Genomic DNA, 112,754 nt, shown 5'->3' on the forward strand with positions numbered 1-112,754 from the left:
GTCCGCGGCATCATCGTCCACGACGACTGACCTGGCGAGCGGCCCGTCCGGGCCGGGCGATACCTCTCGCGCTGGTCGCGCAGATATACCCCCGTGGGTACACTGGTCCTGCCGGTGGGCCCACGGGGGTCTCGCGTCTCCGCCGGCTCCGACCCGAGACCGGCGGCGATCCCGTGCCGCCCGGAATTTCTGAAGAGGTGCATTGATGGCGACGCTCGATCCCCGACAGCAGGTACTCAACAGACTGCGGCGTGCACGCGGCCAGCTCAACGCCGTGATCGACATGGTGGAACAGGAGAAGTCCTGCAAGGACATCGTCACCCAGCTCGCCGCGGTGTCCAAGGCGCTCGACCGTGCTGGATTCAAGATCATCAGCGAGAACATCCAGGAGTGCGTCATCCGTGAGGGCGAGCCGGACGAGAACGGCGTCACCCTCGACGAGCTGGAGAAACTCTTCCTCTCCCTCGCCTGACGGTCCGGCCGACCGGCTGACCTGTGTCCGCGCGCGCGGTATCGGATCGCACCACTATTGTCGGGACATGACCTCACGCGCGCACGACGACTCCTTTCATGATCCGCGGACGGTGGCGCAGCGCCGCCTCGAGGCGATGGTGGGACGCGGGGAACTCTCGCTCTCGGAATTCTCGGACCGCGCGGCCAAGATCTGGGCCGCGACCTGTCCCGCGGAACTCGACGTCGCGCTCAGCGGCCTGCCCGCCGAGCCGGGTTACCCCGACGGCCTGCAGCCTCCGGCGCGCACCGCGTCCGCACAGCCCCCGGCGACGCGGCCGGGTTCGGCGATCACCGTCGACGAGAGCAAGAAGAAGACCTCGGTGTTCGACACCCTCAAGCGTGAGGGGCGGTGGCTCCTGCCTGACGACTACCGGCTCACCTCATGGATGGGGGAGATCTACCTCGACGCCCGCGAGGCGGTCGTGGATCGGCCGCGCACCCACGTCCAACTGGATCTGTGGGGTGCCAACGCGAAGATCCTGCTCCCGCCGGGGGTGTCGGTCTCGATCACCGGTAACCGCACCTGGTCGGAGCTCAAGATCGACGAGGGCAAATACGAGATCCACGGCGGGCCGCATCTCGATTTCGAGATCAACGGCTTCATGGCAGGGGTGAAGATCAAGATCCTCGCCGCGGGCGAGAAGATCCCCAAGGCGTGGAAGTGGTTCTAGCGCACGGCCGGGTCAGGACCGCCGGCGGCGCCACACCGTATGGCGATGCCGGATCGGGTTCTCGGCGTTGTCGTCGTCGTACCCGTCGACGCGGTTACGCGGATCGGTGATCCACTCGCCCACCTCGACCTGCTCCCACGCGCTGTGGCCCTGCGCGCCGGCCAGGTCGGGCGCGAGCACGGAGCCGGGGGCGTCGGCATCGATCTCGGTGACCAGGCACTCGTCGGCCGAACCGAGCGCGGCGGCGTAGACCTGGCCGCCGCCCATCACGGCGGCGTCGGGACCGGCCATCTCCAGCGCCTCGGACACAGACCCCGCCCGCTCGGCCCCCTCGGCCGACCACGCGCGGTCCCGCGTGCACACGATGTTCCGGCGGCCGGGCAGTGGACGGAAGCGTTCCGGCAGCGAATCCCACGTGGCGCGACCCATCACCACCGGCCGACCGAGCGTGGCCTGCTTGAAGAAGGCCAGGTCCTCGGGGATGTGCCACGGCATATCGCGGCCGTCGCCGATCACCCCGCCGCGGGCCTGCGCCCACACCATCCGCACCGTCATGTCGCGTCGCTCCCCGCTGCGGCCGCGGTCAGACCGCGACCGGGGCCTTGATGCCCGGATGGTGCTCGTAGCCCACCACTTCGAAGTCCTCGAAGCGGTAGTCGAAGATCGAGTCCGCCTTGCGCAGGACGAGCTGCGGGTAGGGCAGCGGGTCGCGCGAGAGCTGCGTGCGGACCTGCTCGACGTGATTGTCATAGATGTGACAGTCGCCGCCGGTCCAGATGAACTCGCCGACCTCGAGACCCACCTGCTGCGCGACCATGTGGGTCAGCAGTGAGTAGGACGCGATGTTGAACGGCACGCCGAGGAACAGGTCGGCGCTGCGCTGGTAGAGCTGGCAGCTCAACCTGCCGTCGGCCACATAGAACTGGAACAGCAGGTGGCACGGCGGCAACGCCATGTTCTCGAGCTCGCTGACGTTCCACGCCGACACGATGTTGCGCCGCGAGTCCGGGTCCGTGCGCAGGAGGTCGACGGCCGAGGCTATCTGGTCGATGTGTTTCCCGTCCGGGGTGGGCCAGGAGCGCCACTGCACGCCGTAGACCGGGCCGAGATCGCCCTCGGCGTCCGCCCACTCGTCCCAGATGCTCACGCCGTTGTCCCGCAGAAAGCCGACGTTGGAGTCACCACGTAGGAACCACAGGAGTTCATACGCGACCGACTTGAAGTGGACGCGCTTGGTGGTGATGAGGGGGAAGCCCTGCGTGAGGTCGTAGCGCAGCTGGTGCCCGAACAGGCTGCGGGTACCCGTGCCCGTGCGGTCGGACTTGGGGGTTCCCTGTTCCAGGACCAGGCGCAGCAGATCCTCGTACGGGGTGGGGACGGTCATGAGGGGCAGTCTACTGATCCGGCCACGACCTGCACTGTCGCGACCTGCTCGGGGCGGCGGTTCAGGGCTGCATCGAGGCGGCGGCCGCGAGAACCTGCTCGGTCATGTCCGGGCGGCACACGAGGATGTCGGGCGAGTAGGTGTCGGGTTTGTTGAACCGGATCGGGGTGCCGTCGAGGCGGGATGCGTGCAGCCCCGAGGCGAGGGCGACGGCGACCGGCGCCGCCTGATCCCACTCGTTCTGACCCCCGGCATGCAGGTAGACGTCCGCGTCGCCCAGGAGGACGGACAACATCTTAGCGCCGGCCGACCCCATCGGCCGCACCGTCAGACCCAGGGAGTCGGCGACCGCGGTGACACCCGCCGGCGGGTTGTTCCGGCTGATCACCATGGTTCCGGACCGGGGGCCCTCGACGTGGTCGACCACGTCGGAGCGGAACACACGGCGGCCGTCGGGCAGGCCCACGGAACCGAGGGTCGGTCGGCCGTCCACGACCAGCGCGACGTGCACCGACCAGTCGGCGCGGCCGGTGGAGAACTCCTTGGTCCCGTCGACCACGTCGATGATCCACACGCGGGACTTGTCGAGGCGGGACCGATCATCGGATACGCCCTCGGAGAGCGTGCCGTCGTCCGGTCGGTGCACGGACAGCACCTCGTCGGTCCAGCACTGGGCGACCTCGTTGGCGACCCGCGCGAGCGACCGACCGTGCAACAGGCCGCCGGCGCGGGTTCCCCGGACGATGTCCCCGATACCGGTGGCGAGGTAGTAGGCGAGGTCGTTGTCGTCCAGATCGCGCATGCCCACACTCTACGGAGCCGGGCGGCCGACAGGTCCGTGTCGTAGTCGTACGCCATCATGAGTTCATGTCCGACGTACTGGACCGGTTCCACCCGGCCACCGCCTCGTGGTTCCGGGGCGTGTTCGGCGCGCCCACCCCCGCGCAGGAGGGGGCGTGGTCCGCGCTCGGCGGTGGTTCGCACACGCTCGTCGTCGCGCCCACCGGTTCCGGGAAGACCCTCTCGGCGTTCCTCGCCGCGCTGGACCGGTTGTTGCTCGGTGCGGGCGCGGCGGGGGACGAGCGCCCGCCCGGCACGCGCGTCCTGTACATCTCGCCGCTGAAGGCCCTCGCGGTGGACGTGGAGCGCAACCTCCGCGCCCCGCTCGCGGGGATCGCCCGCGAGGCCGCCGCACAGGGCGTCGAGACCGCCGGGATCACCGTCGGGATCCGGACCGGGGACACCCCGCCCGAGGAGCGTCGCCGCCAGCGCACCCGGCCGCCGCACGTGCTGGTCACCACGCCGGAATCACTGTTCCTGCTGCTCACCTCGGCCGCCCGCGAGACCCTGACAGGGGTCGACACGGTGATCATCGACGAGATCCACGCGGTGGCCGGGACCAAGCGCGGCGCCCATCTCGCGCTGAGCCTGGAGCGGCTCGACGAGCTGCTGGAGACGCCCGCGCAGCGGGTGGGGCTGTCCGCCACGGTGCGCCCACACGAGGAGGTCGCGCGCTTCCTCGCCGGAGAGCGGCCGGTGACCGTTGTCGCGCCGAGGTCGGACAAGCGCTTCGAGCTCACCGTGCGAGTGCCGGTCGAGGACATGACGGACCTGTCCGCGGCCGCGCCGGAGGTCGCCGCCCCACCCGGCACCGCGGGTCAGGGGTCGATCTGGCCGCATGTCGAGCGGCAGGTGGTGGATCTGGTCACCGCGCACCGTTCGACGATCGTGTTCGTCAACTCCCGGCGCCTGGCGGAGCGGCTCACGGCGCGGCTCAACGAGATCCACGCCGAGGACACGGACCCGGGGTCGCTGCCGGAACCGCCCGCGCGGCCGCCGGCGCAGATCATGGTGCCGTCCGAGGTCACGCGCGGTGCGCCGCCGGAACTGGCCATGGCGCACCACGGGTCGGTGTCCAAGGAGCGCCGCGCGATGATCGAGGACGCCCTCAAGTCGGGACGGCTCCGCGCGGTGGTGGCCACGTCCTCGCTGGAACTGGGTATCGACATGGGCGCGGTGGACCTGGTGGTGCAGGTCGAGTCGCCGCCGTCGGTGGCGTCGGGGCTGCAGCGCATCGGGCGCGCGGGCCACCAGGTGGGTGAGGTCTCCCGCGCCGCCGTGTTCCCCAAGCACCGCGCGGACCTGGTCCACAGCGCGGTGACGGTCGAGCGGATGCTGGCCGGCGCCATCGAGGAACTGTCGGTCATCGCCAATCCGCTGGACGTGCTGGCGCAGCAGACCGTGGCCGCGTGCGCCCTCGAGTCGATAGACGTCGAGGAGTGGTTCTCCGCCGTGCGCCGGACCGCACCGTTCGCGGGCCTGCCGCGGTCGGCGTTCGAGGCGACCCTGGACATGCTGGCCGGCAAGTACCCGTCCGCGGACTTCGCCGAGCTGCGGCCGCGGTTGGTCTGGGACCGCGACGCGGGGACGCTCACCGGGCGGCCCGGCGCCCAGCGCCTGGCGGTCACCTCCGGCGGGACCATCCCGGATCGCGGTCTGTTCGGCGTGTTCATGGTGGGGGAGAAGGCCGCCCGCGTCGGCGAGCTCGACGAGGAGATGGTCTACGAGTCGCGGGTGGGAGATGTGTTCGCGCTCGGCGCCTCCAGCTGGCGGGTCGAGGAGATCACCCACGACCGCGTGCTGGTCTCGCCGGCGCCGGGCGGGACCGGCCGGCTGCCGTTCTGGCTCGGGGACGACCAGGGGCGCCCCGCCGAGCTCGGGCGCGCGTTGGGTGGGTTCCTGCGGGAGGTCGCCGGTGGTGACGACTCCGCGGTCACCGATCGACTGTCCGCCGCGGGGCTGGACGTCAACGCCGCCACCAACCTGCGCCGCTACCTCGCCGAGCAGCGGGAGTCCACCGGGCACGTCCCGAGTGACACGACCCTGGTGGTCGAGCGCTTCCGCGACGAGGTGGGGGACTGGCGCGTGGTGCTGCACTCGCCGTTCGGCGCTCGGGTGCACTGGCCGTGGGCGGAGGCGGTACGCGCGCGCCTGTCCGCCGCGCACGGGTTCGACGCCGTACCGGTGGTGTCCGACGACGGCATCATCCTGCGGGTCCCGGACATGGGTGACGACGACGAGGTGGGCGCCCGCCCCGGAGCGGAGACGTTCGCGATTGACGCCGAGGAGGCGGTCGATCTCGTGACGCGGCATGTCGGGGGATCGGCGCTGTTCGCCTCGCGGTTCCGCGAATGCTCGGCCCGCGCGCTGCTGTTCCCGAGGCTGGACCCGGGGCGGCGGGCGCCGCTGTGGCAGCAGCGTCAGAAGTCGGCGCAGCTGCTCGACGTGGCCCGCCGGTTCCCGGATTTCCCGATGATCCTCGAGGCGGTCCGGGAGTGCCTGCAGGACGTCTACGATGTGCCGGCGCTGGAGCAGCTGCTCGGTGAGATCGCGTCTCGGACCGTCCGGATCGTCGAGGTGGACACCCCGTCGGCGTCGCCGTTCGCGCAGTCCCTTCTCTTCGACTACGTCGGGGCGTTCGTCTACGAGGGTGACTCGCCGCTGGCCGAGAAGCGGGCCGCTGCGCTGAGTATCGATCCCACACTGCTCGGCCAGCTGCTCGGTCGCGTCGAGTTGCGGGAACTGCTCGACGAGGAGGTCCTGGACGCGGTCGAACGCAGATTGCAGCATCTCGAGCCCGAGCGGGCCGCGCGGGACGCCGAGGCGGTGGCGGATCTGCTGAGGTTGCTCGGCCCTCTCACCGTCGACGAGATCGCCGCGCGGTCGACGGACGCGGGCGCCGTGCCCGGCTGGATCGACACGCTGGCCTCCGCCGGGCGCGCTGTGACCGTCGAGCATGCGGGGCGCACGTGGTGGGCGGGGGTGGAGGACGTGGCCCGCCTCCGCGACGGCCTCGGTGTACCCCCGCCGCCCGGGGTCCTCTCGGCATTCCTCGGTGACGTCGAGGATCCGCTCGGCGAACTCGTGCGCCGCTATGCGCGCACCCACGGCCCGTTCACGGCCGATGCGGTGGCCGGGCGTTTCGGCCTGGGCGTGGCCGTGGCCCGCGGGGTGCTCGATCGCCTGACGGCCTCCGGCGATCTGCTCGCCGGCGAGTTCCGGCCGGGTGCATCGGGGCCCGAGTGGTGTGACACCGAGGTACTCCGCCACGTTCGCCGCCGCTCCCTGGCAGCGCTGCGGAGTCAGATCGAGCCGGTCTCCCACTCGACGCTGGGCCGGTTCCTGCCCGGCTGGCAGGGGATGGGCGCGGGCGGAGTCGACGCAGGTGCGGACGTCGACTCGGGCAGCGAGTCGGGGGTCGACGGCGTACTCGCGGTGATCGAACAGCTCGAGGGCGTGGCCGTTCCCGCATCAGCGCTGGAGCCGTTGATCCTGGCCCGCCGGGTGCGCGACTATTCTCCGGCGATGCTCGACCAGCTCCTGGCCGGAGGCGAGATCATCTGGTGCGGGCGCGGTCGGGCGGGCACCCGCGACGGCTGGGTCTCACTGCATCCGACGGACACCGCCGGCGTCACTCTGCCCCTGGACCGGCCGCAGCCGGAAGGGGCGGTACACCTGGCGGTCGTCGATGCACTGCAGGGCGGGGCGCTCTTCTTCCGGGATGTCGTCGCCGCGGTCAAGAACCCGGCGGCACCGCCCGCCGGAGCTCCGAACGAGGAGAGCGGGGCGGCGGTGACCGAGGGGCCGGCGATCGATGGCGCGGCGACAGACGTCGCCGTGACCGAGGGTGCCGTCCGCGATGCGCTGTGGGACCTGGTGTGGGACGGCGTGGTCACCAACGACACCCTCGCGCCGCTGCGTGCGGTGCTGGCCGGCGGTGGACCGTCGGGGACGGGCACCGCGCACCGTGCGTCACGATCGGCGGCCCGGCCACGTCGGGCGCGGCTGGGCCGGACCTCGATGGCACAGCTGTCCGGAGGGATGTCCGCGGGCATGCGCACCCCGCCCGCGCTGGCCGGGCGATGGTCACTCGTCCCCGAGCCGGTCACCGACGCCACCCTGCGGGCCCACGCGTGGGCCGAGACACTTCTGGCACGGCACGGCGTGGTGACCCGTGGCGCGGTCGAAGCGGAGGAGATCCCGGGCGGGTTCGCGGCCGTCTACAAGGTGCTCGCGCAGATGGAGGACGCCGGCCGGTGCCGGCGCGGGTACTTCGTCGAGGGGCTCGGCGCCGCCCAGTTCGCCGCCGGCAACACCGTCGACCGACTGCGCACACTCGACGACACCGCCGATGACACCACCTGGCCCTCGGGAACCGACGCCCCGGCCGTCCGGGTGCTGGCCGCGACGGACCCCGCGAATCCCTACGGGGCCGCGCTGCCGTGGCCCGCCGTTGTGAGCGCGACCGCCGGGGCCGACCCCGGGACCGCCACCGCCGCCCGTCACAGGCCGGGCCGGAAGGCGGGTGCGCTCGTGGTGCTGGTCGACGGACTGTGCGTGTTGTTCGTCGAGCGCGGCGGTCGAACGGTACTCGTGTTCGACGACCGCGACGACGCGGTCCCCCTCGCGGCTACAGCGCTGGCCGCCTCGGTCGGTTCGGGGGCCGTGGGCCAGCTGACCATCACGACCCTCGGCGGTGACACGGTGCACGTCTCGCCCTATGCGGCGGCCTTCCAGTCGGCCGGATTCGGCATCACCCCCAAGGGGCTGCGCATCCGGCGGTGACCTCCGCCATGGCGGGCCGCCCGCCACATGCGTTAGAGTATGCGCATTGATGCATATGTCCCACGGTTTCCAGGACTGAGGAGGTGGCCGACATGGGCGCAGGACATGCACACGGAACCGGACATGCCGGGGCCCGCCACCGGGCGCGTTTGGGACTGGCGTTCCTCCTGACCGCCACGTTCTTCGTGGTCGAGTTGGTCGCGGGTCTGGTTTCCGGGTCGTTGGCCCTGCTCTCCGACGCCGGACACATGGGTGCCGACGTGGTGGCGTTGGGTGCCGCACTCGTGGCCACGGTCATCGCGGCGCGCCCCGACTCGACGGGTCGGCGCACCTTCGGCCATTACCGTGTCGAGATCTTCGCGTCCGGGCTGGCGGTGCTCATCATGCTGGGCATGGGCGTGTACGTGCTGGTCGAGGCCGTCGGAAGGATCGGCTCGGAAGCCACCGTCGCGACGGGCACCATGCTGCTCGTCGGCGTGCTGGGGCTGGTCGTCAATCTCATCTCGCTCTTCCTCCTGCGCAGCGGCCAGTCCGAGAGCCTGGCCGTGCGCGGCGCCTACCTCGAGGTGCTGGCGGATGCGGCGGGGTCCGTCGGGGTGATCGCCGCGGCGATCCTCATCCGGATCACCGGGTCGCCGGTCTGGGATCTGGTCGTGGCGGTCGCGATCGCCGTGTTCATCGTCGTCCGGGCGGTGGCACTCGGTCGGCAGGTCCTGGCGGTGCTGGCGCAACACGCCCCGGACGGCGTGAACCCCGCGGCGGTGGATGCCGACCTCCGTCACCTCGACGGCGTCGTCGAGGTCCACGACCTCCACCTGTGGACCCTGACCTCCGGCATGGACGTCGCCACCGTGCACCTCGTCGCGGACGTGGGCGCTGACCATGCCGGGATGCTCGAGTCGGCTCAGGAGATTCTTCGTGACAGGCACGGTCTCGCGCATGTGACGGTTCAGGTCGAGGCCCGGGGCGCCGTGGCCTGCGGTCGGCAGGGTTGGTGAGCGGTGCCTGAAGGCGACACCGTCCACCGGGCGGCCGCACGGGCCCACCGGGTGCTGGCCGGCCACACCCTGGATCGGGCCGAGCTCCGGGTGCCGCGATTCGCGGCGATGGATCTGGCCGGCCGCACCGTGCAGGGGGTCCGGTCCCGGGGTAAGCACCTCTTCGTCGTCGTCGGCCCCGACCGGTCTGGCCGCGACCCCGTGACCCTCCACATCCACCTCAAGATGGAAGGGCGCGTGCTCGTGCTCCGCGCAGGCGAGCGGTGGCGGTTCCCCGCACACACCGCCCGGCTCGTCCTGCGCGCCGGGGACGTGGAGGTGGTCGGCACCGAGCTCGGGTTGCTCCGCGCGTTGACCCCCGACGAGGCGGGCGACGCCGTCGCGCACCTCGGCCCCGATCTCCTGGGCGACGACTGGGATCCGCGCGCGAGCACCGCCGAGGTCGTGCGGCGGCTGGAGGAGCGGCCCACGCGGACCGTCGGCGAGGCGCTACTCGACCAGCACAATCTCGCCGGCATCGGCACGATCTATCGCGCCGAGTTGTGCTTCCTCCGCGGCATCGATCCACGCGACCCCGTCGGGGCGGTGCCGGATCTGCCCGCCGTCGTCACCCTCGCGCGGCGGATGCTCGTCGCCAACGCCGATCGCGTGGTCCGGGTCACCACCGGCGACACCAGGCGCGGCCGCGAGCTGTGGGTGTACGGGCGCGACGGCCGGCCGTGCAGGCGGTGCGGGACGCTCGTGGAGACGTACCGACTGGGAGGTCGCGCGGATCCCGCCGAGCCCTCCGACTCGCTGGATCGCATCGCTTACAGCTGCCCGTCGTGCCAGCCCCGCCGTGCCACACTGGGCGCGGACCCGACGGAGGAGAACACGTGACCGATCGCAACACCATACTGATCACCGGAGCCAGTTCCGGACTCGGCGAGGGCATGGCCCGCCGGTGGGCCGCCCGGGGCAAGAACCTCGCCCTGTGCGCTCGGCGCCTGGACCGCCTGGAGGAGCTGCGCGACGAGCTCGTCGCGGCGAATCCGGCGATCCGCGTGGCGGTGCGGGAGCTGGACGTGGTCGACGGCGACGCCGTCGAGCGGGTCTTCGGTGAGCTCGACGACGAGTTGGGTGGCATCGACCGGTTCGTCCTCAACGCCGGCCTGGGCAAAGGGGCGTCCATCGGGACGGGCAAGGCCCATGCGAACCGCGAGACCGCCATGGTCAACGCGGTCGGCACGCTCAACCAGGCCGAGGCGGCCACGGCGCTGTTGCGGAAGCGCGGCGAGGGGCACCTGGTGTTCATCTCGTCGGTGAGCGCGCTCCGGGGGATGCCCAAGGCGCAGAACACCTACGGGGCGTCCAAGGCCTTCGTGTCGTCGCTCGCGCAGGGGCTGTACGCCGAGCTCGACAGCGCCGGAAGCGACATCACGGTGTCCGACATCCTGCCCGGGTACATCCGTACCGACATCAACCGTTCGGTCAAGACCGCACTCATGACCGAGTTCGACGAGGGGGTGGACGCTCTGGTCAAGACCATCGACGCCGAACCCGTCCGCGCGCTCGTGCCGGCGAAACCCTGGAGGGCGCTCGGGCCGTTGCTGTCAGCACTTCCTGAGAAGATCAGCCGCCGCTTCGTCTGACCGCGGGGGTGGCACCGCCGCGGTGGTCAGCCCCCTTTTCCCGAATCGATGTTATCGGCATCCCGGTTCGAGTAGAAGTGATCCTTAATGCACAGCTGAGCGTGATGGGTACTGGACAGGGGAATCATGGAAGCTCTTGATCTGGCCCGATGGCAGTTCGGGATCACCACCGTTTACCACTTCATCTTCGTTCCGCTCACCCTCGGCCTCGCGCCACTGGTGGCGATCATGCAGACGATGTGGGTGGCGACCGGGAAGGAACACTGGCTGCAGCTGACCCGGTTCTTCGGCAAACTGTTCCTCATCAACTTCGCGATCGGCGTGGCCACCGGCCTCGTACAGGAATTCCAGTTCGGCATGAACTGGAGCGAGTACTCCAGGTTCGTCGGGGACGTCTTCGGCGCGCCCCTGGCGCTCGAGGGGCTGGTCGCGTTCTTCCTCGAATCCACCTTCCTCGGACTGTGGATCTTCGGCTGGACCAGGCTGCCGAAACTCCTGCACCTCGCCTGCATCTGGCTGGTCGCGATCGCGGTGAACGTCTCCGGCTTCTTCATCATCGCGGCGAACTCGTTCATGCAGCACCCCGTCGGCGCCGTCTATGACGCCGAATCCGGGCGAGCGCGCCTGGAAGACATCGGGGCGCTGTTCACCAACCCCACCCTCCTGTGGGGCTTCCCCCACGTGATCACCGGTGGGTTCCTCACCGCCGCGACCTTCGTCACCGGGATTGCCGGCTGGTGGATGGTGCGCAGTATGCGCCGCGCCGCGGCGCTGCGGGCCTCGGCGCCTACCGCGTCCCGGCCCGGGGCGGGGTCGGGGAGCCACGCTGTGTCGGACGACGATTCGGCGCCGGGAGATGACGCGGCGCTGGACGAGGCGGCCGCCCTCGAGGACCAGGCCCGGAGAGTGTTCCGCCCGGCGACCCGCCTCGGCCTGCTCGCCATGGTGATCGCTGGTCTGGCCGTCGCCTACACTGGCGACGCCCAGGGCAAGCTCATGTTCCACCAGCAGCCCATGAAGATGGCCTCGGCCGAATCGCTGTGCCAGACCGAGACGGATCCGGACTTCTCCATCCTGACGATCGGAACTCACAACAACTGCGAGAGCGTCATCCATCTCATCGAAGTCCCGTTCGTCCTGCCCTTTCTCGCCGAGGGCAAGTTCGAGGGCGTGACCCTGCAGGGCGTCGAGAACCTGCAGGAGCAGTACGAGGAGCAGTTCGGTCCCGGAAACTACAAGCCGAACCTGTTCGTCACCTACTGGTCGTTCCGCGCCATGATCGGGTTCGCCGCCGGCTCCGCGGCTCTCGCCCTGGCGGGGCTGTGGCTCACGAGGCGGGGCCGGGTCCCCGACCAGAAGTGGTTCGGCTGGCTGGCGCTCATCGCGATCCCCACCCCGTTCCTGGCCAACAGCGCGGGCTGGATATTCACTGAGATGGGCCGCCAACCCTGGGTGGTGCACCCGAACCCGACCGGTGTCGACATGATCCGCCTGACGGTGGACCAGGGTGTGTCCAACCATTCGGCTGCGACGGTCGTCACCTCGCTGGTCAGCTTCACCCTGCTGTACGCGGTCCTGGCCGTGGTGTGGTTCTGGTTGATGCGTAAACACGCGATGGCCGGACCATTACCAGGGGACTCACAGGTCCCGGGGCTCGATGGCTCCGACGACGAACAGCCCGACTCGCTCAACTTCGCCTACTAGGGGATAAGTCATGGGACTTCAGGAAGTCTGGTTCATCCTCGTCGCGGTGCTGTTCACCGGCTACTTCGTCCTCGAGGGTTTCGATTTCGGTGTGGGTATGCATCTGCCGGTCCTGGGCCGCGGGAAGCACGGGCCGGAGCGCCGCAGCGCGGTGATGAAGACCATCGGGCCGGTCTGGGACGGCAACGAGGTCTGGCTCATCACCGCCGGCGGCGCGCTCTTCGCCGCCTTCCCGGACTGGTACGCCACCCTGTTCTCCGGGTTCTACATGCCGCTGTTGCTCATCCTGCTGGCCCTGATCGTGCGGGTCTGCGCGATCGAGTGGCGGGGCAAGGTCGACGACCCGACGTGGCGCCGGCGCTGTGACATCGGGATCATCTTCGGTTCGTGGGTGCCCGCGGTGCTGTGGGGTGTGGCGTTCGCCAACATCGTGCGCGGCGTGCCGATCGACGCCGACAAGCAGTATGTCGGCGGGTTCTTCAACCTGCTCAACCCCTACACCCTGCTCGGCGGCGCGACCACCGCGATCGTCTTCGCTCTGCACGGCGCGGTGTTCCTCGCGCTCAAGACCGACGGGCAGCTCCGGACGGATGCGGTCGCACTGGCGCGACGGCTGTCGATCCCGGCGCTCGTGGTGGCCGGCGCATTCGGACTGTGGACCCAGCTCGCGTACGGGGCCGGGTGGACGTGGATCGTCCTGGCGGTGGCGGCGGTGGCACTGGTCATCGTGGTGGCCGCGACCTTCGTGGCCCGCGAGGGGTGGGCGTTCCTGTTCAGCACCGTGGCGATCGCCGCGACCGTCGTGCTGCTGTTCGGCTCGCTGTTCCCCGACGTGATGCCCTCGACGCTCGATCCCGCGTGGTCGCTGACGATCGAGAACGCCTCGTCCGGCCACTACACGCTCACGATCATGACCTGGGCGGCCGCGTTCCTCACCCCGCTGGTGGTGATCTACCAGGGCTGGACGTACTGGGTGTTCCGTAAACGTATCTCCGTGGAGAGCCATCCCGAGCCCGTGTCGGTATGACAACGAGCACTGTCGCCGCCCCCGCCGACGCGCCCGGCACCACGGTGTCCGCCGACCGCAACGACGGCCGTCGCGCGCCCATCGACCCCCGCCTGTGGCGCTATTCCCGGGCGGCCCGCGGCTACCTGGTGTGGACCGTGGCCACCGCGGTGCTCGACGTGGTGATGGTGGTGGTCGTCGTCCTGGCCATCGGCCGCATCCTCGCGGGCGCGATCACCACCGACGCGCGGTCCGTGCAGGACTGGGGCCCCGAGCTGACGGTGCTGGGCGCGGCGATCGCCGTGCGGGTGGCGGCGAGCTGGCTCCATTCGCGGTACGCCCACCGGACCGCGACACGGGTCGTCGCGGACCTCGAGTCGGAGGTGCTGGACGCGGCGACGGGCTTTCCGCCTCAGCAGCTGTACCCACGGCGTACGGAGATCGTCGTCGTCCTCACACGGGGGCTCGACGGACTCCGCGAGTACCTCACCGGCTACGTTCCCGCGCTGCTGTCGGCGGTGGTCCTCACACCGGTCGTCATCGTCGTCATCTTCCTGCACGACGTGGCGTCGGCACTCATCGTCGTGGTGACACTGCCGCTGATCCCGCTCTTCATGATCCTGATCGGGTACCTGACGAAGGGGAAGGCCGAACGCACACTCGCGGCCACGACCACCTTGTCGTCGCAGCTGCTCGACCTCCTGGCCGGACTGCCCACACTGCGCGCCCTGGGGAGGGAAAAGGGGCCGTCGGGTCGGATCCGCAAGCTCGGGGAGGCGCACCGCCGCACCACCATGTCGGCGTTGCGGGTGGCGTTCCTGTCGGGCACGGTGCTCGAGTTCCTGGCGACGCTGTCCGTGGCCCTGGTGGCGGTGGGGATCGGCATGCGGCTCGTGTACGGGTTGATGCCGCTGGAGGCCGGCATCATCGCGCTCGTCCTCGCGCCGGAGGCGTACCGGCCGCTGCGCGACGTCGGCACCCGGTTCCACGCGGCCGAGGACGGGCTCGCCGCGGCCCGGCGGGCCTTCGGCGTTCTCGACACCCCGGCCCGGGGCCCGGCGTCGGCTGCCCACAGGTCTCGGGTGGCTGCGACAGAGGCAACCGCGACGGCGGAGACGGCGGAGACGGCGGCGCTGGCGGGCGGACGCGGGATCACCGCCCCCGAGGTCACGGTCGAGGGGCTGGGGGTGGCCGGGCGCGACGGGTGGGCGCCGTACCGCCTCGATGCGCGGTGTCGGCCCGGAGCGATCACCGCCCTGACCGGTGAGAACGGGGCTGGTAAGACGACGACGATGCTGGCGATGCTCGGGCTCGCCGAACCTGACGAGGGCTCGATCACCATCGACGGAGAGCCGGTGGTCGCGGGGGACGGCTGGTGGCGGCAGGTCGCTTGGCTCCCTCAGCGCCCGGTCCTGCTCCCCGGGACCCTGGCGGAGAACCTCGGGCTGGCCGGCGTCGCCCCGGGCGATCCGGGACTCGACGACGTCTGCGCGGCGACCGGCTTCGACGAGGTCCTCGCGGAGTGTCCGCACGGGTGGGACACCGTCGTCGGCGTGGACGGCACCGGCCTGTCGCTCGGCCAGCGCCAGCGGCTGGCCCTCACACGTACCCTCGCCTCGGACCGTCCGGTGCTGTTGCTGGACGAGCCCACCGCACACCTCGACGCGACGTCGGAGGCTCGCGTGCTCGACAGCCTGGTGGAGCTGGCGCGGTCCGGCCGCACCGTGATCGTGGTGGCGCACCGGCCGAGCCTGCTCGCGATCGCGGACGAGATCGTCCGGGTCCGGTCCGACGCGAACACGGTGGTCGCGGGGGATGGCGTGGGATGACAGACCTGCGACGGGCCATGGCCCTACTCGAACTCGACCGGCGTAGGGTGCTGATCTCGATCGCGACCGGCACCGCGACGCTCGGGAGTGCCCTGCTGCTGGCGGGGCTGTCCGCCTGGCTGATCATTCGTGCGTGGCAGATGCCGCCGGTCCTCGATCTCACCGTGGCGGTCGTCGCCGTGCGTGCGCTCGGCATCTCCCGCGGCCTCTTCCGGTACCTGGAGCGGCTCGCCACCCACGACACCGCGCTGCGCGGAACCACGGCGGCGCGCACACAGGTGTACCGCCGCCTCGCCGCGGGGGATCCCGCCGCCACCGCCGGCCTCACACGCGGTGACCTGCTCACCCGCACCGGCGCCGACGTCGATGCCCTGGGCGACGTGGTGGTACGCGCGTTGATCCCCATGTCGGTCGCTGCCCTGCTCTCGGTCGCGGCCGTCATCACCGTGGGGGTGATCGCGCCGGCCGCCGGGCTGGTTCTCGCGATCGCGCTGGTTATCGCCGGGGTCGTCGCTCCGTGGCTCGGCGCCCGCGCCGCCACCGACGCCGAATCCGACGGTGATGACGCGCGGGCCCGGTTCACCGAGAACGCGGTCACCGCGGTCGACCACGCCGCCGAGCTGCGGGTCGCGGGCCAGCTCGGTGCGCCGATATCCCGCGCGGGGGAGGCGAACCTCACGGCTCTCCGCGCAACGGACCGCGCCGCGGTTCCGGCCGCCTGGGCGGACGCGGCAGCCCCTCTGGCCATGGGGGCCAGCCTGCTGGGTGCGTTGTTGATCGGGTTGACCGTCTTCGGCTCCGGTCCCGGGACGATGAGCCCCACCATGCTCGGCGTGCTCGTGCTGCTGCCGTTGTCGGCGTTCGAGGCCACCGCGCCGCTCCCGGCGGCCGCCCTGGCACTGCTGCGCGCGCAGCTCTCGGCGCGCCGGGTGAACGACCTCCTCGACCGCGCCGACGAACCCGTAGCCCACGGCGGCGCGGAGATCGACGGGCCGGGCGTGCTCCGCGCGGTCGGACTGCAGGGCGGATGGCCGGGACGGCCGGTCACCGAGCCGATCGACGCGGACCTGGCGCCCGGCGCCCGGGTCGTGATCGTCGGTGGCAGCGGCAGCGGGAAGACGACGCTGCTGATGACCCTGGCGGGGCTTCTCCCGCCCCGCGCGGGCACCGTCACCCTCGACGGGCGGGCGCTCGACCGGTACGCGCCGGACGCGGTGCGCCGGACTGTCAGCTTCTTCGCCGAGGACGCCCACCTGTTCGACACGTCGATTCTCGAGAACCTGCGGGTCGCCCGCGGAGACGTCGACGAGGCCGAGGCCCGCGCCGCGCTGGAGGCGGTCGGGCTGGGGCGATGGGTGAGCGGGCTGCCCGATGGCGTCCACACGACCTTGGCGGCCGGCGCGCACACCGTCTCCGGAGGGCAGCGCCGCAGGATCCTGCTGGCGAGGGCTTTGGTCTCCCCGGCGCGGATCCTGCTCCTCGACGAGCCCGCCGAGCATCTTGACGATGCCGATGCCGCCGACCTGCAGCGTCGTCTCCTCGATCGCGGATCGGGCCTGGTGGCCCCGGACCGGACGGTCGTCGTGGTGACGCATCGTCAGCCGGAGGGCGTGGCACCAGATGTGCGGATCAGGGTCGCCGCGCGACCTCACCCATCACCGGGGACGTCCCGGCCCCCCGTTTCGGCTTTCCGAAAACAGTGATACGAGAATATGAGATGGTTCTCATGATTCGTCGATTCAACCCTTCGAGTTCAGCAGTGAGGCAGACCGATGCATCCTTCAGCCCCGAGTGACGATTTCACCGACGCGAACCTCAAGGTCGGCAAGCGCGCCACCTGGGCGGTCGGGCTGCCCGCGATCGAGCACGCGATGATCCCGTCCGAGGAGGAGATGGGCACCGGACGGACCGCCAAGGTCTCCCTGACCATCAACCACAAGCGGGGTTTCGACTGTCCGAGCTGTGCGTGGGCCAACCCGGACCACAGCAAGCCGCTCGAGTTCTGCGAGAACGGCATCAAGTCCATCGTGTGGGAGTCCACGCCCCTGACCATCCCGCGGGAGTTCTGGTCCGGGCATTCTCTGACCAGCATGCGCGACAAGTCCGAGTACTGGCTGGGTCAGCAGGGGCGCATTGTCGAGCCGATGTACAAGGCCGCGGACTCGGACAACTACGTCCCCGTGGGGTGGGACGAGGCGTTCGACATCGCCGCGCGTCACCTCCGCGACCTGGAGTCTCCGGACGAGGCCGTCTTCTATACGAGCGGCCGCATCATGAACGAGCCGGCCTTCCTCTACCAGTTGTTCGCGCGGGCCTTCGGTACCAACAACCTGCCGGACTGCTCGAACATGTGCCACGAGGCCACGGGCGCCGGCATGACGCCCGCCATCGGTGTGGGCAAGTCGACCATCTCGTATGACGACTTCGGCAAGGCCGACCTGGTGATCGTCATGGGCCAGAATCCCGGGACCAACCATCCTCGGATGCTCAACGCGCTCGAGGAGACCAAGATCAACGGTGGGGAGATGGTCGCGGTCAATCCGCTGCCGGAGGCCTCGCTCCTGCGCTACAAGAATCCGCAGCGGCCGAATGGTCTGGTGGGGCACGGCACCACGCTCGCCGACGAGTTCCTCCAGATCCGTAGCGGCGGCGACATGCACCTGATCCAGGCCGTGGCCAAGCGGGTCCTCCTCGCCGAGGAGGCCGCGCCCGGCACGGTGCTCGACCACGACTTCCTCGACACCTACTGCGAGGGGTTCGAGGCGTACCGCGAGCACATCCTCGCCACCGACGACCGGGAGGCCCTCGATGCCACCGGGCTGACGGAGGAGCAGATCGCCTCGTTGGCCGACCGCTACATCAGGTCGAACGGCACCATCATCACCTGGTGCCTGGGGATCACGCAGCACAAGACGGGTGTCGCCACCATCGCAGAGGTCATGAATCTGCTGATGCTGCGCGGCAACATCGGAAAGCCCGGTGCCGGCGCCTCGCCGATCCGCGGTCACAGCAATGTGCAGGGCGACAGGACGATGGGCATCTGGGAACAGATGCCGGATTCGTTCCTGGATTCCCTCGCTGCCGAGTTCGACTTCGAGCCGCCCCGCGCGCACGGACACGACACCGTCTCGAGCATGAACGCCGTCGAACGCGGCGAGGTCAAGGTCATGATGTCGATGGCCGGCAACATCGTCGCCGCGATCTCGGACTCTAAGCGGGCCGAAGAGGGGATCGCCCGGGCTGATCTGACCATCCAGGTCGCGACGAAGCTCAACCGCTCCCACATCGTCACCGGACGCGAGGCGCTGATCCTCCCGGTTCTCGGTCGCACGGAGAAGGACGTCCAGCACGGGCTGCTGCAGTACGTCACCGCCGAGGACACGGTGTGCCGCATCAATGCGAGTCGCGGTGAACTCGATCCGGTCGCCCCCGGGCTCCTATCCGACGTCTCGGTGATCTGCCGCCTGGCGGAGCGCGTCCTGGAGGGGCGGGGGAGTGACATCGATTGGCGGGGCTTCGAGCGGCACTACGACACGATCCGGGATTCGATCGCGCGGGTGATCCCCGGCTTCGAGAACTTCAACGGCCGGATGGAGGAGGAGATCAGCTTCGTTCTCGCCCACGGGCCGCGGGACAGCCGTACGTTCCCGACCCGCTCCGGTAAGGCGCAGCTGACCGTTCATCGAGCCGAGCACCTGCGTGTGCCCGAGGGACGGCTGATCCTGCAGACCATGCGTGCCCACGATCAGCACAACACCACCATCTACAGCCTCAATGACAGGTACCGCGGCATTTCCAACGGCCGCTTCGTGGTCTTCGTGAATCCCGATGACCTGGCAGACCTGGGTTTGAGCGACGGCCAGACGGTCGACATCTTCAGTGAGTGGCCGGGGCTGCCGGACAAGGTTCTCCGTGGCTACCGGGTGGTGGGATATCCCTCGGCGCGCGGCTGTGCAGCCCTGTATTTCCCGGAGGGCAACGAACTCATCCACCGCGAGGCCGTCGCCGACGTATGCAACACCCCGACCTCCAAGCAGATCGTCATCCGCCTCGAGCCGGGTACGACGCCGGTGGCCACCGGACGCCCGGTCGCGCGGTAACCCCCGGCGCCGGGCGTCGCAGAGGAGGGCCGCCGGCCTCAGCGTCGCCCGCGCGCCTCGCGGTAGATCTCCACCAGGGAGTCCGTGGACGAGTCGAAGGCCGGGTCCGGGTGTGATTCGGCGGTCAACGAGGTCAGCAGCGTTCCGGCCTGCTCCTTGCCGAGCTCGACGCCCCACTGGTCGAACGCGTTGATGCCCAGGATCGCCGCCTGCGAGAACACCACGTGCTCGTACAGGGCGATGAGCTGACCCACGACGCCGGGGGACAGCGACGGCGCGAGGATCGTGGTACTCGGCCGGTTGCCGGGCATGACCTTGTGCGGTGCCAGAGCGGGATCGACGCCGTCGGCGAGAGCCTCTTCCTCGGTCTTGCCGAAGGCCAGGACTCGCGCCTGCGCGAACATGTTGGCCATCAGCAGGTCATGCATCGAGACCGGTCCCGACCTGCCGGACGGATAGGCGTCCAGATCCTCGCCCGGAATCGCGACCCCGATGAAGTCCACGGGCACGAGCTGGGTCCCCTGGTGCAGCAGCTGGAAGAAGGCGTGCTGCCCGTTGGTGCCCGCCTCCCCCCAGTAGACCTCGCCGGTCGGGTACGACACGTCCGAGCCGTCGAGGCGGACGGACTTGCCCAGCGACTCCATGGTGAGCTGCTGGAGGTACGCCGGGAACCGCGCCAGGTCCTGCACGTAGGGGATGACGGCCTTGGACTGCGCGCCGAGGAAGCACGTGTACCAGATACCGAGCAGCGCCATGAGGACCGGCGCGTTGTGCTCGGGCGCCTCGGTGGCGAAGTGCAGGTCCATGGTGTGGAAACCCTCGAGGAGCTCGATGAACGCCGGCGCCCCCGCCGTGAGCATCACCGACAGCCCGATTGCCGACGACACCGAGTATCGTCCGCCGACCCAGTCCCAGAACTCGAACATGTGGCCCGCGTCGATCCCGAACGCCGCGACCTCGTCGGCGGCGGTCGAGACGGCGACGAAGTGCGAGGCGATCGCGTCCTCCGACCCCAGCGCCTCGACGAAGTGCCGCCGCGCGGCGTGCGCGTTGGCCATGGTCTCCTGGGTGGTGAAGGTCTTGGAGGCCACCACGACCATGGTGGTGGCGGGGTCCACTACGGCGAGGGTCGCCGACAGGTCGGCCGGGTCGACGTTCGAGACGTAGTGGGCGCGGATGCCGTCGGTCTGGAGGTGCCGCAGCGCCTTGTCGACCATCACCGGGCCCAGGTCGGACCCGCCGATGCCGATGTTGATGACCGTGTCGATGCGCTGGCCGGTGTGGCCGCGCCAGTCTCCGGAGCGCACGCGTCCGGCGAAGGCGGCCATGCGGTCGAGGACCGCGTGGACGTCCGAGACCACGTCCTGGCCGTCGACGACGAGGTCGGCCCCGGCCGGGAGCCGGAGCGCGGTATGCAGGACCGCCCTGTCCTCGGTCGTGTTGATGTGGTCACCCCGGAACATCGCGGCTCGTTGCGCCGGCAACCGTGCGATGTCGGCCAACTCCGTCAGGGCGGTGAGGATCTCGTCGGTGACCAGGTTCTTGGACAGGTCGATGTGCAGGTCACCGGCAGTGATCGACAGCCGACGGCCACGCTCCGGGTCCTCGGCGAACAGCTCCCGCAGTGACACCTCTCCGATGGGGGCGACGAGTTCCTCTACAGCTGTCCACTGATCGGTCGTGCTGATGTCCATCATACGTCTGAGGCTAGTCGGGAATGCCACCCTCGTACCGCTCGTTCCACAGACGTGCCCCCTATAGTTCATCCCGCCGTTTCCCCGTCCCCTCTCACGATCACCGGCCAGACCGAGAGACTCATCGAGTTGGGCGTCCCGACGCTGGCCGGGCTCTCCGACGATCAACTGCGGGCCCACGCTGCGGGACTGCTCGACTCCCATGACCGGTCCGATCAGGACGTCCGGGCGGCGCGGACGGTGCTGGCCGTCCATCCGTCGCTCGTTCCGACCGCCCGGCTCGCCGAACTCATGCGCCGTGAGGGGAAGGCGGGCTTCGTCGTCGTCGACATGTCGGACCTGGCGGACTTTACCCCCACGGACGACATCACCCTGCCCGACGCCCCGCTCTACCTCGTCGACGACGTGACCCGCGGCGACGACATGCTCGGGTGGACCCCCGCCGACGCGCATCCCGAACTGACCGCGCGCGGCCGCACGCCGTTGACCATCTCCGAGGGCGTCAGCTGGCTGCTCCAGCAACCCGAGACACTCGAGCCCGGCGCGTGCTTCATGTGCATCGGCTCCCGCAAGCGCAAGGCCGCCGGAGGCCTCGACTCACGGACCCCCGCGCTGTGGATCAGCGGCGGGACCGGGCGCGACGGGCGGGAGAACAAGGGCGCGCCCAAAGTCGGCTGGTGCTGGGCGGGCAACCACCACACGTGGCTCGGGTTCGCCTCGACGTCCGGGCGGCGCGGTCCGGCCTGATCGCGGGCCGGGCCGTTCCGCGGGCCGGTGCCGGCTACTGGCCGAGCCGGCCGCGGCCCAGCCGCAGCAGCATCCCCGCGAGGGTCTGGCCCTCCTGGCCGAGAGCGGAGAAGCGCTGGTAGACCTTGAGTTCGCGCGTGTGGACGAGCTTGGTGCCGCCCGACTGCATCCGGGTGCGGCCGATGCGCCTGGAGATTTCACTGCGACGCTGGATCGAGTCGAGGATCAGGGCGTCCAGGCGATCGATCTCCAGGCGTAGCTCCTGGATCTCGGCCTCGGACAGGGGATCGTCGGTCCCGGCGGGGTCGGTGCTCATGGGAGGAATTATCCCACTGCGCCCCGGAACCGGTGCGCGGGCGTCTACTGTTCCCCCGTGGAAAATTTCAGTACGCTCCTCGCCGACATCGGATCGGTGATCTGGGGCCCCTTCGTCCTCATCCCGCTGTTGCTCGGCACGGGCCTGTTCCTCACGATCCGGTTGCGGATGCTGCAGTTCCGCGAGCTCGGACCCGCGCTTCGGCTGGGCCTGATCAAACGCAAGGACGACGGCGGCGCCGGCGACATCTCCCAGTACCAGGCGCTCACCACCGCGCTCGCCGCGACGGTGGGCGTGGGCAACATCGTGGGCGTGGCCACGGCCATCGCGCTCGGCGGGCCGGGCGCGCTGTTCTGGATGTGGGTGACCGCCCTGCTGGGCATGGCCTCCAAGTATTCCGAGGCGTTCCTCGGCGTGCGCTACCGCGTCACCGATGCGCGCGGCGAGCAGTCCGGCGGCCCGCAGTACTACCTGCACCGTGGATTCAAGGAAGTCTTCGGACGGACCGGCGGCCGGATCGGGCTCGTCATGTCGATCGTGTTCGCCGTGTTCGCGGTGCTGGCCAGTTTCGGCATCGGCAACATGACGCAGGGCAACGCCGTGGCCACCCAGATGGAGAACTCGTTCGGGGTCCCGCACGTGACTACCGGCATCATCCTGTTCGTCCTCACCGGTGCGGTTCTGCTCGGCGGAATCAAGTCGATCGGCCGGGTCACCGCCGGGTTCGTGCCGCTGATGATCGTGCTGTACATCGTCGGCGGCCTGATCGTGCTGGTCGTCAACGCCGAACAGATCCCCGGCGCCTTCGGGCAGATCTTCTCCGACGCCTTCACCGGTACCTCCGCCGTCGGCGGCTTCGCCGGCTCGGCGATCCTGTACGCCATCCAGATGGGTGTGGCCCGCGGCATCTTCTCCAACGAGTCCGGCATGGGCTCGGCGGCGATCGCGGCCGCCGCGGCCAAGACCTCCCACCCCACCAGGCAGGGACTGGTGTCGATGACGCAGACGTTCATCGACACGATCATCGTCGTCACCTTCACCGGCCTCGTGCTGGTCACCTCGGGAACGTGGCGTGAGGGCGGGGATCGCGCCGGCACCATGACCGCCGACGCCTTCGCCCTGGCGATGCCGGAGGGCGACAAGCTGGTGGCGGTGTCCATCGCGTTCTTCGCCTTCTCCACCATCCTCGGCTGGTCGTACTACGGGGAGCGGTGCATGGAACGGTTGGTCGGCGCGCGGGGCGTGGTCCCGTACCGCCTGGTATTCACCTGCGTGGTGTTCATCGGTGCGGTCACCGAGCTCGAGGTGGTGTGGAACTTCGCCGACGTGATGAACGGCCTCATGGCGATCCCGAACCTCATCGGACTGTTGGTGCTGTCGGGGCTCATCGTGCGGGAGACCCGCTACTACCTCGACAACGACCCGAAGCTCACCGCGACGGCGTCGCAGGTGGAGGAGTTCATGGGGGCCGGTCAGCGGTGATCGCCGGCTGAGCCGGGCCTGATCCGTCGGGCGGGCCGGGTGTCGGACCCGGTGGGTAGATTGGACCCACGATGACCGACACCGCACCTGCTCCCGCCCCGCACACCTCGACCCTCCTGGCCGGCCTCAATCCGCCACAGGCCGCCGCGGTGACCCACCGCGGCGGCCCGCTGCTGATCGTGGCCGGTGCCGGATCGGGCAAGACCAGTGTGCTCACCCGGCGCATCGCGTATCTCCTCGCGGAGGGCGGTGCGCACCCCGGCCAGATCCTCGCGATCACGTTCACCAACAAGGCCGCAGCCGAGATGCGGGAGCGGGTCTCCGCGCTGGTCGGTCCGCATGCGGAACGCATGTGGGTGGCGACGTTCCACTCGATCTGTGTGCGGATCCTGCGCGCCCAGTCGGCGCTGCTGGGTACGCGCAACTCCAACTTCACGATCTACGACTCGGATGATTCGCGCCGCCTGCTGGGGATGATCGCCAAGGAGCAGCAGCTCGAGGTCAAGAAGTTCACGCCGCGGATGTTGGCGTCGGTCATCTCGGGCCACAAGAACGAGCTGCGTGATCCGTCCGAGGCCATGGACCGGGCGCTCGAGGATTCGGACCGCACAGGCCAGACCGTCGCGGCGGTCTATACCGAGTACCAGGCGCGACTGCAGGCGGCCAACGCGTTCGATTTCGACGACCTGATCGGTGAGACCGTCGCCCTGCTCCGCGCGCACCCGGAGGTGGCCGCGTACTACCGGCGGCGGTTCCGGCACGTCATGGTGGACGAGTACCAGGACACCAACCACGCGCAGTACGTCCTGGTGCGCACCCTCGTGGGTGGAGTGGCGGGGGATGAGGCGGACGAGGTGGGTGTCCCCCCGGCGGAGCTCTGTGTCGTGGGTGATGCGGACCAGTCGATCTACGCGTTCCGCGGGGCGACCATCCGGAACATCGAGGATTTCGAGCACGACTATCCGGATGCGCGGTCGATCCTGCTGGAGCAGAACTACCGGTCCACACAGACCATCCTGTCGGCCGCCAACGCGGTGATCTCGCGAAACCCGGGCCGCCGCGAGAAGAACCTGTGGACCGATGAGGGCACGGGCGATCTGCTGGTGGGCTACGTCGCGGACAACGAGCACGACGAGGCCCGGTTCATCGCCGGGGAGATCGACCGGATGGTGGATTCGGGCGTCGCCTCGTACTCCGACATGGCCGTTTTCTACCGGACCAACAACTCCTCGCGCGTCATCGAGGACGTGTTCGTACGGCTGGGGCTGCCCTACAAGGTCGTGGGCGGCACCCGGTTCTACGAGCGCAAGGAGGTGCGCGACATCGTCGCCTACCTCAAGGTGATCTCGAACCCCGACGATGCGGTGGCGCTGCGGCGAATCCTCAACACCCCGCGCCGCGGGATCGGCGACCGTGCAGAGGCCTGTGTGGTGGTCCACGCCGAGCAGCGGGGGATCGGCTTCGGTGAGGCGCTCCGCGATGCGGCCGAGGGCAGGGTGTCGCTACTGCCCACGCGGTCGGTCAAGGCGATCGCCGGCTTCGTCGCGCTGATCGACGAGCTGCGTGGCCGACTGGATGGTGAGGCCCACGCAGGCGGAGAGGGCTCGGTCCCGGACGTGGGAGAGCTCGTCGAGACGGTCCTCGCGAAGACCGGCTACCGGTCGGAGCTGGAGGCCTCCAACGACCCGCAGGACGCCGCGCGTCTGGACAACCTCAACGAGCTGGTGGGCGTGGGCCGCGAGTTCTCGTCCGAGGCCGCGTTGCAGTTGTCGGCGCGGGAGCAGGGTTTCGGTCCCGACGCCGGGACGGATGTCGACGCCGAGTTGGACGAGGGGCTCGCCCCGCCCGGTTCGTTGGCGGCGTTCCTCGAGCGGGTGTCGTTGGTGGCCGATGCCGACGAGATCCCTGACGACGAGCAGGGCCAGGTCACGCTGATGACGCTCCATACGGCCAAGGGGCTCGAGTTCCCGGTGGTGTTCCTCATCGGCATGGAGGACGGGCTGTTCCCGCACATGCGGGCGCTCGGCGACCCGGCGGAGCTGTCGGAGGAGCGGCGGCTGGCCTACGTGGGGATCACCCGCGCACGCAAGAAGCTGTACCTGTCCCGCGCCATGATGCGCTCGTCGTGGGGGCAGCCCATGACCAATCCGGGGTCGCGCTTCCTCGAGGAGATCCCCTCCGAGGCGATCGAGTGGCAACGCGAGGAGCCCGCCGGCGGTAGCGGCTTCGGGGAAGACGACTCGCCGGCGTCGCGGCGTCGCTTCGGCAGCGGTGCTGGTTCCGGTGGCTACGGCTCGGGTGGCTACGGCTCGGGTGGCTACGGCTCCGGCGGGGGGCGGAGCGGCCGGTCCGCTGACCGGGCATCCGGTATTCCTCGGGCCCGCGCCTCGGCTCCTGCTCTCGAACTCGCGCCGGGTGACCGGGTGACGCACGACAAGTACGGGCTCGGCAAGGTCCTCTCGTGCGACGGGAGCGGCCCGCGGGCCACGGCGACGATCGACTTCGGGGCGTCCGGCAAGGTCCGGCTGATGCTCATCGGTGGCGTTCCGATGCAGAAGCTCTAAATAAACGCGGGGCCGACCAGGAAGGTCGGCCCCGCGCTGTGTGCGAGTTCGTGCGGGTGGCCTGCTCAGTTGCCGCCCAGTGAACCGAGCGACATCTCGGAGCTGCCGGCACCGGCGAGTTCGAGACCGTGCTGGGCGAGCCAGAGCACCGGATCGATCTTCTGGCCGTCGACCTCGACCTCGAAGTGCAGGTGCGAGCCGGTGGAGAATCCCAGGGAGCCCATGCCGGCGATCTTCTGGCCGGCAACGACGCGTTCACCCTTGCTGACGTCGAGGGTCTCCATGTGCCCGTAGGTGGTAATGACACCGTCGTCGGACATGATCCGGATCCAGTTGCCGAAGCCCTGCGCGGGGCCGGAGTCGATCACGGTGCCGTCGGTGGCGGCGACGATCGGGGTGCCGACCGCGTTGGCGATGTCGATACCCGAGTGGAAGCTGCCCCAGCGCATCGCGAACGGGGAGGTGAAGGAGCCGATCGCCGGGATGACTATCTTCGGGCGCCGGGCCTTTTCCTCTTCGATCTCGCGCTGGGCATTGTTCTCGGTGCCCGCGAAGAGCATGGCCGACTGGATGTTGTCGGTGCCGCCGGTGGACGCGGAGGCGGGGACGACCACGGGCGCGGGGGCCGACGGGGTCGGCGTTGCGGCGGAGGACGGAGCAGAGGAGCTCGACGTCGCAGGCGCCTGCTCTCCGTTGGCCAGGAGGGCGATGTCCCCGGCCTCGGTGGCGTGCGTGTTGGTGGTGGTCATCGCCGAGCCGGCGGAGGCGGCCGAGACCGCGGCACCTGCGGCGACGGCGAGGACGGCGGCCCGACCGCGCAGTGCGGTCGGGGGAGCGGGCACACGGTGGCGGCCGGGACGGTGGGCCCCTGCGGGTGAAATGACGACAGGAGTCGCTTGCTTTCCGTGTTGCGACTCGTTCACCGTTGTTGATTCCCTTCAGGCCGTGCCGTGACTGTTCTCGCGCCGTAACCGTTTCGTGATTAAGACGTCGTCCAAGGTAACGGATAGGCAACGGTGCCGCAAGGTGGTCCGGCACCCGGGGATGAGGGGTGGGTCACATAGGTGTGACTCACGGTGCCCTTGGGGTCCGGATGGGTCTATGGGCAAGGAGGGCCGGCGGTGGGTGCCGATGGCGCACCCGGTCCTGTGATCCACCGCACTCTGTCACCCCCGGGGTGCGACGGGCGACACACCAGGCGCTTAGGATGAGGGATGACTCGGCTTTAAAACAGCGCCGGGCGAATCTACACGTCAAGATGGTGAGCTGATGGATCTCTTTGAATACCAGGCAAAGGCTCTTTTCGCGAAGCATGACGTGCCCACCACCCCGGGGCGCGTCGCAGACACCGCGGAGGAGGCCGAGAAGGTTGCGGCCGAGATCGGCAAGCCTGTCGTCGTCAAGGCACAGGTAAAGGTCGGTGGCCGTGGCAAGGCCGGCGGCGTGAAGCTGGCAGAGGATGCCAAGGAGGCCCGCGCCCGGGCCGAGGACATCCTGGGCCTGGACATCAAGGGCCACATCGTCAAGAAGCTCCTCGTCGCCGAGGCCAGCGACATCGCGGAGGAGTACTACATCTCCTTCCTCGTCGATCGCGCCAACCGCAACTACCTGGCCATGTGCTCGGTCGAGGGCGGCGTCGAGATCGAGCAGGTCGCCGAGGAGTCCCCGGACCGTCTCGCGAAGATCAACATCGACCCCACGGTCGGCGTCGATGTGGCCAAGGCCCGCGAGATCGCCAAGGCCGGCCACCTCCCCGAGGAGGTGCTGGACGCCGCGGCGGTGACCATCGCCAAGCTGTACGAGGTCTTCGTCAAGGAGGACGCGTCGCTGGTCGAGGTCAACCCGCTTGTGCGCACGCCGGGCGACGAGATCCTCGCGCTCGACGGCAAGGTCACCCTGGACGCGAACGCCGAGTTCCGTCACAAGGAGAACTTCGCCGACTTCGCCGATGCGGGCACCACTGATCCGCTCGAGCAGAAGGCCGCCGAGAACGACCTCAACTACGTCAAGCTCGACGGTGAGGTCGGCATCATCGGTAACGGTGCCGGTCTGGTCATGTCGACCCTGGACGTCGTCGCCTACGCCGGTGAGAACCACGGGGGCGTCAAGCCCGCCAACTTCCTCGACATCGGTGGCGGCGCCTCGGCCGAGGTCATGGCCAACGGTCTCGACGTCATCCTCGGTGACGAGCAGGTCAAGAGCGTGTTCGTGAACGTCTTCGGCGGCATCACAGCCTGTGACGCGGTCGCGAACGGCATCGTCAAGGCCCTGGAGATCCTGGGCGACGACGCCAACAAGCCGCTCGTCGTGCGTCTCGACGGCAACAACGTCGAGGAGGGTCGCAAGATCCTCGCGGAGGCGAACCACCCGCTCGTGACCCTGGCCGACAACATGGACTCCGGCGCCGACAAGGCCGCCGAGCTCGCCTCCAAGTAGGAAGAGAAGGAACCAGAAGATATGTCGATCTTCCTCAACAAGGACAGCAAGGTCATCGTCCAGGGCATCACCGGCGGCGAGGGCTCCAAGCACACCGCCCGAATGCTCGCGGCCGGCACCCAGGTCGTCGGCGGCGTCAACGCCCGCAAGGCCGGCACCACCGTGTCCCACAAGGACGCCTCCGGTAACGACGTCGAGCTCCCGGTGTTCGGCACCGTCAAGGAGGCCATGGAGGCCACCGGTGCCGACGTCACGATCCTCTTCGTGCCGCCGCCGTTCACCAAGGACGCCATGATCGAGGCCGTGGACGCGGAGATCCCGCTCGCCGTGGTCATCACCGAGGGCGCCCCGGTTCTGGACACCGCAGAGGCACACAACTACAACGTGTCCAAGGGCTCCAAGACCCGGATCCTCGGCCCCAACTGCCCGGGCATCATCACGCCGGGCGAGTCGCTGGCCGGCATCACCCCGGCCAACATCACCGGTAAGGGTCCGGTCGGCCTCGTGTCGAAGTCGGGCACCCTGACCTACCAGATGATGTACGAGCTGTCCGACTACGGCTTCTCGACCGCCATCGGTATCGGCGGCGACCCGATCATCGGCACCACGCACATCGACTGCATCGAGGCCTTCGAGAACGACCCGGAGACCAAGGTCATCGTGATGATCGGCGAGATCGGTGGCGACGCCGAGGAGCGTGCCGCCGAGTACATCAAGGCCAACGTGACCAAGCCGGTCGTCGGCTACGTCGCCGGCTTCACGGCCCCCGAGGGCAAGACCATGGGCCACGCCGGCGCCATCGTCTCCGGCTCCTCGGGCACCGCGCAGGCCAAGAAGGAGGCCCTCGAGGCCGCGGGCGTGAAGGTCGGCAAGACGCCGTCCGAGACCGCTGCTCTCGCCAAGGAGCTCCTCGACTCGCTGTGATCGGATAGGTCACACGCGGTGGTGGATTACCTGCAGTTGTAGGGCGTTCCGCGCTCACCACGACCCCCGTCATCCGAGAGGATGGCGGGGGTCGCGGCGTGCCGGGGGCGTCCTGTCGCAGGCGGGTATCTACGGTTGACGGCGTGAGTCCTCAACGTGTCATCCGCCCCGCAGTGCGACGGTCCCCGGCAGGGGCCGGGTCGCTGCTGTGGACTGCTGCGGCCGCGGCACTGCCCGTGGTCGTCACCGTCCTCATCCTGGTGGTGCTCACGTTGGGGGTGCTGCTGTTCAGCGCCACGGGGTTCGATTCGCTGTTCGCGGTGGTCGCCGTGGAGTGGCTGGTGGTCAATCGGGTGCCGCTGACGATCGACGCCGTGGAGTTGGGTTTCCTGCCGCTGCTGCCGCCATTGATCTATGCGGTGGTGTTGGCGCGGCAGACGCGGGCGGTGTTGGCGGATGTCGAACAGCCGGGCGCACGGGAGGCCGGTGCGGCGGTCGTCGGTGCGACGGTGGCGGGCCTGCTTCTGACCGGACTGGCCTCGTTGCTGGTGGGGTCGGCGGCGTCCGACTTCGCTGTGCGGGAGTTGTCGCTGCCGCTGGCGCTGACGTGGACCGCGGTGGCGGGCATCCTCGGTTCCGGCCTCGGGGTGTGGCTGTTCTTCCGGCGTGATCTGCGTGAGGAACTGCCCCTGTGGGTGCGCGGGGGTGTCCACCTGGGAGCAGCGTTCGTGGCGGCGCTGTGGGCGATCTCGGCGTTCCTAGTGCTGGTCGGCATCCTCTTCGCGTGGGAGCCGGTTGAGGCGAGCATGGGGATCGGCAAGGGGCTGGCCGGTACGGCAGCGCTCACGGGGATCTCGGCCGCGTACCTGCCGAACGTCGTGATGGCCGGAGCCGCGCTGCTGGTCGGCGGTGAGGCGCATCTGGGGGAGGCCTCGTACAGCGTGTTCGCGGTGTCCCGGGGACCGATGCCGGAGGTGCCCTTGGCGGCGGCGCTGCCCACCACGAATCCGCACTGGATCGTGCAGGGGCTGCTGCTGGTGACGGTCCTCACGGCCGCGCTGCTGGCGCGGTCGGTGGCGCACTGGTTCCGGACGACGGCCGATGCGGTCAAGGCGACGTGGCTGGCGGCGGCGATCGCCGCGGTGGTGACCGCGCTGACTCCGGTCGTGGCGGGCGGGGAACTCGGCGTGTTGGGCTCGGTGGGCACGGGTTCCCTGATCGCGGCCGGCATGACGCTGCTGCTGTTCGGGATCATCGGGTCGACGACCATCGCGTTGTCTCTGGCCGGTCTGACCCGGCGCCGCGAGCGTGCGGAGAGCGAGTTGGCACGTCGGCGACGCCGGGTGGGCGCGGCGGGCGGCGTCACCACGGACGAGTTCGGTGACGATCTCGCTGATGATCTGGAAGGCGCAACCGCCGGCGGTCCTGTGGACGAGGACCCCGTAGCCGACGACGCGGCAGCCGACGACGAGGCGGCCGACGACGAGGCGGCCGACGATGAAGCGGCCGACCATGCCGTCGACGTCGACGCCGACGCCGACGCCGACGCCGACGCCGACGCTGGCGCTGAGGACTATGCCTCGGGGGACGACGACGTCGCGCGCGACGATGTCCCGAACGACGACGATGGCCCAGGCGATGACGCCGCCATGGGTGACGACGACCCCGTGGGTGACGACGACCCCGTGGGCGACGACGACCCCGTGAGTGACGACGACGCCGTCTCCGACGGTGGCCTCACCGGCAACGACCCCGGTGACCCCGTGGACGCCCTGGACGCCGATGCGGACCCGTCGGACGAGGCGGGCAGGGAGGACGCGGGGACAGCGGGCAGCGCCGACACCGCCGACGAGCGGACTGTCGACGCCCCCGATGCAGGGTCTGCCGATCTCCCTGACGATGGCCCTAGGGCGGGCGACTAGACTCCGACGGGTGGCCCGGGCGATCTCCCGGGCGGGGTGATCGACGGGCAGGAGCTGGAGAACGTGGACAGTGGCGAGTCCGTCCCACCTGGGGAGGTCGTGCTGTTGGCGTCCGGCGCGGGGACCCTCGCACAGAGCGTGATCGACTCCGCCGCGGACCCGAGCTGCCCCTACCGGGTGACCGCGCTGGTCTCCGACCGCGACTGCGAGGCGGTGACCCGTGCCGCCACCGCCGGGCTCGCGACCGCGGTCGTCAGACCTGGCGACCATGAGGACCGCGCCGCCTGGAATCGCGCACTGGCGGACGCCGTGCGGGACTTCGCGCCCGACTGGGTGGTCTCTGCCGGCTTCATGCGCATTCTCGGACAGGCGTTCCTCGACGAGTTCCCCGGCCGGGTGATCAACACCCATCCGGCGCTGCTGCCGTCGTTTCCCGGAGCCCACGCGGTGCGGGACGCGCTCGCATACGGCGTGTCCGTCACCGGATGCACCGCTCACCTGGTCGACGCCGGCGTGGACACCGGTCCTGTGATCGACCAGCGCGCCGTCGACGTCCGCCCGGACGACACCGAAGCCACCCTCCACGAACGCATCAAGGTCCGCGAGCGCGAGATGCTCGTCGACGTCCTCACGGCCGCCGCCCGCGGTCGCCTCCATATCGAAGGTCGAAAGGTGTACATATCGTGACCTCCCAGCCGGACAACTCCCGCAGGCCCGTACGCCGCGCCCTCATCAGCGTCTACGACAAGACCGGGCTCACCGAGCTCGCCCGCGGTCTGGCGGACGCGGGCGTCGAGATCGTCTCCACCGGGTCCACCGCCCAGCGGATCTCGGAGGCCGGCATCAACGTGACCCCGGTCGACTCGCTGACCGGGTTCCCGGAGTGCCTCGAAGGCCGGGTCAAGACCCTGCACCCGCGGGTCCATGCCGGCATCCTGGCGGACACGAGAAAGCCCGAGCATCTCGAGCAGATCGCGGACTTGGACGTGAAGCCGTTCGAGCTCGTCGTCGTCAACCTCTATCCCTTCACCGACACGGTCGCCTCCGGGGCGGACTACGACGCCTGCGTCGAGCAGATCGACATCGGCGGGCCCTCGATGGTGCGCGCGGCGGCCAAGAACCACCCGTCGGTGGCCGTCCTCGTCGACCCGGCCGGCTACGGCGAGGCCCTCGAGGCCGTCGCCGCCGGTGGTTTCAGCCTCACCCAGCGTCGTAGCCTCGCCGCGGCCGCGTTCCGCCACACCGGCGCCTACGACGTCGCGGTGGCCACCTGGATGACCGAGCAGACCTCCGACGCCGGGGCCGACGCCGATCCCGGCTACCCGGTCTGGCAGGGGCAGAGCCTCGATCTGGCCGCCACGCTGCGCTACGGCGAGAACCCGCACCAGAGTGCCGCCCTCTACACCGACGCCGCCGCCGCACCGGGCCTCGCGCAGGCCCGTCAGCTGCACGGCAAGGAGATGAGCTACAACAACTACGTCGACGGCGATGCCGCGTGGCGCTCGGCCTTCGATCACGCCGAGCCGTGCGTGGCGATCATCAAGCACGCCAACCCGTGCGGAATCGCCATCGACCCGGACGTCGCCGCCGCGCACCGCGCCGCCCACGAGTGCGACCCCGTCAGCGCGTTCGGTGGCGTGATCGCCGCGAATCGCGAGGTCAGTGTGGAGATGGCCGAGCAGGTGGCCGAGATCTTCACCGAGGTGATCATCGCGCCGTCCTACGCGGATGGTGCCGTGGAGATCCTGCAGCGCAAGAAGAACATCCGCATCCTCGAGGCGCAGGCCCCGGTCGAGGGCGACGTCGAGCGCAAGCAGATCTCCGGCGGCGTGCTCGTGCAGCAGCGCGACTCCCTGGACGCCCCGGGCGACGTGGTGTCCGGCTGGACCAAGGCCTGCGGCGGGGACGCCGACGAGCAGACCCTGCGCGACCTGCTGTTCGCGTGGCGCGCCTGCCGGGCCGTCAAGTCCAACGCCATCCTCCTCGCCCAGTCCGGCGCGACCGTCGGCGTAGGCATGGGGCAGGTCAACCGCGTCGACTCGGCACGCCTGGCCGTGCAGCGCGCGGGGGAGCGGGTCTCGGGTGCGGTGGCCGCCTCGGACGCGTTCTTCCCGTTCGCCGACGGGCTCGAGGTGCTCGCCGAGGCCGGCGTGCGCGCCGTGGTCCAGCCCGGTGGCTCGGTGCGTGACGCCGAGGTGATCGAGGCCGCCGAGAAGGCCAGCATCACGATGTACTTCACCGGCGCCCGGCACTTCTTCCACTGATATGACCGACACCGGCGCGCGGGATCAGCGGGGCGGCACTGCTCCGTTGACCCCGCGCGCCCAGGCCAAGGTGCGGCGGCGGGCGGAGATCCTCGTTGCCGCTGCCCGGCTCATGGCCCGTCGTGGGTTCCACGGCGTTCGGCTGGACGACATCGGCGCCGAGGTGGGCATCTCCGGCCCGGGCATGTACCGGTACTTCTCCTCCAAGGAGGACGTGCTCGCCGAGATGCTGCTGGACATCTCCGTCCGTCTGCGCGACGGGGGTCGGGCGGCGGTCGAGCGAGGCGGGGAGCCCGCCGAGGTGCTCGACGCACTGCTCGCGGTCCACGTGGACTTCGTGGCCACCGAACCCGATCTCATCAGCGTGCAGTTCCGGGACCTGGCCTCGCTGCCGGCCGGCCCTCGGCACGAGGTGCGCCGACTGCAGCGTGAGTACGCCGAGATGTGGGTGGAAGCCCTGGTGCGGCTGCGGCCCGACCTGCCGGTGGTCGCCGCGCGCGCTCACGTCCACGCGGTGTTCGGTCTGCTCAACTCCAGTCCGCGGCTGCCGGCCATGGCCGAGGCCGAGCTGCGCCGCGTCCTGACGGCGATGGCGTCGGCGGCCCTGCGGGCCTGACGCCCCGGACACGGCGCCGGGCCGTGCTGGGCCGGGAGCGGGCCTGGGCTGGAGCGGCCGCCGGCTGAAGCACCGGCTGAGACGCCGGAATCCGCTACTCTGCCGCACCATCGGCTATCCGCGTGCGGGTAGCCGGCCAGGCAGGAGAGTAGCGGATTCTGGGAGCGGCGGGGTGGGCCTGCGCGCTAGACGACGCTGCCGCCGAGGACCGGGACGAGGAACGAGACGACGATGAGCAGGAACGCGCCACCGAGCCGCGTCGCAACCGTGGCGAACGGCAACAGGTGCATCCGCTCGGCGGCGGAGAGCACGGCCACGTCACCGGAACCGCCCGTGTCCGCCATGACGAAGCCGGGCACGATCGCCGACTCGACGACGTAGAACTTCACGAGGTATCCGAGCAGGCCGGCGATCGCGCCGGAGACTCCGACCGTGATGAAGATGAGCGCGATGAAGACGGGATCGGTGAAACCCTCGACTACGCCCGCGATATCGATCGCGGCGATGGAGACCGACGCCAGGAGTGCGGGGACGAGTGTGCGGGTGGCGAAGTCGCCCCACTGGGACGCCGCCTCTTCGATTCGCTCCGGCACGAATCCGGCGATCTTGATGACGGCGGCGACGATGGTGAGCCAGGCGTAGGTGTGAATGCCCGGGACGAGCGTGCTGAGCATCGACGACACGACGTAGAGGGTGCCGGCGATGAGCAGGCCCTGACCGAGCGCGACGAACGAAGAGCCGGACGGCTTCTCGGGAATCCTGAGGTCTTCGGCCTCCGCGTCGTTGACCCGTAGGAGCTGCCCGTTGCCGGAGAACCAGAGCGATGTGGACCGCTTGCCGATGCCGTTGAGCACCGCCGCGAACACCACACACACGACGTTGGCGATGAGGACTGCGGAGATGAGCAGGGTCAGGTACTCGGCTGCAGAGCCACCGGAGGCCTCGGCGTACATCTCCGACATCGGGATGGCGCCGATGGGCAGGCCGCCGGCCATCACGGGGCCGGCGACGAAGAAGATGGCCTGGCCGAAGCCGTAGCCGAGTGCGGCGCCGATGACGCCCACCACGCCGAGGACACCGAGGATGGTGCCGATGACGGGAACCGCGAACCGCGCGCCCGCCCTGATGATGAGCTGCCGGGGCATGCCGAGCATCGCGCCGGCGATGATCGCCACCAGGATGAAGTCCCAGGCGCCCTGCTCATCGGTGAACGCATCCATCGCGGCGACCGTGCTCTCCGGGATCCATCCCTGCCACACCAGGATGGCGGGGACGAAGAGCGGAAGAATGATCGGGAGTCCGAAGTCCTTGAGGAAGGGCACCTGCTGGCCGATCCACATGAGCATGAGACCGAGGGCGGTCGCGAGCGCGAAGCCACTGACCAGGGTGGAGGGGAAGGTGTCCGTATAAACGGCCACCGCGAGGGCCAGGAACATGGGGAGGAAGATCCACATGGGCATCCCCATGACGCTCCAGCGGGAGGCCTTCGGAGGGGGGCCCGGCGTCTCGGCGGAGGTCTCGGTCGAGGCGGACTCCGGCATGGGCCTGTCCCTCTCTACTTTCTGGGTCAGTGACATTCTGGCTCCTTCGCGGTCTGCAACGTGAACTGCTGCACGCAAGCCAGTTAAAGTGTTGTGGATCACACCATCAAGCCGCACTGGGTCATTTGCGGCCAACGGGTCAAATGTCGTGCACGTGGCCGCTCACGATGAAGCACCTGGATCAGCATTCGCCGCGCACCTGGTGCCAGGTGTGTCACATGTCCTCGCGCACCTTGTCGACGAGGGGGACCACCCGGGGCCAGATCCGGCGGTTGAGGACGATCTCCGAGCGAACTCGTCGGACGCCCTCAAGGCGCTGGACCTTCTGCAGCACCTCCTCGAAGTGGGAGTTGTTGCGGGCCACCAGTCGGCACAGCAGGTCGCCCTCGCCGGAGACCGTGTTTGCCTCGATCAGTTCAGGGATCAGCGACAGGCGCTCGAGGGTCTCCTCGAGGAAGGCCTGCGCGATGTGCACGTGGACGAACGAGGTGACCCCGTAACCGAGAGGGGCCAGGTCCATCTGGGGTCGCCAGCCCACGATCACGCCGGCGTTCTCCAGCTTGGTGATCCGCGAGGTCGCCGTGTTGCGCGCTATGCCCAGCCGGCGTGAATACTCGCGCACCCCGGCGCGCGGCTCCTCGATGATCAGTCGCAACAGGTCCAGATCCAGCTTGTCGAGAGAGGCCATTGGTTCAGTCCCGCCTTCCTGCAGGCTGTCGGAGAGGGTCGCCGCCGCCCGCGCTGTCGGCCGGGTCTGAGCACTTGGTAGTGAACATCGCGCGACCGTTTACCAATTGGCTGAAATTTTACTATGGTCTCGGTCACAGCGCGACATCAGCGCGGACCTGTAGGTGAGAAGGGGATCCGATGGCCGAGACACTGGCGGACAAGATCTGGAGACAGCACACGGTGGCCTCCGCGGAGGAGGGCCCGGACCTCGTCTACGTGGACATGCAGTTGATCCACGAGGTCAACACCCCGGTGGCGTTCTCCAACCTGCGCGAGGCCGGCCGCACGGTTCGTCGACCGGAGCTCTCCCTGGGCACGATCGACCATCAGAACGCGACGGACGACGACCTACGCGTCCCGACCATCGTCGAAGGCGCCCGCCAGATCGAGCTGATGAAGCGCAACTGCGCTGACTTCGGCATCGAGCTCTACGCGCCGGGTGACCGGCAGCGCGGGATCGCCCACGTGATCGCCCCGGAGTTGGGCCTGGCGCAGCCCGGCATGACCCTGGTCTGCTGCGACTCTCACACCAGCACCAACGGCGCGTTCGGCGTGCTGGCGTTCGGTATCGGCACCAGCCAGGTCGAGCACGTGTTGGCCACCCAGACGCTGTGGATGCAGAAGATGAAGAACATGCGGGTCGTGGTGGACGGCACCCCGCCGCCCGGCGTGAGCGCCAAGGACCTCATCCTCGAGATCATCGCGGCCATCGGTACCGCGGGCGGCCAGGGCTACGTCATCGAGTACCAGGGCGAGGCCATCCGCGGCCTGTCCATGGAGGCCCGCATGACCATCTGCAACATGACCATCGAGGCCGGGGCCCGGGCGGGCCTGGTCGCCCCCGATGAGAAGACCTTCGAGTACCTGCGCGGCCGCCCGCACGTGCCGTCGGGGGAGGCGTTCGACGCCGAGGTCGAGTACTGGAAGACCTTCCGGTCCGATCCCGACGCGGCCTTCGACAAGGAGGTCCACCTCGACGCGGCCTGGATGGTGCCGCGCGTGTCCTGGGGGACCACGCCCGCCCAGACCGTCTCGCTGGCCGGGCGCGTGCCCGACCCGGAGGAGTTCACCGACGCCGCCGAGCGCGCTGCCGCCGAGCGGGCGCTGTCCTACATGGAACTCGAGCCCGGGACCCGGATGTCGGACGTCGAGATCGACACCGTGTTCATCGGCTCCTGCACCAACGGCCGCATCGAGGATCTACGCGCCGCGGCAGCCGTGCTCGAGGGCCGGCGGGTCGCCGACGGGGTCGAGGTCGTGCTGGTGCCCGGGTCCGAGCAGGTGCGGCGCCGCGCGATCGAGGAGGGCCTCGACCGGGTGTTCGCGGACGCCGGTGTCATGCTCCGGCACTCGGGTTGCTCACTGTGCGTGGGCCTCAACGAGGACAAGTACGCGCCCCGGCGGCGCACCGCCTCGACCAACAACCGCAACTTCGAGGGCCGTCAGGGACCCGGCATCAAGACCCACCTCGTGTCGCCGGCCGTCGCCGCCGCATGCGCCGTCGCCGGCCGTCTCGTCGCACCGTCCCAGCTGGAGGGGTAGGACCATGGAGAAGTTCGAGAAGTACACCGGTGTCGCCGCGCCGATGGAGGTCGACGACGTGGACACCGACCAGATCATCCCCGTCCGGTTCTGTTCGGGCGTGGACAAGTCCGGGCTCGACGCCGCACTGTTCGCCGACTGGCGGGAGTCCCCGGAGTTCGTCCTCAACATCGAACCCTTCACCGGGTCGTCGGTCCTGGTGGCGGGCGAGAACTTCGGCTGCGGGTCCTCGCGCGAGTGGGCCGTCTGGGCGCTGCAGGCCTTCGGCTTCCGTGCGGTCCTCGCGCCCCGCTTCGGCGACATCTTCACCGGAAACTCCTTCAAGAACGGCCTGCTCCTCGTCGAGCTCGACAGCGGGGAGATCGAGCAGATCTGGAAGGAGATCGACCAGGACCCCGGCCTCGAGGTGACGGTGAACCTGCGTGAACAGCTGGTGCGCGCCGGCGACCTCACCTTCGGTTTCACCGTCGACCCGACCCACCGGCAGCGCCTGCTCGACGGCACCGACGACATCGACCTCACCCTCGAGTACGCCGCCGACATCGCCGCGTTCGAGGCCCGGCGGAGGCCCACTCTGCCGACCGCACGACGCGTCGGGGCGTGAACGGCGTGCCCGACGTGCGTCGCCGCCTCACTGGTCGACTGGACGAGGCCCTGATGACGACGACGAGTATCCCGAGGCCCCCGCCGATCTTCTGCCGAGGCTCCGGTCCGTGCCTGATGTGTCGTCCGCTGTCGCTGACGCACTCGACGAGCTGGGCGTGGGAGGGTGTGTCCCGACCGAACGCCTCGGACCACTGGATCCGGACCTCGTCGTCGTCGGACAGGTCGTCACCCTCCGCTACCGCCGGCTCGACGGCGACGTCTCCACCAACCGGGAGGCCGGCCGTGGCCGGGTCTTCGGCGACCGCGACCTCTACGGACTCGGGCGGCCCGGGGACGTCGCGGTGATGGACTGCGGCGGTTCCACCGATGCCGCGGTCGTTGGGGCGCTGTCGGCCAAGTGGGCTGCCAAGGCCGGGATCGCGGGCTGCCTGGTCGACGGGCCCGTGCGCGACACCGCGTCGATCATGCAGGTGCGGCTGCCCGTGTGGAGCGTGGGTTCGGTCCCGCGGGCTGCGCGGTACCGCCTCGAGGTGGCCGAGCTCAACGGCCCCGTCGACCTCGCCGGTGTGACCGTGCGTCCGGGCGACGTCGTGGCCGCCGACCGGGATGGCGTCGCGGTGATCCCGTTCGCCGCCGTGGCCGAGGTCGTGAGCTTCTGCGAGCGCGCTCAGCGCGAGGAGGAGCGGTTGATCGCGGTGATCGATGCGGCCGAGACCCTCGAGGACCTGGTCGCACACACGGCCGGTGGGTCCACCCCCGCCTGACTCCCGGGGCCGGCCACGACGCGGCCGGTCGTACAGTGGGCCGGTGGACAGTGCCAGTGACGTCGGATCCGGGATCGCCCCGGGGAGCCCGGCGTTCCGGCAGATGCAGCTAGCGCTGCTGTGCATCGGTATCGCGACGTTCGCCCAGTTGTACTCGCCGCAGGGACTGTTGCCGCTCATCGCCACCGACGAGGGGGTGAGCGCGGACGCCGCATCGCTCATGATCTCGGCCGCGACACTGGGACTGGCCGTCGGGGTCATCCCGTGGTCATACGTCGGCGACGCGGTGGGCCGGCGTCCGGCGATGCTCGTCGCGATCACTCTGGCCTGTGTGTTCGCGGTGCTCGCACTGGTCATGCCGAGCTTCCCCCTGATCCTGGTCATGAGGTTCTTCGAGGGCGCGATGCTCGGCGGTGTTCCCGCTCTCGCGGTGGCGTACCTCAGCGAGGAGATCCGGCCCGGCGTCTCGGCGGTGGCCGCGGGCACGTACGTCGCCGGGACGACCATCGGGGGGTTGACCGGCCGGATCGTCGCGGCGCCGCTCGGGGAGTGGCTTGGCTGGCAGATCGGCATGCTCGCGGTGCTGGCGATCGCCGTGGCCGCGGTCGCGGTCTTCCTCGTCACGGCCCCACCCGCGCGCAACTTCACCCCGCGACGCGCCACCGTCCGCGAGGCGGTCGGTCGGCTCGTCGGCAACCTGCGCTCGCCGGCGCTGATCGTGATCTACCTGCAGGCGATGCTCACCATGGGCGGGTTCGTCGCCATGTACAACTACCTGGGGTTCCACCTGTCCGCGCCGCCGTACGCGCTGCCCCTCTGGCTCACCGGCCTGATCTTCCTCGCCTACCTCGCCGGGACGGTGTCGTCCCCACGCGCCGGAGTACTCGCCTCCAGGCTGGGACGCAAACCGGTGCTCATCGGCGGAAACCTGCTGATGGCGGGCGGGGTGGCACTGACCCTCGTGCCGAGTCTCTGGGTGATAGTGCCGGGGGTCGTCGTGCTGACGGCCGGGTTCTTCGCGTCCCACGCCGTGGCCGCGGGCTGGGCGGGGTCCTCGGCGGTCGCCGGGCGGGCGCAGTCCACGTCGCTCTACAACCTGGGCTACTACGGCGGATCGTCGGTCTTCGGGTTCCTGGGCGGGACGTTCCTCGCGGCTGGTGGGTGGGCCGGGACGGTCGGGATGGTCCTCGGGCTCACGGCGGTCGCGACCGTGCTCGTGGCCGCTGTCCTGCCCAGGAACTGACGGGCGGATCGCACCTGGAGCTGAATCCCCCTGGGCGGACGACGCAGCCCGCGGGCCGAGGGGTTCTCGGATCGCGGGCTGCGTGAGGGGCGTCAGGCGTCGAGCTGCGGGCGTAGGGCGGCGAGCTCCTCCCGGTATCGGGTCACGTTGTCCAGCTTGACGTGCTCGTAGCCGCGGACCATGTCCGGCAGCTCGGCGAGCGCGACCGCGGTCGCGGTCCACCTGGCGTCCTTGCCGACCGGGCCCACGCGACGCAGCTCGGCGGTGAGCTCGTCGACGAGGCCGCGGTACTCGGCCAGCAGCTCGCGTTCGACCCGGCGGACACCGGCGTAGCCGAACACATCGAGTGGCGTGCCCCGCAGACGCTTCATCTTCGCGAGCGCCTTCATGGCCGGCATGGCCTTGGGGCCGATCGAGATCTTCTTCTTCATGCCCATCGCGCGCAGTGTCGGCGGATGCAGCTTGAGCCTGGCCACCGCGCCTTCGCCCCAGTCCTCGGCGATCTGCTGAGCGAACTCCGGGTCCACGGCGAGGCGGGCGACCTCGTACTCGTCCTTGTATGCCATGAGCTTGTGGAGGTGCTTGGCCACCGCGAGCGTGAGCTGTTCACCCGCCGTGTCACCGGCGGCGCCCGGGCCACCTGCAGTGCGCTCATCCTTCAAGGCCTCGGCCGCGCGGATCTGCTCCACGCGTCGCACATAGTCGGCCGCGTAGGCCTCGTCCTGGAAGGCGATGAGCTCGTCGACCCGCAGCGCCACTGCAGCGCGCAGCTCGTCGGAGGCATCGGCCCCGAGTCCTGCGAGCAGACGCTCGCAGGCGGGCGAGGCCACATGCCGGTCGACGGTCGCCGTCGACACCGGCTGGTGCAGCTCGGCGACGAGCGCGGACACCGCGGCGGGATCCGCGACGGTCTGACGGCCACGGCGGAACGCCTGCAGGTTCTGCTCCACGGCCACCCCGTTGAGCTCGATGGCCTGCTCGATGGCCTCCGCGGAGACGGGCAGCGCGCCACTCTGATACGCGGCGCCCACCATGAGCATGTTGGACGTCTGCGTGGAACCGAACAGCTTCTCCGTCGTGTCGCCCGGGTCGAGGTAGAGGCCACGGCGAGAGGCGCGGTCGATCACGGCCTGGATGTCCGAATCAGTGGGGAAGTGTACGGCGGTGTCGATGACCATCTTCCCGGTCGGGATCTGCGTGGTGGAGACGACCGCGGTGGTGCGATCCGGGTTCGCGACCTTGAGGTGGGCGTTGTCCGCACCGACGATGCCGTCACAACAGAGGTAGAGGTCGCAGTCGCCCGCGCCGATCTTGGGTGGCTGCTCCAGCGGGGTGCGGCTCACGCGGACGTCGGAGACCACGGCACCGCCCTTCTGGGCGAGCCCGGTCATGTCGAGAGTGCGTGCCGAGTTCCCGTCGAGCACGGCGGCGGTGGCCAGGACCGCGGAGACCGTGACGATGCCGGTCCCGCCGATCCCGGTGAGGCGGAGTGAGAAGCCACGGTCGGGATCCACCTCGGATCGGGCCGGCTCGGGAATGTCGCCGGCACCGAGCGCGGGGGCCGTGGCGACCCGCTCGGTCCTGTCTCCCGGCACGATGGTGACGAATGCGGGGCAGTCGCCCTGCAGACACGAGAAGTCGAAGTTGCAGGTGGACTGGTCGATCTGGGTCTTGCGGCCGAACTCGGTCTGGACCGGGTGGACGGACAGGCAGTTGGATTTCTTGCCGCAGTCGCCGCAGCCCTCACAGATTCGCTCGTTGATCACGACCTTTTCGGCGGGGGTGGGATAGTCACCGCGCTTGCGGTGGCGACGCTTCTCGGCGGCGCAGTACTGGTCGTGGACCAGCACCGTGACGCCGGGGACGGCCGCGAGCTCCTGCTGGATTTCGAGGGTGTCCACCCGGTCGCGCACGTCGACGCCTCGCGGGACGCCCTGTGCCCTGGTGGCCTTGACGTTGTCCGTCGTCACGACGATTTTGGCGACCTTCTCGGCCTGGAGCAGGCGAAGGATCTCCGGGAGCGACATCTCGCCGACCGGGTCCTGGCCGCCGGTCATGGCGACCGTGCCGTTGTAGAGCAACTTGTAGGTGATGTTGTCGCCCGCGGCCACAGCGGCGCGCAGAGCGAGAGATCCGGAGTGCATGAACGTGCCGTCGCCGACGTTCTGCACCATGTGGCGCTCTTCGAGGAACGGTGACATGCCCGTCCACTGGATGCCCTCGCCGCCCATCTGGGTGACGCCCGTGACCTTGCCGACCTGCGACTCGTCCATCGTCAGCACCATCGCGTGGCAGCCGATGCCGCCGCCGACCAGGGTGCCGTCGGCGACCTTGGTGGAGCTGTTGTGTGGGCAGCCCGAGCAGAAGTACGGGGACCGGGTGGTGGCCAGTGGCAGCGTGATGCGCGAGCGGCCGCGGCCCGGGCCGTCGAGCCACGCCTGTGCGGACTCGATGCCGTGGACCTTGCCGAGCCGCTGTGCCAGGCCCCGGGTCACGGCGTCCACGTCGAGTTCGCCGAATCGGCTGAACAGGGTGGAGCCGTCTTCGTGGGACTTGCCCACGACGTTGGCGACGTCGGGGCGGCGGAAGTGGATCTCGCGGATCATGGTCTCGATGAAGTCCCGCTTCTCCTCGACCACGATCACCTCGTCGAGACCGGTCATGAACTCGTCGAGCACGGTGCGCTCGATCGGGTAGACCATGCCCAGCTTGAGGATCCGGATGCCGCGGCGCGCGAGTTCCGAATCGTCGAGGCCGAGCCGACGGAGGGACTCCCGGACGTCGAGGTAGCTCTTGCCGGAGGCGACGATGCCGATCCGGTCGTCGGCGGTGCGCTGCACTATGCGGTTGAGCTTGTTGAGTCGTGCGTACTCGAGGGCGCGAGGGATCCGGATGGTGAGCTGGTTCTGCTCCAGTTCCATCAGACTCGACCCGAGCAGCTGGCCGGACGGGACGTGCGGGCTCACGCCGAGGTCACCGTAGACGGGCAGGATCCGGTCCGGGTCCACGAGGGCGGTGGACGAGGCGTCCGCGACGTGCGAGGAGATCTTCATGGCGGACCACAGGCCGGAGACCCTGGACAGGATTGCGGCGTGGACGCCGAAGTCCAGGACGTCCTGCGAGTCGGCGGGGTACAACGTGGGCAGGTAGAGGTCGGCCAATGCCAGTTCGGAGGCGCACGGGACGGTCGAGGACTTGGCCCCGGGGTCGTCGCCGACCAGGGCGACGGCGCCGCCGTGCGGATCGGTGCCGATGAGGTTGGCGTGTCGGATGGCATCCGAGGCGCGGTCGAGGCCGGGGGATTTGCCGTACCAGTAGCCCACGACGCCATCCAGGGGAGCACCGCCGGTGTGGGCGGTCGAGCGCAGGGTGCCGGTGCGACGGGCGATCTGCGAGCCCATCACCGCGGTCGCGCCGGCCTCCTCGTTGAGGGCGGGGCGGTGCACGACGTCGTACGGGTCGAGGAACGCGCCGCGCTTGGCCAGCTCGAGGTCGTAGCCCGCCAGCGGCGAGCCCTCGTAGCCGCTCACCAGACTCGCGGTGAGCAGGTTCTGTCTACGGTCCAGGCGCGCGCGGTCACGGACGGTGCGGACCAGAGCCTGGATCCCGGTGAGGTAGACGGTGCCGCTCTCGCGGGTGTAGCGGTCCGAGAGGGAGAAGGAGCCGGCGTCCGCCTGGCCGGTCCGCGGCAGGTCGTCGTGCGTGCCGTTGGGGGAGCCGAGAAGGGAGGTCATGATTCACACCTAGCCTTGGGAAACTTGTGATCAGGATCTCCAGGCTAGGCCGTCCTGTGAACCCCGTCACGTGGCCAGCGGACGGCCGGGCAGTCTGTACATCGAGCGCGCCGGCACGGGAACGAGATTGAACACCATGTCCACTAGTTCGTCCTCTACTCTGGACACATGGACTTCTCACCCAACCTGGACGACACGGACCGGCGGCTGCTGTCGATCGTCATGGCGGACCCCCGCGTCGGCGTACGCGAGTTCTCGCGTCGCCTCGGCGTGGCCCGCGGCACCGCACAGGCTCGGCTCGACAAGCTCGAGTCGCGCGGCGTGCTCGCCTCCTGGGCGCCGGCCCTCGACGCCTCCGCGCTCGGCTACCCGCTCGGCGCGCTCGTCCACATCCAGATGGCGCAGGCCAAGCTGCAGGAGACGTGCGATGGCCTGGCGCGGGTGCGTGAGGTGCTCGAGGTGATGAGTGTGGCCGGCGAGTTCGACATCGTCTGCCGCGTGGTCGCGCGCGACCACGCGCACCTCGAAGAGGTCTTCAGCGCGATCATCTCGACGCCCGGCGTGCTGCGGACCCGCACCGAGGTGATCCTGCGCCAGCGGGTCGGGCCCCGCGTGACCCAGCTGCTCGAGGGCTGAGCGCTACTCCCAGATCCGGGCGAACGGGAAGGCGGCCTCGTACTCGGAGGCGATCTCGAGGAGGGTGCGATCGTGACCGATACGGGCGCTGAGCTGCACGCCGATCGGCATCCCGTCCGGCGCGGCCCCGGCAGGTAGGGAGATGGCCGGTGAGCCCGCCACGTTCTGGGCCGGAGTGAACGTGACCCAGTTCGCGACCCGCTCCATGTGCTGGTCGAAATCCTGGTCGGCGTCCAGGTAGCCGACTTCCGGCGTCTCGTGGTTGACCACCGGATTGAGGATCAGGTCGCGGTCGCCGAACATCGCGTCGTGGCGCCGCCGCATCCGGTTCAGGCGCAGCAGCACACCTGGGACCCGGTGCAGACGCCTGAGCGCCTGGGCCGCGAGACCCACGGTGAAGGCGTCGAGCTCGGCGGGGTCAAAGCCTTCGCCGAAGAGTGAGGCACCCTGTTTGGACGTGGCCAGGGCGAGCAGGCCCCAGTAGGCCTTGAAGTCGTCCTCGAACGTCGACGGGACGGGCGCCTCGATCAGGTCCACGCGATGTCCGAGCTCCTCGAGGCGCTGGGCGGCCAGGCGCAGCACGGTGAGGGTGGCGGCGTCGGTGGGGCCGCCCGCGGGGCTCTGCTCGACCATCCCTATCCGCAGCCGCCGGTCGGGAGCGGGCGCGATCTGCCCCATCGGTGCGACCTTCGTCGCCGGCCGCCGGGCCTCGAACGCGGCCCAGAAGTTCACCGTGTCGCGCACGGATCTCGTCACGACCGACTGCGACACGATCGGGATGGGCATGTTCTTGGAGTAGGGCTCGTGGGAGTGGCGGCCCTGGCTGGGCTTGAATCCGACCAGCCCGGTCGCCGCCGCGGGAATCCGCACGGAACCGCCGCCGTCGTTGGCGTGCGCGATCGGCAGCGCGCCCGCGGCCACGAGCGCGGCCGAGCCTCCCGATGAGCCTCCGGGCGTGCGACGGACATCCCACGGATTGCGGGTGACGCGTCCACCCTGGCGTTCGGTCGCCGCCGTCCAGCCGAACGGCGGGGTGGTGGTCATCCCGACCGGGATCAACCCGGTCGCACTCAATTCGCGCACGACCGGGCCATCCGAGTCTGCCGGGCTCGCACGCACCGCGTCGGAGCCCATGGTGGTGGGCATCCCGGCGGCAGCGACGTTGTCCTTGAACGCGCTCGGCACGCCGGCGAGCCGGGGGATCCCCTCTGGGCCACGCACGTGCTCGCCGAAAGCCCGGGCCCGCTGGACGGCCCGGCCGGTGTCGCTGAACGCCAGCGTGCCGAGGGCGGGCTCGACGGAGTCGATTCGGGCGATGGCCGCCTGCATCGCCTCGACCGGATGGAGTTCGCCGGTGCGGATCCGCTCGGCCACGGCGGTCGCGTCGTCGTAGCCGAGGGCATCGTCGTGGAAGGCATGCACCCGACGGGTGTCGTTGCCGGAAGTGCTGGCAGTGGCGTCGATCACGACCCCACCTTAGGGGTGCTCTTGCGCCGTGCGGGAACTCACTATTGACATCCTCAGGGTCGATCAGGCAGTTTAGGGGTACCTAAGTAAGGCGAGGGTCACCTAATGCGCTTCCGTGGCGCCGTCATCGACGGTGAGGTGTGACCCGGCTGTGGAGGACGATTCATGACAGTGCACCCGATCACGTCGAGCCCGATCACCGCGGGCGCGCGCCGACTCCTGGACGGCACCGGCGTCGCCACGGTCGCCGTGCGCGGGAGCAAGAACCGCTCGGACGTCATGGTCTCGGCGGGACATCGCTGGATCGGCGAAGGCGCGATCGTCGTGATCGGGACGCCGGCGCCCTGGTCGGGCCTGATGGTCGCGCCGGGTGAGTCCGTCGAGGTCGTGGTGATGATCGACGAGTACGCCCCGATCGTCGAGGCCAGGGTCCACGTCGCCAGCCTCTACGCCTTCGGCGTCGCCCGGGCGGCGCGACAGGGCGAGGGCTGGGTGGTCGAGATCGAGATCCAGCTCGGTGACGTGGACGTGAAGCGCCTCGGCCACGCGGGCACGGTCGACGCACGGCTGCTCGACGCGGTGCCGTCCGATCCGCTCGCGGTCGAATCGGCCGGCCTGGCGGACGAGATCCGGGCTCGTTTCGGCGGCGAGCTGGCCGCCCTCGCCGGCGCCGGCGATCCGGACAGTCCGCCCTACGTGCTCGGGGTGGACGCCGAAGGGCTCCACCTGATCACCGCACTGGGCGTTGACGCCGACGTCATCCACCTCCCGTTCCTGGCCCGTGCGGAGAATGCGGGGGACGTGGTCCGGGAGATGGGTCAGTACGTCGCTCGCGCCAGCTGACGCGGCGCTCGTCGTCGTCGGCGTCCGACCGCACACGCACGACCGGCTCCCGACCTCGCGAGGTCGGGAGCCGGTTTCGTGGGTTGAGGAGCTGGGAGGCCGGACGCGCGGCGCCGGTCAGGCCGGGGTGTAGGTGAGGCAGTCGGCCGTGTCGGCGCCGGAGCCGATGGTGACCGACTCGGCGGAGCAGAGCAGGTCCTTGTTGTGTGCGCACTCGACCCGCTGGCAGGCGCCCACGTGGGCGGCGGCGGTGGGGAGGCCACCGCGGACGTCCAGTGAGATGAAGGTGCCGCATTCGGCGTGATCGGGCGCGCCGGCGACCGTGATGGCGCCCGCGTTGCAGTTCTGCTCGCTGTTGAACGAGCACGCGGTCACGGTGCAGGTGCTGATTCCGGTGAGAGTGGCCATGACGATCGCTCCTCGCGTCGCGTCGGATGTGTGGATCAGAGTCAACACCGGATCGGTCCGACTTGCAACCAAAGTAAGGCTGTGCTATATGAGCCAAGCCTAAGCTTCTGGCCTGCGGGAACGGCATCGTCGGGGCGCGGCTGCCCCCGGTTCCGCTTGCGTTCGTCGAGGAGTCACCGCGGCCGGGGCGGGCGGTGTGTGCGAATCCGCTCTGGACATTTGTGAGGCGCGGCACTATCGTCGATTTCAGTTAATCCGACTTAACTGAAAGGGAGCGGCGCAGATGACTTCCGCGACCACCAATCGCCAGGCGCACGAGGAGCTCCTCTCCGACCTGCGTGCCCGCCTCGACCGCGCCGCGCTCGGCGGCGGCGAGAAGGCCCGGACCCGACACCTCGAGCGGGGCAAGCTCCTCGCCCGCCAACGTGTCGACGTCCTACTCGACCCCGGCAGCCCGTTCCTCGAGCTCTCGCCGCTCGCCGCGGAGGAGATGTACGGCGGCAAAGCCCCCGCCGCGGGTGTCGTGGCCGGCATCGGCCGGGTCTCCGGCCGCGAGTGCCTGATCATCGCCAACGACGCGACGGTCTCCGGCGGCACCTATTACCCCATGACGGTGAAGAAGCACCTGCGCGGCCAGGAGGTGGCGCTGGCCAACAACCTGCCGTGCATCTACCTCGTCGACTCGGGCGGCGCGATGCTGCTCCAGCAGGACGAGGTCTTCCCTGACCGCGACCATTTCGGCCGCATCTTCTACAACCAGGCCACGATGTCCGCCAAGGGCATCCCGCAGATCGCCGCGGTCATGGGCTCGTGCACCGCCGGTGGCGCGTACGTGCCGGCGATGAGCGACGAGGCCGTGATCGTGCGCAATCAGGGCACGATCTTCCTGGCCGGTCCGCCGCTGGTCAAGGCCGCGACGGGCGAGGAGGTCACCGCCGAGGAGCTGGGTGGCGGCGATCTCCACGCCAAGACCTCCGGTGTGGTGGACCACCTGGCCGACGACGACTACGACGCGCTCATGAAAGTCCGGGAGATCGTCGCGACCTGCCCGCCCTCGCCCGCCCCGGACTGGGACGTCCTCGAGCCGCGTGAGCCGGCCCGCCCGCAGACGGACCTGTACGACCTCGTCCCGACCGACTCGCGCACCCCGTACGACGTGCGCGACATCATCGGAACGATCGTGGACGGCGGCGAGTACACCGAGTTCAAGGAGAACTACGGCAGCTCGATGGTCACCGCGTTCGCGCGGATCCACGGTCACCCGGTCGGGATCATCGGCAACAACGGCGTGATCTTCTCCGAGTCCGCCCTCAAGGGGGCGCACTTCATCGAACTGTGCGATCGCCGCAGGATCCCGCTGGTCTTCCTGCAGAACATCACCGGCTTCATGGTGGGCCGCCAATACGAGGCGGGCGGGATCGCCAAGAATGGCGCCAAGATGGTCACCGCCGTGGCGTGCGCCCGGGTGCCCAAGTTCACGATCGTCGTGGGCGGCTCGTTCGGCGCCGGCAACTACTCGATGTGCGGCCGCGCCTACTCGCCGCGCTTCCTGTGGATGTGGCCCAACGCGAAGATCGCCGTGATGGGTGGTCCGCAGGCGGCCGACACCCTGGCCTCGGTGCGCGCGGCGCAGGTCACCAAGTCGGGAGGGGAGTGGACCGACGAGCAACAGTCGGAGTTCACCGCCCCGATCCGGGAGCAGTTCGAGGAGCAGTCCACCGCGTACTACTCCACGGCCCGCCTCTGGGACGACGGGATCATCGACCCCGCCGACACCCGCACCGTCCTCGGCCTGGCGCTCGCCGCGGCCGCCAACGCCCCCCTCGAGCCGGTCAACAACGGCGTCTTCAGGATGTGAGCAGACCAATGTCAGAAAAACTGCCTCAGAAGCTCGACACCGTCCTGGTGGCCAACCGCGGTGAGATCGCGTGCCGCGTGATCCGTTCACTCCGCGCCGCGGGTATCCGCTCGGTCGCCGTCTACTCCGATGCCGACGCCGACGCGCTGCACGTGCGCATGGCGGACGCCGCGGTCCGGCTGGGCCCGGCGCAGGCGTCGCAGTCCTACCTCGACATCGACAAGGTCATCGCCGCGTGCCGCGAGACCGGCGCGCAGGCCGTCCACCCGGGGTACGGCTTCCTGTCGGAGAACGCGAAGTTCGCCCGCGCGCTGGAGGAGGCGGGTCTGATCTTCGTCGGCCCGCCGGCCTCGGCGATCGAGACGATGGGTGACAAGATCACCGCCAAGGCCGCGGTGACCGCTCGCGACGTGCCCACCGTGCCCGGCATCTCCCGGCCGGGACTGACCGACGACGAGCTGGTCGCCGGCGCGGCCGAGGTCGGCTACCCCGTTCTCGTCAAGCCGTCCGCCGGCGGCGGCGGTAAGGGCATGCGGCGCGTCGAGGATCCGGCTGACCTGCCGGCGGCCCTGGACTCGGCGCGGCGCGAGTCGGCTAACGCGTTCGGCGACGACACGCTGTTCCTCGAGCGGTTCGTGGACACCCCCCGCCACATCGAGGTGCAGGTCCTGGCCGACACCCACGGCAACATCGTCCACCTGGGAGAGCGCGAGTGCTCGCTCCAGCGGCGCCACCAGAAGGTCATCGAGGAGGCGCCCAGCGCGCTGCTCGACGAGGCCACCCGCCAGCGCATCGGTCAGGCGGCCTGCGACGCGGCCCGCTCGGTCGGGTACGTCGGCGCCGGGACGGTCGAGTTCATTGTCTCCGCACACTCCCCGGACGAGTTCTTCTTCATGGAGATGAACACCCGCCTGCAGGTGGAGCACCCGGTCACCGAGATGGTCACCGGCGTGGACCTGGTCGACTGGCAGGTCCGCATCGCCGCGGGCGAGGAGCTGACGCTGCGCCAGGAGGACATCAACCTCACGGGCCACGCGATCGAGGCCCGCGTCTACGCCGAGGACCCGGCCAAGGGCTTCCTGCCCACCGGCGGCACGGTGCTCGGTCTCGAGGAGCCGTCGGGCAGCGGGATCCGCGTGGACTCCGGTCTGCGGGTGGGAACAGTCGTCGGCAGTGACTACGACCCCATGCTCGGCAAGGTCATCGCCCACGGCGCCGACCGCGCCGAGGCGCTGGCACGACTCGACTCGGCGTTGGCCGGCACCCACGTGCTGGGCCTGCGCACCAACGTCGACTTCTGCCGCTTCCTGCTCTCCCGCCCCGAGGTCGTGGCCGGTGACCTGGACACCGGGCTGCTCGACCGTAGTGTCGACGACTACGCCGCCGCCCCCGCGCCGGAGGGCGCGCTGGTGGCCGTGGCCATGCACCGCACCGAGGAGCGCTGGGCCAGGGTGCCCGCCGACCGCCGTGGGCCGTGGGACGTGCCCAACGGCTGGCGGGTCGGAGGCCGCGCCGAGGTGTGGACGCGGCTGGACACCGGGCCCGGGACCGATCCGGTCACGGTGGGACTCAAGGGGACGCCCGACGACGCCGAGGTCACCATCACCGACGCGACGATCGGCTCCGCCGAGGAGCCGACGGTCTCGTCGCGCCACCGGGCGCGGGTCGCCCGGGACGGGGCCTCGCTCCGGCTCACCGTCGACAGCACCCAGCAGCGCTGGACGATCGTGCGGTCCACGGATCCCAAGAGCTCCGACACGTACTGGGTGGCGGGCGACGGCGGGACCTGGGACCTGCGCCTGCTGCCGCTCATCGACTCCCGGATCCACGACGCCGGCGCCGCCGACGGTCAGATCCTCAGCCCCATGCCGGGTTCGGTGATCGCCTGCTTCGTGGAGGACGGGGCCGAGGTCACCGCCGGCCAGAACATCCTGGCCGTCGAGGCCATGAAGATGGAGCACTCGCTCACCGCGCCGATCGACGGCGTGGCCCGCGTCCACGTCCGCCAAGGCGAGCAGGTGCCCGCCGATCATCTGCTCGCGACCGTCGAGCCCCACCCCTCCACCGAGGAATCCGAAGGAGAATCCGATGCCTGAGTTGGAAGAGCACTACGCAGATCTCAAGTCGACGGTCGCCGACTTCGCCGACAAGGTGGTCGCCCCGGCCTCGGCGGAACACGACCGCGATCACACCTTCCCCTACGAGGTCGTGGCCCAGATGGGTCAGATGGGCCTGTTCGGCCTGCCCTTCCCGGAGGAGTACGGCGGCATGGGCGGCGACTACTTCGCCCTCTCGCTGGCACTCGAGGAGCTCGGTCGTGTCGACCAGTCCACCGCGATGACCCTCGAGGCCGGCGTCGGCCTGGGTGCGATGCCGATCTTCCACTTCGGAAACGAAGAGCAGAAGCAGAAGTGGCTACCGGACCTGGCCGCGGGCACTAAGCTCGCGGGCTTCGGCCTCACCGAGCCCGGCGCGGGTTCGGATGCCGGTGCCACCAAGACCACCGCCAAGCGTGAGGACGACCAGTGGGTGATCAACGGCAACAAGCAGTTCATCACCAACTCGGGCACCGACATCACCTCGCTGGTCACCGTCACCGCCGTCACGGGGACGCGCGAGAACGGCAAGAAGGCCATCTCGACGATCATCGTCCCGTCCGACACCCCCGGTTTCACGGCCGAGCCGGCGTACGACAAGGTCGGCTGGAACTCGTCCGACACCCACCCGCTGACCTTCGCCGACGCGCGGGTGCCGGTAGAGAACCTGCTGGGCGAGGAGGGGCGCGGCTACGCGAACTTCCTGTCGATCCTCGACGAGGGCCGGATCGCCATCGCCGCCGTGGCCACGGGTGCCGCGCAGGGCTGCGTGGACGAGTCGGTCAAGTACGCGCGCGAGCGCGAATCCATGGGCCAGAAGATCGGCTCGTTCCAGTCGATCGCGTTCAAGATCGCTCGTATGGAGGCCCGCGCCCACACGGCGCGTTGCGCCTACTACGAGGCCGCGCGACTCATGTTGGCCGGCAAGCCGTTCAAGAAGGAGGCCGCGATCGCCAAGATGGTCGCCTCCGAGGCCGCGATGGACAACGCCCGCGACGCCACGCAGGTCCACGGCGGCTACGGCTTCATGAACGAGTACCCGGTCGCCCGCCACTACCGCGACTCGAAGATCCTCGAGATCGGCGAGGGCACGACCGAGGTGCAGCTCATGCTCATCGCGCGCGGACTGGGGCTGTAGTCATGTCGGACAACAGTGCGCAGCAGCGCAAGGAGGTCGTCCAGCGCGGCCTGTGGTTCGAGGAGTACGAGGTCGGCACCGCGTACCTCCACCGCCCCGGCCGGACGATGACCGAGGCGGACAACGTCCTGTTCACCACGCTCACCATGAACACGCAGGCCCTGCACCTGGACGCGGCGTGGTCGGCCGAGCAGCCGGGCTTCGGCGGCGAGCGTCTCATGAACTCGATGCACACCCTGTCCACGCTGGTCGGCCTGTCGGTCGCGCAGCTCACGCAGGGCACGATCGTGGCGAATCTCGGGTTCTCCGAGGTCAACTTCCCCAAGCCGGTTCTACACGGCGACACGCTGTACGCGGAGACCATCTGCACCGACAAGCGCGAGTCGAAGTCGCGGCCGGGTGAGGGCATCGTCACCCTCGAGCACATCGGTCGCAACCAGCACGGCGACATCGTCGCCAAGGCGGTCCGCAAGACGCTGGTCCGCAAGCGCCCCACCGGAGAGGGATCGGCATGAGCGGCGCACCCGCATGGATCCCGCCCGGCCCGGCGCTGTTGTTCTGCCCGGCGGACCGCCCGGAGCGGTACGCCAAGGCCGCCGAGCGGGCGGACGTGGTGATCGTCGACCTCGAGGACGCCGTCGCGCCGGCGAAGCGGGCCGCCGCGCGTGATGCGTTGCGGTCCTCGGACCTGTATCCCGACCGCACGATCGTGCGCGTCAATCCGGTCGACACCTCCGACCACGCCGAGGACCTGGAGGCCTTCACCGCCACCGGCTACCGGTGCGTGATGCTCGCGAAGGCCGAGTCCGCCGCGCAGGTCACCGACCTGTACTCGGCGACCGGCGCCGCGGTGTTGGCGCTGGTGGAGACCCCGCTCGGCGTGGTCCGCGCGGAGGAGATCGCCTCCGCGCCGGGCTGCGCCGGGTTGATGTGGGGAGCCGAGGATCTGCTCGCCGCGATGGGCGGGTCGACCAGCCGGTTCTCCGCCGCCGAGGAGGGCGGGCCGCGGGTGGCGGGGGAGTACCGTGACGTCCCACGCCACGCCCGCACCCGGGTCGCGCTCGCCGCGGCCGCGTTCGGGCGGTGGGCGGTGGACTCGGTCCATCTCGACATCGCCGACGTCGAAGGTCAGCGCGCCGAGGCGCTCGACGCCGTCGCCCAGGGATATGTGGGCACGGCGTGCATCCATCCGTCCCAGGTGGCGGTGGTGCGTGAGGCCTATGCGCCCGACGACGACGAGGTGGCCTGGGCCCGCAAGGTCCTCGCCGCTGCGGAACACAACCAGGGCGTGTTCCAGCTGGACGGTCGCATGGTCGACGGTCCGGTCTTCCGCCAGGCCGAGTCGACGATACGTCGCGCGGCCGCCGCCACCGAAGTGACAACCCCCCGGGCCTGATCCGGCCCCGCCCCCGAGGAGCACCGAGATGACCACCTCAAGTCTCGATTCCACACCACTCGATCCCGCGGTGTCCCACACGCGCGGGGAGACAGACATCCCTCTGCTCACGCAGACGATCCCCGACAATCTCGCGGCCACGGTCGAGCGGTTCGGGGATCGGGACGCCCTGGTCGACGTGCAGGCCGGACGCCGGTGGACCTATGCCGAGTTCCTCGCCGATGTGCGCCGGCTGGCGTCCGGCCTGCACCGGCTGGGGATCCGGGCGGGCGACCGCGTGGGTATCTGGTCGCCCAACCGTTGGGAGTGGGTGATGATCCAGTACGCCACCGCGGAGATCGGCGCCGTGCTGGTCAACATCAACCCGTCCTACCGGGTCCACGAACTGGAGTTCGTGCTGAAGCAGGCGGGGCTCAAGGCCGTCGTCGCGGCGCCCCAGTTCAAGGACTCTGATTACACGGGCATGCTGGCCCAGGTGCAGCCGAACTGCCCGGACCTGGAGTTCGTCGTCCTCTTCGGTGACGAGGAGTGGGAGTCGATGATGTCCGGGCCGACCCACACCGAGGAGCTGGCGGAGATCCGGGCGGGGTTGTCGTCGTCGGACCCGATCAACATCCAGTACACCTCGGGCACCACGGGCTTTCCCAAGGGCGCGACGCTCTCGCACTCGAACATCCTCAACAACGGGTTCTTCGTGGGCGAGCTGGTCAACTACTCGGAGGTCGACCGGGTGTGCATCCCGGTGCCCTTCTACCACTGCTTCGGCATGGTGATGGGCAACCTGGCGTGCACCACGCACGGCTCCGCCATGGTGATCCCCGGCCCGGCATTCGACCCGGTCGCGTCGCTGCGCGCGGTGGTGGAGGAGAAGTGCACCAGCCTCTACGGGGTGCCGACGATGTTCATCGCCGAGCTCGCGTTGCAGGACTTCGACTCCTACGACCTGTCGACGCTGCGGACCGGGATCATGGCGGGCTCGCCGTGCCCCGAGTCGACCATGCGTCAGGTGATCGAGAAGATGCACATGGAGGAGGTGTCGATCTGCTACGGCATGACCGAGACCTCGCCGGTCTCGACGCAGACCCGGTCCGACGACTCGCTCGACCGCCGCGTCTCCACCGTGGGTCGGGTCGGCCCGCACCTGGAGATCAAGATCATCGATCCGGGCACCGGCGAGACCCTCCCGCGCGGCGAGGCCGGCGAGTTCTGCACCAAGGGCTACAGCGTCATGCTGGGCTACTGGGACCAACCGGACAAGACCGCCGAGGCGATCGACGAGGCCGGATGGATGCGCACCGGCGACATCGGGGAGATGGACGACGACGGGTACGTCAGGATCACCGGCCGGATCAAGGACATGGTCATCCGCGGCGGCGAGAACATCTACCCGCGCGAGGTGGAGGAGTTCCTCTACACCCACCCGGCCATCCTCGACGCCCAGGTGATCGGCGTTCCTGACCCCAAGTACGGCGAGGAGCTCATGGCGTGGGTCCGGCTCAAGCCGGGACGGGACGATCTGACCGCAGACGAGGTCCGTGAGTTCGCCACCGGCAAGCTCGCCCGCCACAAGATCCCGAAGTTCGTCCACGTCGTGGATGAGTTCCCCATGACGGTCACCGGCAAGGTCCGCAAGGTCGACATGCGTGAGACCGCGATCGAGATCCTCGGGCTGGCCTGACAGGCCCGCACCCGTTCTTGACGCCCCTGAGCAAGGAGTGAGTGTATGTCCAGCAAGATCATGACCGCGGCGGAGGCCGTCGCGGATATCCCGGCCGGGGCGTCGATCGCCGCGGGTGGGTTCGGACTGGTGGGGATCCCCCAGGTCGTCATCGAGGCGCTCGCCGCGCGCGACGTGGGGGACTTCGAGGTGTTCTCCAACAACGCCGGTGTCGACGGTAAGGGCCTGGGGATTCTTCTCGAGACCGGCAAGCTGCGCCGCATCGTGGCCTCGTATGTGGGGGAGAACAAGGAGTTCGCCCGCCAGTACCTGTCCGGTGAGTTGGAGGTCGAACTGACCCCGCAGGGCACGTTGGCCGAGCGGATGCGCGCCGGCGGCTCCGGGATCGGGGCGTTTTTCACCCGCACCGGCGTGGGCACCTTCGTCGCCGACGGCGGGATGCCGTGGAGGTACGACTCCGACGGTGGCGTGGCTCTTCAGTCCCCGCCCAAGGAGACCCGTGAGATCCGCGGGGAGACCTACGTGCTCGAGCAGGCCATCGAGGCGGACTTCTCCGTCATCCGGGCCGCGGTGGCCGACCGCAGCGGCAATCTGCGGTTCAACCTCACCGCCCGGAACTTCTCGCCGCTGGCCGCGATGGCCGGCCGCGTGTGCATCGTGGAGGCCGAAAGGGTCGTCGAGGTGGGCCAGCTCGCGCCGGACGACATCCACCTGCCCGGCATCTTCGTGCACCGCCTGGTGGAACTGACGCCCGAGCAGGTCGCCGGGACCAAGTGGATCGAGAAGACCACCACCAACCCGCCCTCGGAAGGACAGCGTTGATGAGCAACACCGCCACGCCCGCCCGCCGCGACCGTCAGGCCATGGCCGCCCGCGCGGCTCTGGAGTTGTCCGACGGGCAGTACGTCAACCTGGGGATCGGCCTGCCGACCCTGGTGCCCAACTACGTCCCCGAGGGCGTCGAGGTGACGCTCCAGTCCGAGAACGGCCTGCTGGGTATCGGACCGTACCCGCACCCCGACGAGGTGGACCCGGACCTGATCAACGCCGGCAAGGAGACCGTCACGACCCTGCCCGGCTCGTCGATCTTCGACTCGGCGACCAGCTTCGGGATGATCCGCTCCGGCAAGATCGATGTGGCGATCCTCGGCGCGATGCAGGTCAACCCCGCCGGCGATATCGCCAACTGGATGGTGCCCGGGGCCATGGTCAAGGGCATGGGCGGGGCGATGGACCTCGTCGTGGGTGCTCGTCGGATCGTGGTGGTCATGGACCAGGTCGCCAAGGACGGCTCGTCCAAGATCGTCTCCGAGATCACCCTGCCGCTGACCGGGCTGGGATGCGTGAACCGCATCATCACCGAGCTCGGCGTGTTCGACCGCGACTCCGGCGGCCTGACCCTGATCGAGCTGGTCGACGGCGTCACCCTCGAGCAGATCACGGCCGCCACGGATGCACCCTTCGAGGTGGCCGACCACCTGAAGTGACACCGACCCCGGCGGCGGCCGGGCCCGGAACCGGCGCCCCGGTCGGCACCCTCGTGCCGGCCGGGGCGCCGGCGTGGTGCGGCCCGCGGATCGGCGAACCGCACCCATTCCGGGTCGCTCCCTTTCCGGGCCGCACCCTTTCCGGGCCGGGGCCGGCTGCCCGGGCAGACTGGAGGCCGTGAACAACCTCCCCGGGCCTCGACAGCCGCTTCCGGCCACCGGCGCACCACACGGCGCCCCGGGACTCTGGACGACACCGATCCGGGGGCGGGTCGCGGTGGCTGCTCTCGGCTGGGTGCTGGTCTACATCGTCGGCGCCGTCGTCGTCGTCATTCTCGGGATGCTCGCGGTGCGGGAGTGGGGAAGTGGACGACCACCCGCCGCCCCGCTGGCCCTGGCCGTGTTGGCCGGCACCGCGGTGGCCGCGCTCGCCGCCGTCCGGACCCACCTGCTGCGCCGACGGTGGCTGAGATGGGCGGACCTCGGCCTGCGACGTCCGGATAGGTCGCCTCTACATCTGCTGTGGCAGATCCCGGCGGTGATGGGCACGGGCATGGTGGCCTCGATGTTCGTCCTACTCCCGCTCGCCCCCGCCGGGGAGACGGGGGACGACGCGGTCTCGGAGGCGCTCGGCGACCTCGTCTCCGGCGGCCCGGCCTACGTCGTGCTGGGCCTGGTCACCGTGGCCGTTCTCGTACCTGTCGTCGAGGAGATCGTGTTCCGAGGCATCGTGCTGCCGGCCCTGCGGGCGAGGTACCGGGCCGCGGTGGGCATCACGCTCGCGGGAGGCGTGTTCGCGGCGGTGCACTTCGTGCCGCCCGCGCTGCCGTACCTGCTGGTGGTGGGGATCGCGTTGTGCGCTATGGCCGAGTGGTACCGGTCGATCGTGCCCGGGATCGTGCTGCACGGGGTGAACAACGCGATCGTGTTCACGGGTGTGGTGGCCGGAGCCGGGGCACTCTGACCGCGGACCGGGCCGGACCGGGCCGGGCCGGGCCCGGCCTCAGGCGAGGAGCGCGGAGACCAGCAGCAGGACCGGCAACGCACCGAGCGTGGTGATGACCGCCGAATCCCGTGCGAGGAGTATCCCGTGTCCGTAGCGCGTGGCCACGACGAGCACGTTCTGTGCGGTGGGCAGCGCGGCCGCCACCACCACGGTGAGCAGCTCGTGGCCCTGCATCCCGAGCAGCCCGGCGCCGAGGGCGTAGGCGAGGAGCGGGTGCGCGATGAGCTTGAGAACGCTCGCGAGCCAGATCTCGCGGCGTGGTGACGCCCCGGCTTCGAGGACCTTCACGCCGTAGAGCGACATGCCGAACACCAACAGCGCGCCGGGGACGGAGATCTGGCCGATGAGTTTCACCGGCTCCAGCAGTGTCTCCGGCGGGGTCCACGGCACGGCAGCCATCACGACCCCCGCGAGCGCCGCCAGGACGATCGGGGTGCGGATGGCCTGCACGAGTGCGCCCAGGGCACCGCTGAGGGCGCCCCCGTTCCCGTGGGTGCCGTCCGTCCGGTCGGCATCCCGCGCCTGGGCGCGCTCGAGAACCGCGATGGCGATCGGCTGGAGGACGACCACCTGGAACAACAGCAGTGGCATGACGAAGCCGAGGTCGCCCAGGACATACAGGGCGATGGGGATGCCGAGGTTGGCCGAGTTCACGTACCCGGCGGACAACGCGCCGATCACCAGGTCGGACGCGGGTCGTCGGAGCCACATCCGGGCGATGGCCATGTAGAGGACCGCGATGATGATCGCGGAGACCGCGGACACCACGAACACGCCGGTGAAGACCTGGTCGAGCGTGGTGCGGGCGAGCGCGTCGAACAGCAGTGCCGGGGTGGCGACGAAGAACACCAGCCGGTTGAGGACCAGCCGGGCGTCGCTGCCGAGGACATCGGTCCGGGCGAGGAACCAGCCCAGGGCGACGAGTGCGACGATCACGGCGAAGCCGTTCAGGACACCTGCCACGGTGGGGAGCTCCTCGGATCAGGCGGCGGGAGGGGGCGCGGGGGAGACCAGCGGTAACGCCGATCGGGGCCGTGCGCTCCTTGTTCAGGAGGCACAGCCCCGATCGGGTTGCTGTTGCCTTAAGTCGGCGGCCCGGTGGGCACGCGCAGGACGAGCGGGCGCTGTCTGAGACCGCGCCTAGCGACGACTCAGCGGCTGGTGAAGGGCAGCAGAGCCATCTCGCGGGCGTTCTTGACCGCCACGGCGACCTGACGCTGCTGCTGCGGGGTCAGGCCGGTGACGCGGCGCGAACGGATCTTGCCACGATCGGAGATGAACGTGCGGAGGGTGTTGACGTCCTTGTAGTCGACGGTCTCGATGCCGGCGACCTTCAAGGGGTTCTTCTTGGGCCGGCGGCCCTCCTGGGCCCGGGCCTTCTTGGACGGGGTGCTACGTGCCTTAGCCATGATTACCTACTCACCAACTCGACTTCGTGACACCGGGCAGCTCGCCACGGTGGGCCATCTCGCGCATGCGAACGCGGGAAAGGCCGAACTTCCGGAGGTAGCCGCGCGGGCGGCCATCGGCGACGTCGCGGTTACGCACCCGCACGGGCGAGGCGTCACGCGGCATCTTGTTGAGTGCGGTCTGGGCATCCATACGTGCCTCGTCCGAGCTCTCGGGGTTCTTGATGATTGCCTTGAGCTCGGCGCGGCGCTCGGCGAACCGGGCGACCTTAGCCTTGCGCTGCTCGTTGCGCGCGATCTTGGACTTCTTGGCCACGGGTCAGCGCTCCTCTCGGAATTCGACGTGCTTACGGACGACCGGGTCGAACTTCTTGAGGACGATGCGGTCCGGGTTGTTACGACGGTTCTTGCGGGTCACGTACGTGAACCCGGTACCGGCCGTGGACTTCAGCTTGATGATGGGACGAATGTCGTTACGGGCCATCTCAGATCTTCTCCCCACGGGCACGGATACGGGCCACCACGGCCTCGATGCCGTCGCGGTCGATGGTCTTGATGCCCTTCGTCGAGACCGTCAGCGTGACGCGACGACCCTCGGAGGGCAGGAAGTAGCTACGACGCTGGACATTCGGGTTCCAGCGACGGTTGGTCCTGCGGTGTGAGTGCGAGACGGACTTGCCGAAACCCGGCTTCCGTCCCGTTACCTGGCAATGCGCCGACATGGCGTGGTTCTCCTTCCGCCCCGTCCTCGGTGGCGCGCGGCGGAGGAACGCTCGTCCTCCGGCCGGGGCCGGAGCAAGAGCGGATCGCCACGTCGCGAACACCTTGAGAGGCGATTGCAAACGTGCAGACAACAGCGATGGTCTAGTTTACGCAGCCGGTGGCCCGAAACGGTAATCGGCACGTCAGTGGTGGTATCGCCGCCGCTCACGCCGCGCCGGGCGGCGGGCGTCCGTGCTTGAATTGGGTGCTCGGCCATCATACGGGTACGATCTACCGATGCGTGTGCTGAGACCGGACTCCCCGGTTCGGCCACTGGCCACAGCGCGCCCCACTCGTGGGGCGAGCGCCAGACCCACAGTCTTCTACCGAGCTAGAGGGATCCAGTTATGAAGAACGATATCCACCCCGACTACCACCCGGTGGTCTTCCAGGACTCGGGCACGGGCACCAAGTTCCTCACCCGTTCCACCGCCACCAGCGACCGCACGGTCGAGTGGGAGGACGGCCAGTCCTACCCGCTGATCGTCGTGGACGTGACCAGCGAGTCGCACCCGTTCTGGACCGGCGCGCAGCGTGTCATGGACACCGCCGGCCGCGTCGAGAAGTTCCAGCGCCGCTACGGCAACCGCACCCGCCGCGCCAAGTGAGCCGCGGGGCGCACGCGCCCCGATCCACCTTTTAACCCGAGGACACACATCATGGCAGTTCCCAAGCGCCGCCTCTCGCGCGCCAACACCCATTCCCGTCGTTCGCAGTGGAAGGCTGACAACGTCGCCCTCCAGGAGACCAAGGTCGACGGCCGCGCCGTCGTCCTTCCCCGTCGTCTGGTGAAGGCCGCGAAGCTCGGCCTGGTCGACCTCGACCGCTGAACCGCCTCCGGCTGATTCCGATCAGCCGAGTACGGCGGTGCCCGGCGCGCCGCACGCACACGCCCGTCACGAACCCGGTGGATCCTCAGGGAGCCACCGGGTTCGTCGGCGTCTGAGGGGCCGTCTTCAGCGTCACCCTGTGATTCCTCAGCAGGGGTTCAGGCACGTGCGCGAGACTGAGCGTCATGAAGATCCTCGTGGTAGACGACGACCAGGCGGTGCGCGAATCGCTTCGACGCTCGCTGACGTTCAACGGATACGAGGTCGACCTGGCCGGTGACGGGATCGAGGCCATCGAGATGGTGGACGAGGACCGTCCCGACGCCGTGATCCTCGATGTGATGATGCCCCGTCGGGACGGCCTCGAGGTGTGCCGGATCCTCCGTAGCCGAGGCGACGACCTGCCGGTGTTGATGCTCACCGCCCGTGATGCGGTGTCCGAGCGGGTGGCAGGGCTCGACGCCGGCGCCGACGACTACCTGCCCAAGCCGTTCGCGTTGGAGGAGCTGCTGGCGCGTCTGCGGGCACTGCTGCGCCGCCGGGGGCCCGAGTCCGAGGACGCCGACGAGGTGTTGGAGTTCGAGGATCTGCGCATGGACCTCGCGACCCGGGAGGTCACGCGAGGCGAACGACGGATCCAGCTCACCCGCACCGAGTTCTCGCTGCTCGAGCTGCTTCTGCACCACCCGCGACGGGTGCTGACACGCAGCCACATCCTCGAAGAGGTGTGGGGCTACGACTTCCCGACCTCCGGCAACGCGCTCGAGGTCTACATCGGTTATCTCAGGCGCAAGACCGAGGGAGAGGGAGAGGTCAGGCTCATCCACACCGTCCGTGGTGTCGGATACGTGCTGCGCGAGACGCCGTAGCGGTGGCAGCCGGCACGGTCGGGAGGAACTCCACACCGATCTCGTTGCACCAGCGGGTCACCCTGCTGGCGGCGAGCTCGGTGGGGGTCGCTGTGGCTCTCATGGCCGTCGCGGCCTACTTCGTCGTGTCCGGGTCCCTGTACAAGGGCGTCAACGAGCGGCTCCAACAGCAGGCGGACCAGCTGGTCAACAGCCAGCTCGCCTCGGAGTTCGCGCTGCAGTCCCGGAGTACGCTCATCGCGCTCCGGGCTTTCAACCCGAACCTCGACGCGCAGATCATCGCCCCGTCGGGCGGTCGCACCGCGACCGGCGAGCCGTTCCAGATCGGCGCACCCGAGATCGGGGTGGTTCGGGGCGAGGCGGAGTCGAGCCTGCGCGCCTCCGGGGGCAAACAGATCTATGCCGTCGGCGTTCGCGACGGCTCCACCCTGATCCTGGCGCAGGACCTCGGCCCCACCCGGGCGACGCTGAACAGGCTCGCGATCGTACTCACCCTGGTCGGGGCGGCGGGGATCGCCTTGGCCGCGGTCGCGGGCACCGCGGTGGGGCGGACCGGCCTGGCGCCGGTGGCCAAACTCACCAGAGCGGTCGAGCGGATCGCGCGCACCGACGACCTACGGCCCATCCCGGTCACCGGGGACGACGAGATCGCACGGCTGACCACCAGGTTCAACCAGATGCTGATCGCGCTCAGTGAGAGTCGGGAGCGGCAGGCGAGACTCGTCGCGGATGCCGGCCATGAACTCAAGACCCCTCTGACCAGCTTGCGGACCAACGTGGAGCTTCTCATCGCGGCAAGCCGTCCGGGCGCGCCGTCGATCCCGGACGACGATCGTCGGGAACTCGCGGTCGACGTGGTGGGGCAGATCTCCGAGCTGAGCCAGCTGGTCGGCGATCTGGTCGAGCTGGCTCGCGAGGACTCCGGGGAGGTCGAGCTGGAGCCGGTCGCGGTGTCCGAGGCCGTCGAGCGTGCGCTCGAGCGCGTCCGGCGTCGGCGACACGACGTCGACTTCCGGGTCGAGCTCGTTCCCTGGTACTCGTTCGGTGACTCCGCCGGCATCGAGCGGGCCGTGCTCAACATCTGCGACAACGCCGCGAAGTGGAGCCCCGGCGGCGGGACCGTCACAGTGCGCATGCGCCCGATCTCCGAGGCGGTGATGGAGCTGACCGTCGCGGATCAGGGGCCGGGGATTCCCGAGTCGGACCGACAGCTGGTGTTCGAGCGTTTCCATCGCTCGCGCGAGGCGCGGGCCATGCCGGGGTCCGGGCTCGGGCTGGCCATCGTGCATCAGGTCGTTACGCGGCACGGGGGCACCGTCGAGGTCGGCGAAGCCGAGGGGGGAGGCGCGGAAGTACGCGTGACTCTTCCGGGTAGCGAGGAGTCTTCCGTCTGAACCGACTGGTGGCGCGATTCCAGGCTCGTTTCAGCGGACACACAGCACCGTGGGGGACGATGGCGGGTATGGAGAACGAGAACGGTCGAGTCCCGGGTACATCCGGGTCCGGCGACGAATGGGCGTCGGGAACAGGTACGGGAGCGGGCGGTCACGGTCGGCAACCTGCGGGACAGTATCCGCATGGGGGACAGGGTCCTCACGGCCCGCAGAACCCGTATGCCGGCCCGTCACAGGGACAGGCGCAGGGCGCGGGTGGCGGAAGCTGGACCGGTGGGGGCGCGCAGCCGACTGCCGGCGGTCCCGGCGGTCCCCAGCCCTTTCCCGGTGGTCCCGGCGGCCCCCAGCCGACCTCGGTGTTCCCTCCCGCTACCGGGCCGCAGCCCATGGACCCGTCGGAGCCGGGTGCTCCGCGGGAGAAGAAGCCCGGCCGGGGACTGCTCGTCGCGGGGATCATCGCGGCGATGCTGGTCTCGGGCGGTCTGGGTGGCTGGGTCGGAGCGAGTGTCGCCGGAGGCTCCGGTGGGGGGCTCTCCTCGCCGATCAGCATGTCGCAGCCGGAGAGTCAGGCGCCGGACGGCACCGCCGAGGCGGTGGCGGACAAGGTCCTGCCGAGCGTCGTCTCGATCGCCGTGCGCGGCCAGACCGGGAGTGGCGAAGGATCGGGCGTGATCCTCACCCAGGACGGCTTGATCATCACAAACAACCACGTGGTCGGTATGGCGGCTGCAGGCGGCGAAATCCAGGTCCGTTTCGATGACGGATCCAAGGCGCCCGCCCGGATCATCGGTACCGACCCGGCGACCGACATCGCCGTCATCAAGGCGGACACGTCCAAGGCGCTCACGCCGGTCTCCCTGGGTACGTCGGCGAACCTCAAGGAAGGCCAGGCGGTCGCGGCGGTCGGTTCGCCACTGGGGCTGTCAGGGACCGTGACCACCGGTATCGTCTCCGCGCTGGATCGCCCGGTGCGGGCCGGCGGCGCGCAGTCCGACCAGAGCACGGTGATCAACGCCATCCAGACCGACGCCGCCGTCAACCCCGGCAATTCGGGTGGCGCCCTGGTCAACATGAACGGTGAGCTGGTGGGCATCAACTCGGCTATCGCCTCCCTGGGCTCCGGGAACTCCGGGTCGATCGGCCTCGGGTTCGCGATCCCCGTGGATCAGGCCCGCCGTATCGCCGATCAGCTGATCAAGCAGGGTTTCGCCACGCGGGCGATGCTCGGGGTCTCGGTCAGTGACGCGCCCGGGAGTGACGGCGCCCTCGTCCGGGGGGTCGAGGCCGGCGGGCCGGCGGCGGAGGCGGATATCCGTGACGGGGCGATCATCAGCCGCGTCGGGGAGCGCATCATCGAGAACGGCGACGCACTGGTGGCGGCAATCCGCTCCCACGCCCCCGGGGAGACGATCAGTGTCACCTATGCTGCACGTGAGGGCGAGCAGCCGACCACCGTCGACGTTGTACTGGGAGAGGCGAGATGAGCACCAGATTCGATCCGCGGGCACTGCCCGGAGGCCGCAGGCTGCCCACCGAGGTGGAGTTCGATCCGGAGGCGGCCGAGCCCGTGGAGCCGCGCATCGCGGGCCGCGCCATGGTGGTGCTCGTGACCGACCGCTCCGGTGAACACGGGGACACCATCGGCCCGCTGGTCACCGAACTGCTCGAGGAAGAGGGCTTCCTCGTGGGCGGCGTGGTGGGGGTCGCCGCCGAGGAGACCGAGGTGCGTAAGGCGCTGGAGACGGCGGTCGTCGGTGGCTTCGACTTCGTGGTCACCATCGGCGGCACGGGCGTGGGGCCCCGCGACATCACGCCCGAGGTGACGGAGGAGATCCTCGACCAGCGGTTGCCGGGTATCGCCGAGGCCGTCCGTTCGTCCGGGCTGACCGCCGGTGCGGTCGACTCGATCGTGTCCCGCGGCTACGTGGGGGTCTCCGGCAGCACGGTCGTGGCCAACCTGGCACCGAGCCGGGCCGCGATCCGCGATGGCATGGCCACCCTGTGCCCGCTGGTCTCCTACGTCGTGGCGCAGCTGTCGGACCTCGACGAGTTGTGACCGACCGGAGCACGGCCCGGCCGGACACAGCCGGGTCGGATAGACCCCGCCCGGACAAGGCCCGGCTCGACGCCGTGTTCGGCGAGACCCTGCCCGTGACCACCTCCGACGAGCGGCGCGGGCGGGACGGTCACCTGGACGACGACTGGTGGCGCGAGCAGCGCCCACCCCATCACGGTTGAACCGCGGTCCCCGGTCGGCCACGCAGAGAACCCCTGCTCCTTCAGGTGAGGAGCAGGGGTTCTCTGCTGTGCGGATCTCCCGCCCGCGCCCGGTTCCGGTGAGCTGGCAGGCTGCGGGTCACAGGTTGCTGGAGGGGCTCTGCGGGTCGGAGGGGTGCGTCAGGGGACGGCCGGCGAGCAGGTCGCGGATCTCGACCAGGAGGTCGTTGTCGCTCGCGGGGGCCTCGACGCCCTTGCGCTTGGCGGCGGCCTCCTTCATCGAGTTCATAGGTGCCACCAGGACGAAGTAGATGATCGCGGCGATCAGCAGGAAGTTGATGATCGCGGTCACGAGCATCCCGAAGTCCATGATGGTCTCGGGATTGTCCGGCAGTAGCTGGACCGCGAATCCGATCTCCTTGTTGCCGCCGAGAAGTGCGATGAGCGGATTGATGATCGCCGTGGTGAAGGCGTCGACGATGGTGGCGAACGCCGAACCGATGACAACGGCGACCGCGAGGTCGATCACGTTGCCCTGCATGATGAATTCCTTAAAGCCCTTGAGCATCGCGCACTCCTACCTGTCAGTGCCCGGTCCATCATGTGAATGGCCGTGCGTTCGTGTGTGGTGCGGACGGATAGTACCAACACCTCCGACCGGATCCGAAGCACTGTCAACAGTACTTTTCATCCATGGACGATCACCGCGAGCGGCGTCCCGGCGGCGGTCGCGGCCAGCTCCGGCGCGGCGGATTCGGGGACCTCGACGAGGATCGACCGGCCTCCCGTGCGCGCGGGCGGAGCGTCGCGGACGCGGGCCGCCCGGGCCACGACAACCGGCGCGCCCCCGGTCGCCACGTCGTGGTCCGGGGTCGCTTCCGCATTCGCGCCTGCGGCGTCAGCGCGCGCGGTGCCGGTGTTCGCTGCCTCTGCGCCCGCAGCGGCGACGGCCACGAGGTCGACGAGGTCCCCGGGGCTGAGGACGTCGGCCACCGCGGGGTCGGCGAGCGGGATGGGAACGACCCGCAGGGCCTCGCCGTCTGCCGACCGGCGGTGCGGGGAGAAGTCCGAGAGGGTTCCCGAGCTTCCGGGAAGGCCGCCGTGAGCGGGGGTGAGGTCCCCGGCGGTGGCGTCCTCGGCGTCGTCGGCCCCGCCGGCGAACGGCGCGGCCAGCACGAGCGCACCCGCGAGGGCGATTCGAGCGGCGCGTCGGCGCCGCCAACGACCCGGTGCGGTCGCGGTGGCGATGGTCCCGCGCATGTGGATCCCCCGTCGGTCGGCGCCTAGGGCGGCGGTGTGGGGCCGACGGTACCGGCGGTCGGCCCCGACCAATCGAGGAAAACGGCGTGGGAGCCGGCGCCTGTGGAGGGGGAGCGGCCTGTGGAGAACCGGTTGCGGCAGGCGGTGGCGTTCGGTGCGACGACGACGCCGAGGCGGCGGCTACGTGCTGCCTACGTGGTGCCCGAGCTGCCGGACGAGCTCGAGCCGGAGGAGCTGGAAGCCGACGAGCTGCTCGACGGGCTGCTGCTCGAGGACCCGCTGCTGGAAGAGCCACCGCTAGAGGAACCTGACGAGGAGCCTCCGGAGGAGTTGCCCGACGAGCCGGTGCCGCCGGACGAGCCCGCGCCGGCGCGGCTGTCGGTGCGGTAGAAGCCGGAGCCCTTGAACACGACGCCCACCGTGTTGAACAGCTTGCGCAGGCCGCCCCCGCACTGCGGACAGTCCGTCAGCGAGTCCTCGTCGAAGGACTGCTGGATGTCGAACGCGACGTCACAGTCGCGGCAGCGGTACGAATAGGTGGGCATGGGGCCTCCCGGGGAGCAGGGACAACGCCTGGCACTCTACTCCGCTGAGTGCCAGGTTTCGAAGTCGAGAAGCCCCTCCTCCGTGATCACGCCGTCCACCGCGCGGTCGTGGGCCTCGACCGGGACGCGCTCGACCACGTTCTCGGTATCCAGTAGCGCCAGCAGGCGGGTGCGTGGCCCCGCGAACTGAAGGGAACGGTCGTAGTAGCCGCCGCCCCGGCCGAGTCGGTTGCCCCGGCGGTCCACGGCCACGGCCGGCACCAGCACGAGATCGGCCCCGGCGATCGTCTCCGGACCTTCCGGTGGCGCCGACGGGACGGGGATGCCGAAACGGCCCGGCGCCAGGTCCGCGGGGCCGGCGTACTCCGCCCATCCCAACGGGCCCACCGCCGGGGAGACGGGGAGAAGAACACGCGCGCCGGAGTCGACGAGACGTGAGAGGAGTCCGGAGCCGCCGGCCTCGTCGTCGTCGGGAACATAGGCACAGACCACCATCCCGGCGGAGACGATCTCTCCCAGTCCGACCAGGATCGCGCCATCGCGCTCGGCGCGCACCGACGGCGGCACCGCGGCGCGCCGGGCGCGCACCACCCGCCTCAGTTCGGACTTGTCCATGGCCCCAGTCTGCCTGGCGACGGAGGGGCGCCGTCTCATAGGAGAGGCGCCGGGTTCGGGGCGAGGCGTGGCGTGGGGGAGTCAGGTCCTGCGTCTACAGTGATGCCCATGACGTCCACCGCTTCGTCCGACTCGCAGTTCCGGACCGCCGTCGTGCCCGCCGCAGGCCTCGGGACCCGGTTCCTGCCCGCCACAAAGACGGTGCCCAAGGAGCTGCTGCCGGTCGTCGACACGCCCGGTATCGAGCTCATCGCCGAGGAGGCCACCGAGGCCGGCGCGGGTCGCCTGGCGATCGTCACCTCCGAGCGTAAGGTCGGCGTGATGGCGCACTTCGCCGATGACCCGGTCCTCGAGGGCACCCTCGAGGACCGCGGCAAGGACGTGCTGCTGCACAAGGTGCGGCGCGCGCCCGGCCTGATCGAGGTCGTGGACGTGCGCCAGGAGGAACCGCTCGGGTTGGGGCACGCGGTCGCGCAGGTCGAGTCCGAGCTGGGCGCCGACGAGCAGGCCATCGCCGTGCTGCTGCCCGACGACCTGGTTCTGCCGTTCGGGATCCTCGGCCAGATGTCGGACGTGCGGGCCGCGCGTGGCGGCAGCGTGCTGTGCGCGTTCGAGGTGGATCCGGAGAACGTGTCCTCCTACGGCGTGTTCGAGGTCGAGGACACCGACGATCCGGCCGTGAAGAAGGTGCTCGGCATGGTCGAGAAGCCGGCTGCCGAGGACGCGCCGTCGAACCTCGCCGCGGCCGGACGGTACGTCCTGGACCGGGTGATCTTCGACGCGCTGCGGCGGATCACCCCCGGCGCCGGTGGCGAGCTGCAGCTCACCGACGCGATCGACATGCTCATCGACGAGGGGCACCCCGTGCACGTGGTGGTGCACGACGGCGCCCGCCACGACCTGGGCAACCCCGGTGGCTACATCAAGGCGTGCGTGGACTTCGCGCTGGACAACCCGGCGTACGCGGACGACCTGCGCGAGTGGCTCGCCGGCCGGCTCGGTTCCTGACACCGACCCGCCCCGGCGCCGACAACGGCCCACTGAGGCCGGCACCGGCCGCCGGGGGGAACGGGCGTGGTCTGGTGGGCGTAGCCGAGACCCCGCCCGTGCGCTGCGAACACGCCCGGATTCGGCGGCGCCGCCGCGGAAGTCGGGCATATGGCCGCTACCCTCTCCCACAGAGACCCGGGGGCCCGGCTCCGCGGCGCGGTGGCGAGCACCGCCCCGCGGGCGCGGGCTGATTCGGCCGGAACAGGTACGGGAAGGGGGCACTGGTGCGCTCTGTCGAGGAACAGCTGGCTCTGGTGACGGCGGCCGCGGTCGCCCCGCGCCCGGTTCGGGTGTCGATCTCCGAGGCACAGGGTCTGCTGTGTGCCGAGGAGGTCGTGGCCGAACGACCACTCCCGTCGTTCGATCAGGCGGCCATCGACGGCTACGCGGTGCGCAGCGTCGACGTCCGGGTCGGCGGCTCCGGAGACGGCCGCGGCGAGGGCGAGCAGTCCGGCCCCGCCACGCTGCCGGTGGTCGGGCAGATCACCGCCGGCTCCCGGCAGCCCACGCGACTGCAGCCGGGCCAGGTGGTCCGCGTCGACACCGGAGCGCCCCTGCCGACACTCGCGGACGCGGTCCTGCCCGTGGGCTGGGCCGAGGCGTCGGGACGGCACATCACCCCGACCCGTGGCGTCCGCACCGGCGACTACGTGAGGCGGATCGGCGACGACGTGCAGCCGGGCGATGTGGCGGTGCGCGCCGGGAGCATCATCGGGCCCGCCCAGGTGGGCCTGCTCGCGTCCGTCGGCCGGGCCAAGGTGCTCGTGCACCCCAAGCCGCGGATGTCCGTCATCTCGGTGGGCGACGAGCTCCTCGACGTGGACGCCCGCCCCGGCACCGGGCAGGTCTACGACGTCAACTCCTACGCGCTCACCGCCGCCGGCCGCGACGCCGGCGCCGACGTGCACCGGGTGGGCATCGCCAGCACCGAGCCCGGACGCCTGCGCGAGGTGCTCGAGGGGCAGCTCGTGCGCTCCGAACTCGTGGTGGTCTCCGGCGCCGCGGGCGGTGAGGCCACGACCCGCATCCGGCAGGTGATGGCCGAGCTCGGTGAGATCGAGGTCAACCGCGTGGCGATGCACCCGGGTTCCGTGCAGGGGTTCGGCCGGCTCGGACGCGACGAGGTGCCCACCTTCCTGCTCCCGTCGAACCCGGTCAGCGCGCTGGTGGTGTTCGAGATCATGGTGCGCCCGCTGATCCGCATCGCGCTCGGCAAACGCCAGCCCATGCGCCGCACGGTCCGCGCCCGGACCGTCGCCCCCATCTCCTCGGTCGAGGGTCGTCGCGGCTACCTGCGCGGGCAGCTCATGCGCGACACCGACACCGGCGAGTACCTGGTCCGGGCACTCGGCGGTGCGCAGGGCGCCTCCACGCACCTCCTGGCCTCGCTCGCCGAGGCGAACTGCCTCGTCGTGATCGATCCCGAGGTCGACGCGGTGCGGGCCGGCGACGAGGTCGACGTGATGTTCCTCGCCCAGCGCGGCTGAGCGGCGCGACCGTGTGGAGCGCGTTGGCGGGCGAGACCGCCCACCATCCGGGCTGGCCGATCGAGGCCGGCCCGCTCCGTGTCCGCGGCGGGGTCGTGACCCTGCGTCCGGTGCGCCGCAGGGACGCGCGCGAATGGTCGGCGCTGCGGCTGGGCGAGCGGGCGTACCTGGAACCGTGGGAACCCACGGTCGAGGGCCCTTGGAGTCAGAACAACACCCCACGAGCGTGGCCCGGAATCCACTCGCAGCTGCGCCGCTACGCCCGCGCGGGGGCCACGATCCCCGCGGCCATCGAGCTGAACGGCACGTTCTGCGGCCAGCTCACCGTGGGCGGGATCGTGCGCGGCGCGCTGCACTCGGGCTGGATCGGCTACTGGGTGGGCCGGCCCTTCGTCGGTACGGGCGTGGCCACCGCGGCACTGGCCCTGGGCCTGGATCACGCGCTCGGGCCGGGCGCCCTGCACCGCGTCGACGCCACCGTCCGCCCGGAGAACGCGGCCAGCCGCGTGGTGCTCGAGCGTTGCGGTCTACGGCAGGAGGGGGTGCTACGGCGCTACCTCCACGTGGACGGCGCCTGGCGGGACCATCTGCTGGTGGCGCGCACCCGGGAGGAACACGGCAGGGGAGCCGTGGCCGCGCTCGTGGACGCCGGATTCGCACAGCGCGTCTGAGTATGTCCTGAGCATCGTGACCTGCGGCGCGCCGCCACAAAGCCGGGCTCGGCCGCCGTTACGGTTGGGACCTCACCACGACGTCCCGAGTCGGGGTAGACGCTCGAGGAGGCCTGATCGATGTCGAGCTCACTGCTGATCATCCTGCTGGTGGTGGTCTGGCTGTTCGTTCTCGCGCCGATGCTCATCCGGTCGCGCAATCCCATCCGCCGCACCGGTGACGCGCTGGCCCAGACACGAACGCTGTACTCCGGCGGCTCGGGCCGACTCGTGCCCAGTCGCGGGCCCGCCGCCGCGGACCCGGTGCAGGCCGAACCCGAGGAGTCGCTGTTCGGTCTGCCGACCGGAGCCGGAGCCACCGACGCCGAACTGCTCGACACCGAGACCTGGGAGCACACGCTCGAGCAGACCCTGCGCCGGGAGGCGGCGGGCCGGCGCGGCGAGGCCGTCCGCCGTGCGATGGAGGAACGCCGCAACGCCGCCACGGGTGGCGGCGAGTTGTCCGAGGAGATCACCTCCGAGATCCCGGCGGTCGTCGTGTCCGACGACGACGAGGCGGCAGAGGCCGTCGCCTCCGTCGACGAGCGGACCGCATCAGCCGTGGCTGCTGGGACCGCTGCCGAGGTCCGGTCCGCCGACATCCGCACCACGGACGTCCGGGCCGGGGGCGCCCGCGCGGTCGCGGACCGGCCCGCCGCCGACTCGGTGCGGCCCGAGGTCGTCGACGGTGAGCTGCTCGAGCGCCCCGCCGCCCGTTCGGCCGCGGGGCGCGTGGATCACGCCGAGGACGCGGCGGGCATCGATGCCGAGGCCGTCCACCTGCATCGCGGTCGGCGTCGTCATGCCGAGCCCGAGGTGGAGCTCACCGATGCCGATCTGGACTTCGCCGAGCGGCGTCGTGGGCGCGGGGCCTACGACCCGATGGCGGATCGTCAGGCCGCCGAGCAGCGGGCGCACGCGCGCCAGCGCACAGCCCTGTTGCTCGTCGGGTTGGCGGTGGCCGCCGTGATCGCGGCGCTGCTCACCGTCCCGGCCGTGTGGTGGTTCGCCGGCGGCGCGGTGCTGCTGCTGGCCGCCTACCTGACGTACCTGCGCCGCCAGGTCCGGCTCGAGGAGAGCCTGCGCCGCCGCCGTGTCGAGCGGATGCGCCGCGCGCGGCTGGGCGTGGAGTCGCGTGAGGACGACGAGCTGTCGGTTGTCCCGCCGCGGCTGCGCCGCCCGGGCGCCGTGGTCCTGGAGATCGACGACGAGGACCCCGCGTTCGACGTGCTGGACACCTACGATCGCGACCTCGACAGCGGCCCGGACCATCACGACCGCCGGTCGACGCACCGCGAGCCGCTGCGCCGCGCGGTGGGCTGACCCCGGCCCCTCCCCCCTTTGCGAGCTTCGACGCCGCGGCCCGAATGAGGGCCGCGGCGTCGTCGTCTCGGTCGCGGACGTCAGGTGCGACGCCGCAGCAGGAGCACGCCGTCCTTGATCGTGGCCGCCTGAGTGCCGTCGGGAGAAATGACCTCCCTCGGGCGGATCTCCTGGGTGACGACGTCCCAGAGCGCCGGGTCCAGGGCGAGATCCTCGAGTTCCTCGGCCGGCGTGGGCATCGTGTGGACAGCGTGCCCGTGCCCGTGCCCGTGCCCGTGGCCGACGGCGTCAGCCCGCTCCCGCGAGGCCTCGCGCCCCCACGGCGGGATGTCGTCTTCGCTTTCGAAGACGTGCGTCACCAGCAGGAGGAGCCCACCGGGCCGGAGATACCCGGCGGACCGGCGCAGAATCTCGATGCGCTGCAGCTCCACCTCCGAGTGGAAGAAGCTGGCCGTCACCAGGTCGAAACTCTGCTCTGTTTCCCACGTGGACAGGTCGTGCGCGACCCAGTCGATGTTCGCCGACACCCCGCGTGCGGCCGCGGCCTCGGCGCCGCGGGCGGTGGCGGTGGGAGAGATGTCCACGGCCGTGACCCGCCACCCCTGCTCGGCGAGCCAGACGGCGTCGCCGCCCTCCCCGCATCCCAGCTCGAGGACGTCGCCGGCCTCGAGTGTGCTGACCACGGTGGCGGTGCTGGCGTTGACACCTCCCGGCCAGCGGACCTCGCCCCCGGCATAGCGGCTCTCTCAGTGCTCGGCGGGAGAGGGCGTGGCGTGAACTGGCGTGGTGGGGGCGAGGCCCGACACCGCCCGGACCGCCCGGTCGAACTCTTCGGTGACGAGGGCCATGTTGACCATCCCGCCGGCCATCGCGCCCGCCGCCATCGCCACCGGAACGGTCGCTCCGGGGTTGGCCACATTGCCAACGGCCCAGATACGAGGATGGCTCGTCTTGCCCGTCATATCCGTGGCGAGGAACGATCCGATCGGGTTGGTGGCCCGCTCCAGCTCGAAGTGGGCCACGACGTCGTCGTGGGGGAGGGCTTGCGAGGCCACGAAGATCGCGTCGAGTTCCACCTCGCTGCCGTCGGCCAGACGCACGCCGCTCAGTTCGTCGTCGCGGGACAGGACCGCAGCGACGGGCGTGTCCACGAGCTCCACCCCACGCGAGCGCAGCCGCGCCACGACGTCCGGGTCGAGCTCGCCCACGGCCGCGGTGAAAAAGATCAGGTCGTCACTCCATTGGCGCACCAGCTGGGCCTGGTGCAGCGACATCTCGGACGTGCCGAGAACCGCCAGCCTGCGGCCGCGGACCTCCCAGCCGTGGCAGTAGGGGCAGTGCAGCACGCTGGTGCCCCAGAATTCCCGGATACCGGGGATGTCCGGCAGGCCGTCGGTCATCCCGGTCGCGAGGATCAGTGCACGCGCGGATGCGGGCGCTGCGTCCGCGAACCGGACGGTGAGGCCGGCCTCGTCGTCGTCGGGGTCGTTGTCGTCCACGCCGGTCACCATGCCCGGACGGATCGTCACGTCGTACGCGGCCACCTCCGAGCGTCCACGGCGGAGGAGTTCGGCCGGGTCGGTGCCGTCGTCGCCGAGCACGCCGTGCATGTGGGCGGCGAAGCGGTTGCGGGGCTCGCCGGCGTCCACCACGAGCACGCGGCGGCGGGCGCGCCCCAGCATGAGTGCCGCGGACAGGCCGGCGGCACCTCCGCCGATGATGACCGTGTCCCATGGATCTCCGTGTGCGGCGTTCTGGTGTGTCGGGTCTTCGGGCGGCTGGGCCGCGTCGTCGGTGTCGCGCCGACCGCGGTCCTTGCTCTCTCGGGTTTCGCTCATGAGTGCAGTCTGCGGGCGGGCGTGCGGGACCTGCAAGAAATATTGCTGGTCTGGCAAGGTTCCGCAGGCGGCGGCCGCGGCGGCGGGCATTCGGTGACCGGCGGCCCTGCCGGTTTGGTTGGTGGGCGGGGCGTACTGGTAAGGTGTTCCACGCTGCCCGAGAGGGTCGCATTCCAGCCCGCAAGGGTGGACCCACTGCCCGCGAGGGCGGTGAGGGGCTATAGCGCAGTTGGTAGCGCGTCTCGTTCGCATCGAGAAGGTCAGGGGTTCGATTCCCCTTAGCTCCACAAGGTAATTAGCATGTCAGAGGCCGTTTCCGGGAAACCGGGGACGGCCTTCGTGCGTTCGGCTGGGCACGGTCTGGGCATCCCTACATTAAGTTTGGCCTTTACCCCCCGCAGATGCCGACTCACGGCAGTGCGGGACGGATGTCGTGTTCCGCGAGACGCTCACGGGCGCGTCCCTGTTCGGCATCCGCCGAGAACACGAGCCATCGCTCCACCAGGTCGGCCTCGTCGATCGCGCTCCGGAATGCCTGGAACGCCCCTTTCCCGTCCAACGCCGTCTCGAGCCGTCTGCGTAGATCACGGTCTCGCTCCTGCGCGGCGAAGGCCATCCTGTCGTTCCAGCGGTCGTCGGCCTCGTACCGGTCCAGCCAGAGAAATCGATCCGGATCGGTCTCCACGTCAACGGGGTCGTCGGCGTCGACGAGCCCATTCCCGACGGGGATCACCGACCCGGTCTCGAGGTCGACGTAGGCGCCGGTCAGGTGCTCGGAATCGCCGAGCATCGTGGCGAGCATGTCGATATCGACGGGGGTCTGCCGCCCGGGCGGCGTGTCGCCCCGCAACCGCGCGAGGAGCTCCTCACCCAACACCTTGTCCCCCGGGAGGCCGCGGGCATTCAGCCTGTTGACGAACGAGAGTACGAGGGCCTCCCTCCTCGCGTCGCCGGACTCCAACAGGAGCGCAGCCCCGACGGCTATCTGTTGCAGCGCGTCGTCGACCTGACGCCCTGCGATCGCCGACAGGAGGGCATCACCACCCCGGGCCGACAGGGCCCGTCGTACCTCCTGGAGATCGCCACTGGAGATAGTCGGGGCCGCGGGCCATCGAGGATCCAGCATGGGCTCAGGCTGGTCGGGGCGGGGGCCCGGCTGGGACTCGCCGTCGTCGTCGCTCCAACGGCGCCCGTATTGGTCGGGTATGTCTCCCCATCCCCAGTAGGGCAGGGGAGTACTGGGCCGGATCCCCAGGGTCTCGACCGGGTCGATCTTGACCGGGTGTACCTCGCAGCGGTGCACCCAGTTGTCCCCGAGATCGAAGACGAACCGGAACTCATCCCCGAGCTCCACGGTCTTGGCGACCTTCGTCCATTCGATGTCCTCGAGGCGCTGGACCGGGCCGAAGCCGGACGACACGAAGTCCAGACTGCTCTCAAGATTGGCGACGGTTGTCCCGTCTGAGAGCGTGAACTCGGAGCGATGCGCGGGATCCCATCGAGCGAACGCGGTGTTGATGGCGTCAGCGAAATCCATGAACGTGTGCGACGGGCCGACGGCGAAAGCCCGGCCGGGTGGTGGCCACAGATCGTCGCCTCGGCCGCCTAGGAGTTCCACCGTGATCGAAAGCCAGGTACGTGCCATGAGTTCGAGTATGTCGGCTTGCTGGGGAGCTCGCCGCGATCTGCTGTGCCCGCTGCTCGCGTCACTGCGTCGTCGGCCCGCTTGGTTCGCTTGGACCGCTGGGATCGGATGGCCCGTCGGGGTCGTGATGGCTAACTGTCGCGCCCGGGTGGATGAGAGCGTCCTTGCGGAGCGCGAGTTGCTCGCCGAGCACCGAGACCACCAGGGCCGTGGTCGTACCGACGATCGCTATCCCGGCCAGCATCAGCCCCACGGCGAGAGCGCGCCCGGGGAAGGTGACCGGGTAGTACTCGCCGTAGCCGACGGTCGTCAGCGTGGTGAATCCCCACCAGATCGCGTCGTCGAGATTGACGATGTTGGCCCCGTCCGCCCCGCGCTCGAACAGCCAGACGGCCGAGGCGGCGAAGTAGACGAACAGGAGCATGAACAGGAAGGTGGTGACCAGCAACCTGGCCCGGAGGGTGGTGCCGGACCGCCGGAAGGCCGGGAGCCGCCACAGATAGATGAGGATCACGAACGGCCGCAGGAGCGGCAGGATCAGGCACACCATCTCGAACCGGTAGCGATGGAAGAACGCACGGGGGTCCTTGCGGGCGAGCACCGCCCGGATGAGGAAGTCGATGAGGATCAGCACGTAGCAGGCGATCGCCGCGAGCCGTGTCGCGTTGACCAGGTCCCGGGCGTGGACCGATCCGGAGACCAGCGCCACCGTCGCCGCGAAGAACAGGATCGAGGCCAGGAAGACCGGCCACGTCGTGAAGTGCTCGAAGTGCTGCGCCCGCTGGATCGGCGACGCGGAGTCGTTCATGGCCTCGACGTTAGTCTTCGCCCACGCCCACGCCCACGCCCACGCCTTCGACGGGACGAAGGGCGACGACGATGACGACGACATCGAGCGCATCGGTGGCGAACGCGTGGGCGGCGAATCGGGCGAGGCGGGCCTTGCTTTCTCTCTGGGCGCGTAGAGGGGCATAGTGGTCGACGTGTTCAGCGGACTGAGTGCATTTCCCTTGACCCCGTTCACCGGCGCGGGCCCGGACAGCGGGGGTGTGCCCGACCTCGGCGCGTACGCCCGCCTGGTCGCGCGACTGGTGGCGGCGGGGGTCGATTCGATCGGAGCTCTGGGCTCGACGGGTGGGTTCGCCTACCTGCAGCGCGGTGACCGTCGCGCGCTCGCGCGGACGGCCGTGCGTGCGGCCGGATCCACGCCGGTGATCGTCGGCGTGGGGGCCCTGACGACCCGGGAGATCCTCGGGCACGTGGCCGATGCGGAAGACGCGGGCGCGGCCGGCATCCTCGTGCCACCGCTGGGCTACCAACCGCTGCGCCCGGCCGAGGTCATGACGCTGTTCAAGACGGTGACCTCGGAGACCGACCTGCCCGTGGTGGTCTACGACAACCCGGCCACCACGGGTTACACCTTCACCCGCGAAGTGCTCACCGAGGTCGCCGCGCTGCCCCGGGTGGTCTCGGTCAAGATCCCGCCCGTGGCGGCGGACCTCGGCAGGGCCCTCGGGCACGTGACCGATCTCCGTGATGCCGTGTCGCGGTATGTGTCCCTGGGGATCAGCGGCGACCGTGCCGGCGCCTGCGGACTACTCGTCGGATGCGACACCTGGTACAGCGTGCTGGCCGGGGTGTTCCCCCGGACCTGCCTGGCGATCACCCGCGCCGCGCAGGACGGCGACGAGGAGCTGGCGACCGGGCTCTCCGCGGAGCTGGACCCCGTCTGGGACCTGTTCGACAGGTTCGGCAGCTACCGCACGGTGTCCGCGATCGCCGCCGAGACCGGCCTCGTACGCCACGAGGGCCTTCACCATCCGGTGCTGCCGCTGAGCGGGGACGAGCGTGAGGCCGTCCGGTCCGCGCTGCAGACCATCGGCCCCCGTGACTGAGCCCGGCGGCCGAGTACCCGGTGAAGCGGGCCAGGGCGCGGGCACGGCCCGCCGGTGGGGATTCCTCATGGCGGCCATCGGGCTGGAGGTGGCGGGTTCGCTCTCGCTCAAGGGCGCCCTGACCTCTCCGGTGCTCTACCTCGTGGTGGTGCTGGGCTACGCGGGAGCGTTCGTGTTCCTGGCACTGACCCTGCGGGCCAGGATGCCGCTCGGCGTGGCGTACGGGATCTGGGGCGCCGCGGGGGTCGTGCTCACCGCGGCGCTGTCCGCGTTGATCTTCGCCGAGCCGCTGACCCCGCTGATGGGCGCGGGCATCGCGGTCATCATCGCCGGGGTCCTGTGCGTCGAACTCGGGGCCCAGCGGGCCCGCGCCACAGAAGGGGTGCCCGTGTGACCGGGTGGGCGTATCTCGTCGTCGCCATCGTCCTCGAACTCGCGGCGACCCTCTCCCTCCGCAAGGCGGTCGACGACCGTCGGTGGTACCTCGCGGTGGCGCCCGGCTACCTGGCCGCGTTCGCCCTGCTGTCCCTGACGCTCGCCGCCGGGATGCCACTGGGCGTGGCGTACGGCATCTGGACGGCCGCCGGCGTGGCGCTGGCCGCGGTGGCGAGTCGGTTCCTGTTCCGCGAACCGCTCAGTCCGCTGATGGGCGCCGGGATCGCGATGATCGGTGCCGGCGTGGTGCTGGTGGAACTGGGATCGGGGGCCTGACCCGGAAAACAGGCTGGCCAAGCCCCCGCGAGACCGACTGGAACAGGTTATAGTTCCCGCATGCTTCTCGCGCCCGGAACCCCTGCACCCGACGTCTTCAGTCCCGGCAAGATCGGCAACGTGATGCTGCGTAACCGCATCGTCAAGGCCGCGACCTTCGAGGGCCGGTGTCCGAACGGTCGTGTGACCGACGAGCTCATCGAGTTCCACGCCGAGTATGCGCGTGGCGGCGTCGGGATGACCACGGTCGCCTACCTCGCGACCTCACCGGAGGGGCGGACCGACCGGCACCAGTACCACTGGGGCATGGACGACGGCGGGATGCTGCGCAGGCTCACCGACGCCGTGCACGCCGAGGGCGCCGCGGTCTCCGCGCAGGTCGGTCACGCCGGCGCCGTGGCCAACTCCGCCTCCAACGGAATGCCCGCGATGGGGCCGTCGCGCATCCCCGCGCCCACCGGGATGTCCCTGACCAAGGCGTGCACCGAGGCCGACATCGACCGGATCATCGCCGACCACGTCCGGGCCGCCCGCGGTGCCCGCGAGGCCGGATTCGACGCCATCGAGGTCCACTTCGGGCACAACTACCTCGTCAGCGAGTTCCTCAGCCCCAAGCTGAACAGGCGCAAGGACGCCTACGGCGGCTCGCTCGAGAACCGCGCCCGGTTCGCGCGCCGCATCGGCCGGGCCGTCCGCGACGCCGTGGGCGACACGATCGCCGTGACCATCAAGCTCAACATGGACGACGGCGTACCCGGCGGGTTCTGGATCGACGAGGCCGTACAGGTGGCCAGGTGGATCGAGCAGGACGGCTCCGCCGACGCGCTGGTGATGACCGTGGGCAGCTCGCTGCTCAACCCCATCTACCTGTTCAAGGGGGATGCGCCGCTGGAGGAGTTCGCGGCGACCCAGCCGCCCGTGATCAAGATGGGCATGAAGGTCGTCGGGCCGAGGATGTTCAAGGAGTACCCGTACACCGACGCGTACATGTTCGACGACGCCCGGCAGATCCGTGAGGCCGTCGACCTGCCGATGATGCTGCTCGGCGGGATCGTCGATCGGCCCTCCATCGACAAGGCCATGGGTGCCGGCTTCGAGTTCGTGGCCATGGGCCGCGGGCTGCTGCGCGAGCCGGACCTGCCGAACAAGCTCAAGGCGGACGAGCGTCGCCGGTCGCTGTGCGTGCACTGCAACCGCTGCATGGCCACCATCTACAGCGGCAGCCGCTGCGTCCTGCGCGAGTACGTCCCGCCGGTCCCGGCGCGGTAGCCAGGGCCGATACAGGCTGCGGTCGGACCGCGGATCAGCGCCGCCGACCGCGTGCAGCGAGCAGAGATCCGCGCCGCGCGACCTACCCTCGCGGGGTGCGGCGGGCCGCTACGGTGGGACACCAGCGGCCCGACCAGTCGACCCGGGCCCGGACAGGGGAGCACATGTCGAGGCGGCGGATCAAGGACTACCGGGGCACGATCTGTGTGGTGACGGGCGCGGCCAGCGGGATCGGACGTTCGGCCGCGATCCGCCTGGCCGACGAAGGCGCGCGGCTGGTGCTGACCGATGTCAACGCCGACGGGCTCGCCGGGGTCACGCAGGAGTGCCGTGACAAGGGGGTCTCCGTGCTGGCCTCCGAGACGATCGACCTCACCGATCACGAGGCCGTGGCCGCGTTCGGCGAGCGGGTCGTCGCCGCGAACGGCGCGCCTGACGCGATCTTCCACGTGGCCGGGAACTCGGCCTGGGGCCGCCCGGACCTGCTCGAACACCGCGTGTGGCGGTCCATGGTCGAGGTCAACCTGATGGGCACGATCCACGTGATCGAGGCGTTCATTCCCGCGATGATGGCCGCCCGCAAACCCGGCGCGGTGGTCATGGTGTCGTCGGCCGCGGGCCTCCTGGGACTGCCGTGGCACGCCGCCTACAGCGCCGCCAAGTTCGGCATCCGCGGGATCGCCGAGGTGCTGCGCTTTGATCTGGCGCCATACGACATCGGTGTGCACCTGGTCTGCCCGGGTGCCGTCGACACGCCGCTGGTGGGCAGCATCGAGATCGCCGGCGTGGACCGTTCGAACCCCGAGGTGGCCAAGACCGCGGCGCAGTTCCAGCGTCACGCCGTCACCCCGGACCAGGCGGCCGGATCGATGATCGAGGGCGTGCGCAAGGGGCGCTACATCGTCTACACCTCGCCCGACATCCGGCTGGCCTTCGTGGCCCAGAAGTTCGCGCCGCCGGCCTACAAGCTGGCGATGAAGCTCATCGCCCGGAAGATCAACAAGGCGGCGCAGGGCGTCCTCCCGTGAGGGGGATGGAGACACTCACCGACGCCGCGATCCTCCTCGCCCGCGTCGGGCTCGGGGTGATCTTCGTGGCGCACGGGTGGCAGAAGTTCTTCACCCTCGGACTGTCCCGCGTGGGGGAGCAGTTCGCCTCCTTCGGCGTGCCCCAACCGGACGTCACCGCCGCGATCGTGGCCGGCGTCGAACTGGCCGCCGGTATCGCACTCATCGCCGGGATCCTCACCCCGCTGGCCGGGATCCTGCTCGGCGCGGACATGGCCGGCGCGTTCTACTTCGTGCACGCCACCAACGGCCCGTTCGTCACCCAGAACGGCTGGGAGCTGGTCGTCGCGCTCGGAGTCGGGGCCCTGCTCATCGCCGCCGTCGGGGCCGGCAGATTCAGTGTCGACAGGGCACTGGGCGGCTGACCGCCCGCGCTGGTGTCGCCGGTGCTCAGGCCGTCATTCGGCCGAGGAGATCGCCTTCATCGGCGTCACCGGCAGGCCATGGGAGTAGGGGGCGTCGATACCTGCGTCGACGAAGGCGTTGCGGATGCGGCGCCGCAGTTCGCGCTCGGTCGCCCACTGCATGTTGGCGTGGGTCACCGCCGTCATCCGTAGCGACCACGAGTCCGCACCGAGTTCGTTGACGCCGGCCAGCTCGGGCCCGGAGATGAGGTTGGACTTGATCGGCTCCTCGAGCGCCGCACTCTTGGCGGTCTCGATGGCGATATTGCAGGCGCGGTCGATGTCCGCGCCGTAGGAGACCGGGATCTCGAGGAACGCCACACCGAAGTCCTGGCTGTAGTTGCCCACGCGCAGGATGTCGCCGTTACGGCAGTACCACAGGGTTCCGTGCAGGTCGCGCAGCGAGGTGATCCGCAGACCCACGTTCTCGACCGTGCCCTCGGCCTCGCCCAGGTCGACCCAGTCGCCCACGCCGTACTGGTCCTCGAAGAGCATGAAGATCCCCGAGAGGAAGTCACGCACCAACGCCTGCGCGCCGAAGCCGAGCGCCACGCCCACGATCCCGGCCGAGGCGATGAACGGTGCCACGTTCACCCCTACTATCGCCAGCGTCTGCAGGACCACCCAGACGAGGACGACGAAGGACACCAGCGACTTGAGCACCGACCCGATCGTGGCCATGCGCTGGGCTCGCCGCTCCGCCCGCTTGCGGTCGGACATCGCCTGCTCGGCGGGCTTGCGGTGTGCCTTCTTGAGACTCTCGGCGGTCAGTCCACCGCTCTCGTCGGCGCTGACCCCGCGTTGCTCGTCGTCGTGCTCGTCGATGTCGACGGTGGTCCCGGCGTCGGCCTTCCTGCGGCGACGCGGCCACAGGCTCGGGCTGGTGCCGTCAGCCGTGGGCCTGGTGACGCGGTCGATGGCCCTGTGCAGGAGCCAACGCACCACCAACGCCAGAAGTATGTACACGACGATCATGACCGGCTTTTCCACCAGCCATTCCTGCGTCGTGTCGGACATCCCGAGATCGGGGAAGGGAATGGGTAGCTCGTTCACTCTCGCGACGCTACTGACCCTCACCGGTCGTGTCAGGTGCGCCAGGGTGTGTGGAGGGTCACCGCCAGGACGGCAACCAGAGTTGCATGTTCCATTCGGCCTGCGTGATGGGCGTGCCGGAGAGGATCGGCAGCATGAAGATGAAGTTCACGATCACCAACGCGAGATACAGGCAGACGATCGCCCGCCCGATGATCCGCCTGCGTGGGGGATCCGAGAATCTGCCGGAGATCTCGCCGAGCACGAGCGAGACCATCATGACGAAGAACGGCACCATCACCGCGGCGTAGAAGAAGTACATCTGTCGGTCGTGCTGGAAGAACCACGGCAGGTATCCGGCGGCGTATCCGACCAGCGGGAATGCGTAGCGCCCGTCGCGGCAGATCACCGCACGCCAGAATGCCCAGGCCAGTACCGGGATCGCGAGCCACCAGATAGCGGGCGTGCCCAGCAGCATGATCGCCCGTACGCAGGAGGCCTCGCCGCATCCGGCCACGTCCTCGCCCTGCTCGACGTAGTAGAGCATCGGCCGCAGGCTCATCGGCCACGTCCACGGCTTGGACTCCCACGGGTGCCGGTTCCCGGCCGAGGTGGTCAGCGACGAGTGGAAGTCCAACACGGAGGACTGGTAGTAGATCCAGGACTGGATGACATCGGGCAGCCAGGTGTCCTCGGTTTTCGCGCCCACCGCGTGGCGGTACACCGTGTTCTCCCCGGCGAACCACGGCAGCCAGGTGAAGAAGTGGAGGATCGCCGGCCAGATCACCAGGGTGAGGAAAGCCGGCGGCGCGTCCCGGAGCAGCGCCCCGGCGAAGGGCCGACGGACCCCGTAGCGGCTGCGCAGCGCCCAGTCCCACGCCACGGTCATCAGACCGAAGAAGGCGATGAAGTACAGTCCCGACCACTTGACGCCCAGGGACAGGCCGAGCATGACGCCGGCCGTGAAGCGCCACCACCTGAACCCGAGTCGCGGTCCGAGGTCGGACAGGTGCAGGCGGCCCTCGACGGCGGCACGGTGCATGCGGGCCCGCATCTGGTCGCGATCCACCAGCAGTGCGCCGGCGGCCGCGGTGACGAACAGCACCTGGTAGATGTCCAGCATCCCGATGCGGGAGGTGACGAACGTGACGCCGTCGAGGCAGAGCAGCAGACCGGCGACGAGCCCGAGCTGGGTGGAACGGGTCAGCCGCCGGGTGATGCGCATGACAAGCAGCACCACGAGCACGCCGCAGATCGCGGCGGTGAACCGCCAGCCCATCGGCGTGTAACCGAACAGCATCCCGCCGATCGACTCGATCTGCTTGGCCACCGGCGGGTGCACGACCAACCCGTAGGCGGGGTTCTCCTCGATGCCCAGCTGGGCGATGTTGAACGACTGCGGTGCGTAGTGCTTCTCGTCGAAGACCGGGGTGCCGCGGTCGGTGACGGAACCCAGACCCCAGAAGCGCGTCACGAACGCCAGCACGAGGATGACGCCGGTGGCGATGAGGTCGCGGGTGGTCTCGACAGGCCCGGTGTCCGGAGCGGGGAGCGGGCGGCCGGGAGAGCGCACGCCGAGGGTCGAGGTCACACGGCGAGCATAGTGGGGGGTCCGTGTCGCGCACGGGGGACGCCCGGCGGCAGCAAGGCGTGGCTCGCGGGATGACGGGGATAAGGTGGACGACATGACGTCCGGACGGGTCGTGTTGGCGGCCACCCCCATCGGGAACCCGGGCGACGCCTCGGGCCGACTCCGCCAGCTGCTCGAGACCGCCGATGTGGTGGCCGCGGAGGACACCCGCCGCCTGCGATCACTGGCCGCGGCGCTGGAGGTCGCCATCGGCGGCCGGGTGATGAGCTTCTACGAGCACAACGAGGCCGGCCGCGTGCCGCAGCTGCTCGATCGCGTCCGCGCGGGTGACGTTGTGGCGGTCGTGACCGACGCCGGGATGCCCGCGGTCTCGGACCCGGGATATTCGCTGGTGGCGGCCTGTATCGAGGATGGTCTGCCGGTGACGTGTCTGCCGGGGCCGTCGGCCGTGACCACCGCGCTCGTGCTCAGCGGTCTGCCCGTGGATCGCTTCTGCTTCGACGGGTTCCCGCCGCGCCGCGCCGGGCGGCGTCGCACGTGGCTGGCCCGCCTGGCCGCGGAGGAGCGCACCTGCGTGTTCTTCGAGTCGCCGCACCGTCTGGCCGACACCCTCGCCGAGGCCGCCGAGGTGCTCGGGCCGGATCGCCGTGCCGCGGTGTGCCGGGAGCTCACCAAGACCTACGAGGAGGTGCTGCGCGGAACGCTCGCGGAGCTGGCCGAACGCACCGCCGACGGGGTGCTGGGTGAGATCGTCGTGGTGCTCGAGGGCGCAGACGCGGCGGATACCGAGGCCTCGCTCGACGATCTGGTCGAGATCGTGGAGGAGCGCGTCGCGGCCGGTGAGCGCCTCAAGGACGCCTGCGCGGCGGTGGCGGAGGGGTCGTCGCTGACCAAGCGGGACCTGTACCAGGCAGTGCTCGACGCCCGCGCGGAGTCTGATTAGTCACCCACTCGCGTTGTGGGCCCCATCAGCGAGCCGCGTCACCAGGGCGCCGGCCCACCGCCCCACGTGAACGCCGCCTTGTGCACGCATTCGTCCCATTCGGCGTCCGGGTCGGAGTCGATCGTGATCCCGCCGCCCACCCCGAACTCACATCGTCCGTCCGGCGCGATCTCCAGCGTCCGGATGGCCACCGACAGGTCGAGCTCGTCGGGCCCGGCGATCCCGATCGCCCCGCAGTGTAGCCCGCGCGCCCGCGGCTCCCACCCGGCGATGAGCCCACGCGCCCGCAGCTTGGGCGTGCCGGTGACGGAAGCGGGCGGGAACGTGGTCTCGACCAGTTCGTCGTGCGGAACGCCGGTCCGGGCCGCGACGGTCGAGACGAGGTGCCACACGCCGGGCGCCTCGTGGACTGCCAGCAGCTCGGGCACCGTCACCGAGCCGAGTTCGGCGGTCCGGCCCAGGTCGTGGCGGACCAGGTCGACGATCATGATGTTCTCGGCCACGTCCTTGACCGACCCGCGAAGCAGTGCGGGATCGGCCGCGCGCGGCAGGGTGCCCTTGATGGGGCAGGAGCGCACCTCGCGGCCGCTTCGCGTCAGATACGTCTCCGGCGACAGCGAGACCACCGAGCCCCACGGCCCGGTCATGAACGCCGCGCGCCGCGCCCGGGTCTTCCGCCACAGCCGACTGAACAGCACGAGCGGCTCGCCGTGCAGCCGGCCGTCGAGTCGGGTGGACAGGCAGGCCTGATAGATCTCGCCGGCCCGGATGGCCTCGAGGCACTCCCGGACCGCGGCCTGATGCGACCGCCGGTCCGGGGCCTCCCAGGTCAGATGGGCCGCGGCGGTATCGGTGTTGGTGACTGTGTTGGTGACTGTGTCGGTGGCGTCGTCAAATCTTCCGAGCCCCAGGTCGCGCGGGGTGGGGACGTCACCCCGTGCGGTCCAGCGCCCGTCGTGGCCGAGGACGAGCAGGCCGTCGGCGCGGCCGGACACCGCCTCGGGCAGGAGGCGGCGGGCGCCGATCGGAACGTCGGGGAACGAACGGAAGCCCAGCGTGTAGCGGGATTCCGCGGCGGGTGCGGGGGAGTGCGAAGGGTCGACGACGACGAGGCCGTCTCCGTCGGCGCTGGCGCTGCCGTCACCGAAGGCGTGCTCCGATGCCACGGGCAGCAGCTCGACGGACGGGGCGATCACCGCGGCGGCGCCCAGCCAGTCCCCGAGCAGCGCGGCCGGTTGCGGCAGCCCCTCGTGGGTGGCTCGGCGAGCGCAGGCGTCGAGGACGCGGAGCGGGTCCGGCGGCACTTCCGCCCAGGTATGCACGGTATAAACGTGGCAGATCCGCACGACCCGGGTCCAGCCGGGGCCGAGCCGGAGACGGCCAAACTTACCGACTGGCGGCCCCAACGTGCTACCAGTGGACCTGTGACCATCAACGAAGAGAAAGTCCCAAAGTCTCCACCTGCCAAGGGTGGATCACCGACCAGCGGGATCAGCATGGGTGTGTTCATCCCTGCGCTCATCCTGATCGGCGCGGTCCTCGTCTGGGGGCTGGTGTTCACCGACTCCTTCCAGACGGTGGCCACGGCGGCCTTCGACTGGACCGTGGACAGCGTCGGCTGGGTGTACGTCCTCGCGGCGACCTCCTTCGTCGCGTTCGTCCTGTGGCTGGCGTTCAGCAAGTACGGCAACGTGCGCCTGGGCGGGGACGGCGAGAAGCCGACCTTCCGCACCACGAGCTGGATCTCCATGATGTTCGCGGCCGGCATGGGCATCGGCCTGATGTTCTACGGCGTGAGCGAGCCGCTAGCGCACTTCGTCGAGGATCCGCCGGGAACCAACGGCGGCGTGACCACCGCGATGGCCACCACGACCTTCCACTGGACCGGCCACGCCTGGGCCGTCTACGCGGTGGTCGGGCTCTCGCTGGCGCTGACCGCCTACCGCTACGGCGGCCGGCATCTCATCTCCAGCGCCTTCACCCCGCTCATCGGTCAGCGCCGCGCGGACGGCTGGCAGGGCAAGGTCCTGGACGTCCTGGCGATCTTCGCGACCGTGTTCGGTACGGCGGCCTCGCTCGGCCTCGGCGCGCTGCAGATCCAGGCCGGACTGCAGCAGACCGGAAGCATCACCGGCGAGAGCATCGCGGTGGTGATCGGCATCATCGTCGTGTTGGGCCTGTGCTTCGTCGCCTCGGCGGTCAGTGGCGTCGAGCGGGGCATCCAGCTGCTGTCGAACATCAACATGATCCTCGCGATCCTGATGGTGATCTTCGTGCTGGTGTTCTCCGGCGCGGCCGTGTTCATGCTCGACCTGATCCCCACCTCGGTCGGCGCGTACATCGACACCTTCTTCGCCATGTCCGCGCGCACCGGCGCGAGTGACAACGGCACGGCCGGCCCGTGGCTGTCGGGCTGGACGGTCTTCTACTGGGCCTGGTGGATCTCCTGGTCGCCCTTCGTGGGCATGTTCCTGGCCCGCATCTCGCGCGGCCGTACGATCCGTGAGTTCGTCGTAGGCGTGCTGGTCGTGCCGAGCGTGCTGAGCATCGTATGGTTCTCGGTTCTGGGCGGCGCCGCGCTGGACCTGGAGCTCAAGGGGGAGAGCATCTACGGCGACGGTGACGCGACCGTCCAGCTGTTCTCGCTGTTCGAGCACCTGCCGCTCACCGGGCTGCTGTCGTTCCTGGCCATGGCGCTGGTGGCGATCTTCTTCATCACCGGCGCGGACTCGGCGTCCATCATCATGGCGTCGATGTCGGAGTTCGGTGCCGAGGAGCCCAAGCGTGGGGTCGTGGTGCTGTGGGGCGTCCTCACGGCCGGTGTGGCGGTCCTGATGCTGCTGCCGGGCCTGAGCGAGGGCGAGCCCTCTCTGGCGCTGGACAGTCTGCAGAACCTCACGATCATCGCGGCGTCGCCGTTCGTGGTGGTCCTGGCGTTCATGTGCGTGTCCATGCTCAGGGGTCTGCAGTCGGACCCGTTCATCACCGAGAAGATCTACGCGATGCCGAAGAAGCAGCAGGACGAGATCATCGCGGCGCGGGAGGCCGCGGCGCACGGGGGTACCACCTCCTCGAAGGAGGAGGATCCGACCACCTAGTCTGTAGCCATGGCGAAGACAGTCCTCACCGCGGTCGCATGGCCGTACGCGAACGGCCCCCGGCACATCGGACACGTCTCGGGGTTCGGCGTACCGTCGGACGTCTTCTCCAGGTACCAGCGCATGGCCGGCAACGACGTGCTCATGGTCTCTGGCACCGACGAGCACGGCACCCCCCTCCTCGTCCAGGCGGAGAAGGAGGGGGTGCCGGTGCAGGCGTTGGCCGACCGGTACAACCGGGTGATCGTCGACGACCTGGCCGGGCTGGGCCTGAGCTACGACCTGTTCACCCGCACCACCACGCGGAACCACTACGCCGTGGTGCAGGAGTTGTTCAAGGGTCTGCACCGCAACGGCTACATGGTGGCCAAGACCACCACGGGCGCGGTGAGCCCGTCGACGGGCCGTACTCTGCCGGACCGCTACATCGAGGGCACCTGCCCGATCTGTGGCTACGACGGTGCGCGCGGCGACCAGTGCGACAACTGCGGTAACCAACTCGATCCGATCGACCTGAAGAACCCGGTCTCGAAGATCAACGGCGAGACGCCGAAGTTTATCGAGACCGAGCACTGGTTCCTCGACCTGCCCGCCCTGGCCGACGCGCTGGGGGACTGGCTCAAAGGGCGCAAGGACTGGCGGCCCAACGTCCTGAAGTTCTCGCTCAACCTGCTCGAGGACCTGCGCCCGCGCGCGATGAGCCGCGACATCGACTGGGGCATCCCGATTCCCGTCGAGGGCTGGCAGGACCGCGGTGACAAGAAGCTCTACGTCTGGTTCGACGCCGTGGTGGGCTACCTGTCGGCGTCAATCGAGTGGGCGTGGCGCTCCGGTGAGCCGGAGGCGTGGCGCCGATGGTGGACGGACCCGGACGCGGTCTCCCACTACTTCATGGGCAAGGACAACATCACCTTCCACTCCCAGATTTGGCCGGCCGAGCTGCTGGGCTACGACGGCCGTGGGGTCAAGGGTGGCGAGCCCGGCGGGCTGGGCGCGCTCAACCTGCCCACCGAGGTGGTCTCATCTGAGTTCCTCACCATGTCGGGCTCCAAGTTCTCCTCGTCGCGCGGCGTGGTGATCTACGTCCGGGACTTCCTGGCCGAGTTCGGTCCCGACGCCCTGCGCTACTTCATCGCCGTGGCCGGGCCGGAGAACCAGGACACCGACTTCACCTGGGACGAGTACGTGCGCCGCACCAACGCCGAGCTGGTGGGCGGCTGGGGCAACCTCGTCAACCGCACCGTGTCGATGGCGCACAAGAACTTCGGCGAGATCCCGCGACCGGGCACGCTGACCGACGTGGACGCCGAGCTGCTGCGCGAGGCCCGCTCCGCGTTCGACACCGTCGGCGGCCACCTCGACCAGTCACGCTTCAAGGCCGGCGTGACCGAGGCGATGCGCATCGTCGGCGCCGCCAACCGGTACATCGCCGCCACCGAGCCGTGGAAGCTGGCCAAGGAGCCCGACCAGCGCGAGCGGCTGGGCACCGTCCTGCACACCGCGCTGCAGGTCGTCTCCGACGCCAACACGTTGCTCACCCCGTTCATGCCGTCGGCCGCCCAGCGGATCCACGGCGCGATCGGCGGCGAGGGCATCTGGGCGGCCGCACCGCAGGTCCACGAGGTCACCGACGACATGCCCGTCGAGGTGGTGGGTTCGGGTGTGCCCGAGCCCGGCCACCGGTACCCGGTGATCATGGGCGACTACGCCTCCGAGCAGGCCCGGTGGGCCCGCAGCGAGATCGTGCCCGGCACCCCGCTGGCCAAGCCCTCCCCGTTGTTCGCCAAGGTCGACCCGGAGCTGGCCGAGACCGGCCCCGAGTGGGCCCCGATCCAGCGCGAGGACTGACCCGGAGTATGGGAAAGCGCAAGCCCCGCCCGACCCCCGTCCTGCCCGAGCCGCTGCCCGGACTCGTCGACGCCCACACGCACCTGTACTCGTGCGGGCACCGCACCGCCGACGAGGTCCGCGCCGCCGCCGACCGTGCCGCTCTGGCCGGCGTGGCCGCGCTCGTGACCGTCGGCGATGACCTGGCCGAGTCGGAGGCCGTGGTGGCCGCCGCCGAGGCCGACGAGCGGGTGTACGCGGCCGTGGCCGTGCACCCGACCCGTGCCCGCGAGGTCACTGACCCCGAGACCGGCCCGGCCGCGCGGGCCCGGCTGGCGGAGCTCGCCGCCCACCCGCGCGTGGTGGCGGTGGGGGAGACCGGCCTGGACCACTACTGGGTGGGGACGATGGACGGTTGCGCCGACCCGGCGGAGCAGGAGGAGTCGCTGCGCTGGCACGCCGGTCTCGCCGCCGAACTGGGCAAGTGCCTGATGATCCACAACCGCGAGGCCGACGACGACCTCATGCGCGTGCTGGCCGAGGTGGCCGGGTCCGGGTCGGGCGTCCCGAGCGTGATGCTCCACTGCTTCTCCTCGCCCCTGGACGTCGCCCGTGAGGCGCTGGACCGCGGCTACGTGCTGTCGTTCACCGGGAACGTGACCTTCAAGGCCAACGAGCACCTGCGCGAGGCAGCACGCCTGGCCCCGGCCGGGCAGATCCTGGTGGAGACCGACGCCCCCTACATGGCGCCCGAGCCGTTCCGCGGGGCCCGCAACGAGCCGGGACTGGTCGGCTACACCGCCCGTGCGATCGCCGAGGTCCGCGGGCAGACGCCCGAGGAATTCGTGGCCGAGGTCGCCGAGACCGCGCGGGGGATCTTCGGCCTGACGGTCTGACGCGGCACCGCCGGCCGACGCGGGCGACCGCCCGGCCCACCGGCCGCGGGGGGAGCGCCGTGAGTGGTGTGACTGGAGTGAACAGCGGTGCAATTGTAACGAAAAGTAATCGGCGGTCTTCGTCGTCGTCGCATGTCACGGGTATCACGTTGCCCGACGGTGACCGGATTCGTTACGCTACCGTGATGAACCGTGGACGCCGGATACGGGCGTTCGCGCGGTACGCGAGGAGAGATCTGACAAGTGGTTGACGACGCACGGACCGGCACCCCCACGGACACCGGCAACGGCACCCGCCGGGAGCCGAGGGGACTGCTCGCCCCCGTCACGCGGATCCACCGCTCGCGCTCCGCGCTGCTGCGGTGGTCGGTGGCCGGCATGCTCACCACCCTCGTGGTGGGCGGGGTCGCGGCGGTGGACCAGCGCACCCAGTACACGCTCGAGGTGGACGGCTCGACCGTCGAGCTCGTGACCTTCAAGTCCGACGTGCGCGCCGCGCTCGAGGAGGCCGGCTACTCGGTCGACGAGCGTGACGTGGTCTCTGCGCCCGAGCGGCTCGGCGACGGCGACACCGTGACCCTGCAGCGCGCCCGGCCCGTCACCGTTGAGGTCGACGGCGAGACCGAAGAGGTCTGGACCACGGCCACCACGGTCGCCGACCTCGTCGCCGAGCGCGGCGACGTGCCGCCCCGTAGCTACGTCAGCCCCCGTATCGACGCCGAGGTGCCGCTCGACGGTGCTTCCGTCTCGATCGTGACCCCGCGCGAGGTCATGCTGTCCGACCACGGCGGCCCGCACAGCTCGTTCAGTGCGCCCGGCGCGACCGTGGGCGAGTTCCTGGAGCGACTCGGCGTGAAGCTGGGTGCGCAGGACGTCGTGGAGCCCGCCCCCGAGACCCCGGTCGGCCCGGAGACCCGGGTGACGGTCACCCGCATCGCCACCGCCGAGGAGAAGGCGGTCGAGCCCTACGACGCGCCCGAGACGACCATCGAGGATCCCGAGGCGCTTGAGGGGGAGCGCACCGTCGCCGAGCCCGGCGTGCCCGGCGAGCGCGAGGTCACCTACACGGTCACCCGCGTCAACGGCGTCGAGACCGAGCGTCACCGCGGCGCCGAGACCGTCCTGACCGAGGCCACCCCGGCCGTCGTGAGCGTGGGCACCAAGCCCAAGCCGGCGGTCCCGCAGTCCTCGCAGGGCAGTACGTGGGACGCGATCGCACAGTGTGAGTCCGGTGGTAACTGGGCGACCAACACCGGCAACGGCTTCTCCGGCGGCCTCCAGTTCCACCCGCAGACCTGGACCGGCCACGGCGGCGGCCAGTACGCGCCCAGCGCCCACCTGGCCACGCGTGACCAGCAGATCGCGATCGCCGAGAAGGTCCGGGCCTCACAGGGCTGGGGCGCCTGGCCCGCCTGCACCTCGCGGCTGGGGCTCCGCTGAGCATCGTCGACCCGGGATCCCAGCCCGCGGGGACGGGGATCTCCGAGCAGTTCCGCGGGCAGGCCGAACCTCTCGGCCCCCAGGAGGTCCGCGCGCTCGCCGGCGAGCTGGGCATCAAGCCCACCAAGACCCTCGGGCAGAACTTCGTCCACGACGCCAACACCGTCCGGCGGATCGTCGTGGCCTCCGGCGTCGGGCGCGAGGACTCGGTCATCGAGGTGGGCCCCGGCCTGGGCTCGCTGACCCTGCCGCTGCTCGACGCCGCCGGCCGCGTGGTGGCCGTGGAGATCGACCCGGTCCTGGCCGAGCGGCTGCCGCGCACCGTCGCCGAGCGGGCCCCGCAGCGGGCCGGTGCGCTCACCGTCGTGGGCGCCGACGCGCTCGCGGTGACCGTCGCCGAGCTGGGTCAGCCCGCGCCCACCGCTCTCGTGGCGAACCTGCCCTACAACGTGTCCGTGCCCGTGCTGCTGCACCTGCTCGCCGAGGTGCCCACCCTGCGCACCGCGCTGGTGATGGTGCAGCTCGAGGTGGCCGATCGCCTGGCCGCCGCCCCGGGCTCGCGCGTGTACGGCGTGCCCAGCGTCAAGGCGGGCTTCTACGGCACCGTCCGCCGCACCGGCGTGGTGGGGCGCAACGTCTTCTGGCCCGTACCCAACGTCGAGTCCGGGCTGGTGCGGATCGACCGGTACGACGAGGCGCCGTGGGACATGAGCGACGAGCACCGCCGCCGGGTGTTCGCCGTGGCCGACGCCGCGTTCGCGCAGCGCCGTAAGACCCTTCGCGCGGCGCTGTCCGGCTGGGCCGGCTCGGGTGCGCTCGCGGAGGAGGCGCTGGTCGCCGCCGACGTCGACCCGAGGGCGCGCGGCGAGCAGCTCACCACCGCCGATTACGTGGCGATCTCCGAGGCCGCCCGGGAGTTGGGGATCGGACCGGGGCCCGGGCCCGCCTGACCGCGCACGTTCCTCCGCGCGATCGTCACCAGATCAGCGGCCGGCCCCGAGAGCTGGCGCGGTGGCCGCCACACCGCCCGCAGGCGGCGGTCCAGGTCCAGGCCGTCCACCTCGATCACCCGGAGCTCGCCCGAGCGCACCTGGTCGGACACGGCCAGCGAACTGAGGACGGCCGGCCCCACGCCCGCGAGGACGCTCGTCCGGACGGCGGCGGAACTCCCGGATTCCAGGAGCGGCGCGGCTCGCTCGTACTCCTGCAGCGCCAGATCCAGCGTGACGCGGGTGCCCGATCCCTGCTCGCGGACCACCAGCGGCGTGGCGGCCAACTCGCGCACGCTCACGGGCGTCCTTCTCCGCACCCACGGATGACCGGGCGGGACCACCACGACGAGTCGGTCCCGGGCGACGGTCGCGGAGTGCAGGCCGGCCGGGACCGTGGGTGTCTCGACGAATCCCACATCGCACGCCCCGCCGGAGACCTCGTCGAACACCACGGCGGAGTTGCGCACGTTCACGTGTAGGCCCACCTCGCCGTGCTCGCCGCGGAAGTCCCCCAGCCACAGTGGCATGAGGTGCTCGGCCACGGTCATGCTCGCGCTGACCGTGAGCTGGGCGGCCCGCTCGCTGTTCAGACTCTCCGCCACGTCGAGCAGCCCGGCCGCCCCCTCGAGGACCTGCCGGGCCCAGTGCGTGATCAGCCTCCCGTGCGGGGTGAGGGTCGCGCCCGACGGGCGGCGCTCGAGCAGGGGCGTCCCGAAACGGTGCTCGAGCTGCTTGATCATCCGGCTGGCGTTGGGCTGGGCCACACCGGCGGCGCGGGCGGCGGCGCTCAGACTGCCGTGGTCGTCGACACCGGTCAACAGCTCCAGGGCCACGAGGTCCGGCCACCATCTGGTCATGTCCGGATCATATGCCTCGCAGCGCTGGCATATCAGAATTATATGCCCCGATGCCGATTCCGCGGCTACCGGCAGATCTCTGCCCGACCGAGACTGGACGCCATGACCTCCCTGAGAACCGCGACCCGACCAGACCTGCCGGGGCTCGCGCTGTGCGGCCTCGGCACGGTCCTCGCGCTGGCGCTGGGGCGTCTGCTTCCCGCCGTGAGCCCGCTGCTCGTGGCGATCCTGCTCGGGGCCGTCCTGGTGAACCTCGGGCGCGTGACCCCGGGGTGTCGCCCGGGCCTGGCGGTGGCGTCGACCACGTTTCTCCGCGCCGGAATCGCCGTCCTCGGGTTGCAGGTGGCCCTCGGCGACATCCTCGGGCTGGGGTGGCCGGTCCTGGTCGTCGTGGTGTCGGTGGTGATCCTCGGGATCGCGGGGACGATGCTCGTCGGCGCGCTCCTCGGCCTGGGATGGACGCAGCGGGTGCTGATCGCCTGCGGGTTCTCGGTCTGCGGGGCGGCGGCCGTGGCGGCCGTCGACGGCGTGGTGGACGCCCGCGAGGAGGAGGTGGCCACCGCCGTGGCGCTCGTGGTGGTGTTCGGCACCCTCATGATCCCCGCCGTGCCGCTCGCCGCCGCGGCGCTGGGGATGCCCGAGGCCGCGGCCGGCGCGTGGGCCGGGGGGTCGATCCACGAGGTGGCCCAGGTGGTCGCGGCGGGCGGGGCGATCGGGGGATCGGCACTCGCGGTGGCGGTGACGGTCAAACTCGCGCGCGTCCTCCTGCTGGCCCCGGTCGTGACGGTGCTGGGGCTGCAGGCGCGCCGACGATCCGCCTCGGTTCCGGGCCTCCGGCGGCCCCCGCTCGTGCCGCTGTTCATCGTGGCGTTCCTCGCCTGCGTGCTCCTGCGGTCGTCGGGGCTGCTCGCGCCGGCGGTGCTCGACGGGGCCGGGGTGGCGCAGACGGTCCTGCTCACCGCCGCGATGTTCGCCCTCGGGACGGGCGTGCGGGTGGCCACCCTCCGCGAGGTCGGCGCGCGCCCGTTCGTCCTGGCCGCGGCGTCCACCGTCTGGGTGGCCGGGATCGCGTTGGTCGGGGTGCGGGTGGCGGGGGTCGCGGCCTGACCGTCGGTTCCGCGGTGGGCGACGTAGGCTGATGGGCATGCTCCGCGACGTCTCCACCCCCACCGGCCCGCGTGCCGTGACCGCCGTCGCGCCGGCCAAGATCAACCTCCACCTGGCCGTGGGTGACGTGCGCGAGGACGGCTTCCACGAGCTGGTCACCGTGTACCGGGCCGTGGATCTGTGGGAGGAGGTCACGGTCGCGATCGAGGCCGCCGGACGCGACGACGACACCGCCGGTTCCGACGACGACGTCGCGATCACCGTGTCGGGGCCCGGGGCCGACCAGGTGCCCACGGACCGGACCAATCTCGCGGCCCGGGCGGTCGACCTGCTCCGTGAGGAGGCGGGTTCGGATGCCCGGATCGCCATCCGTATTCGCAAGGGCGTCCCCGTGGCCGGCGGAATGGCCGGCGGAAGCGCGGACGCGGCGGCCGCCCTGGTGGCCACCGACCGGCTGCTCGGTCTGGGACTGAACCGGGCGGAACTGGAGCAGCGCGGGGCCCGTCTCGGCAGTGACGTGCCGTTCTGCATCCGCGGCGGAACAGCGCTCGGCACCGGCCGGGGCGAGGAGCTCGCGACGCTGCTGCACGCCCGCGGCGAACAACACGTCGTCGTGGCACTGGCCGCCGGCGGGCTGTCCACCCCGGCGGTGTTCGGCGAGCTCGACCGGCTCCGCGCCGAGCGGGGGACCGCGGAGCAGGGCGACGGCCGCCGCGCCCTGCCCCGGGCGGGCGGCACCGAGCAGCTCGTGCAGGCCCTGGCCGGGAACGACCCCGCCGCGGTGGCCGCCCTGCTGGTCAACGACATGGAGCCCGCCGCCCTCTCACTCATGCCCGCGCTACGCCGCACCCTGCGCGCGGGCCAGGAGGCCGGAGCCCTGGGCGGAATGGTCTCCGGCTCCGGGCCGACCTGCCTGTTCTTCTGCGCCGACCGCGAGCACGCGATCGCCGTGGCGGCCGAGATCAGCGAATCCGGCGTCGCACGCGAGGTGCGCATCACCAGCGGCCCGGTCGGCGGCGCCCGCATCACGAGCGACGCCACCGGCGACCTCGACCTCGATCACGTCGGCGGCGCACCGTCCGCCGGCGACCCCACAGGAAAGTAGAGATGGCCCCCACCAACCTCATCAACATCGAGCAGGGTTCGATCTCCTTCGGCATCCGCCAGGTACTCGACAACGTCTCCCTGGGCGTCAACGCCGGTGACCGCATCGGCGTGGTGGGCCTCAACGGCGGCGGCAAGACGACCCTGCTGGAGATCCTCACCGGCGTCGCCGAGCCCGACTCCGGGCGCGTGTCCCGGGTGGGTGACCTGCGGATGGCGGTGGTCACCCAGCGCACGGAACTCGCGGCCGACACCGTGGGCGAGGCCGTGATCGGCGGACTCGGCCTGGCCACCCACGAGTGGGCCGGCGACGCCCGCGTGCGGTCGGTGCTCGACGGCATCGGCATCCACGACCTCGGCCTGGACACCCCTGTCGCGGACCTGTCCGGCGGCGAGCGGCGCCGGGTGTCGTTGGCGGCGGCCCTGGTGCAGGACCTCGATCTGCTGGTGCTGGACGAGCCCACCAACCATCTCGACGTGGAGGGCGTCCAGTGGTTGGCCGACCACCTGGTGCGGAGGTCGAGCGCACTCGTCGTCGTCACACACGATCGCTGGTTTCTCGACACGGTGGCCACCCACACCTGGGAGGTCGTCGACGGCCGCGTCGAGCAGTACGAGGGCGGATACAACGACTGGGTGTTCGCGCGCGCCGAGCGTGATCGCCAGGCCTCCGTCACCGAATCGCGCCGGCAGAACCTCGCGCGCAAGGAGCTCGCCTGGCTGCGCCGCGGCGCGCCCGCACGTACCTCCAAGCCGCGCTACCGCATCGAGGCCGCCGAGGCGTTGATCAAGGACGTGCCGCCGCCCCGCGATGCACTGCAGCTGTCGAGTTTTGCTGCGCGGCGGCTGGGCAAGGTCGTGATCGAACTCGAGGACGTCCGGCTCGACGCCCCCGACGGCCGTACGCTCGTCGACGATCTGACCTGGCGGCTAGCGCCGGGCGAGCGACTCGGACTGGTGGGCGTCAACGGTTCCGGCAAGACCACCCTGCTGCGGGCGCTCGCCGGCCAGGCGCCGCTGGCGGCCGGGCGACGCAAGGAGGGCAAGACCGTCCGGATCGGCTGGCTCAAGCAGGAGCTCGACGACCTGCCGCTCGACCAGCGGGTACTCCAGGCGATCGAGGACGTCGCCACGCGCGTGGCGTTCGGCGAGGATGAGCTGTCCGCCTCCCAGTTGGCCGAGCGGCTCGGTTTCTCGCCGGCGCGGCAGCGCACGCCCGTCGGTGACCTCTCCGGCGGCGAGCGGCGGCGGCTGCAGCTCACCCGCGTACTGATGGCCGAGCCGAACGTGCTGCTGCTGGACGAGCCCACCAACGACCTCGACATCGACACACTGCGGCAACTCGAGGACCTTCTCGACGGCTGGCCCGGGACGATGGTCGTGATCTCTCACGACCGCTACCTGATCGAGCGGATCTGCGACTCGGTGTGGGCGCTGTTCGGGGACGGCGGGCTCACCAATCTGCCGCGCGGGATCGACGAGTACCTCGAGCGTCGACGGGCCGCCGGGCTGGCGGGCGATTCCGGCAAGGTCTCGCGCGCGGCAGTGGCGGGTGCAGGCGTTGGCGCTGGTGTCGGCGCTGGCTCGGATGGCCGCTCCACGGCTGGGGCCGACGGGGCCGGGGCTGGTTCCGCTGGTTCCGCTGGCGTGGCTGGTTCCGCCGGTTCCGCCGGTTACGCTGGCGGCACGGGCACGGGCACGGGCGCGACGGTCGCCGATACGTCCGTACCTGCGGCTGCCGTACTCAGCTCCGGTGAGCAGCGCGAGCTGCAGAAGGAGATGAACAAGCTGGAGCGGCAGATGCAGAAGCTCGACAAGCGTGAATCTCAGCTGCACGACGCGATGGCCGCCGCAGCGGGGGAGGCGCTGGACACCGAGAAACTCGCCGACCTGGACCGCGAACTCAAGGACGTCGTCGCCGAGAAGGAGCAGCTCGAGGAGCGCTGGATGGGGATCGGCGAGCAACTCGAGGGGTGATCCGCTCGCGCGCGGTCCCCGCAGTCCCCGCCGCCCAGCCCGAGTACTGCGTTTTGTCTGCACCATTGCGGGGACTGTTGGCGCCAATGCGAAAATCTCTTCCGCCCGCCGCAGTGGTGCCAACAAAGTTCGCGGCTGCAGCGGTGCGGGGCGCTACCGACCGGGCCGGACGCTACTTTGGGCTGGGCCGTGCATGCGGGGCTGTGCTGGGCGGAGTAGGGCCGGGTTACGTTGCTTAGGTGCCTGTGGATGGTCGTCTGTTCTATCCACAATCGCGCGGTCGATCGTCTCGGCGGTGGTCGGTGAGGCTGAAGATGGACTGGTGAGCGCACCGAGTCGTGGAAAACCGTTGAATCGCGCAACTCTGTCGCGGCGCGATGCTCCCTTCCTCGGCAGTGACGCGATCGCGGCGGGGCGGCTCAGCCCGTACCAACTGCGCACTCGGTACAGGCGCTTGTTCCCGGATGTGTACGTCGTGTCGTCGTGCGTGGTGACGCCGGAGATTCTTGTGCGCGCGGCTGCGCTGTGGGCGCCCGAGGGTTCGGTGCTCGGCGGCGCGGGTGCGGCCCTGTTGCATCACGAGCGCTGGTACGCGCCGGAATCCGTCACGAAGACTACTGACATTTATTGTCCGGGCACGCCGCGAAGAGTCCCGGGCGTGAGGCTCCGCCGCTGGTCGCGCGCGTTTCCGAAAGGACACTTGGTGGAGAAGGAAGGGGTCCGATTCACGTCCGCGGCCAGAACCGCCGTCGATGTGGGGAGGTGGGAGGACGACGACGATATCGCCATCGCCAAGATCGACGCCGTCTGCAACCGGGGCGGGATCACGGTGAACGCACTGGGACAGACGATTGACCAGATGAGCGGTCTGCACGGGGTAAACCGGATCCGATCGCTGCTCCGATGGTGCGACGAGCGGGCTGATTCTCCGCCGGAGACACGTCTACGGCTGATGTTGATCCGGGCCGGACTGCCGACGCCGACTCCGCAGCTAGTCATCCGCAACGAGTACGGCGAGAAGATCGCCAAAGCGGACCTCGGATACGAGAAGCAGAAGGTCGCGATCTTCTACGACAGCGAACTCCATCGTGAGAAGGGGAACTGGGAGTTCGACGCGTGGGCCAACGCCCAGATGGCAGAGCTCGGGTGGGAGAGGTTTCGCGTCACGGCGCAAATGATGCGCAGCCCGGGGATGCTGACGCGGCAGATCGGCTCGGCGGTAATGCGGGGAGATTGGTCTGGTTGAGGAAGGAAGTCGAGCAGTTGAAGGCCGCGGCCAGGGCCCTCAGAGCGTTGTGTTGGCATCACTGCGAAGCACCCGCCGCGTTCTCGCAGTAGTGGCATCAAGCGTCGCCGTGGTGTCGACAAAGGTGCGGGAGGGGCGGGTGGTGTGGGTGACGGTCAGTGCCGGGGCGCTGCCGCGCGAATAGCGGCGATGAGGGCATCCGGATCGGTGAGGTCGGGCAGAACCACGTGGGCGCCGGCCGAGTGGAGGTCGTCGGCGGAGACACGCCCCGTCGCCACGCCGATGCAGCGGGCACCCGCATCGAGTGCGCCGCGCACGTCGTGCACGTGATCGCCCACCACCACCGCCTGTGCAGGAGAGACGTCGATACCTCGCTCGCGGGCGGCGGCGACCGCGTCGAGGATCAGGTGGGCCCGGTCGCTGCGGTGATCGCCGAACGCCCCGAGCGAGGGATCGGGCAGACCGTCGAACCCGCAGACGCGCAGCTTGAGCAGCGCGGTCCGACGCATGTTGCCGGTCACGATGCCCTGGTGCACGAGAGGGTCCGCGGCCAGCGCGCGAACAGCGTCATGAGCGCCCGGCAGGGGACCACCTCCACCGTCGAGGAGGTCGTCGGCGAACGTCTCGCACCGCTCGGCCACGGCATCCATGACAGCGGGGACGAGACGGTCGGCGCCGGTCAGCTCGACACCACCGGTGAGCGTGGTGTCGGTGGGGCCGGTGTCGTCGTCGATATTCATGCCGTTGCGCACCAGCAGATCGGTGAGGATCGCACGGTCGGTACGTCCGGCGAACGAAGCGCCCATTACAGGTTCGCGGCCGAGCAGTTCGGCGAGGACCGGCGTGATCATGCGCGAACCGAAGCCGGCCGGGTCGAGGAGGGTGAGGTCGAGGTCCCAGAGTACGAGCACGGGCGCGGGCGCCGGTGGGGTCACGGGCGCGGCGGTGGGTGCCGGAGCGGCCGTAGGAGGGTCCGGCGTGGCCGGAGTCAGGGCCGGCGCGGCCGCAGCGCGGCGGAGCGCGGCGAGGTCCGCGTGCGTCATTCGAGCAGGCTCGCCACGAGCGGCCCCAGCCAGGTGCGGAGGAAGGTGCGCAGGTCGGCGTCGGAGCGGGTCTCGGGTGAGTCCAGGCACAGCACCGACCAGCCCATGTGGACGCCCACGTCGGAGAAGAAGTCCAGGTGCGGAACCAGTTGCGGGAACTGCTCGGTGGCGGGCACGAGCAGCGACCTGGCGTACCGCCGCGCACGTTCGGCCGCGCCCGGGTCGAAGATCGGGTTGGAGCCGCCGGCCAGGGTGAGGGTCCGCAGCAGGGGGTCGCCGAGGATATGCCCGCGGGTCACCACCAGGATCTCCACCAGCAGGTCCAGCGGGGTGGTGGCGGAACTCTGCAGGTCGGAAACGGCGCCGAAGAGCGAGGTGAGGCGCTCGGAAATGGCCTGCGAGACCAGCTCCTCCCGTGAGCCGAAGATCGAGTAGACGGTCTGGCGACTCACGCCCGCACGTTTGGCCACGGCCGCGATCGTGACGCCGTCGAAACCGGCATCACCTATCACCTCGCGGGTGGCGTCGAGTATGGGTTCGCGGGAGCGCACGAAGACAGTATCCCCCAGCAGGGGGCGAGTGTTCGCGTTCCCCCGCCCCGGGCCGACCTCAGACCACCGCCCCCACGTCGTGACGCACGATCCGATCCAGCGCCCGCTCGGCGATCGCGGCGATGGTCCACGACGGGTTGCAGGCCGCGGTGGTGCCGGGGATGAGCGCGCCGTCGACGACGTAGAGGCCGCGCTGGCCGAGCACCCGCCCCTCGAGGTCGCAGACGCTGTCCATCGCCGCGCCGCCGAGCGGGTGCCAGGTGGAGTTCAGCATCGTGTTGGTGTCGGTGAGATGTCCGGTCGGTCCGACGATCCGGCGTGCGGTCCGGTCGATGTGGCCGAACACGATGTCGTCGTCGCCCCCTCCCGGCCACCTGATCACGCCGCGGTCCTGCGCGGCGTCGTACACGATCCGACCGCGATCGGCGCTGACGCCGTAACCGACCATCATCGTGGAGTGGATCTCGGCGCCGACCGACGGGATGGACGCCTGGATGAGGGTGTGCGCGCTGCGCGGATCGTCCCAGTTGAGACTGCCGTAGACGACCGGCCCGCCCTGGACGGCGCCGAAACCGGCGGTGGGGTCGGACCACAGGTAGATGCGGTCGGCGTTGGTGCCCCAGCCGCTGCCGATCCCGTCCGGCAGGTCGGTGATCTCGCCCGTCGCGGCGGCGCGCGTGAGCAGTGTGCTCGTGCCCACCGACCCGGCCGACAGGATGAGCGTCGGCGCGCGGAGGGCGAGGGTGCGTAGCAGCCGGCCTGCGGTGTCGAGCACCTCCACGTCCAGTTCCCAGCGACCGTCGGGCAGCCGCCGCATGGCGCGCACGTCGTGTAGCGGCCGGACGTCGACGAGGCCCGTGGCCTCGGCCCGCGCGAGGTAGGTGACGTCGACGGAGTGCTTGCCGCCGTTGTTGACGCCGAGCGAGCCGTCGCCGTTGGTGTAGGCGGGTTTCATCTCGCCGCGCAGCTCGGCCAGCGCGTAGTCCCAGTCGATGGGCATGGGGATCTTGCGCAGCGGCAGGCCGGCCTCGCGGACGCGCCGGGCGAAGGCGCGCGCGACGGCGTAGGTGGGCGAGGCGATCAGCTCGTCGGGGGCCTCGGCCAGCCGCAACATGCGGGCGACGCGCGGGTAGTACTCGCGGTCGAGCTCGCGCCAGTCGAGGCCGGAGGGGAACCAGGTGTGGAAGAGCTCCGCGGTGGGTTGGAGCGCCATGCCCTGGTAGATGAGGGAGCCGCCGCCGACGCCGGTGGCGCAGACAGAGGTCATGTTCTCGCCGACGGAGGCGTCGAGGAGGCCGGTGTAGCGCGGGAGGTCGACGGGGCGGCCGAAGACCTCGGGGGAGGAGCGGAACCACAGGGCGCGCTCGTCGGGGGCCGTGGCGTCGGGGAAGGTGGTGGCGTCCGGTCCGGTGGGCCAGCGGCGGCCCCGTTCGACGACGACGACGGGCACTCCCGCCTCCGCGAGTCGTAATGCGGAGATCCCGCCTCCGAAGCCGCTGCCCACGACCAGGACGCGATGGTCTTCGATCGCGTGGGGAATCCGGGCGGCCGGGCGGGCGGCCTCCGGGCCGGCGGACCCGGGGGCCGGTGCGGCGCCGGCGGGCCCGGTGGGCTGTGCTCCGGCGGGATGCGCGGTGAGTGCGGCGAGGCCGGCGGCGGTGACGGCGCCGAGGAAGCCCCGGCGGGAGAGGTGGTGCATCGAATCCTCGTCTCGGGCGGTGGGTGACAGCCGTCACCGCGCGCAAAGTTAGACAGTCGTCGCGGATACCGTCAAGTTCTTCGTGTGGGGTCGACGAGGCGCTGAGGCCCCGTAGGATCGGCCCATGAGCAGCGGGAAGAGCGGCGACAAGAAGTCCGGCGCGAAGAAGTCCTCGTCCGGCAGCGGCACGAAGAGTGCCAGGACGGGCACCAGCACGAAGAGCGCCAAGGCGGGCGGCGGCGCGAACGGTGACTCCAGAGAGCTGCTGCCCAGTGGGCTCCAGAGGCTCCCCAAGAAGGAGTACGAGAAAGAGCTCAAGCGGCTCCAGGCCGAGCTCGTGGAGATGCAGGCGTGGCTCCGGGAGACCGGGAACCGTCTGGTGGTGGTGTTCGAGGGGCGCGACGCCGCGGGCAAAGGATCGGCGATCAAGCGGCTCACGCAGTACCTCAACCCCCGCCACGCCCGCGTTGTCGCGCTGCCCGTACCGACGGAGGTGCAGCGGACGCAGTGGTATTTCCAGCGCTACATCGAGCACCTGCCGGCCGCCGGGGAGATCGTGATCTTCGACCGCTCCTGGTATAACCGGGCCGGCGTGGAGCGCGTGATGGGGTTCTGCACCACCGACGAGTACCGCCGCTTCCTGCACCAGGCGCCGATCTTCGAGCGGCTGCTCGTGGAGGACGGGATCATGCTGCGCAAGTACTGGTTCTCCGTCTCGGACTCCGAGCAGGAGCGTCGCTTCCGGGACCGGAACAAGGACCCGATGCGGCGGTGGAAGCTCTCTCCCATGGATCTGGAGTCCATCAACCGGTGGGAGGACTACAGCCGGGCCAAGGACGCGATGTTCGTCCACACCGATATCCCCGAGGCGCCCTGGTACACGGTCGAGTCGGAGGACAAGAAGCGGTCGCGGATCAACGTGATCTCGCACCTGCTCTCGACCATTCCGTGGGAGAAGCTCGAGCCGCCGAAACTGGAGATCCCGGAGCGGCCCGAGGAGACCGACTACGTGCGGCCACCGCGCGAGGAGTTCCGCTACGTGCCGGATGTGGCCTCGCAGCTGCTCGACGACTGACCCCGGGCTGCTCCCGGACGCCCGGGCGGGGGCGATGAGCTAGGAATTCCTAGTATCTCCGCGCCGGGTCGCGGCGGGCCTGTCAGACTGGGGCCATGAGCGAATTCGTCATCACCCGGCGCGAAGGCCGGATGCAGCACATCGTCCTGGACCGCCCCAAGGCCCTGAACTCGCTGGACCTGCCTATGTGCCAGGCCCTGCACTCGGCGTTGGACGAGGTCTCTGGGGATACGGCCGTCGAGGCCGTGGTGGTCTCCAGCACCTCGGAGAAGGCGTTCTGTGCCGGCGGCGACATCCGCGCTCTGCGCGACGCGGCGGCGGCCGGCGACCACGAGACGAACCGGACGTTCTTCTCAGAGGAGTACGCGATGAACCTCGCGTACCACACCAACCCGGCTCCGACCGTGGCCGTGATCCACGGCGTCGCGATGGGCGGCGGGCTCGGCATCTCCATCAACGGCTCGCACCGGGTCGTGACCAAGAAGGTCATGATGGCCATGCCGGAGACCGCGATCGGCTTCATCCCGGATGTCGGCGCGAGTCACTTCCTGCCGCGCCTGTGCGGCGGCGGGGAACGCGGGCTCGCGGTGGCGATCTACCTCGGCACGACGGGCGTGCGTCTGAACTCAGCCGACGCCCTCTACACCGGACTCGGCACCCACCTGATCGACAACGACGACCAGGAGGCGTTCATCGCCGCGATCGGCACCGACGGTCTCGACGCGGCGCTCGAGCGTTTCGCCCGTGATCGGTCCGAGGCGGGAGAATCTGCCGTGGAGACCCACATCGACCGCATCGTCGATGTCTTCTCTCGCAGCACCGCGCAGGAGATGGTGGCCGCGCTGCAGGCCGGCGAGCAGGACGAGTGGGCCACCGCGACGCTGGAGATGTTCCGCTCGCACTGCCCGACGTCGGTCATCGCGACCATCGAGCTGCTGCGTGCCGGGGCCGGGGCCGCGGACCTGCGGGAGTGCCTGGACAACGAGCTCGCGCTCGGCGCCTGGATCACCGCCCGCCCCGACTTCGTCGAGGGCGTGCGTGCCGTGGTGATCGACAAGGATCGCACCCCGTCGTGGGACCCGGCCGATCTCGACTCGGTCGACGTCGACGCGATCCGCTCCGCGCTCGCCGGAGCCTGACCCGGACCTCGCGTTCCGCGGCGTCTCGCGACTGCTCCCGCGGCCGGACATCCGGCCGCGGGGCGGGGTTCCGCGCCGCGGGGGATCGCGGTGCGCCACCGCGTAATGTCGTTGCGCGTAGGGCGATCGTGGTGGCAGGGCCGAGGAGGACGTATGTCAGAAATCGCTGGTCACGACGCAGACGCGTCGTCGGCCGACTCAGAGGAAAGTGGATCCGTAGCTGCGGCGACGAGTGAGGAGGCGCACTCCGACGAGGCCGTGAGCGAGATCGCTGCCCCGGACGAGGAGTCCAAGGGCTGGGGAATCGCGGCCGTCACCGTCGTGTCACTGGCTGCGGCGTTCATCGTGCTGTGGGGCATCTCCGAGCACTCGCACATGGTGATGCCGGCGTTCCTCGCACTCAACCTCGTGATCGCCGCGCAGCCACTGCAGTCTCTGCTCGAACGGGTCGGCGTGCCGCGCTGGGGTGGGATGATCATCGTCCTACTGGTCCTGTATCTCCTGCTCATCGCCCTCGTGGGCATGCTCGTGTGGGCGCTCTGGATCGCCGCGGAGGAGATCCCGCAGTATCAGGACAAGTTCTACGAGATGTACCGACAGTCCATCGAGTTCCTCGGCCGGTTCGGGCTGAGTCAGGACCAGGTTTCCGAGGCCTTGAGCGGGGTGTCGCCGACCACCGTGATCGGTGCCCTGCAGAACGTCGCGGGCCAGGTGTCCTCGGCCGGGGGCCAGCTCACCATCCTGGTGATCGCGCTGACCTTCCTCGTCTTTGACATCCCCGGGGTCTCGCGGCGCCGGGCCACCATCGCCCGCCTCCGGCCCCGCCTGGCCGACGCACTCGACTCGTTCGGCGACGGCCTCAAGTCGTACTGGATCGTGGCCACCGCATTCGGTCTCATCGTGGCCTTCATGGACGTGGTCGCGCTCTGGATCCTCGGCGTCCCGCTGGCCCTGGTGTGGGGCGTGCTGGCGTTCGTCACCAACTACATCCCCAACATCGGCTTCGTGCTGGGTCTCGTTCCGCCCGCGCTGTTCGCCCTGCTCACCGGCGGCGTCGGGGACGCCATCTGGGTGGTTGCCATCTACAGCGTGATCAACCTGGTGATGCAGAGCTTCATCCAGCCCAAGTTCACCGGCGACGCGGTGGGCCTGACCCCGACGGTCACGTTCCTGTCGCTGGTGTTCTGGGCGGCCGTCGCCGGCCCCCTCGGCGCGATCCTGGCCGTCCCGCTCACCCTGGCGTTCAAGGCGTTCCTGGTGGATGCCGACCCGCGCATGGCGTGGCTGTCCACCTTCCTCACCACTCCGGACGCCGACTCCAAGCGCGGCAGACTCCGGGCACGGAAACTGACCGCCGCCGCGCGCTGAGAGCCACAGGGCCCGCCCGCCATTCGGAGAGGCCTCAGTCCTCGACGCGGGTGAAGGTGCCCATGCCGTCGCCGTCGAGGAGGTCGACGGCCATCGTCTCGCCGTCGAAGGTGACGCTGCCGCGTGAGCCGCGCGGCCAGGTCTCGCCCTCGGGGCTGATCGCGAACGTGGCCCCGTCCCAGTGCTCGAGCCGCCAGGACTGCCGGTCGGGTCCCACCGTCAGCACCAGGGCGGGGCCGGTGTCCGCGGCCGCGCCGGTGTCCGTGGACCCGGCGACGCTGTCGTCGTCCTCCCGGCCGTCTTCGGTCGCGTCGCTCGACCCGCGCGCCTCGCGCACCTCGACGTCACCGAAGTAGGCGTTGCGGTAGACACCCAGCAGGTCTTCCACGGGTGGGGCGGCGGCGGGCGATTCCGGGCGCCGGGCCGAGACCAGGTCGCCGATCCCGACCCGGAGCGGGGCGAACTCGGTGGCGAACAGCTCGCCCCACGGTTGCGCGGGGTCGCCGTACTGGGCGTAGTCGGCGAACCGGGCGTTGATCGTCTCCGGAACCCCGATCGGCGCGGCGTTGGTGAGTGTGACGATCCCCAGGTCGAGGTCGGGCATCATGAGCATCGCCGTGGCCGCGCCCTGCGTGAAGGCGCCCGAGTGGCTCCACTGCACGCGGCCGGATGAGCTGGTCCCGATGTCGAAGCCGTAGCCGTAACCGCCCGTGCGGTCGGCGCCCGACTGCGGCGGCGAGGACACGACCTGCGGGGTCAGCGCCTGCCGCAGCGCTTCCGGGGGGACCACCTGCTGGCCGGCGGGCCCGGCGCCGTCGGCGAGCACCATCGTCATCCACCTGGCCATGTCTGCAGCGGTCGAGCTCAGCCCGCCCGCGGGCGCCTGCGCGTCCGGGTCGCGCGCGGGATCGGCGGGGACCCACCCGGCCTCGGACCCCGGCAGGGAATCTGGTTCAGACCCGGACCCGGAGTCATTCCCGGCCTCGCCCGAGCCGGTGTCGGAGTCGGTGGCCCGCACGTGCCCCACGGCGCGATTGCCGCGATCGCCGAGCTCCTCGTGCGAGTACGAGGACTCGCTCATCCCGAGCGGCTCGAAGATGAGCTCGCGACCGAGCTCGTCCCACGGGGCCCCCGCGGCCGTCGCGACCGCCTGCGCGCCCGCCGTGAGGCCGAAATCGGTGTACGCGTACGAGGTTCGGAACTGCTCGAGCGGCAGGTGCCGCAGCCCGTGCAGGATCGCCGGCCTGTCGTACCCCAGATCCTCCAGGTCACCGCCCGCCTGTTCCGGCAGCCCGGAGCGGTGCGCGAACATATCGCCCACGGTGACCTGCTCCGACGCCCGCGGGTCCGAGAGTGCGAACCACGGCAGGTACTCGCGGACCGGCGTGTCCCAGCCGACCTCGCCGCGGGCACTCTCGGCCGCCACGACGGTCGCGCTGACCGGCGCGGAGATCGACGCCATGGGGAACACGGTCTGCGCGTCCACGGCCTCGCCGGTCTCGGTGCTCCGCACCCCGAACCCCTCGGCCAGCACCACCTCGCCGCCGTGGACCACAGCCACCGAGGCGCCGGGAACCCCCGACTTCTCGAGCTCCTCCTCGACGATGTCGGTGACCTTGCCGATCGCGTACTCGATACGGTCCTCGCCCACCTCGAGCCCGGAGTAGGCGGCCGGACTCTGTCCCGGTTCGGGCTTGGGGAGCGGCGCTCCACACGCGGCGACGGTGGTGAGGACGAGGCCCCCGGCGGTCAGTGACCACATCCGGCGGCGGACGGCGACGCGACCCGATTCCCGGCCACGCGGAGTGGTGGGCAGAGAGGCGCGGAGAGGCGCGATCCGCCCGGCTCGCGGGGCCCGTGACGGGGGAGTGAGCATGTGCCCAGGTTAGTGCTCGGAACCGCCGGATGCGCCGAGGGACATCGGGCGGCTACAGCGAGGCCCGCGGTCACGCGTCCTCCTCAATCCGGACGCGGATCTTGTCCGGGAGCGAGACCTCGGGGAACGGGGTGTCCGCGGCGACTCGCGGCTCCGTCCGCGAGACGCGGATGACGATCAGTGCGGTGAGGGCCACCGCGAGGACCACGAGGACGACGACGAGATCGGGGATCGCGCCGGCCCACCCGAGGACCGCTCCCTCGAGTTCGGCCTGGGCGCCGGCGCCGAGCAGTCCGGTGAGCTCGGTGGTGCCCGCGGTCACCAACAGCAGGACGCCCACGCCGATGGTGAGGACTCCGCCGATGATGCCGGTCCACGTGTTGCTCCAGGGCCCGATCGAGACCTCACGGGGCCGGATCAGCCGTTTGATCGCGGGGAAGCGCCCCCACACGAGGGACAGCAGGAGCAGAGGCAGGGCCATGCCGGCGGCGAAGACCAGCACGATGACCCCGCCGGACAGTGCGGTCCCGGAGACGGCGGCCACCGTGAGGACGGCGCCGAGCAGCGGTCCCGCGCACACACCCGCCAGCCCGTAGACGGTGCCGAGGGCGTACACGGCCGTGATGGAGGTGCCCTGCGTGTTGGTCCCACGGCCCCGGAAGGGGAGCGGCACGTTGAGCAGCATGAGTACGCCGAGAACGATCACGATGACCGAGGCGACGGTGACGAACGTGAAGCGGTGCTGGTTGACGAACGCGCCCAGTGTCCCGGCCAGGACGCCGAGGGGGACGAGGCTGGTGGCCAGGCCCAGGTAGAAGACGCCGGTCCGGGCGAGCAGCTCGCGGGGGCTCGCGAAAGCGTACGAGAAGAACGCGGGCAGGAGCATCGCCGAGCAGGGGCTCAGCAGGGTGAGGACGCCACCGAGGAAGGCGCCGGTCAGTCCGATGTCCATGTCGGCGTCACTCCGCCGCGGCGAGTGACTCGTCGAGGTACTCGCGGAACGTCGTGAGGGGTTGCGCGCCGGACAGTGCGGTCTCGCCTGCCACGAAGAACGGGACGGCGGTCACCCCGAGCTGCTGCGATTCGAGGGTCGCGGCCTCGGTCTGCTTCCGGATCTCCGGGTCGTCGAGCGCTGCGGTGAACCGGTCCATGTCCGGCATCCCCACCTGTTCGGCGAAGGCGATGAGCTCCTCGCGGGGCAGATCCGGGTGACCCTTCTCGGGCGCGGCGTCGAAGACGGCCGTGAGGTACTCGACGTACTTGTCCTGGTCGGCCGCCGCCTGCGCGGCGACCGACGCGAACTCCGATTCCTCGCCGAAGTAGGCGACGTCGGTGAACTCGATGCGCACCTTCCCGGTGTCGACGTACTCCGCGATGAGGGTCGGCAGCGTGTCGCGGCTGAACGACGCGCAGAAGGGGCATCGCAGGTCCACCCATTCGGTGAGCACGACCGGCGCGTCGATGTCGCCGATCGCCTTGGGGTCGTCGGCATCGCGCCTGACGAACATCATGTCCCCGCCGCCGCTCGCGTTCGCCTCAGCGTTCGTCTCGTCTGAGGCCTCTCCCGCAGTGGTGGTCGAGGTGGGGGATTGGCCGGGCAGCATCTGGGCAACCACCACGATGCCGAGGAAGGCGACGACCGCCCCCAACACGATGTTCCAGATCCGGGAGCGTCGGTACTTCGCCTCCAGTGTGTGGCGTGAGACGGGAGCGTTCACTGCGGGCCCTTCTGTCGGGGGTCGGTTCTGCGGAGGTTCCGGAGGCTGCGGTGCCGTCGCACCGGGTCGCGTCCGGGCGAACCGGTAACGACTATGGCACATAGTCGACTATTGCGGTTAGTCGACTCGTGGCATGATCGTCCCCATGCAGTTCTCGAAGCCCGCGGGCCCGGTGGAGAAGATCAGGCGGCACGTCGCGACATGGCCGCGATCGGTATCGCTCGCGGCCGAGGGGCTCCGCACGCTCACCCGTCGGCAGTGGGTGGTCGCAGCAGCGGTCTCGATCGGCTTCGGGGTGCTGCTCGGCCTGGCCACGGTCCTCATCCCCAACTCGCTGTTCACCCGCGACATCCCCGCGGTGTGGTGGAACTACCCCGTCTGGATCGTCACATCGATGCTCGCCGGCCTGCTCTTCGCGACCTACGTCCGCGACGGCGCCGGGGAAGCGGGCGCCTCCGCCAGCGGGGCCGGGGGTGACGACGACGAGGCCAGGCGCACGAGCAGGGCCGGCATGGCCGGGGCGTTCCTCGCGTGGTTCGCGGTCGGGTGTCCGGTCTGCAACAAGTTCGCCCTCCTCGCGCTCGGCTACTCGGGCGCCATCACGTGGTTCGCTCCGTTCCAGCCCGTCCTCGCGGTGCTGGCCCTCGTACTCACGGGCGTCGCGCTGATCGTCCGGTTACGTGGCCGGGTCCTGTGCGTACTACCGTCGGGCCGGGTGGAGGAGGTGAGCCGATGAGCAGTCGCGGCGAAGGGGCTCGAGGAGAGCGTGCATCCCGCCGGAGCGGCGGTCGAGAAGCGCCGTCCCGGCAGGACGAGGCGCCCCGCCTCGGCACGCTCGAGTCCCGGGTGATGGACATGTTGTGGGACGCCGGGCCGTCGACCATCCGCGGGCTCATCGACCGGCTCCCGGGCGAGCCCGCGTACACGACCATCGCCACGGTGCTCACTAATCTCTGCCGCAAGCAGCTCGTGTCCCCGCACAAGGAGGGCCGCTCCACGGTGTACGGGGCCACCGGCACGCGTGAGCAGCACGTGGCCTCGGTGATGTCCCACGCGCTCGGGAGCAGTCGTGACCGTGCCGCGTCGATTCTGCACTTCGCCGAGACCATCCCGGACGACGAGTTGGATCTGCTGCGGGAGTTCCTCGACCGCCGCGGTGGAGGTGCGTCGTGACCGGCATCCTGCTCCTGGTGTTCGTGCTGTGCCTCGGCCTCGCCGTGCCGGCTCTCGCCGGGCCGCGCGTGCTACGCCACGCGGCGCCCACGCTGATGCGGGTGCCCCGCCTGGCGGTCGCGCTGCTGTCCGGAGGCGTGGTCGCCTGGGTGCTGGCGGCCCTGTCCATCGCACCACTGCTCGCCTGGGTCGTCACCGGGCCGGACATCCTCCCCGGCGACGCCGCGGTCGTGTGCAGCCAGTGTCTGGCAGCCGCTGATCCCTTCGGGCTCGACCGGGTGGACACCGGCGTGCCTGTCGCCCTCCTGCTGGCCGTGCCGGTCGCGGTCTCGGTTTACCAGGCCTTCGCGATCGCGGGTGATCTCGTCCGTCGTCGCCGCCGTTCGAGCAGAACCGCGCGGGTCTTCCGGGACGGCGCGCGGCCGGTGGACCTGTACGGGCACCGGGTGCTCCTCGTGGGCGACGAGCACCCGTTCGCGCTCACGTTGCCCCGGCGGCACGGTGGCATCGTGGTCTCCACCAGCGCCGTCCGGATGCTGACCCCCGACGAACTGCGGGCGGTCCTCGCCCACGAGGCCGCGCACCTGCGCCAGCGGCACCACCTCATCTCGGCGGTCGTCACCACGCTCACCGGGCGACTGCACCGCGTTCCCCTGTTCGCCGCCGTGGAGGCGGCACTCGGCCACTACCTCGAGATCGCGGCCGACGACGCCGCCAGGCGCGAGGTCGGCACCACGGCGCTGGCCGGCGCGCTGTTGACCCTGGGACAGACCGGGCATCCGGGGGCGCATCGCCAGCAGATGCACGGCGCGCTGCACGCGCTCGGCCCCGACCGCATCCGGCACCTCGTCGAGCCGGGACGCGGCACGGCCGGGGTCGCGGCGGCCACCGCGAGTGTCTTCTGCCTGACCGCGCTGGCCCTGCTCGCCGCCGTGGTCCACGTCCCCTACGCGCTCGCGGTGCTCACCGGGTGTATCTAGGCAGCAGATGCCGCGGGCGTTGTTCGTCGCGTTCTAGCTGTGATGTCCAGGGAGGTTGTCCCGACTCGGGTTGGTGAGTTCGGCTGACAGGTGAAGGCCTCCGGTTGTGAAGTGGAGCTGTCTA

General features: G+C 70.2%; 103 protein-coding genes, 1 tRNA gene and 2 pseudogenes (1 of these 106 cut by a window edge). 72 read left to right on the forward strand and 34 right to left on the reverse strand.

The genetic code is table 11. The features are described 5' to 3' along the window. The 3 genes from ACWGLC_RS03830 to ACWGLC_RS03840 all read left to right on the forward strand — a co-directional run. On the forward strand, positions 1-30 hold the final stretch of the coding sequence (locus ACWGLC_RS03830) for an NDMA-dependent alcohol dehydrogenase (RefSeq protein ID WP_452098639.1). It extends 1,092 nt beyond the left edge of the window; the window shows 30 of its 1,122 coding nt (coding positions 1,093-1,122); its start codon lies off the left edge, out of view; its stop codon occupies positions 28-30. Positions 31-205: 175 nt separating this feature from the next. After that, a complete protein-coding gene (locus tag ACWGLC_RS03835) occupies positions 206-472 on the forward strand; it encodes a metal-sensitive transcriptional regulator (protein WP_230931445.1) in 267 nt (88 codons plus the stop codon). Between the two features lie 67 nt (positions 473-539). Next, entirely contained in the window at positions 540-1,184 is a 645-nt protein-coding gene (locus ACWGLC_RS03840) for a DUF1707 SHOCT-like domain-containing protein (protein WP_452098640.1), read from the forward strand. 12 nt (positions 1,185-1,196) lie between these two features. On the opposite strand, the gene ACWGLC_RS03845 is transcribed toward ACWGLC_RS03840, so the two are convergent. The 3 genes from ACWGLC_RS03845 to ACWGLC_RS03855 form a co-directional block, all read right to left on the reverse strand. Then, a complete protein-coding gene (locus tag ACWGLC_RS03845; RefSeq protein WP_452098641.1) occupies positions 1,197-1,739 on the reverse strand; it encodes a dihydrofolate reductase in 543 nt (180 codons plus the stop codon). A 28-nt stretch (positions 1,740-1,767) separates the two neighbouring features. Further along, entirely contained in the window at positions 1,768-2,568 is an 801-nt protein-coding gene (locus ACWGLC_RS03850) for a thymidylate synthase (protein WP_452098642.1), read from the reverse strand. 61 nt (positions 2,569-2,629) lie between these two features. Next, on the reverse strand, positions 2,630-3,370 hold the full coding sequence (locus ACWGLC_RS03855; RefSeq protein ID WP_452098643.1) for a 3'(2'),5'-bisphosphate nucleotidase CysQ: 741 nt from the start codon (positions 3,368-3,370) through the stop codon (positions 2,630-2,632). 65 nt (positions 3,371-3,435) lie between these two features. Here ACWGLC_RS03855 and ACWGLC_RS03860 point away from each other — a divergent pair, with 65 nt between their 5' ends. From ACWGLC_RS03860 to ACWGLC_RS03900, 9 genes are all read left to right on the forward strand, one after another. Then, on the forward strand, positions 3,436-8,193 hold the full coding sequence (locus ACWGLC_RS03860) for an ATP-dependent helicase (protein WP_452098644.1): 4,758 nt from the start codon (positions 3,436-3,438) through the stop codon (positions 8,191-8,193). 92 nt (positions 8,194-8,285) lie between these two features. Then, positions 8,286-9,191 carry a cation diffusion facilitator family transporter gene (locus tag ACWGLC_RS03865; protein ID WP_452098645.1) on the forward strand — a complete coding sequence of 302 codons (906 nt, stop codon included), beginning with the start codon at positions 8,286-8,288 and terminating at the stop codon, positions 9,189-9,191. Positions 9,192-9,194: 3 nt separating this feature from the next. After that, positions 9,195-10,070 (forward strand): DNA-formamidopyrimidine glycosylase family protein, encoded by an 876-nt coding sequence (locus tag ACWGLC_RS03870; protein WP_452098646.1) that lies wholly within the window; start codon positions 9,195-9,197, stop codon positions 10,068-10,070. After that, positions 10,067-10,822: an SDR family oxidoreductase gene (locus ACWGLC_RS03875; RefSeq protein WP_452098648.1), complete on the forward strand. Its 756-nt coding sequence runs from the start codon at positions 10,067-10,069 to the stop codon at positions 10,820-10,822. The genes ACWGLC_RS03870 and ACWGLC_RS03875 overlap by 4 nt, the downstream gene beginning before the upstream one ends. A gap of 126 nt (positions 10,823-10,948) precedes the next feature. Beyond that, positions 10,949-12,526, forward strand: coding sequence for a cytochrome ubiquinol oxidase subunit I (locus ACWGLC_RS03880; protein WP_452098649.1), 1,578 nt, complete (start codon positions 10,949-10,951; stop codon positions 12,524-12,526). A gap of 10 nt (positions 12,527-12,536) precedes the next feature. After that, positions 12,537-13,553 carry a cytochrome d ubiquinol oxidase subunit II gene (gene cydB / locus ACWGLC_RS03885; RefSeq protein WP_452098650.1) on the forward strand — a complete coding sequence of 339 codons (1,017 nt, stop codon included), beginning with the start codon at positions 12,537-12,539 and terminating at the stop codon, positions 13,551-13,553. Beyond that, positions 13,550-15,361: a thiol reductant ABC exporter subunit CydD gene (gene cydD / locus ACWGLC_RS03890; protein ID WP_452098651.1), complete on the forward strand. Its 1,812-nt coding sequence runs from the start codon at positions 13,550-13,552 to the stop codon at positions 15,359-15,361. Before cydB ends, cydD begins: the two co-directional genes overlap by 4 nt. Continuing rightward, on the forward strand, positions 15,358-17,064 hold the full coding sequence (cydC, locus tag ACWGLC_RS03895; RefSeq protein WP_452098652.1) for a thiol reductant ABC exporter subunit CydC: 1,707 nt from the start codon (positions 15,358-15,360) through the stop codon (positions 17,062-17,064). The genes cydD and cydC overlap by 4 nt, the downstream gene beginning before the upstream one ends. Before the next feature lie 69 nt (positions 17,065-17,133). Then, complete coding sequence (locus ACWGLC_RS03900; protein WP_452098653.1) at positions 17,134-19,461, forward strand: FdhF/YdeP family oxidoreductase; 2,328 nt, start codon at positions 17,134-17,136, stop codon at positions 19,459-19,461. A gap of 38 nt (positions 19,462-19,499) precedes the next feature. Here the strand turns inward: ACWGLC_RS03900 and pgi are convergent, their stop codons facing one another. After that, positions 19,500-21,158, reverse strand: coding sequence for a glucose-6-phosphate isomerase (pgi, locus tag ACWGLC_RS03905; RefSeq protein ID WP_452098654.1), 1,659 nt, complete (start codon positions 21,156-21,158; stop codon positions 19,500-19,502). Positions 21,159-21,284: 126 nt separating this feature from the next. On the opposite strand from pgi, the gene ACWGLC_RS03910 reads away from it, so the two are divergent. Then, the gene (locus ACWGLC_RS03910; protein WP_452098655.1) at positions 21,285-21,902 is read left to right on the forward strand and encodes a DUF5701 family protein; all 618 of its coding nucleotides are present in this window, start codon (positions 21,285-21,287) and stop codon (positions 21,900-21,902) included. Between the two features lie 34 nt (positions 21,903-21,936). Here the strand turns inward: ACWGLC_RS03910 and ACWGLC_RS03915 are convergent, their stop codons facing one another. After that, positions 21,937-22,218 (reverse strand): chorismate mutase, encoded by a 282-nt coding sequence (locus ACWGLC_RS03915; RefSeq protein WP_230931434.1) that lies wholly within the window; start codon positions 22,216-22,218, stop codon positions 21,937-21,939. 57 nt (positions 22,219-22,275) lie between these two features. Here ACWGLC_RS03915 and ACWGLC_RS03920 point away from each other — a divergent pair, with 57 nt between their 5' ends. Next, the gene (locus ACWGLC_RS03920; RefSeq protein ID WP_452098656.1) at positions 22,276-23,700 is read left to right on the forward strand and encodes an alanine/glycine:cation symporter family protein; all 1,425 of its coding nucleotides are present in this window, start codon (positions 22,276-22,278) and stop codon (positions 23,698-23,700) included. A gap of 71 nt (positions 23,701-23,771) precedes the next feature. Continuing rightward, complete coding sequence (locus ACWGLC_RS03925) at positions 23,772-26,264, forward strand: UvrD-helicase domain-containing protein (RefSeq protein WP_452098658.1); 2,493 nt, start codon at positions 23,772-23,774, stop codon at positions 26,262-26,264. Positions 26,265-26,329: 65 nt separating this feature from the next. On the opposite strand, the gene ACWGLC_RS03930 is transcribed toward ACWGLC_RS03925, so the two are convergent. After that, positions 26,330-27,106 carry a M23 family metallopeptidase gene (locus ACWGLC_RS03930; protein WP_452098659.1) on the reverse strand — a complete coding sequence of 259 codons (777 nt, stop codon included), beginning with the start codon at positions 27,104-27,106 and terminating at the stop codon, positions 26,330-26,332. A gap of 427 nt (positions 27,107-27,533) precedes the next feature. Here ACWGLC_RS03930 and sucC point away from each other — a divergent pair, with 427 nt between their 5' ends. The 6 genes from sucC to ACWGLC_RS03960 all read left to right on the forward strand — a co-directional run bounded on the left by sucC (position 27,534) and on the right by ACWGLC_RS03960 (position 34,426). Continuing rightward, complete coding sequence (sucC, locus tag ACWGLC_RS03935; RefSeq protein WP_452098660.1) at positions 27,534-28,700, forward strand: ADP-forming succinate--CoA ligase subunit beta; 1,167 nt, start codon at positions 27,534-27,536, stop codon at positions 28,698-28,700. Positions 28,701-28,721: 21 nt separating this feature from the next. After that, positions 28,722-29,624, forward strand: coding sequence for a succinate--CoA ligase subunit alpha (sucD, locus tag ACWGLC_RS03940; RefSeq protein ID WP_452098661.1), 903 nt, complete (start codon positions 28,722-28,724; stop codon positions 29,622-29,624). A gap of 143 nt (positions 29,625-29,767) precedes the next feature. Further along, positions 29,768-31,546, forward strand: a complete 1,779-nt coding sequence (locus ACWGLC_RS03945) for a cell division protein PerM (RefSeq protein ID WP_452098662.1) — start codon at positions 29,768-29,770, stop codon at positions 31,544-31,546. 36 nt (positions 31,547-31,582) lie between these two features. Then, a complete protein-coding gene (purN, locus tag ACWGLC_RS03950; protein WP_452098663.1) occupies positions 31,583-32,233 on the forward strand; it encodes a phosphoribosylglycinamide formyltransferase in 651 nt (216 codons plus the stop codon). Beyond that, entirely contained in the window at positions 32,230-33,810 is a 1,581-nt protein-coding gene (gene purH / locus ACWGLC_RS03955; protein ID WP_452098664.1) for a bifunctional phosphoribosylaminoimidazolecarboxamide formyltransferase/IMP cyclohydrolase, read from the forward strand. The genes purN and purH overlap by 4 nt, the downstream gene beginning before the upstream one ends. 1 nt (position 33,811) lies before the next feature. Beyond that, the gene (locus ACWGLC_RS03960; protein ID WP_452098666.1) at positions 33,812-34,426 is read left to right on the forward strand and encodes a TetR/AcrR family transcriptional regulator; all 615 of its coding nucleotides are present in this window, start codon (positions 33,812-33,814) and stop codon (positions 34,424-34,426) included. Positions 34,427-34,611: 185 nt separating this feature from the next. Here the strand turns inward: ACWGLC_RS03960 and ACWGLC_RS03965 are convergent, their stop codons facing one another. Both ACWGLC_RS03965 and ACWGLC_RS03970 read right to left on the reverse strand, forming a co-directional pair. After that, the gene (locus ACWGLC_RS03965; RefSeq protein WP_452098667.1) at positions 34,612-36,003 is read right to left on the reverse strand and encodes a 2-hydroxycarboxylate transporter family protein; all 1,392 of its coding nucleotides are present in this window, start codon (positions 36,001-36,003) and stop codon (positions 34,612-34,614) included. Between the two features lie 178 nt (positions 36,004-36,181). Beyond that, a complete protein-coding gene (locus tag ACWGLC_RS03970; protein ID WP_452098669.1) occupies positions 36,182-36,655 on the reverse strand; it encodes an Lrp/AsnC family transcriptional regulator in 474 nt (157 codons plus the stop codon). Positions 36,656-36,834: 179 nt separating this feature from the next. On the opposite strand from ACWGLC_RS03970, the gene leuC reads away from it, so the two are divergent. From leuC to ACWGLC_RS03990, 4 genes are all read left to right on the forward strand, one after another. Continuing rightward, on the forward strand, positions 36,835-38,238 hold the full coding sequence (gene leuC / locus ACWGLC_RS03975; protein WP_452098670.1) for a 3-isopropylmalate dehydratase large subunit: 1,404 nt from the start codon (positions 36,835-36,837) through the stop codon (positions 38,236-38,238). A gap of 4 nt (positions 38,239-38,242) precedes the next feature. After that, complete coding sequence (leuD, locus tag ACWGLC_RS03980) at positions 38,243-38,842, forward strand: 3-isopropylmalate dehydratase small subunit (RefSeq protein WP_452098671.1); 600 nt, start codon at positions 38,243-38,245, stop codon at positions 38,840-38,842. Positions 38,843-38,951: 109 nt separating this feature from the next. Then, positions 38,952-39,608 (forward strand): RraA family protein, encoded by a 657-nt coding sequence (locus ACWGLC_RS03985; RefSeq protein WP_452098672.1) that lies wholly within the window; start codon positions 38,952-38,954, stop codon positions 39,606-39,608. A 43-nt stretch (positions 39,609-39,651) separates the two neighbouring features. Next, on the forward strand, positions 39,652-40,851 hold the full coding sequence (locus ACWGLC_RS03990) for an MFS transporter (protein WP_452098673.1): 1,200 nt from the start codon (positions 39,652-39,654) through the stop codon (positions 40,849-40,851). Between the two features lie 92 nt (positions 40,852-40,943). Here the strand turns inward: ACWGLC_RS03990 and ACWGLC_RS03995 are convergent, their stop codons facing one another. Next, on the reverse strand, positions 40,944-44,585 hold the full coding sequence (locus ACWGLC_RS03995) for an indolepyruvate ferredoxin oxidoreductase family protein (protein WP_452098674.1): 3,642 nt from the start codon (positions 44,583-44,585) through the stop codon (positions 40,944-40,946). A 168-nt stretch (positions 44,586-44,753) separates the two neighbouring features. Here ACWGLC_RS03995 and ACWGLC_RS04000 point away from each other — a divergent pair, with 168 nt between their 5' ends. Further along, entirely contained in the window at positions 44,754-45,221 is a 468-nt protein-coding gene (locus tag ACWGLC_RS04000) for an Lrp/AsnC family transcriptional regulator (protein ID WP_452098675.1), read from the forward strand. Between the two features lie 3 nt (positions 45,222-45,224). Here the strand turns inward: ACWGLC_RS04000 and ACWGLC_RS04005 are convergent, their stop codons facing one another. Then, the gene (locus ACWGLC_RS04005) at positions 45,225-46,688 is read right to left on the reverse strand and encodes an amidase (protein ID WP_452098676.1); all 1,464 of its coding nucleotides are present in this window, start codon (positions 46,686-46,688) and stop codon (positions 45,225-45,227) included. Positions 46,689-46,853: 165 nt separating this feature from the next. Between ACWGLC_RS04005 and ACWGLC_RS04010 the strand changes: the two genes are divergently transcribed. Continuing rightward, positions 46,854-47,531, forward strand: coding sequence for a hypothetical protein (locus ACWGLC_RS04010; RefSeq protein WP_452098677.1), 678 nt, complete (start codon positions 46,854-46,856; stop codon positions 47,529-47,531). Between the two features lie 117 nt (positions 47,532-47,648). On the opposite strand, the gene ACWGLC_RS04015 is transcribed toward ACWGLC_RS04010, so the two are convergent. Beyond that, a complete protein-coding gene (locus tag ACWGLC_RS04015; RefSeq protein WP_230931414.1) occupies positions 47,649-47,939 on the reverse strand; it encodes a DUF1540 domain-containing protein in 291 nt (96 codons plus the stop codon). Between the two features lie 283 nt (positions 47,940-48,222). Here ACWGLC_RS04015 and ACWGLC_RS04020 point away from each other — a divergent pair, with 283 nt between their 5' ends. The 9 genes from ACWGLC_RS04020 to ACWGLC_RS04060 all read left to right on the forward strand — a co-directional run bounded on the left by ACWGLC_RS04020 (position 48,223) and on the right by ACWGLC_RS04060 (position 58,556). After that, positions 48,223-49,797 carry a carboxyl transferase domain-containing protein gene (locus tag ACWGLC_RS04020; RefSeq protein ID WP_452098678.1) on the forward strand — a complete coding sequence of 525 codons (1,575 nt, stop codon included), beginning with the start codon at positions 48,223-48,225 and terminating at the stop codon, positions 49,795-49,797. Between the two features lie 8 nt (positions 49,798-49,805). Continuing rightward, positions 49,806-51,893 carry an acetyl/propionyl/methylcrotonyl-CoA carboxylase subunit alpha gene (locus ACWGLC_RS04025; RefSeq protein WP_452098679.1) on the forward strand — a complete coding sequence of 696 codons (2,088 nt, stop codon included), beginning with the start codon at positions 49,806-49,808 and terminating at the stop codon, positions 51,891-51,893. Beyond that, positions 51,886-53,031, forward strand: coding sequence for an acyl-CoA dehydrogenase family protein (locus tag ACWGLC_RS04030; protein WP_452098680.1), 1,146 nt, complete (start codon positions 51,886-51,888; stop codon positions 53,029-53,031). The genes ACWGLC_RS04025 and ACWGLC_RS04030 overlap by 8 nt, the downstream gene beginning before the upstream one ends. A 2-nt stretch (positions 53,032-53,033) precedes the next feature. Beyond that, on the forward strand, positions 53,034-53,546 hold the full coding sequence (locus tag ACWGLC_RS04035) for a MaoC family dehydratase (RefSeq protein WP_344988179.1): 513 nt from the start codon (positions 53,034-53,036) through the stop codon (positions 53,544-53,546). Further along, positions 53,543-54,427 (forward strand): HpcH/HpaI aldolase/citrate lyase family protein, encoded by an 885-nt coding sequence (locus ACWGLC_RS04040; RefSeq protein WP_452098681.1) that lies wholly within the window; start codon positions 53,543-53,545, stop codon positions 54,425-54,427. Before ACWGLC_RS04035 ends, ACWGLC_RS04040 begins: the two co-directional genes overlap by 4 nt. 28 nt (positions 54,428-54,455) lie before the next feature. Further along, entirely contained in the window at positions 54,456-56,105 is a 1,650-nt protein-coding gene (locus ACWGLC_RS04045; RefSeq protein WP_452098682.1) for an AMP-binding protein, read from the forward strand. 45 nt (positions 56,106-56,150) lie between these two features. Further along, positions 56,151-56,927: a CoA transferase subunit A gene (locus tag ACWGLC_RS04050; protein ID WP_452098683.1), complete on the forward strand. Its 777-nt coding sequence runs from the start codon at positions 56,151-56,153 to the stop codon at positions 56,925-56,927. Further along, complete coding sequence (locus ACWGLC_RS04055; RefSeq protein ID WP_230931551.1) at positions 56,927-57,592, forward strand: 3-oxoacid CoA-transferase subunit B; 666 nt, start codon at positions 56,927-56,929, stop codon at positions 57,590-57,592. Before ACWGLC_RS04050 ends, ACWGLC_RS04055 begins: the two co-directional genes overlap by 1 nt. Positions 57,593-57,770: 178 nt before the next feature. Next, a complete protein-coding gene (locus ACWGLC_RS04060; RefSeq protein WP_452098684.1) occupies positions 57,771-58,556 on the forward strand; it encodes a CPBP family intramembrane glutamic endopeptidase in 786 nt (261 codons plus the stop codon). A gap of 39 nt (positions 58,557-58,595) precedes the next feature. Here ACWGLC_RS04060 and ACWGLC_RS04065 read toward each other — a convergent pair whose 3' ends face one another. From ACWGLC_RS04065 to rpmB, 5 genes are all read right to left on the reverse strand, one after another. Then, the gene (locus ACWGLC_RS04065) at positions 58,596-59,561 is read right to left on the reverse strand and encodes an AEC family transporter (RefSeq protein ID WP_452098685.1); all 966 of its coding nucleotides are present in this window, start codon (positions 59,559-59,561) and stop codon (positions 58,596-58,598) included. 188 nt (positions 59,562-59,749) lie between these two features. Beyond that, complete coding sequence (gene rpsR, locus ACWGLC_RS04070; protein WP_230930083.1) at positions 59,750-60,007, reverse strand: 30S ribosomal protein S18; 258 nt, start codon at positions 60,005-60,007, stop codon at positions 59,750-59,752. A gap of 10 nt (positions 60,008-60,017) precedes the next feature. Then, entirely contained in the window at positions 60,018-60,323 is a 306-nt protein-coding gene (gene rpsN, locus ACWGLC_RS04075; protein WP_182633241.1) for a 30S ribosomal protein S14, read from the reverse strand. Between the two features lie 3 nt (positions 60,324-60,326). Next, entirely contained in the window at positions 60,327-60,491 is a 165-nt protein-coding gene (gene rpmG, locus ACWGLC_RS04080; RefSeq protein WP_010542298.1) for a 50S ribosomal protein L33, read from the reverse strand. Position 60,492: 1 nt separating this feature from the next. Further along, on the reverse strand, positions 60,493-60,729 hold the full coding sequence (rpmB, locus tag ACWGLC_RS04085; protein WP_230930081.1) for a 50S ribosomal protein L28: 237 nt from the start codon (positions 60,727-60,729) through the stop codon (positions 60,493-60,495). Positions 60,730-61,116: 387 nt separating this feature from the next. On the opposite strand from rpmB, the gene ACWGLC_RS04090 reads away from it, so the two are divergent. The 7 genes from ACWGLC_RS04090 to ACWGLC_RS04120 all read left to right on the forward strand — a co-directional run bounded on the left by ACWGLC_RS04090 (position 61,117) and on the right by ACWGLC_RS04120 (position 66,100). Continuing rightward, the gene (locus ACWGLC_RS04090; RefSeq protein ID WP_230930080.1) at positions 61,117-61,377 is read left to right on the forward strand and encodes a type B 50S ribosomal protein L31; all 261 of its coding nucleotides are present in this window, start codon (positions 61,117-61,119) and stop codon (positions 61,375-61,377) included. Between the two features lie 51 nt (positions 61,378-61,428). Then, complete coding sequence (gene rpmF, locus ACWGLC_RS04095; RefSeq protein ID WP_230930079.1) at positions 61,429-61,599, forward strand: 50S ribosomal protein L32; 171 nt, start codon at positions 61,429-61,431, stop codon at positions 61,597-61,599. A gap of 185 nt (positions 61,600-61,784) precedes the next feature. Next, positions 61,785-62,468, forward strand: coding sequence for a response regulator transcription factor (locus tag ACWGLC_RS04100; protein ID WP_230930078.1), 684 nt, complete (start codon positions 61,785-61,787; stop codon positions 62,466-62,468). Between the two features lie 2 nt (positions 62,469-62,470). Further along, positions 62,471-63,862, forward strand: a complete 1,392-nt coding sequence (locus ACWGLC_RS04105) for an ATP-binding protein (protein ID WP_452098686.1) — start codon at positions 62,471-62,473, stop codon at positions 63,860-63,862. Between the two features lie 386 nt (positions 63,863-64,248). Further along, complete coding sequence (locus ACWGLC_RS04110; RefSeq protein WP_452098687.1) at positions 64,249-65,346, forward strand: S1C family serine protease; 1,098 nt, start codon at positions 64,249-64,251, stop codon at positions 65,344-65,346. Further along, the gene (locus ACWGLC_RS04115; protein WP_452098688.1) at positions 65,343-65,918 is read left to right on the forward strand and encodes a MogA/MoaB family molybdenum cofactor biosynthesis protein; all 576 of its coding nucleotides are present in this window, start codon (positions 65,343-65,345) and stop codon (positions 65,916-65,918) included. The genes ACWGLC_RS04110 and ACWGLC_RS04115 overlap by 4 nt, the downstream gene beginning before the upstream one ends. Next, positions 65,915-66,100, forward strand: coding sequence for a hypothetical protein (locus ACWGLC_RS04120; protein ID WP_452098690.1), 186 nt, complete (start codon positions 65,915-65,917; stop codon positions 66,098-66,100). The genes ACWGLC_RS04115 and ACWGLC_RS04120 overlap by 4 nt, the downstream gene beginning before the upstream one ends. Positions 66,101-66,218: 118 nt before the next feature. Here the strand turns inward: ACWGLC_RS04120 and mscL are convergent, their stop codons facing one another. Together mscL and ACWGLC_RS04130 are read right to left on the reverse strand one after the other, a co-directional pair. After that, a complete protein-coding gene (gene mscL, locus ACWGLC_RS04125) occupies positions 66,219-66,647 on the reverse strand; it encodes a large conductance mechanosensitive channel protein MscL (RefSeq protein WP_452098691.1) in 429 nt (142 codons plus the stop codon). A gap of 119 nt (positions 66,648-66,766) precedes the next feature. Further along, positions 66,767-67,339: a hypothetical protein gene (locus ACWGLC_RS04130; protein WP_452098692.1), complete on the reverse strand. Its 573-nt coding sequence runs from the start codon at positions 67,337-67,339 to the stop codon at positions 66,767-66,769. A gap of 120 nt (positions 67,340-67,459) precedes the next feature. On the opposite strand from ACWGLC_RS04130, the gene ACWGLC_RS04135 reads away from it, so the two are divergent. Further along, positions 67,460-67,729: a hypothetical protein gene (locus ACWGLC_RS04135; protein ID WP_452098743.1), complete on the forward strand. Its 270-nt coding sequence runs from the start codon at positions 67,460-67,462 to the stop codon at positions 67,727-67,729. A gap of 14 nt (positions 67,730-67,743) precedes the next feature. Here the strand turns inward: ACWGLC_RS04135 and ACWGLC_RS04140 are convergent. Together ACWGLC_RS04140 and ACWGLC_RS04145 are read right to left on the reverse strand one after the other, a co-directional pair. Then, positions 67,744-67,884 (reverse strand): annotated as a pseudogene (locus ACWGLC_RS04140) (FmdB family zinc ribbon protein); the annotation flags it as partial. A gap of 36 nt (positions 67,885-67,920) precedes the next feature. Continuing rightward, the gene (locus ACWGLC_RS04145; RefSeq protein ID WP_452098693.1) at positions 67,921-68,499 is read right to left on the reverse strand and encodes a 5-formyltetrahydrofolate cyclo-ligase; all 579 of its coding nucleotides are present in this window, start codon (positions 68,497-68,499) and stop codon (positions 67,921-67,923) included. A 108-nt stretch (positions 68,500-68,607) separates the two neighbouring features. Here ACWGLC_RS04145 and ACWGLC_RS04150 point away from each other — a divergent pair, with 108 nt between their 5' ends. The 4 genes from ACWGLC_RS04150 to sepX all read left to right on the forward strand — a co-directional run bounded on the left by ACWGLC_RS04150 (position 68,608) and on the right by sepX (position 73,069). Continuing rightward, the gene (locus ACWGLC_RS04150) at positions 68,608-69,507 is read left to right on the forward strand and encodes a UTP--glucose-1-phosphate uridylyltransferase (RefSeq protein WP_230930070.1); all 900 of its coding nucleotides are present in this window, start codon (positions 68,608-68,610) and stop codon (positions 69,505-69,507) included. A 266-nt stretch (positions 69,508-69,773) separates the two neighbouring features. Continuing rightward, complete coding sequence (gene glp / locus ACWGLC_RS04155) at positions 69,774-71,036, forward strand: molybdotransferase-like divisome protein Glp (protein ID WP_230930069.1); 1,263 nt, start codon at positions 69,774-69,776, stop codon at positions 71,034-71,036. Positions 71,037-71,059: 23 nt separating this feature from the next. Beyond that, complete coding sequence (locus tag ACWGLC_RS04160) at positions 71,060-71,707, forward strand: GNAT family N-acetyltransferase (RefSeq protein WP_452098694.1); 648 nt, start codon at positions 71,060-71,062, stop codon at positions 71,705-71,707. Between the two features lie 120 nt (positions 71,708-71,827). After that, positions 71,828-73,069, forward strand: a complete 1,242-nt coding sequence (gene sepX / locus ACWGLC_RS04165) for a divisome protein SepX/GlpR (protein ID WP_452098695.1) — start codon at positions 71,828-71,830, stop codon at positions 73,067-73,069. A gap of 80 nt (positions 73,070-73,149) precedes the next feature. Here sepX and ACWGLC_RS04170 read toward each other — a convergent pair. Then, positions 73,150-73,755, reverse strand: a pseudogene (locus ACWGLC_RS04170) (class I SAM-dependent methyltransferase); the annotation flags it as partial. Between the two features lie 60 nt (positions 73,756-73,815). Next, a complete protein-coding gene (locus tag ACWGLC_RS04175) occupies positions 73,816-74,907 on the reverse strand; it encodes an NAD(P)/FAD-dependent oxidoreductase (RefSeq protein ID WP_452098696.1) in 1,092 nt (363 codons plus the stop codon). Positions 74,908-75,121: 214 nt separating this feature from the next. On the opposite strand from ACWGLC_RS04175, the gene ACWGLC_RS04180 reads away from it, so the two are divergent. Beyond that, positions 75,122-75,194: transfer RNA gene (locus ACWGLC_RS04180), tRNA-Ala, on the forward strand. Positions 75,195-75,316: 122 nt separating this feature from the next. Here the strand turns inward: ACWGLC_RS04180 and ACWGLC_RS04185 are convergent. Both ACWGLC_RS04185 and ACWGLC_RS04190 read right to left on the reverse strand, forming a co-directional pair. After that, on the reverse strand, positions 75,317-76,552 hold the full coding sequence (locus ACWGLC_RS04185; RefSeq protein ID WP_452098697.1) for a UPF0158 family protein: 1,236 nt from the start codon (positions 76,550-76,552) through the stop codon (positions 75,317-75,319). A 61-nt stretch (positions 76,553-76,613) separates the two neighbouring features. After that, a complete protein-coding gene (locus tag ACWGLC_RS04190; RefSeq protein ID WP_452098698.1) occupies positions 76,614-77,360 on the reverse strand; it encodes a potassium channel family protein in 747 nt (248 codons plus the stop codon). Here ACWGLC_RS04190 and ACWGLC_RS04195 point away from each other — a divergent pair. From ACWGLC_RS04195 to ACWGLC_RS04225, 7 genes are all read left to right on the forward strand, one after another. Continuing rightward, positions 77,359-77,517, forward strand: coding sequence for a hypothetical protein (locus tag ACWGLC_RS04195; RefSeq protein WP_452098699.1), 159 nt, complete (start codon positions 77,359-77,361; stop codon positions 77,515-77,517). The two genes, ACWGLC_RS04190 and ACWGLC_RS04195, sit on opposite strands and share 2 nt — an antisense overlap. A gap of 18 nt (positions 77,518-77,535) precedes the next feature. Beyond that, on the forward strand, positions 77,536-78,447 hold the full coding sequence (locus ACWGLC_RS04200) for a dihydrodipicolinate synthase family protein (RefSeq protein WP_452098700.1): 912 nt from the start codon (positions 77,536-77,538) through the stop codon (positions 78,445-78,447). Next, positions 78,440-78,841 (forward strand): DMT family transporter, encoded by a 402-nt coding sequence (locus tag ACWGLC_RS04205; protein ID WP_452098701.1) that lies wholly within the window; start codon positions 78,440-78,442, stop codon positions 78,839-78,841. Before ACWGLC_RS04200 ends, ACWGLC_RS04205 begins: the two co-directional genes overlap by 8 nt. Continuing rightward, a complete protein-coding gene (locus ACWGLC_RS04210; RefSeq protein ID WP_452098702.1) occupies positions 78,838-79,158 on the forward strand; it encodes a DMT family transporter in 321 nt (106 codons plus the stop codon). Before ACWGLC_RS04205 ends, ACWGLC_RS04210 begins: the two co-directional genes overlap by 4 nt. Before the next feature lie 60 nt (positions 79,159-79,218). After that, complete coding sequence (locus ACWGLC_RS04215; protein ID WP_452098703.1) at positions 79,219-80,427, forward strand: NADH:flavin oxidoreductase; 1,209 nt, start codon at positions 79,219-79,221, stop codon at positions 80,425-80,427. Between the two features lie 164 nt (positions 80,428-80,591). After that, positions 80,592-81,455: an SDR family oxidoreductase gene (locus tag ACWGLC_RS04220; RefSeq protein ID WP_452098704.1), complete on the forward strand. Its 864-nt coding sequence runs from the start codon at positions 80,592-80,594 to the stop codon at positions 81,453-81,455. 5 nt (positions 81,456-81,460) lie between these two features. Beyond that, positions 81,461-81,859 carry a DoxX family protein gene (locus ACWGLC_RS04225; RefSeq protein ID WP_452098705.1) on the forward strand — a complete coding sequence of 133 codons (399 nt, stop codon included), beginning with the start codon at positions 81,461-81,463 and terminating at the stop codon, positions 81,857-81,859. A 33-nt stretch (positions 81,860-81,892) separates the two neighbouring features. Here ACWGLC_RS04225 and ACWGLC_RS04230 read toward each other — a convergent pair whose 3' ends face one another. Both ACWGLC_RS04230 and ACWGLC_RS04235 read right to left on the reverse strand, forming a co-directional pair. Beyond that, positions 81,893-82,915 carry a mechanosensitive ion channel family protein gene (locus tag ACWGLC_RS04230; protein WP_452098741.1) on the reverse strand — a complete coding sequence of 341 codons (1,023 nt, stop codon included), beginning with the start codon at positions 82,913-82,915 and terminating at the stop codon, positions 81,893-81,895. Positions 82,916-83,009: 94 nt separating this feature from the next. Beyond that, entirely contained in the window at positions 83,010-84,521 is a 1,512-nt protein-coding gene (locus ACWGLC_RS04235) for a dolichyl-phosphate-mannose--protein mannosyltransferase (RefSeq protein ID WP_344988121.1), read from the reverse strand. A 94-nt stretch (positions 84,522-84,615) separates the two neighbouring features. Between ACWGLC_RS04235 and rsmI the strand changes: the two genes are divergently transcribed. Then, positions 84,616-85,464, forward strand: coding sequence for a 16S rRNA (cytidine(1402)-2'-O)-methyltransferase (rsmI, locus tag ACWGLC_RS04240; RefSeq protein WP_452098706.1), 849 nt, complete (start codon positions 84,616-84,618; stop codon positions 85,462-85,464). A gap of 38 nt (positions 85,465-85,502) precedes the next feature. Here rsmI and ACWGLC_RS04245 read toward each other — a convergent pair whose 3' ends face one another. Further along, positions 85,503-86,786 (reverse strand): aminodeoxychorismate synthase component I, encoded by a 1,284-nt coding sequence (locus tag ACWGLC_RS04245; RefSeq protein WP_344988118.1) that lies wholly within the window; start codon positions 86,784-86,786, stop codon positions 85,503-85,505. A gap of 174 nt (positions 86,787-86,960) precedes the next feature. Between ACWGLC_RS04245 and ACWGLC_RS04250 the strand changes: the two genes are divergently transcribed. The 5 genes from ACWGLC_RS04250 (at position 86,961) to rsmA (ending at position 93,675) form a co-directional block, all read left to right on the forward strand. Next, positions 86,961-88,562: a BCCT family transporter gene (locus tag ACWGLC_RS04250; protein WP_344988116.1), complete on the forward strand. Its 1,602-nt coding sequence runs from the start codon at positions 86,961-86,963 to the stop codon at positions 88,560-88,562. A 9-nt stretch (positions 88,563-88,571) separates the two neighbouring features. After that, complete coding sequence (gene metG, locus ACWGLC_RS04255; protein WP_452098707.1) at positions 88,572-90,410, forward strand: methionine--tRNA ligase; 1,839 nt, start codon at positions 88,572-88,574, stop codon at positions 90,408-90,410. A gap of 8 nt (positions 90,411-90,418) precedes the next feature. Next, complete coding sequence (locus tag ACWGLC_RS04260) at positions 90,419-91,285, forward strand: TatD family hydrolase (RefSeq protein WP_452098708.1); 867 nt, start codon at positions 90,419-90,421, stop codon at positions 91,283-91,285. 243 nt (positions 91,286-91,528) lie between these two features. Then, positions 91,529-92,725, forward strand: coding sequence for a transglycosylase family protein (locus ACWGLC_RS04265; RefSeq protein ID WP_452098709.1), 1,197 nt, complete (start codon positions 91,529-91,531; stop codon positions 92,723-92,725). 38 nt (positions 92,726-92,763) lie between these two features. Next, positions 92,764-93,675 carry a 16S rRNA (adenine(1518)-N(6)/adenine(1519)-N(6))-dimethyltransferase RsmA gene (gene rsmA, locus ACWGLC_RS04270; RefSeq protein ID WP_452098742.1) on the forward strand — a complete coding sequence of 304 codons (912 nt, stop codon included), beginning with the start codon at positions 92,764-92,766 and terminating at the stop codon, positions 93,673-93,675. On the opposite strand, the gene ACWGLC_RS04275 is transcribed toward rsmA, so the two are convergent. Next, positions 93,612-94,574 (reverse strand): LysR family transcriptional regulator, encoded by a 963-nt coding sequence (locus tag ACWGLC_RS04275; RefSeq protein WP_452098710.1) that lies wholly within the window; start codon positions 94,572-94,574, stop codon positions 93,612-93,614. The two genes, rsmA and ACWGLC_RS04275, sit on opposite strands and share 64 nt — an antisense overlap. A 102-nt stretch (positions 94,575-94,676) precedes the next feature. Here ACWGLC_RS04275 and ACWGLC_RS04280 point away from each other — a divergent pair, with 102 nt between their 5' ends. The 4 genes from ACWGLC_RS04280 to ACWGLC_RS04295 all read left to right on the forward strand — a co-directional run bounded on the left by ACWGLC_RS04280 (position 94,677) and on the right by ACWGLC_RS04295 (position 100,008). Next, on the forward strand, positions 94,677-95,681 hold the full coding sequence (locus tag ACWGLC_RS04280; protein ID WP_452098711.1) for a YeiH family protein: 1,005 nt from the start codon (positions 94,677-94,679) through the stop codon (positions 95,679-95,681). A 37-nt stretch (positions 95,682-95,718) separates the two neighbouring features. Then, positions 95,719-96,786, forward strand: coding sequence for a 4-(cytidine 5'-diphospho)-2-C-methyl-D-erythritol kinase (locus tag ACWGLC_RS04285; protein ID WP_452098712.1), 1,068 nt, complete (start codon positions 95,719-95,721; stop codon positions 96,784-96,786). 2 nt (positions 96,787-96,788) lie between these two features. Beyond that, entirely contained in the window at positions 96,789-98,762 is a 1,974-nt protein-coding gene (locus tag ACWGLC_RS04290) for an ABC-F family ATP-binding cassette domain-containing protein (RefSeq protein ID WP_452098713.1), read from the forward strand. A 322-nt stretch (positions 98,763-99,084) separates the two neighbouring features. Next, positions 99,085-100,008: a hypothetical protein gene (locus ACWGLC_RS04295; protein ID WP_452098714.1), complete on the forward strand. Its 924-nt coding sequence runs from the start codon at positions 99,085-99,087 to the stop codon at positions 100,006-100,008. 155 nt (positions 100,009-100,163) lie between these two features. On the opposite strand, the gene ACWGLC_RS04300 is transcribed toward ACWGLC_RS04295, so the two are convergent. From ACWGLC_RS04300 to ACWGLC_RS04310, 3 genes are read right to left on the reverse strand one after another with little or no spacing between them, the layout of a single operon-like run. Beyond that, positions 100,164-101,051 (reverse strand): HAD hydrolase-like protein, encoded by an 888-nt coding sequence (locus ACWGLC_RS04300; RefSeq protein ID WP_452098715.1) that lies wholly within the window; start codon positions 101,049-101,051, stop codon positions 100,164-100,166. Next, a complete protein-coding gene (locus ACWGLC_RS04305) occupies positions 101,048-101,602 on the reverse strand; it encodes a TetR/AcrR family transcriptional regulator (RefSeq protein WP_452098716.1) in 555 nt (184 codons plus the stop codon). Before ACWGLC_RS04305 ends, ACWGLC_RS04300 begins: the two co-directional genes overlap by 4 nt. Positions 101,603-101,660: 58 nt before the next feature. Continuing rightward, the gene (locus tag ACWGLC_RS04310) at positions 101,661-103,301 is read right to left on the reverse strand and encodes a GMC oxidoreductase (protein ID WP_452098717.1); all 1,641 of its coding nucleotides are present in this window, start codon (positions 103,299-103,301) and stop codon (positions 101,661-101,663) included. A gap of 124 nt (positions 103,302-103,425) precedes the next feature. Between ACWGLC_RS04310 and ppk2 the strand changes: the two genes are divergently transcribed. From ppk2 to ACWGLC_RS04325, 3 genes are all read left to right on the forward strand, one after another. Further along, positions 103,426-104,376, forward strand: coding sequence for a polyphosphate kinase 2 (gene ppk2, locus ACWGLC_RS04315; protein ID WP_344988093.1), 951 nt, complete (start codon positions 103,426-103,428; stop codon positions 104,374-104,376). A gap of 95 nt (positions 104,377-104,471) precedes the next feature. Then, positions 104,472-105,515, forward strand: a complete 1,044-nt coding sequence (locus ACWGLC_RS04320; RefSeq protein WP_344988091.1) for an enoyl-CoA hydratase/isomerase family protein — start codon at positions 104,472-104,474, stop codon at positions 105,513-105,515. A 153-nt stretch (positions 105,516-105,668) separates the two neighbouring features. After that, the gene (locus ACWGLC_RS04325) at positions 105,669-106,883 is read left to right on the forward strand and encodes an AI-2E family transporter (RefSeq protein WP_452098718.1); all 1,215 of its coding nucleotides are present in this window, start codon (positions 105,669-105,671) and stop codon (positions 106,881-106,883) included. 34 nt (positions 106,884-106,917) lie between these two features. On the opposite strand, the gene ACWGLC_RS04330 is transcribed toward ACWGLC_RS04325, so the two are convergent. From ACWGLC_RS04330 to ACWGLC_RS04340, 3 genes are all read right to left on the reverse strand, one after another. Next, positions 106,918-108,759 (reverse strand): serine hydrolase domain-containing protein, encoded by a 1,842-nt coding sequence (locus tag ACWGLC_RS04330; protein ID WP_452098719.1) that lies wholly within the window; start codon positions 108,757-108,759, stop codon positions 106,918-106,920. Positions 108,760-108,829: 70 nt separating this feature from the next. Further along, positions 108,830-109,711: a cytochrome c biogenesis CcdA family protein gene (locus ACWGLC_RS04335; protein ID WP_452098720.1), complete on the reverse strand. Its 882-nt coding sequence runs from the start codon at positions 109,709-109,711 to the stop codon at positions 108,830-108,832. A 7-nt stretch (positions 109,712-109,718) separates the two neighbouring features. Next, positions 109,719-110,477, reverse strand: coding sequence for a DsbA family protein (locus ACWGLC_RS04340; RefSeq protein WP_452098721.1), 759 nt, complete (start codon positions 110,475-110,477; stop codon positions 109,719-109,721). A gap of 145 nt (positions 110,478-110,622) precedes the next feature. Here ACWGLC_RS04340 and ACWGLC_RS04345 point away from each other — a divergent pair, with 145 nt between their 5' ends. The 3 genes from ACWGLC_RS04345 to ACWGLC_RS04355 are packed head-to-tail and all read left to right on the forward strand — an operon-like array spanning position 110,623 to position 112,630. Continuing rightward, the gene (locus ACWGLC_RS04345; RefSeq protein WP_452098722.1) at positions 110,623-111,213 is read left to right on the forward strand and encodes a hypothetical protein; all 591 of its coding nucleotides are present in this window, start codon (positions 110,623-110,625) and stop codon (positions 111,211-111,213) included. Further along, the gene (locus ACWGLC_RS04350) at positions 111,210-111,650 is read left to right on the forward strand and encodes a BlaI/MecI/CopY family transcriptional regulator (RefSeq protein WP_452098723.1); all 441 of its coding nucleotides are present in this window, start codon (positions 111,210-111,212) and stop codon (positions 111,648-111,650) included. The genes ACWGLC_RS04345 and ACWGLC_RS04350 overlap by 4 nt, the downstream gene beginning before the upstream one ends. Then, on the forward strand, positions 111,647-112,630 hold the full coding sequence (locus ACWGLC_RS04355) for a M56 family metallopeptidase (RefSeq protein WP_452098724.1): 984 nt from the start codon (positions 111,647-111,649) through the stop codon (positions 112,628-112,630). The genes ACWGLC_RS04350 and ACWGLC_RS04355 overlap by 4 nt, the downstream gene beginning before the upstream one ends. The last annotated feature ends 124 nt before the right edge of the window (positions 112,631-112,754 follow it).

This window comes from Dietzia sp. NPDC055877 (genome assembly GCF_053615975.1).

Coding starts and splice junctions, on each gene's coding strand:
- ACWGLC_RS03835 (WP_230931445.1), top strand. CDS start 206: ATGGCGACGCTCGATCCCCGACAGCAGGTACTCAACAGACTGCGGCGT.
- ACWGLC_RS03840 (WP_452098640.1), top strand. CDS start 540: ATGACCTCACGCGCGCACGACGACTCCTTTCATGATCCGCGGACGGTG.
- ACWGLC_RS03845 (WP_452098641.1), bottom strand. CDS start 1,739: ATGACGGTGCGGATGGTGTGGGCGCAGGCCCGCGGCGGGGTGATCGGC.
- ACWGLC_RS03850 (WP_452098642.1), bottom strand. CDS start 2,568: ATGACCGTCCCCACCCCGTACGAGGATCTGCTGCGCCTGGTCCTGGAA.
- ACWGLC_RS03855 (WP_452098643.1), bottom strand. CDS start 3,370: ATGCGCGATCTGGACGACAACGACCTCGCCTACTACCTCGCCACCGGT.
- ACWGLC_RS03860 (WP_452098644.1), top strand. CDS start 3,436: ATGTCCGACGTACTGGACCGGTTCCACCCGGCCACCGCCTCGTGGTTC.
- ACWGLC_RS03865 (WP_452098645.1), top strand. CDS start 8,286: ATGGGCGCAGGACATGCACACGGAACCGGACATGCCGGGGCCCGCCAC.
- ACWGLC_RS03880 (WP_452098649.1), top strand. CDS start 10,949: ATGGAAGCTCTTGATCTGGCCCGATGGCAGTTCGGGATCACCACCGTT.
- cydB (WP_452098650.1), top strand. CDS start 12,537: ATGGGACTTCAGGAAGTCTGGTTCATCCTCGTCGCGGTGCTGTTCACC.
- cydD (WP_452098651.1), top strand. CDS start 13,550: ATGACAACGAGCACTGTCGCCGCCCCCGCCGACGCGCCCGGCACCACG.
- cydC (WP_452098652.1), top strand. CDS start 15,358: ATGACAGACCTGCGACGGGCCATGGCCCTACTCGAACTCGACCGGCGT.
- ACWGLC_RS03900 (WP_452098653.1), top strand. CDS start 17,134: ATGCATCCTTCAGCCCCGAGTGACGATTTCACCGACGCGAACCTCAAG.
- pgi (WP_452098654.1), bottom strand. CDS start 21,158: ATGATGGACATCAGCACGACCGATCAGTGGACAGCTGTAGAGGAACTC.
- ACWGLC_RS03915 (WP_230931434.1), bottom strand. CDS start 22,218: ATGAGCACCGACCCCGCCGGGACCGACGATCCCCTGTCCGAGGCCGAG.
- ACWGLC_RS03925 (WP_452098658.1), top strand. CDS start 23,772: ATGACCGACACCGCACCTGCTCCCGCCCCGCACACCTCGACCCTCCTG.
- sucC (WP_452098660.1), top strand. CDS start 27,534: ATGGATCTCTTTGAATACCAGGCAAAGGCTCTTTTCGCGAAGCATGAC.
- sucD (WP_452098661.1), top strand. CDS start 28,722: ATGTCGATCTTCCTCAACAAGGACAGCAAGGTCATCGTCCAGGGCATC.
- ACWGLC_RS03960 (WP_452098666.1), top strand. CDS start 33,812: ATGACCGACACCGGCGCGCGGGATCAGCGGGGCGGCACTGCTCCGTTG.
- ACWGLC_RS03965 (WP_452098667.1), bottom strand. CDS start 36,003: ATGTCACTGACCCAGAAAGTAGAGAGGGACAGGCCCATGCCGGAGTCC.
- ACWGLC_RS03970 (WP_452098669.1), bottom strand. CDS start 36,655: ATGGCCTCTCTCGACAAGCTGGATCTGGACCTGTTGCGACTGATCATC.
- leuC (WP_452098670.1), top strand. CDS start 36,835: ATGGCCGAGACACTGGCGGACAAGATCTGGAGACAGCACACGGTGGCC.
- leuD (WP_452098671.1), top strand. CDS start 38,243: ATGGAGAAGTTCGAGAAGTACACCGGTGTCGCCGCGCCGATGGAGGTC.
- ACWGLC_RS03995 (WP_452098674.1), bottom strand. CDS start 44,585: ATGACCTCCCTTCTCGGCTCCCCCAACGGCACGCACGACGACCTGCCG.
- ACWGLC_RS04000 (WP_452098675.1), top strand. CDS start 44,754: ATGGACTTCTCACCCAACCTGGACGACACGGACCGGCGGCTGCTGTCG.
- ACWGLC_RS04010 (WP_452098677.1), top strand. CDS start 46,854: ATGACAGTGCACCCGATCACGTCGAGCCCGATCACCGCGGGCGCGCGC.
- ACWGLC_RS04015 (WP_230931414.1), bottom strand. CDS start 47,939: ATGGCCACTCTCACCGGAATCAGCACCTGCACCGTGACCGCGTGCTCG.
- ACWGLC_RS04020 (WP_452098678.1), top strand. CDS start 48,223: ATGACTTCCGCGACCACCAATCGCCAGGCGCACGAGGAGCTCCTCTCC.
- ACWGLC_RS04025 (WP_452098679.1), top strand. CDS start 49,806: ATGTCAGAAAAACTGCCTCAGAAGCTCGACACCGTCCTGGTGGCCAAC.
- ACWGLC_RS04030 (WP_452098680.1), top strand. CDS start 51,886: ATGCCTGAGTTGGAAGAGCACTACGCAGATCTCAAGTCGACGGTCGCC.
- ACWGLC_RS04035 (WP_344988179.1), top strand. CDS start 53,034: ATGTCGGACAACAGTGCGCAGCAGCGCAAGGAGGTCGTCCAGCGCGGC.
- ACWGLC_RS04040 (WP_452098681.1), top strand. CDS start 53,543: ATGAGCGGCGCACCCGCATGGATCCCGCCCGGCCCGGCGCTGTTGTTC.
- ACWGLC_RS04045 (WP_452098682.1), top strand. CDS start 54,456: ATGACCACCTCAAGTCTCGATTCCACACCACTCGATCCCGCGGTGTCC.
- ACWGLC_RS04050 (WP_452098683.1), top strand. CDS start 56,151: ATGTCCAGCAAGATCATGACCGCGGCGGAGGCCGTCGCGGATATCCCG.
- ACWGLC_RS04055 (WP_230931551.1), top strand. CDS start 56,927: ATGAGCAACACCGCCACGCCCGCCCGCCGCGACCGTCAGGCCATGGCC.
- rpsR (WP_230930083.1), bottom strand. CDS start 60,007: ATGGCTAAGGCACGTAGCACCCCGTCCAAGAAGGCCCGGGCCCAGGAG.
- rpmG (WP_010542298.1), bottom strand. CDS start 60,491: ATGGCCCGTAACGACATTCGTCCCATCATCAAGCTGAAGTCCACGGCC.
- rpmB (WP_230930081.1), bottom strand. CDS start 60,729: ATGTCGGCGCATTGCCAGGTAACGGGACGGAAGCCGGGTTTCGGCAAG.
- ACWGLC_RS04090 (WP_230930080.1), top strand. CDS start 61,117: ATGAAGAACGATATCCACCCCGACTACCACCCGGTGGTCTTCCAGGAC.
- rpmF (WP_230930079.1), top strand. CDS start 61,429: ATGGCAGTTCCCAAGCGCCGCCTCTCGCGCGCCAACACCCATTCCCGT.
- ACWGLC_RS04100 (WP_230930078.1), top strand. CDS start 61,785: ATGAAGATCCTCGTGGTAGACGACGACCAGGCGGTGCGCGAATCGCTT.
- ACWGLC_RS04110 (WP_452098687.1), top strand. CDS start 64,249: ATGGACCCGTCGGAGCCGGGTGCTCCGCGGGAGAAGAAGCCCGGCCGG.
- ACWGLC_RS04115 (WP_452098688.1), top strand. CDS start 65,343: ATGAGCACCAGATTCGATCCGCGGGCACTGCCCGGAGGCCGCAGGCTG.
- mscL (WP_452098691.1), bottom strand. CDS start 66,647: ATGCTCAAGGGCTTTAAGGAATTCATCATGCAGGGCAACGTGATCGAC.
- ACWGLC_RS04130 (WP_452098692.1), bottom strand. CDS start 67,339: ATGCGCGGGACCATCGCCACCGCGACCGCACCGGGTCGTTGGCGGCGC.
- ACWGLC_RS04145 (WP_452098693.1), bottom strand. CDS start 68,499: ATGGACAAGTCCGAACTGAGGCGGGTGGTGCGCGCCCGGCGCGCCGCG.
- ACWGLC_RS04150 (WP_230930070.1), top strand. CDS start 68,608: ATGACGTCCACCGCTTCGTCCGACTCGCAGTTCCGGACCGCCGTCGTG.
- sepX (WP_452098695.1), top strand. CDS start 71,828: ATGTCGAGCTCACTGCTGATCATCCTGCTGGTGGTGGTCTGGCTGTTC.
- ACWGLC_RS04175 (WP_452098696.1), bottom strand. CDS start 74,907: ATGAGCGAAACCCGAGAGAGCAAGGACCGCGGTCGGCGCGACACCGAC.
- ACWGLC_RS04185 (WP_452098697.1), bottom strand. CDS start 76,552: ATGGCACGTACCTGGCTTTCGATCACGGTGGAACTCCTAGGCGGCCGA.
- ACWGLC_RS04195 (WP_452098699.1), top strand. CDS start 77,359: ATGGCCTCGACGTTAGTCTTCGCCCACGCCCACGCCCACGCCCACGCC.
- ACWGLC_RS04190 (WP_452098698.1), bottom strand. CDS start 77,360: ATGAACGACTCCGCGTCGCCGATCCAGCGGGCGCAGCACTTCGAGCAC.
- ACWGLC_RS04215 (WP_452098703.1), top strand. CDS start 79,219: ATGCTTCTCGCGCCCGGAACCCCTGCACCCGACGTCTTCAGTCCCGGC.
- ACWGLC_RS04220 (WP_452098704.1), top strand. CDS start 80,592: ATGTCGAGGCGGCGGATCAAGGACTACCGGGGCACGATCTGTGTGGTG.
- ACWGLC_RS04225 (WP_452098705.1), top strand. CDS start 81,461: ATGGAGACACTCACCGACGCCGCGATCCTCCTCGCCCGCGTCGGGCTC.
- ACWGLC_RS04230 (WP_452098741.1), bottom strand. CDS start 82,915: ATGTCCGACACGACGCAGGAATGGCTGGTGGAAAAGCCGGTCATGATC.
- rsmI (WP_452098706.1), top strand. CDS start 84,616: ATGACGTCCGGACGGGTCGTGTTGGCGGCCACCCCCATCGGGAACCCG.
- ACWGLC_RS04250 (WP_344988116.1), top strand. CDS start 86,961: ATGGGTGTGTTCATCCCTGCGCTCATCCTGATCGGCGCGGTCCTCGTC.
- metG (WP_452098707.1), top strand. CDS start 88,572: ATGGCGAAGACAGTCCTCACCGCGGTCGCATGGCCGTACGCGAACGGC.
- ACWGLC_RS04260 (WP_452098708.1), top strand. CDS start 90,419: ATGGGAAAGCGCAAGCCCCGCCCGACCCCCGTCCTGCCCGAGCCGCTG.
- ACWGLC_RS04275 (WP_452098710.1), bottom strand. CDS start 94,574: ATGACCAGATGGTGGCCGGACCTCGTGGCCCTGGAGCTGTTGACCGGT.
- ACWGLC_RS04280 (WP_452098711.1), top strand. CDS start 94,677: ATGACCTCCCTGAGAACCGCGACCCGACCAGACCTGCCGGGGCTCGCG.
- ACWGLC_RS04285 (WP_452098712.1), top strand. CDS start 95,719: ATGCTCCGCGACGTCTCCACCCCCACCGGCCCGCGTGCCGTGACCGCC.
- ACWGLC_RS04290 (WP_452098713.1), top strand. CDS start 96,789: ATGGCCCCCACCAACCTCATCAACATCGAGCAGGGTTCGATCTCCTTC.
- ACWGLC_RS04300 (WP_452098715.1), bottom strand. CDS start 101,051: ATGACGCACGCGGACCTCGCCGCGCTCCGCCGCGCTGCGGCCGCGCCG.
- ACWGLC_RS04310 (WP_452098717.1), bottom strand. CDS start 103,301: ATGCACCACCTCTCCCGCCGGGGCTTCCTCGGCGCCGTCACCGCCGCC.
- ppk2 (WP_344988093.1), top strand. CDS start 103,426: ATGAGCAGCGGGAAGAGCGGCGACAAGAAGTCCGGCGCGAAGAAGTCC.
- ACWGLC_RS04320 (WP_344988091.1), top strand. CDS start 104,472: ATGAGCGAATTCGTCATCACCCGGCGCGAAGGCCGGATGCAGCACATC.
- ACWGLC_RS04325 (WP_452098718.1), top strand. CDS start 105,669: ATGTCAGAAATCGCTGGTCACGACGCAGACGCGTCGTCGGCCGACTCA.
- ACWGLC_RS04330 (WP_452098719.1), bottom strand. CDS start 108,759: ATGCTCACTCCCCCGTCACGGGCCCCGCGAGCCGGGCGGATCGCGCCT.
- ACWGLC_RS04335 (WP_452098720.1), bottom strand. CDS start 109,711: ATGGACATCGGACTGACCGGCGCCTTCCTCGGTGGCGTCCTCACCCTG.
- ACWGLC_RS04345 (WP_452098722.1), top strand. CDS start 110,623: ATGCAGTTCTCGAAGCCCGCGGGCCCGGTGGAGAAGATCAGGCGGCAC.
- ACWGLC_RS04350 (WP_452098723.1), top strand. CDS start 111,210: ATGAGCAGTCGCGGCGAAGGGGCTCGAGGAGAGCGTGCATCCCGCCGG.